Here is a 115,343-nt window from a genome sequence, read left to right on the forward strand (position 1 = left end):
CGGGCCACGGCCCGTGCCTGCGGTGCCTCGACCTGCACCGCACCGACGTGGACCCGGTGTGGCCGACGCTCGTCGCCCAGCTCGTCACCGCCCCCGGCCGCGCCGACGGACCTGAGGTCGGCGTCGTCGCCGGGGTAGCCGCGTCGCTCGCCGCCGCCTGGGCCCTGACGGTCGTCGACGGCACCGCCGGGCCCCGCCCGGGGACGACCTACGAGCTCGGGCTGCCCGACGCCCTGCCCCGGGTACGCGAATGGGCGGTGCACCCGGACTGCGGGTGCACCGCCCTGCCCGTCGTAGGACGGGTACCGGTGCCGACGACCTGAGGGTCGTCGGAAGGTCGGGCGGTGGGGCGCCCTCTCGTCGGGGCGCCCCACCGTCGGGTCAGGCCGCGGGGGCCGGGTTCTTCCGCGGGCGTCCCCGGCCACGCTTCGTGGCGACGACCACACCGCCGATGAACACCTGACCACCCCAGACGCCCCAGGGCTCGGCCCGCTCGATGGCGCCGGCGAGGCAGCCCTCCATGAGCGGGCACTCCCGGCACAGCGCCTTCGCGCGCTCGACGACCACCGTCTGCTCGGCGAACCACAGCTCCGGGTCGTGCGAGCGGCACGGGATGAGGTCGGCGACGAGCGCGTCGAACTGGGTGTCGTCGGTGGTCGCGGTGCTGCCCGTGGGAGGCCAGGCGCCAGATCCGCCCTGGTTCACGGTGTCGAGCAGCGTCGTGAGCCGCACGATGTCCTCCTGATGTCCTCGCTGATGAGCGTGTCGTTCGTGGTCCGGACCGGACCGACACGTTCACCCCGGGTCATCGGGGAAATGTGAAGGCCGCGGATCCGATGTACGGACTCCGCGGCCTGGGCGACCTCAGTGGGTCAGACCTAGGGAGTCCTGAGACGGATGTAGCGATCGGTGGTGGGGCGCTTGCGCCACGTCGGAAGGAGCTCGGTGTCGACACCCGTCCCCTGGAACCGGCCCGCGACGGCCGTCATCCCGGAGATGGACACACCACGCCCCTCGAAGCCGGCGCCGGTGGGCGCGGCGACATGTGCGCACGCCTGAGCGACGCTCGAGGTGACGATCAGGTTGGTGTTCATCGCGACTCCCACCTCCTTCCGGCTCCGGGCTCTGGCCTTCCGGCGCAGCCCACGTTCAAGGACGAGGATCACAGTAGGGCGGGGTCGTGAGGCGGGACAACCGAATAAACGACATGTCTTCGACGAATCTCCGACGGTCGCCCGTTCAGCCCTCTCGCACGACGCCGTCAGCCCTGCGCGGCGCTCCCGGCGGCGCGTGCGACGACCGCGAGGACGTCGTCGCCGAGCGTCGCGAGCGTCTGGGCGCCGACCCCCGGCACGCGGCCCAGCTCCTCGCGGGTGCGGGGCTGGTGCAGGCCGATGAGCGCGACCGTCGCGGACGTGAGCACGCGGGCCGGGCTCACGCCGACGGACCGGGCGTGCTCGTCACGCCAGCGGGTCAGCTCGGCGACGACGCGGCGGGCACGCGGGTCGTCGTCGTCCGAAGGCGGGTCGAGGGCCGCGGCGGCGCGGCGGGTGGGCGCCGACCGGGCGGGCCGGCGGTCGTCCGGCCACAGGTCGGAGAGGAAGCGCGAGCGCGTGCGGTTCGGGCGGCCGCCGGGGAGTCGCGAGCGCGCGTACGACAGGTGCAGGTGCTCACGGGCCCGGGTCACGCCGACGTACAGCAGGCGGCGCTCCTCCGCGACGGCCGCGGCCGACTCGGCGAGCGACGTCGGGAGCAGCCCTTCGCTGAGACCTGTGAGGAACACGGCGTCCCACTCGAGGCCCTTGGCGGCGTGCAGCGACGCGAGCGTGACGCCCTCGACGGTCGGCGCGTGCTGCGCGGCGGCGCGCTCGTCGAGCTCGGCCACGAGGTCCGCGAGCGTCGCGGACCCGGCGGCGGGCGTCTGGCCGTCCGACGCGGTCCGCGTGCCGTCCGCGGCGGCCGCGGCGAGCTCGTCGGCCAGGCCGACCAGCGCGTGCATCGCGTCCCAGCGCTCACGCGCGGCACCCCGCGCGGCCGGCGGTTCCTCCGCCCACCCGACCGTCCGCAGGATGTCGCGCACGGTCTCGGGCATCGGGACGGTCGGGTCGGCGGACCGGGCGCCGCCGCGCAGCAGCACGAGGGCGTCGCGGACGTCGCGCCGCGCAAAGAACCGCTCGCCGCCGCGGACCTGGTAGGCGATCCCGGCGGTCGCGAGCGCCTCCTCGAAGGCCTCCGACTGCGCGTTGGTGCGGTACAGCACGGCGACCTCGCTGGGGCGGACGCCGCTGCGGACCAGGCGGCCGATCGCGTGCGCGACACCGGTCGCCTCGGCCTCGTCGTCGTCGTAGGCGGTGAAGCGCACCTCCGGGCCGTCGGGGCGTTGCGCCCGGAGCTCGAGGGGCGCCGGACCGCCCGCGCGGCGGGTCGCGTCGATGACGCGGTTCGCGAGGCTCACGACCTGCGGGGTCGAGCGGTAGTCGCGGACCAGGCGCACGACCGTCGCGCCGGGGTGCGTCGTCGCGAACGTCGTCAGGTGGTACGGCGTCGCGCCCGCGAACGAGTAGATGGTCTGGCTCGGGTCGCCGACGACGCACAGCTCGTGCCGGCCGCCGAGCCACTGGTCGAGCAGGAACTGCTGCAGCGGGCTGACGTCCTGGTACTCGTCGACGACGAAGTAGCGGTACTGCTCGCGGATCTCCTCCGCGACGTCGCGGCGCTCCGCGAGCATCGCCGACAGGAGCAGCAGGACGTCCTCGAAGTCGATCACGCCGCGCTCGGTCTTGACCTGCTCGTACGACGTCATGAGCCGGGCGACGGCCTGCGGGTCCTGGCCGCTGGGCGCCGGCCGCGCGATCGCGCCGACCGCCTTCTCGTAGTCGTCGGCCGTGACGAGCGAGACCTTGGCCCACTCGATCTCGGAGGAGAGGTCGCGGACGCTCACCCTGTCCACCGAGAGGCCCACGCGGCGTGCCGCCTCCGCGACGACCTGCGCCTTCTGGTCGAGGATCCGCGGTGGCGCGCCGCCGACGACCTTGGGCCAGAAGAAGCCGAGCTGCCGCAGCGCCGCCGCGTGGAACGTGCGCGCCTGCACGCCCGAGGCGCCGAGCCCGCGCAGCCGCGTCCGCATCTCCCCCGCGGCGCGCGCCGTGAACGTCACCGCGAGGACGTTGCCCGGGCGGTAGACGCCGGTGCGGATGCCGTACGCGATGCGGTGCGTGATCGCGCGCGTCTTGCCCGTCCCCGCACCGGCGAGGACGCACACGGGTCCGCGCAGGGCGGTGGCGACGGCCCGCTGCTCGGGGTCGAGGGCGTCGAGGAGGGCGTCGGCGGACATCGTCCACCAGTGTCGCAGCCCCGACCGACACGCCCGTGCGCGCGTCAACAGGGTCGCCGCAGGTCAGCCGTCCGTGTGGTCCACGCCACACCGGCGGCGCGGAAGCCGTGCCCGTGCGACCGTGTTGAAGCACGTGACGAGGCGCGCTCCTCGTCACCCGTCCGTGGGGGTCCGGTCGCCCGGTCCCCGCCCGTCGACACCACGAGGACCCATGACCACCGAGACCCTGCCCCAGGCCGGCACCGTGACGATGTACTCCACCACGTGGTGCGGGTACTGCCACCGGCTGAAGAAGCAGCTCGACTCGGCAGGCATCGGCTACACCGTGGTCGACGTCGAGCAGGACGACGCCGCCGCGCGGTACGTCGAGTCGGTCAACGGCGGGAACCGTGTCGTGCCGACCGTCGTGTTCCCCGACGGCGGCGCGCTCACCAACCCCTCGCTCGTCCAGGTCCGCGAGCGCCTCGAGGCCTGACCGGTCCGCTCCCCCGACACGCGCCGTCGGACGCGGCCACCGGCGCGTCGTGCCCGCCGGTCACCGTCGTCGACGTCAGACCTCCGGCCCGGCGGGCAGCCTCCCGCCGTACCAGTCCTCGACGAGCGCCCGCGCGATCGACGACGGCCCCGGCGGGATCACGTCGCCCGCCGCGACCGCGTCCCGCAGCTCCGCCCGCGTGAACCACCGGGCGCTCTCGAGCTCGACCCCGTCGACGGCGACGTCCGTCGACCGTGCGTGCGCCCGGAACCCCACCATGAGGGACGCCGGGAACGGCCACGGCTGGCTGCCCCGGTACTCGACGGTGTCGACGACGACGCCCGTCTCCTCCCGCACCTCGCGGCGGACCGCGCTCTCGAGCGACTCACCCGCCTCGACGAACCCCGCAAGCGTCGACCAGCGGTGCGCCGCCCAGGCCGTGGCGTGCCCGAGCAGCAGCCGGTCGGCGTCGTCGACCACCGCCATGATCACCGCCGGGTCCGTGCGCGGGTAGTGCTCCGACCCGTCGACCGTGCACGCGCGGACCCACCCCGCCTGGGTCGCGACCGTCGCCGCACCGCACCGCGGGCAGCGAGGGTGACGCGCGTGCCACGCGTCGAGCGCGACCGCCGACGTCGCCAGCCCCGCGTCGCGGGCCGACAGCGTGGCGCCCACGACCCGCAACGACGACCAGCGTGCACCCGGCGGGAGCGGGGTCGGCGGCGGATCCGCACTGTCGGGCGCGCCCGCAGCGGCGTGCACGAGGACGTCGGAGGCCGATCCCGTCGCCGGCGCCGGGCGGCGACCGAGCACCCGGCGGGCCGCGTAGGCCGTGCCGTCCGCGTCGCGTCCCAGGAGGAGCCACAGCCCGTCCGTGTCGGTGCCCTCGGGCGACGCGGTCGGGACAGCGGCCGCGTCGGACGACAGCCCGCCGGCGACGCGACCGTCCGGAGACACCGTGTGCTCGGCGCGCTCGTCGACGTGCGAGGCGACAGGGTCGGCGACGAGCGCGCGGGCCTCGTCCGGGCTCAGCAGCAGCAGGTCGAACGCCTCGTCGGTGAGGACGCTGCCGTCGTCGACCAGCAGGACGCGCGTCGACGGCTCCGCGAGCGCGTGCGCCAGGCCGTCGGGCCGGTGCTCGGCCGCCCGGTCCACCGCGGCACGGGACAGGGGCAGCGCGTCGACGATCACGCCGCCACCGTACGCGTCGGCGTGCGAGGGCGGCCCGTCGTCCGCACCGGGCGGTGCGGACGCGACGTCCTGCACGCGCACGGCCGACGTCGACGACCGTCACGCAGTCGGACGAATGGGACCGACACGCCGTGGCGCGACCGGGAAGCGCCCGACCTGCGACCTACCCTGGTCGACGTGCCTCGCTCACCCCTCGCTCTCGCCGCGCTGGCGACGGTCGCCGTCCCCGGCCTCGACGCGTACGACGTGCGACGGCCCGCGCAGCCCGGCACGGACTACGACGTCGCCGTGGTCATCGACGCGCAGCGCCGCCGCTGGGTCGTGCGCGCACCGTCCAGCGCCGCCGCCGGCGCCGCGCTCGAGGCCGAGGTCGACCTGCTCGAGGGCCTCGCCGAGCACGCCGGCTCCGGCGCGCTCCCCTTCGCCGTCCCGCGGCCCGTCGGCTTCGCGCACCTGCCCGAGGGCGGGCGCGCCGCTGTGCACGCCGAGATCCCCGGCGCGCCCCTGCGCGTCGACACCCTCCGGCCGGGTCCCGGGCTCGCCGCCGACCTCGGCCGCGCGATCGCGGCGCTCCACGAGCTGCCCACGTCCGTCGTCGAGAGCGTCGGCCTGCCCGTCTACGAGGCGACCGAGTACCGCCAGCGCCGGCAGGCCGAGGTCGACGAGGCCGCCCGCACCGGCAAGGTCCCGCCCGCGCTCCTGCGGCGCTGGGAGGAGCAGCTCGAGGACGTCGCGATGTGGCGCTTCCGGCCGACCGTCGTGCACGGCGACCTGTCCGCCGAGCGCGTCCTCGTCCACGACGGCAAGGTCAGCGGCCTCCTCGGCTGGGGCGACACCGTCGTGGCCGATCCCGCCGACGACCTGTCGTGGCTGCTCGTCGCCGCGTCGCCCGAGGCCGCGGACTCCGTGATGGAGGCCTACCAGCTGCGACGCACCGAGCTCACCGACCCGCACCTGCAGCGTCGCGCGTTCCTCGCCGGCGAGCTCGCGCTCGCCCGGTGGCTCCTGTACGGGGTGCGGACCGGTGACGACGAGGTCGTCGCGGACGCCGTCGCGATGCTCCAGGACCTCGACGAGCACACCCGGCTCGCCGACGTCGAGTCCTCCGCGTCGTACGCCTGACGCCGCCCGTGCCTCTGGTGAGGCCGCGACGCGTCAGACGGACCGGTCGTCGGCTCGTACCGGGACCGGCGGCCGGTCCGGGGACCGACGCCCGGCCGACGCCGGACGTCGTCGTGCGGTCGTGTCGCTCGGGTTGGACGTCCCGCGGTCCACGTTCGGCGGCCAGGCACGGTCCGCCATGCGCACGTCCGCCGACAGGTCCGGCTCGGGTGCGTGGGGCTCGTCGGACGTCGCGCGGCGCAGGAGGGCCGTGATCTCGTCCTCACCGAGCAGGCGCTGCGGGTAGACCGTCTCGCCCGTGCCGACGTAGCAGAAGGCGGCGCGGACGAGGTCGAGCGGGGTGCCGGTCCACCGCGACCACGCGAGCCGGTAGACGGCCAGCTGGAGCTCGCGCGACGCGCGCGCGTCCGGGTCCGTGGGCGGGGCGCCCGTCTTCCAGTCCACGACGACGACCGCGCGTCCCTCGACGTCGGTCCGCTCCTGGTCGGGGAACACCGCGTCGATGCGGGAGCGCAGCACGTACCCGTCGACGCTCGTCTCGACGTCGACCTCGATCGCGAGCGGCGAGCGGTCGGCCCACGGCGTCCGCAGGAAGGACGCCCGCAGCGCCTCCTCGTCGCCGTCCACGGGCGTCGAGTCGTCGTCCGCGCCCGGCAGCGCGTCGACGTCGACCAGCGACGCGGCGCCGTACCAGCCCTCGACCCACGCGTGGAAACGCGTGCCGCGGCGTGCCTGCGGCGAGGGCTCGCGCGGCACCGGGCGACGCAGGCCGCGCGCGAACTCGGCGGGGTCGGCGTGCAGGCGGACGAGCGACGACGCCGAGAGGTGCGCGGGCAGCTCGACGCCGCCGTCGGGCCGTCGGACGCGGTCCTGCTCGGCGAGCAGGCGGTCGGCGAGGTGCTCCCACCGGGACGGCGCGGCACCGGGCGGCCCGGCAGCGACGACGTCCGCCGTCGCGGTCGTGCCGTCCCCTGGGACCGCGGCGGTCGTGCCGTGTCCCGGGGCCGGCGCGCCGGTCCCGGCGTCGTGGCCGACCGCGCGATCGTCGACCGCGCCCCTGGACGCGTCCTCGGCGGTGGAGGTCGCGACCGTGAGGGCCGCGCGGACGAGGGCCGCCGCCTCCTCGACCGCAGGACGTCGCCCGGGGCCGTCGTCGGCGGCGAACGGGTCGGCGGGCCAGACGGCGCTGAGCACCTGGTCCTCGCGCGGGTTGCCCGTGCCGGCCTCGGGCGGCGGCATCCACCCGTCCTCCGTCACGAGGCCGGCCGTGACGAGCTCCTCGAGGAAGATCGAGAGCACCCGCGCGCCGCTGGAGTCGCCCCACCACGCCGCGGAGAGCAGGAGGTCGGTGCGTGCGCGGGTGAGGGCGACGTAGGCGAGGCGCCGCTCCTCCGCGACCTGGTGCGCGCCGGCGTCGAGCACGAACCGCTGACGACGCTCCTCGAGGTCCTTGTGGTGCTCGGCGCCGGCGTAGGGGAAGTCCGGCAGGTCGTGCCGGTCGCCGCGCAGCGGGTACGGGAGCGTGCCGAGGCCCGTGAGCCACGCGGAGTCCTTCGGTCCGTCCTTGCCGCGCGTGCGGGTCGCGGGCAGCACGCCGTCGACCAGCCCGGCGACGGCGACGACGTCCCACTCCAGGCCTTTCGCCGCGTGCACGGTGATGACCTGGACGGCGTCCGGGTCGGGCTCCGCGACGGGCATGTCGAGACCGCTCTCGCGGGTGTCGGCGGCGTCGAGCCAGGCGAGGAAGCCGCCGAGCGTCGGGTGGTCCGCGGTGCGCGCGAACTCGACGGCCACGTCGCGGAACGCGTCGAGGTTGGCCCGCGCCCGGCCCGGGGACACGCCCGCGCGCGCAGCGACCTCGATGTCCAGGCCGAGGAGGCGCTCGGCCTCGCCGACGAGCTCGGGCACCGCGAGGTAGGTGTGCGAGCGGAGCGCGGTGAGCAGCCGCGCGAGGTCGGCGAGGCGCGTGCGTGCCGTGGCGCTGAGCTCGCGGCCGGTGGCGCTGCGCCAGCCGGGCCGGGGCAGCTCGTCGAGCGCGTCGACGATGCTGCGCTCGTCGACCACGTCGGCCTGCACGCCGGGGTCGCGACCGGCGCGGCCACCCCCGCCCGCACGTCCCGCGAGCTCGGCCGACCAGGCGCCGAGCGCGTGCAGGTCGGCAGCACCGAGCCGTGTCCTGCCGCCGGTGAGCAGCCGCATGAGTGCGTCGCCGCGGGACGGGTCGTGCGCGGCCTGCAGCGCGGCCACGAGGTCGACGACCTCGGGCGTGGCGAGCAGGCCGCCGAGACCGACGACCTCGACGGGCAGGCCCGCGGCACGCAGGGCACGCTGCACGACGGGGAACTGCGAGCGCTTGCGGCACAGCACCGCGGCGGTCACGCGATCGACGCCCGCGCCGGCCGGTCGCCAGCGCGCCTTGACGAACTCCGCGATCGCGCGCGCCTCGTCCTCGACCGTCTCCGCCACGTGCGCGTGCACGCGCCCGTCACCGGCCCCGGGCCGCGCCGCGAGCACGGGCACCTCGACGCGGGACGTCGACGCGCGCAGCGGTGCGGCGACGACGTTCGCCGCGTCGAGGATCCGCCGGTCGTTGCGCCACGACGTCGACAGCGAGTGCACGTCGGCGGGCCGCCGGTCCCCGTCGGGCCCGACCACCGGGAACGACGTCGGGAACCCCTCGAGCCCGCCCGCGCTCGCGCCGCGCCAGCCGTAGATCGACTGGTGCGGGTCCCCGACGGCCGTCACGGGGTGACCGTCGCCGAACAGGGCCGCGAGCAGCGTGAGCTGCGCGTAGGACGTGTCCTGGTACTCGTCGAGCAGAACGACGCGGAAGCGGGCACGCTCCCCCGCCGCGACCTCCGGCACGTCGAGCGCGAGCCGCGCCGCGAGCGCGACCTGGTCGCCGAAGTCGATCGCGTCGGCGGCTCGCTTGCGGTCGCGGTAGGTCGCGACGAGGTCGAGCACGCGGGACCGCTCGCCGAGCAGGCGCACGAGGGCCGCCACGTCGCGGTACGGCTCGGTGCGCTTCCCGGGCCCGTGGGGCGTCGCGTTGATCGCGTCGACGATCCCCGCGATGCCGGCCTGCGCCTCGGCGGGCGTGAGCAGGTGCTCGTCGAGGGCGCCGGAGAGCGACAGGACGGCGTCGACGACGGTCGACGTCGCGGCGTCGGTGTCGACGTCGCCCGTCCAGGCCTCGACGACCTCGTGCGCGAGCTGCCACTGCGCGGCCTCGCCGAGCAGCCGCGCGGACGGGTCGAGGCCGAGCCGCAGCGCGTGGTCGCTCACCAGCGAGGACGCGTACGCGTTGTACGTCGCGACCGTCGGCCGCACGAGGCCCCCGAGCCCGTCGCCGTCGGCGCCCGCGAGGACGGCCGCGCCCGGCAGCACGACACCCTCCTCGGCGGCCGCGCGCGCGAGCCGGCGCAGCCGTCGCCGCACGCGCTCGGCGAGCTCGGCGGCGGCCTTGCGCGTGAACGTCAGGCCCAGCACCTGCTCGGGAGCGACGAGCCCGTTCGCGAGCAGCCACACGACACGCGCGGCCATCGTCTCCGTCTTGCCCGACCCGGCACCGGCGACGACGAGCGCGGGCGCGAGCGGCGACTCGACGACGCGCTCCTGCTCGGGCGTGGGCGGCGGCTGGCCGACGAGGGCGGCGATCTGCGCGGCGGACAGCAGCGTCATGCGACCACCTGCCCGCCCTCGGTGCGCACCGGGCACGAGCGGCGGACCGGGCAGCGGTCGCACAGGTCGTTCGTCGTGGCGACGAACGTCGAGGCGGCCATCTTGTCGGCGACCTCGTCGACGAGCGTGCGTGCCCAGCTCGGCCCGTCGTCCTCGCCGCCGAGCGCGTCCTGGTGGCGTTCCGTCGCGGACGCCCCCGTGCCCAGGTAGACGAGCCGTGCACCCGAGCTTGCGGCGTCGGGGGGCAGCGTCTCGAACGCGCCCGCGTCGACCGCGAGCTGGTAGGCGCCGAGCTGCGGGTTGGTGACCGCCTTCGCCCTGCTCGGGACGGTCGCGCCCGTCTTGAGGTCGACCACGCGGACCGCCGTCCGGCCGTCGTCGGGCTGCGCGGGGTCGAGCTCGACGCGGTCGACCGTGCCCCGGACGACGGCCCGGTCGGTGCGCAGCGTGAACTCGCCCTCGACGAGCAGCGGCGCGCCCGCGTCGCGCAGGTACCCCGCGAGCCGGTCGATCATCGCCTCCGCCCGCCTCCGGGTCGCCCGTGCGGGCCACCCGTCGCCGAGGCCGAGCTCCGACCAGCGGCGGTCGAGCTCCGCGGCGAGCTCGGCACGCGTCCCGCGCGGGTGCTCCTGCGCGATCGCGTGCACGAGCGTGCCGAGCGTCTGACCGCTCGAGTCGGCGGCGGTGCCGCCCGCGGCCTCGAGCGCCCAGCGCAGCGCGCACCGCTGCGCGACCTCGAGCCGGGACGGGGACACCGGCACGCGGTCCTGCGGACCCCACAGGGCCGCGTCGCTCGACGGCTCGGCGAGCCCGTGCCACTCGGCGGGGTCCGCGCCCGCGACGCCCGCGCGCGCGAGCCGGGCGAGCGTGCGCGCGAGCGCCGGGTCGGGCTCGACGCCGTCGACGACGGCCTGCTCGAGGCGCGAGCGGAGCTCCGCGACGAGGCCGCGGAGGTCCGCGGCGGCGGGCACCGTGGTCCGGCGGTGGTCCACGTCGCCGTCGGACGGCTCGACGAGGTCGAGGAACGGCGACGGCTGCTGGTCGGCGTCGGCGACGGCCGTCACGACGAGCCGCGAGCGTGCGCGCGAGCACGCGACGGCGAACGACCGGAGCTCGTCGGCGAGCACCGCGGCGCGCGCCTCGGCCGCACGGGCGCCCTCGTCGGTGCCGTCCACCTGGCGGCCTGCGACGACGTCGACGAGCCGCTGGGCGCCGAGCAGCGAGTCGCGGAGCCGCAGGTCGGGCCAGACGCCGTCCTGCACGCCCGCGACGACGACGAGGTCCCACTCCTGGCCGGCGGCGCCCGCGGGCGTGAGGACCGGCACCGCCTGGCGACGGGCCGCGGCGGCGAGCGAGTCGGAGGGCAGGTCCTGCGCGGCGAGCCAGTCGGCGAACGCGCCCGGCGTCGCGCGCGGCATGCGGTCGACGAACGTCTCGGCCGCGCGGAACAGGGCGAGCACCGCGTCGAGGTCGCGGTCCGCCCGCTCGCCGGCGACGCCTCCCGCGAGCGCCGACCGACGCCACGGCTCGGCGAGCCCCGACGCGTGCCACAGGGCCCACAGCACGGTCTGCGCGTCGGCGTCGGGCTGCGCCGCCGCACGGCGGCCCGCAGCGAGCACCTCCGCGAGCCGCGCGACCGGCCGGACCACCGACGACGGGAGCGTGGCGACGCGGGCGGGGTCCTCGAGCGCCTCGACCAGGAGCACGTCGCTCGTGCGGCCCCCGCCGGAGCCGAGCTCCTCGGCGCGCAGCGCGCGACGCACGCGCCGCAGCCCCACCGCGTCGAGGCCGCCCAGCGGCGAGCACGCGAGCCGTGCCGCGGTCTCGGGGTCGAGCTCGGCGTCCCCCACGACGACGCGCACCGCCTCGAGCAGCGGGCGGACGGCGGGCTCCTCGCGGAGCGGCACGTCGCTGCCGACGACCGTGACGGGGACCGACGCCCCCGCGAGCGCGCGGCGCAGCGCGGTGACCTGGGCGCCCGACCGCGCCACGACCGCCATCTCGTCCCAGCCGACGCCGTGCTCCAGGTGGGCGGTGCGCAGCGCGTGCGCGACGAACGCGGCCTCCTGCGAGGTGCTCGGCAGCACGGCCGCCTGCACGACGCCCGCCCCGCGGGCGACGTCCCGCGCGGTCGCGCGGCGGTGCTGGACCGCACCGACCGACCCGATGCGCTCGGTGACGCGCCGCGTCACGTCGCGCACCGCGTCGCCGTGCCGCCACACCGTCCCGAGGACGTGCGTCACGGCGCCGAGCTCGCCGTCACCGGCGCCGGCGACGGCCGCGCGCCCGACGAGCGTGGGCGCGGCCCCGCGGAACGTCTGCACGGCCTCGTCGGGGTCGGCCAGCAGGAGCAGCCGCGCACCGTCGTCGGCGAGCACCCGCAGCAGCCGCGCCGTCGCGGACGTGCTCTCCTGGTGGTCGTCCACCACGACGAGCCGCCAGCGCGGCCGCACGGCACCCGGCACCTCGTCGTCCCACGCACGCAGCGCCTGCGCGGCCTCCTCGACGACGACCGCGGGGTCGAGCCGCGCGCCGAGGTCGGGCGTCGCGGACCGCAGCTCGAGCACGTCGAGGTACTCCTCGTACACCTGCGCCGCGGCGGTCCACTCCGGCCGGTCGTGCCCCGCGCCGAGGTCGGCGAGGTCGACGGGCCCGAGCCCGCGCTCAGCGGCCCGCATGAGCAGGTCGCGCAGCTCGTCGCGGAACGCGCGCATCGTCGGCACGTCGGCGGGCACGTCCCCGGGCCAGACGGGCCGCACGCCCTCTCCCGCGGCGTGGCCGGCCAGCAGCTCCGCGAGCAGCAGGTCCTGCTCCGCGCCCGAGACGAGGGTCGGCGGCACGAGACCGAGGTGGCCGGCGCGCGCCCGCAGCACGGCGAACGCGACCGCGGGGGCGGTCTGCACGAGCGGCCGGCCCGACGTCGCACGCAGCCGGGCCGCGAGGCGGTCACGGAGGTCCGCGGCGGCCCGACGCCCCGCCGACACGACCAGGACGTCCTCCGGCGCGAGACCCGCGTCGACGGCCGCGACGACGGTCTCGAGCGCGACGGTCGTCTTGCCGGTGCCCGGCGCGCCGAGCACGAGCAGCGCCCGGTCCTCGCCGTGCAGCGCGCGCTCGACCGCGAGCGCCTGGTCGTCGTCGAGGTCCACCGGGCTGCCCGGTCCCCGCGCCGGCCCGTCGGCCAGGGCGGGACGCACGAGGCGCAGCGCGGGGGTCGTGGTCACGGCCCCGATCCCATCACGGACCGCCGACACCGCGGTCCACCGACTGGTCGTCAGGCGTGTGCCCGGCGGACGGTCAGGGGAAGGGCCACGGGTTGGGGATGCACGGCGCCGCCTTGTACGACTGCTGCTGCATGAGCGGGGCCAGCGCACCGGGTGCCGGGCACTTCTCGTGACCGTGCCCGAGCAGGTGCCCGACCTCGTGGTTGACGAGGTACTGGCGGTAGGTGACCTTGTCGCCGGCGAGCTCCTGGGTCGCGAGCACCCAGCGCCGCAGGTTGAGCACCGCGTTGCCGCCCCGGCCGCACGAGACCTGGCCGTTGGTGTCGAGCGGGGCGCACAGGTCGTCGACGCTCTCGGGGGACGCCAGGGTCACGCGGAGCTCGGCAGGGCCGTCGGTGCGGGCGAACGACACCGACCCGTCGGCTCCCCAGCCGCGCGGGTCGTTGAGCGTCGTCATGACGGTCTGCGCGAACCGCGCACCGTCGACCGCGAGCCCGTCCTCGACCTCGACACGGATCGTCCGCACGCGACCCGTGCCGGGTCCGGGTTCGCTGCCCGGGACGACGGAGAAGGTCCCGGCGGCGCGCTCGGGGATCTCGGCGGAGAGCAGCCCGGCCTGGACGTCGACGAGCGTGAGGCCCGGCGGCAGCGCGACCACCGGCGGGTCGGTCGACAGCAGCGGGTCGAACGCGGGCGCGGGCGCGGGGGCCGGCTCGCGCACCGCCGACCGGCTCGTGTCGACGGCGCGGTCCTGCGTGTCGTCGGCCGCGACCGCGCCCGACCCCGCGAGCTGCACGGACGACACCGACAGCGCGAGCGCACCCTGGAGCGCGCCCGACGCCGACACCCCCGGGAGCGTGAGGGCCGCCGTCCCGGCCCCGAGCAGGAGGCCGCCGAGCGCGACGGACGACGCCACCGCCACACGCCGGACCCCGGCGAAGGGTCGCCCGGACCGGCGTCCGGGCGCACGGCGGGCGCGCTCGTCCGGACGGGGCATCTCGGGCGGGGTCACGCGGACATCGTCGCATCCCGGACACGTGCCGTCGCTACCATGCCGGGATGACAGACGGGACCGACGGCTCGCCCCCACGGCCGCGCAGCCCGCGGATGGCTCGCGACGAGCGCCGTGCCCAGGTGCTGCGCATCGCGCAGGACCTCTTCTCGTCCGAGGGTTTCCACCACGTCTCCATGGACGACATCGCCGACCGCGCCGAGGTCAGCAAGCCCGTGCTCTACCGGCACTTCCCCTCGAAGCTCGACCTCTACCTCGCCGTCGTCGACCAGTGCGGCTCCGACCTGCTCGCGGCCGTCGACGAGGCCGTCGCCCCCCTCGAGGCCGGACCCGTCCAGCGCGGCGCGGGTCGCGACGTCATCGCCGCGATCGTCCGCGCCTACATCGACTTCGTCGACGTCGCCGGGGAGTCCTCGACGCTGCTCTTCGAGTCCGACGTGACGCACGACGCCGACGTGCGCGCCCGCGTCGAGCACGCGTCGTCCGAGGCCGCCCGCCGCATCGCCCGCGTGCTGTCCCAGGTGACCGGTCTGGCCGCCGACGCCTCCGCCACGCTCGCCGTCTCGCTGATCGCGATGGCGCAGGGCGCGGCGACGCACCGGCTCCGCACGACGCCCGTCGCCGACGCCGGCCTGACCGCCGAGCTCGTCACGCAGCTCGCCTGGGGCGGCGTCGCGGGCCTGGTCCGCCCCGACTTCGTGTACGAGGACGCCTAGGATCGTCCAGGCGGGCCCCGTGGGCCCGGACGCTCGCGAGCGGACGACGTTGGAGGACGAGGAAGACATGGCCGTGGAGATCACGATCGGCGTGCAGAACCTGCCGCGGGAGATCGTCCTGGAGACCGACCAGACCGCCGACGAGGTCGCGGCGGCCGTCGCCGCCGCCCTGGACGGCAAGACGGTGCTGGAGCTGCACGACACGCGCGGCCGTCGGGTGATCGTCCCGACGTCCACGCTGGGCTACGTGGAGATCGGGTCCGAGACGAAGGCCCGCGTGGGCTTCGGCAGCATCTGACGACGCACGGACGAGGCCCCCGCCGACCGGTCGGTCGCGGGGGCCTCGTCGTGTCCTCGGAACGGCGCGCGGCGGTGCGGTGCCCGGTGTCTCAGGCGGTGAGGCCGAGCCGCGACATCCGGCGGGTGTGCTGCGCGGTGAGCTCGCCGAAGAGCTTGGTCGGCGGGTTGGCCGGGGCCGCACGCCCGTCGGCCTGCTGCTCGGCCGGGACGGCGGCGTCACCCGTGCCGCTCGACACCAGCCGGACGAGCCCGGGGCGCTGCACGAGCAGGCGCTGCACGACGCCGAGCGCCTCCCCCACGAGCCGGCGACCCCACAGCGCGAGCCGCGAGCTGAGCACACCGTCGTCGGAGCCTGCGGCGTCGAGCTCGGCCACGGCCAGCTCGGCGTGGGCGGCGTCGTCGAGGACCGCCAGCACGACCCGGCGGGACTCCTCGTCGAGCCCCTCGGCCGCGACGCGGCAGAAGTCGTCCGCGACGCCGTAGCCGACGTACGCCTTGAGCAGCCGCTCCCACCACGTGCTGGGCTGCGTGCGGGCGTCGAAGTCGTCGAGCACGTGGTCGAACTGCGCGACCGCGGCCACGGGGTCCGCGCCCAGCTCGGAGATCCGCGCCATCACCGTGTCGCGACGGGCGACCGCGGCCGCGGCGAACCCGCTCAGCTGCAGCCGCTGGTCGGTCGTGGGGGCGACCGACGCGTCGGCGGCGAGCCGTGCGAAGGCGATCTGCTCCAGCTGCGCGACCAGCCCGAGCAGCTCCACGGTGTCGGCCTGCGAGGGTCCGGGACGGGCGGCGGGCGCGTCGTCGGGACCGGCCGGGAGTGCGTGCGTGGTCATCCGAGGATCGTATGCCGACGCCACGCCGCCGTGCGCGGAACGGTCCACAGGGTCGTCCGATAGGCTGGGGGGGTACATCGGTTGCCCGGTCGTCTCGGAGGGGACGCCGTCCCCGGTCCCAGGACCGGCTCGCGCAGCGCCGGACGCACGTCCGCAGCAGCTCGCGAGCGACTTTCACGATCGGCTGCCGGCCAACCCGCGTGGTGACCGCTGTCGCCCGGGAACGCCGCGATCGCCGGCCGCTCCTGGACAGCGCGCGGACCACCACCCTGCGCAGTGAGAAGCCAACGTGACCACGACCGACCCCGGCACCACCGTCGACTCCCCCGACAGCCCCGACGCCGCCGCCAGCGCGCTCGCCGCCCCCATGACGCGCCCGCTGCGCTCCACGTACTCCTCGGTGCAGGCCGTCGACGCGTCCTTCGCGGACTTCGACGTCCGCCCCGAGATCGTGCAGGCGCTCGCCGACGCGGGCATCTCGCACCCGTTCCCCATCCAGGCCATGACGCTGCCCGTCGCGCTCTCGCGGCACGACATCATCGGCCAGGCCAAGACCGGCACCGGCAAGACCCTCGGCTTCGGCGTCCCGCTGCTGCACGCGGTCGTCGCGCCCGGCGAGGACGGCTACGACCAGCTCCCCGCACCCGGCAAGCCGCAGGCGCTCGTCGTCGTGCCGACCCGTGAGCTCGCGGTGCAGGTCGCCGGGGACCTCGCGACCGCGTCCGCGCGCCGCACCGTCCGCGTCGTGCAGGTGTACGGCGGCCGCGCGTACGAGCCGCAGATCGAGGCGCTCAACAAGGGCGTCGACGTCGTCGTCGGCACGCCGGGCCGCATGATCGACCTGCTCAAGCAGCGCCACCTCGACCTCACACGCGTGCGCACCGTCGTGCTCGACGAGGCCGACGAGATGCTCGACCTCGGCTTCCTGCCCGACGTCGAGACGCTGCTCGCCGCGACCCCCGCGTCGCGCCACACGATGCTCTTCTCCGCGACGATGCCCGGCGCGGTCGTCGCGATGGCGCGCCGCTACATGACGCAGCCCACGCACATCCGCGCGGCCGACCCGGACGACGACGGCAGCCAGACCGTCAAGAACATCAAGCAGGTCGTCTACCGGGCGCACGCGCTCGACAAGGTCGAGCTGCTCGCGCGCATCCTCCAGGCCAACGGCCGCGGCCTGACGATCGTGTTCGCGCGGACCAAGCGGACCGCCGCGAAGGTCGCCGACGACCTCGTCGAGCGCGGGTTCGCCGCGGGCGCGCTGCACGGCGACCTGGGTCAGGGCGCCCGCGAGCAGGCGCTGCGCGCGTTCCGCCACGGCAAGGTCGACGTGCTCGTCGCGACCGACGTCGCCGCGCGCGGCATCGACGTCGAGGACGTCACGCACGTCGTCAACTACCAGTGCCCCGAGGACGAGAAGACCTACCTGCACCGCACCGGCCGCACCGGTCGCGCGGGCAACAAGGGCACCGCGGTCACGTTCGTCGACTGGGACGACATGCCGCGCTGGTCGCTCATCGACAAGGCGCTCGGGCTCGGCATCCCCGAGCCGGTCGAGACGTACTCGTCGTCGCCGCACGTCTACTCCGACCTCGACATCCCCGAGGGCGTCAAGGGCCGTCTCCCCAAGGCGCAGCAGACGCGCGCGGGGCTCGCCGCCGAGGCGATCGAGGACCTGGGCGAGACCGGCAAGCGCGGCGGTGGCGCCGGTGCGCGCACCGGCAGCGCAGGCTCCCGCGGTCGCGGGGGCGAGCAGCGTGGCGGTGAGCTGCGTGACGGTGAGCAGCGTGGCGGTGAGCAGCGCGGTGGTGAGCAGCGCGGTGGCCAGCCGCGTCGCGACGAGGACGGCTCCCGCGAGGGGGGCGGCCGTCGCCGTCGTCGCGGTGGCCGTGGCGGAGCGGGCGAGGGTGCCGCGACGTCCGAGGGCGCCGAGCGCAGCGAGCAGGGCGGCTCCGACGCTCCGCGCGCCGAGGGCGGCGGCGAGGCGGGCGAGGGCGGTGCGCGCCGCAGCCGGTCGCGCAGCCGTCGTCGGACGCGCGGTGGTCGCCCGGTCGAGGGCGGCGCAGCGCCGTCGGCTCCCGCCGACGCCTGACGCCTGACGCACGAAGGGCGCGCATCCCGGACGGGGTGCGCGCCCTTCGGCGTCTCGGCGCCGCCGCGCCTGTCTGCGGCAGGCCGCGGCAGCGCGGCGGACGGGCGCGGCGGACGGGCGGTCCGCGGCGCGACGCGCCGGTCCCGACGACACCCGCGTTCCGCGGCGGGGCGACCGGGTCAGGCGGCCTTGATGAACGCCTCGACGGCGTCGGCGACGAGCTGCACGGCGATCGCGGCGAGGAGCAGGCCGGCGATCCGGGTGACGAGGATCGTGCCCGACTCCCCCAGCACGCGGTGGATGACGTTCGCGAACCGCATCGCCAGGTAGAGGCAGACGTGCACCGCGAGGACGCCGAGCGCGATCGCGACCCAGTCGGCCGCGGACCCGTCCGACTGGGTGACGAAGACCATGGTCGCGACGATCGCACCCGGGCCGGCGAGCAGCGGCGTGCCGAGCGGGACGAGCGCGACGTTGACGTTCGTGTTGCCCGACGGCTGCGGCTCCTCCATCTTGCCGGTCAGCAGCTCCATCGCGACGAGCAGCAGCAGCAGGCCGCCGGACGCCTGCAGCGCGGGCAGCGAGACGTGCATGTAGCTGAGCAGCGACTGCCCGAACAGCGCGAACGCCACGACGACGCCGAACGCGACGGCGACGGCCTGGCGGGCGGCGCGGTTGCGCTGCACCCGGGACATCGCGCTCGTCAGCCCGAGGAAGATCGGCACGGTCCCCGGGGGGTCCATGATGACGAACAGCGTGATGAACACCGACGCGAACAGGTGCACGTCGAGGACGTCCGACACGCGACCTCCTTACCCTCCGAGCACCGGCAGACGCCCCTGCTCCTCGATCGCCGCCAGGACGTGCGGCTCGGTGAGATTCTCCCCCAGCCGGTTGACCTTCCCGTCCCCGTGGTAGTCGCTCGACCCCGTGACGAGCAGCCCGAGGCGCTCGGCGATCGCCGTGAGGCGCTCGACCTGCGCCGGCGAGTGGTCGCGGTGGTGGACCTCCAGCCCTGCGAGACCGGCGTCGGCGAGCTCCTCGAAGACCTCGTCCGGCACGACGCGCCCGCGCGCGTCGGCGCCGGGGTGCGCGAAGACCGGCACGCCCCCGGCCGCCCGGATCGCCCGCACGGCCGTGGCCGCCGACGGCGCGTAGTGCGGCACGTGGTACGGGCCGTCGGACCGCAGCAGGTGGGCGAACGCAGCCGACCGGTCCGGCACGACGCCCCGCGCGACGAGCGCGTCGGCGATGTGCGGGCGGCCCACCACGACGGCGTCCGCGCTGTGGTCGAGCACGTCCTGCCAGGTGATCGGCACGTCGGCCGCGAGCCGCTCGACCATCGCCTCCGCGCGGTGCACGCGCGAGCGGCGGGACCGCTCGAGCTCGTCGCGCAGGGCCGGGACGTCGGGGTCGTGCAGGTAGGACAGCATGTGCACGCTGATGCCCGCGGACCTCGCGGAGACCTCGGTGCCACGCACGAGCCGCACGCCGTGCCGGCCCGCCGCGTCCGCGGCCTCGTCCCACCCGACCGTCGTGTCGTGGTCCGTCAGGGCGACGACGTCCAGCCCTGCCTGCGCGGCCGCCGCGACGAGGGCCGCGGGGGCGTCCGTGCCGTCGGACGCGGACGAGTGGGCGTGCAGGTCGATGCGCATCCGCACACCGTACGGCGCGACCGGAGCGCCCTCGCGCCCGGTGCGCAGGGCGCTCACCCCGGCGGCGCGGGTGACCGTGGAGGGCCGCGGGCGGCCGCGGGCACGGTCGGTCGCCCGGTCGGACGCCACCGCGGACGCGTCGCGTCGTCGTCGCGGCCGCCGATGGGACAATGGCGCGATGACCACGGACCCCACGCCCGAGACCGCCACCCCCGCCGTCGACCCGGCCGTCGCGCACGGTGAGGAGCAGCCCCTCGCGGACCGTGGCAGCAACCGGTCGCAGCGTCCGGGGTCGGCCGAGTTCCTGCGGTTCGTGACGTCGGGCTGGGGCGAGCGGCCCGCGTCGACGGCGACCCGGAGCCCGGCGGCCGACCACACCGAGCGCCGCCGCGCCGCGCTGTCCGCGCAGTTCCCCGGCGAGCGGCTCGTGATCCCCGCGGGCACGTTCAAGGCGCGCTCGAACGACACCGACTACCGGTTCCGCCCGCACTCGGCGTTCGCGCACCTCACGGGCCTGGGCGTCGAGCAGGAGCCCGACGCGGTCCTCGTGCTGCACCCCGTGCCGGACGGCGAGGGTGACGGCGGGTCCGGTCACCGCGCGGTCCTCTACCTGCGCCCGCTCGCGGGCCGCGACACCGCGGAGTTCTTCTCCGACTCCCGCTACGGCGAGTTCTGGGTCGGCGCGCGGCCCACGCTCGAGGACGTCGAGACGGAGACCGGGATCCGCACCGCGCACCTCGACGACCTGCGCGACGCGCTCGCGAAGGACGCGGGCGCGGACGGCGTGCAGGTGCTCGTCGTGCCGGACGTCGACGAGGCGGTCGAGGACGTCGTCGAGGAGATCCGCGCGACCGAGGCCGCGGGGGCGCGCGACGAGCGTCTCGCCGAGGCGCTGTCCGAGCTGCGGCTGCTCAAGGACGCGTACGAGGTCGAGCAGATGCGCCTCGCGGTCGACACGACGATCGAGGGCTTCGAGAAGATCGTGCGGGCGCTGCCCGCCGCGCAGGAGCACCGCCGCGGCGAGCGCGTCATCGAGGGCACGTTCGTCGGGCACGCCCGCCAGGAGGGCAACGCCGTCGGGTACGAGACCATCGCGGCCGCCGGCGAGCACGCGACGACGCTGCACTGGATCGACAACGACGGCCCCGTGCGCGCGGGCGACCTCGTGCTCGTCGACGCGGGCGTCGAGGTCGACTCGCTCTACACCGCGGACGTCACGCGCACGCTGCCCGTCGACGGCACGTTCACCGAGGTCCAGCGCCGCGTCTACCAGGCCGTGCTCGACGCCGCCGACGCCGCGTTCGCCGTCGCGAGGCCGGGGACGAGGTTCCGCGACGTGCACGACGCCGCGATGCGCGTCATCGCCGCGCGGCTCGAGGAGTGGGGCCTGCTGCCGATCTCCGCGGAGGACTCGCTCAAGCCCGAGAACCAGCACCACCGCCGGTGGATGGTGCACGGCACGAGCCACCACCTGGGCCTCGACGTGCACGACTGCGCGCAGGCGCGCGCCGAGCTCTACCTCGACGCGGAGCTGCAGCCCGGCATGGTGTTCACGATCGAGCCCGGCCTGTACTTCAAGTCCGACGACCTGCTCGTGCCCGAGGAGTACCGCGGCATCGGCGTGCGGATCGAGGACGACGTGCTCGTCACCGCGGACGGGAACGAGAACCTGTCCGCGGCGCTGCCGCGCGACCCCGACGCCGTCGAGGCGTGGATGCAGGGACTGCTCGGGCGCTGACGCTCAGCGGCCGTCGGCGTCGCCCGCGGGGGGCGTCGGCGGCTGCGGGTCCGGCGTCTGCGGTGCGGGCGGCGCGACGGGCGGCACGCTCGGCGACGCGGCGGGCGGGGCCGTCGACGGCGCCGGCGGCGGGTAGGACGCCGCCGGGTCGGACACCGGCGTCGGCGGGGTCACCGCGGGGCGCGCGGGCCAGCCGGACTGGACGCCGCCGACCTCGCGCAGCAGCTCCCGGGCCTTGTGCGCCTGCTCCGTCTGGCACAGCACCGCGTAGGACGACGCGACGATCTGGCTCGACGACGTGAAGTCGCGGCGCCCGCGCGAGAACGAGTACGTGATGACGGAGAACAGCAGACCGAACGCGCCGCCGATGAGGATCGCGGGGATGAACGGGCTGCTCGACCCCGGCGCGGTGAACAGCGACAGCAGCAGGCCGACGAACAGGCCGAACCAGGCGCCGGACACGAACCCGCCCAGCGCGACGCGCGGGTAGGAGAGCCGCCCGGTGACGCGCTCGACCATGCGCAGGTCGGTGCCGACGATCGTCACGAGCTGCACGGCGAACGCCTTGTCGGCCAGGTGGTCGACGGCACGCTGCGCCTCCAGGTAGGTCGCGTACGACGCGACCGTCTCGCCCTGCGGCGGCGTGGGGGTGCGGGGGACGCGCGGACCCGTGAACGACATGCCGCGATCCTCCCCCACGGCGCGCACGGATGCCACCAGCCGATGCGGTCGCACCCCGTTAGGCTGCGACCGTGAGCAGCGTCGGGACCAGGGTCTTCGTCGCGCGCCTCGCCGGCACCACCGTCTTCGACCCGCTCGGCGACGAGGTCGGGCGGGTGCGCGACGTCGTCGTGCTGGTCCGCCCCAAGGGTGCGCCGCGCGCGGTCGGGCTCGTCGTCGAGGTCCCGGGCCGGCGTCGCGTGTTCCTCCCGCTCACGCGCGTGACGGCCGTCGACGCCGGGCAGGTCATCTCGACCGGCCTCGTCAACATGCGGCGGTTCGAGCAGCGCTCCACCGAGACGCTCGTCGTCGGCGAGCTCCTGGACCGCACGGTCGACCTCGCGGACGGGTCCGGTCAGGCGACGGTCGAGGACGTCGCGATCGAGCTCCAGCGGGGTGGCGACTGGCTCGTCACGAAGGTCTTCGTCCGGCGCCGACCGGCCGGCAAGCCCGGGCTGCTGCGCCGTCGTGGCGAGACGCTGCTCGTGCCTGTCGAGGGCGTCATCGCGCTGGGCCGCACGTCCACGAGCGCGCAGGGCGCGGAGCTGCTGCTCGCGCAGTACGAGGACCTCAAGGCCGCCGACCTCGCCGACGTGCTGCACGACCTCGGCACGACCCGCCGCCTCGAGGTCGCGTCCGCCCTCGACAACGAGCGCCTCGCCGACGTGCTCGAGGAGCTGCCCGAGGACGACCAGGTGGCGATCCTCCAGGGCCTGGCGCTGGCGCGTGCCGCCGACGTCCTCGAGGCGATGCAGCCCGACGACGCCGCCGACCTGCTGGGCGAGCTGCCCGACGAGCAGGCGGCCGAGCTCCTCGAGCTCATGGAGCCCGAGGAGGCGAAGGACGTCCGGCGGCTCCTCGCGTACGAGGACAACACCGCGGGTGGCCTGATGACGACCGAGCCCGTGATCCTCGGGCCCGAGACGTCGATCGCGGCGGCCCTCGCGCACGTGCGCCGGCAGGACCTCGCGCCCGCTCTGGCGTCGATGGTGTTCGTCGCACGCCCGCCGCTGGAGACGCCGACGGGCCGGTTCATCGGCGTCGTCCACCTCCAGCGGATGCTGCGCGAGCCCCCGCACGAGTCGATCGGCTCGATCGTCGACACCGACGTGGAGGCGATCCCCGCGGACGCCGCTCTCATGTCGGTCACGCGACAGCTCGCGACCTACAACCTGCTCGCGCTGCCGGTCGTCGACGAGGAGAAGCGCCTGCTCGGCGCGGTGTCCGTCGACGACGTGCTCGACCACCTGCTGCCCGAGGACTGGCGCGAGACCGACGAGGAGCCGCGCGTCACGCTCCCGGCGACCCCGACGGCCCAGCCCGGGGTCGGTCGTGGCTGAGCGGCTCGACCAGCCGCGCGAGACGCGGCGGGTCCTGCTCCGGCGCCCGCGCGTCGACTCGGAGCGGCAGGGCCAGTGGTCGGAGTCGATCGCGCGGTTCCTCGGCACGCCCCGGTTCATCATCTGGCTCACGGTGTTCTGCGCCGTGTGGATCGGGTGGAACACCCTCGCGCCTGAAGGCCTGCAGTTCGACAAGGCCGACCTCGGCTTCACCGCGCTGACGCTCGTGCTGTCGCTCCAGGCGTCGTACGCCGCGCCGCTCATCCTGCTCGCGCAGAACCGGCAGACCGACCGGGACCGCGTGCAGTTCGAGCAGGACCGGCAGCGCGCCGAGCGGAACCTCGCGGACACCGAGTTCCTCGCGCGGGAGGTGGCCGCGCTGCGCATCGCGCTGTCCGAGGTCGCGACGCGCGACTTCGTCCGCTCCGAGCTGCGCAACCTGCTCGAGGAGCTCGCCGAGGACCGCGAGGCCGAGCGTGAGGAGCGCGAGCGCGCCGAGCAGGAGCGCGCGGACCAGGAGCGGGCCGACGCCGGCCGGGCGGACGCCGAGCGCGCCGACCTGGACCGCGGCGGGGACGAGCGCGCCGACCGGCCCGTGTGAGCCGATGGGCGTTTCCCACGGGCCCCCGTCCCGGAGGCCTGGTGCGCGCCACCTACGATGAGGGCATGCCCCAGCCCGACCCGACGACCCTCGACGCCGCCGTCCGCGCCGCGCTCGCGACGGTCCTCGACCCCGAGATCCGTCGCCCGATCACCGACCTCGGCATGGTCCGGTCGGTGGACGTGGAGACGACGCCCGTGGGTGCGCGCGTGCGGGTCGGCGTCGACCTCACGACGCCCGGCTGCCCGCTCAAGGAGACCCTGACGCGCGACGTGACCGCGGCGGTGCAGGCGGTCGAGGGCGTCGCGGACGTCGTCGTCGAGCTCGGTGTCATGACGGCCGAGCAGCGGCAGGCGCTGCGCACGCTGCTGCGCGGCACGGACGCCGAGCCGGAGATCCCCTTCGCCAAACCGACGTCGCTGACCAAGGTCTACGCGATCGCGTCGGGCAAGGGCGGCGTGGGCAAGTCGTCGGTCACCGCGAACCTCGCGGTCGCGCTCGCGGCCGACGGGCTGCGCGTCGGCGTCGTCGACGCGGACATCTACGGGTTCTCGATCCCCCGCATGCTGGGCGTGACGCGGCCGCCGACCAAGGTCGACGACATGCTGCTGCCGCCCGTCGCGCACGACGTCAAGGTCGTGTCGATCGGCATGTTCGTGCCGCCCGGTCAGCCGGTCGTGTGGCGGGGCCCGATGCTGCACCGCGCACTCCAGCAGTTCCTCGCCGACGTCTTCTGGGGCGACCTCGACGTGCTGCTCCTCGACCTCCCGCCCGGGACGGGCGACATCGCGATCTCCGTCGCGCAGCTGCTCCCGGGGTCGGAGATCGTCGTCGTCACGACCCCGCAGGCCGCGGCCGCCGAGGTCGCCGAGCGCGCGGGGTCGGTCGCCGTGCAGACGCGCCAGCACGTCGTGGGCGTCGTCGAGAACATGTCGTGGCTCGAGCAGCCCGACGGGTCGCGGCTCGAGATCTTCGGGTCCGGCGGCGGCGTGCGGGTCGCGGAGAACCTCGGCCGGCTGACGGGTGGCGACGTGCCGCTGCTGGGCCAGGTGCCGCTCGACGTGACGTTGCGCGAGGCGGGCGACGCCGGGACGCCCGTCGTGCTGTCGGCGCCCGACTCCCCCGCCGCCCAGGCGCTCCGCGAGATCGCGCGCGGCCTGTCAGGGCGCCGCCGCAACCTCGCGGGCCGCTCCCTGGGCCTCACCCCGACCGCCCGCTGACCCTCCGCCCTGCCGCGCCACGCTCGGCGCCACCCGCCGCGTCGAGCTCGCTCCTTCGTGCCGAGCTCGTCAGCCGTGCCTGACGACCTCGGCACCAGGTGACGGACTCGCCGACCCGAGGGCGCGTCGGCAGTGGACGCGCGCCGGTCCCCGACGCTCGGGTGTTTGATGTTGTTCGGTTGTGTGTGATGATGTCGGGGTGTTGGCGAGCCAGCGGCAGGAGCACATCCTCGCGGTCGTCCGGGCGCACGGTGCGGCCCGGGTGGCCGACCTCGTCGTGAGCCTCGACGTCTCCGACATGACCGTGCGGCGCGACATCGCGGAGCTCGCGCGCGCCGGCCTGGTGCGCCGCGTGCACGGCGGGGCCGTCGCACCCGACGCCGGCGGGCGACCCACCGACGAGCCGGGCTTCGAGGCCAAGCGCACATGGGCGCAGGACGAGAAGCGCGCGATCGCCCGCGCCGCGCTCGCGACGGTCGAGCCCGGCCAGTCGATCGCGCTGTCGGCGGGCACGACGACGCACCTGCTCGCCGAGCTGGTCGCCGCGACCCCCGCGCTGCGCCCGCTCACGGTCGTGACCAACGCGGTCGGCGCCGCGGACGTGCTGCACCGCGCGACCCCCGGCGACGACCGGCTCGAGGTCATCCTCACGGGCGGCGTGCGCACCCCGTCGGACGCGCTCGTCGGCCCCGTCGCCGACGCCACGCTCGCACGCCTGCGCGTCGACCGCGCCTACCTCGGCGTGCACGGCGTCGACGCGGACGGCCTCACGACGCCGAACCTCGCCGAGGCCGCCACGAACCGCGCGCTGATCGCCGCCGCAGCGGCCACCACGGTGCTCGCCGACCACACCAAGTGGGGCGTCACCGGTCTCGCACGCATCGCGACCCTCGACGAGGTCGACGTCCTGCTCAGCGACGAGGGTCTGCCCGACGACGCCCGGCGTGCCGTCGCCGACGCGACCCGCCTCCAGCTCGTCCCCACGACCACGCCCGCCACCACCACCCCCGGAGAGCGCCCGTGAGCACCACCCCCGCCGTCCGCAAGACGGTCACGCACATGGCCGACGGCCGCGAGCTCGTGTACTTCGACGACAGCGAGCCCTACGTCTCGGGCGCCGCGACGCGTCGGCTCGACGACCCGCGCCCGCTCCCCGACCGGTTCGCACCCGTCGTCGACGAGCACGGCGTCGCGCACCCGATCACCGGCCCGGAGCTGCGGCAGGACCCGCTGACGGGCGACTGGGTCGCGATCGCCGCGCACCGCATGAACCGCACGTTCCTGCCGCCGGCCGACGCGAACCCGCTCGCCCCGGCGCGTCCGGGGGCGGCGTACCAGGACGGCGAGATCCCGGACACCGACTACGACGTGGTGGTGTTCGAGAACCGCTTCCCGTCGTTGCTCGCGGTGCCGGGCGTCGTCGACGAGCCGACCGCGGCCGACGGCGAGCAGCTGTGGACGGTCCGACCGGCCGCAGGGCGGTGCGAGGTCGTGTGCTTCTCGTCCGACCCGACGCAGTCGCTGCGCACGGTCGGCCCGCGGCGCATGCGCACGATCGTCGAGGCGTGGGCGGACCGCACCGAGGCGCTCGGCGCGCTGCCGGGCATCGAGCAGGTGTTCGTGTTCGAGAACCGCGGCAAGGAGATCGGCGTCACGCTGCACCACCCGCACGGGCAGATCTACGCCCTGCCCTACCTGGCGCCGCGCACCGCCGCGATGGTCGCCCAGGCCCGGGCGCACCACGACGCGACCGGCCGCCTGCTGGGCCGCGACCTGCTCGACGCCGAGCTGCGCACCGGGACGCGCGTCGTCCTGGAGTCCGAGCACTGGGTGGCGTACGTGCCGTTCGCGGCACGCTGGCCCGTCGAGGTGCACCTGGCGCCGCGTCGCGACGTCCCCGACCTGCCCGCGCTCACCGACGCCGAGCGCACCGACCTGGCGGACGTCTACCTCGAGCTGCTGCGCCGGCTCGACCTGTTCTTCGTCGACGACGAGTCGGCCATCCCCCTGCCCTACATCGCGGGCTGGCACCAGGCGCCCGTGCACGACGGACGCGAGGTGTCCCGGTTGTTCCTGCAGGTGTTCTCGGTGCTGCGCGCGCCGCACAAGCTCAAGTACCTGGCCGGCATCGAGTCGGGCCTCGGCGCGTGGGTCAACGACACGACGCCCGAGCGGATCGCCGCACGCCTGCAGGACCTCGCATGAGCGCGGTGACGTGGGTCGACGCCTGGCCGGCCGAGGACGGTGCGCAGCGGGCGCGGGCGCTGTTCACGGCGTCGTTCGACGCGGAGCCCGACAGCACGTGGTCGGCGCCGGGCCGGGTCAACCTCATCGGCGAGCACACCGACTACAACGGCGGGCTGTGCCTGCCGATCGCGCTGCCGCACCGCACGTACGTCGCGGTGCGACGCCGTGACGACGGCCTCGTGCGCCTGGTGTCCGCGCAGGACGAGGGCCGGCTGCGCGAGGTGCGTCTCGCCGAGGTCGCGCCCGGGACGGTCGACGGCTGGCCGTCGTACGTCGTGGGGGTCGCGTGGGCGCTGCGCGAGGCGGGTCACGCGGTCGGCGGGTTCGACGTCGCGGTCGACTCGTGCGTGCCGTTCGGCGCGGGCCTGTCGTCGTCGGCCGCGCTCGAGTCCGCCGTCGCGGTGGCCCTCGACGAGACGCACGCGCTCGGCCTCGCGGGCCCTGCGGGCGAGCCGGACGACGCCGGTCGCGCGCGCCTCGCGGCGGCGTGCGTGCGCGCGGAGAACGAGATCGCGGGCGCACCGACCGGTGGCATGGACCAGGCGGCCTCGTTGCGTGCGCTGGTCGGCCACGCGTTGCTGCTCGACTGCCTGGACGGGTCGGTCCGGCAGGTGCCGTTCGACCTCGCCGCTGACGGGCTGGCCGTGCTCGTCATCGACACGCGTGCCGCGCACGCGCTCGTGGACGGCCAGTACGCGGCACGTCGGGCGGCGTGCGAGGCGGCCGCGGCCCGGCTGGGCCTCGGGACGCTGCGCGAGATCGGTCCCGACGGGCTCGACGGCGCGCTGGCGACGCTCGACGACGGCTCGGACGAGGGCGCGGTGCAGGTGCGCCGCGTGCGGCACGTCGTGCGCGAGATCGCGCGCGTGCAGGAGTTCGTCGCGCTGCTCGACGACGACCGCCTGCGCGAGGTCGGACCGCTCATGGACGCGTCGCACGTGTCGCTGCGCGACGACTACGAGGTGTCGTGCCGCGAGCTCGACGTCGCGGTCGAGGCGGCCCGGGCCGCGGGCGCGCTCGGTGCGCGCATGACGGGCGGCGGGTTCGGCGGCTCGGCGATCGCGCTCGTCGAGGGCGACGCGGTCCAGGCCGTCGCGGCGGCCGTCGTCGCGGCGTTCGCCGCCGAGGGTCTGCACGCACCCGCGTTCTCCGTCGCGCTCCCCGGCGGCTCGGCGGCCTGAGGGCCGACGTCACCGAGCCGCGCCCGCCGCGGCACGTCACGAGGTCGACACAGGTGATCCCGCAGGTGGTGGCGCTAGTACGCGTGGCGCAGTAGTGTTCGGCGCGGAGTAACACGGTTGTCATACCCGGGGTGGATCCGCGTCCCGGGTCGGGCTCAGTACGGTTCCTCCGCACCCCACCACCTGCATGCGAGGAGTCCGCCCGTGGGCGTCACCCGTCGGATCATCTTCCCCGCCCTACGACTGCTCGTGTGGGCGGTCATCGCCGTCGCGCTCGTGCGGATCGCGTTCGACGGGGCCGACCTCGACACGACGAGCGACGCGCTCACGCCGACAGGATCGGTGTCCGAGCCGACCGTCGCGGCGGAGACGGGCACCATCACGAACGTCGTCACCGTGCAGGGCGCGGTCGTCGCCGACCCCGCGGTGGTCGCGCGGGCGACGCTCGCCGGCACCGTCTCCAAGGTGCTGGCCGCCGACGGCGCGGCCGTGCAGGCCGGGACGCCGCTGCTCGAGATCCGGCAGGAGACCCCGCAGGAGCCGATCGTCAAGACGGACCCCGTCACGGGCGAGCAGACGACGACCGAGCGCAAGCCCAAGGTGACCGTCGAGGTCGTCAAGGCGCCGGTCGCGGGCACGCTCGCGATGCCCACGCTCAAGGACCAGGTGCTGTCCGTCGGCGACGAGGTCGCGAAGGTCTCCCCCGGGACGCTGTCCGTGAGCGGCACGCTCACACCCGACCAGCAGTACCGCCTCATCGGCGCACCGACGACCGCCCAGGTCACGCTCAACGGCGGTCCGGCACCGTTCGAGTGCACGGGCCTGCGGATCGGCGCACCCGCGACCGCGAGCGGCCAGCAGCCCGACGACGGCGCGACGACCAGCACGTCGGGCGCGCTCACGTGCGCGATCCCGGCCGGCGTCACCGCGTTCGCCGGGCTCGGCGCGTCGATGCAGGTCACCAACGGCGAGGCGAAGGACGCGGTCGTCGTCCCCGTCACGGCCGTCCAGGGCAGCGTGCAGAACGGCAACGTCTGGGTCGTCGCGGCCGAGGGCGACGAGCCCGAGCAGCGGGCCGTCAAGCTCGGGCTCACGGACGGCAAGAGCGTCCAGATCACCGAGGGCCTCGCGCTCGGCGACACCGTCCTGCAGTTCATCCCGGTGCCCGGCGGTGCGGACGGCGAGGTCGACTGCGACGACCCGGCGCAGTACGACCCGACGGTGTGCGGCGGATGAGCCTGCTCGAGCTGACCGACGTCACGCGGTCCGTCGTGCTGCCCGACGACCGGGTGCTGCACATCCTGCGCGGCGTGACCGTCGCGGTCGACGCGGGCGAGCACGTCGCGATCGTCGGGCGGTCCGGCACGGGGAAGTCGACGCTGCTCAACATCCTCGGCCTGCTCGACGCCCCCACGACCGGCGAGTACCTGCTCGAGGGCGTGCCGATCCAGCGCCTGTCGAGCCGCACCCGCACCGTCCGCCGCGGACGCGACTTCGGGTTCGTGTTCCAGCAGTTCAACCTGCTGCCCGGCCGCACGGCCCTCGAGAACGTCACGGCCCCGCTGCTGTACGCACGCGGCAAGCAGTTCTGGGCGCGCACGCGGCTCGCCGCGGAGATGCTCGACCGCGTCGGCCTCGGCGACCGCCTCGAGACCATGCCGGAGAAGCTGTCCGGTGGCGAGCAGCAGCGCGTCGCGATCGCCCGCGCGCTCGTCCGGGGACCGCGCGTCATCCTCGCCGACGAGCCCACGGGCGCCCTCGACGTCGAGACCGGCGGCGAGGTCATGGACCTGCTCGACGACATCGCGTCGCAGACCGGCGCCGCGCTCGTCACCATCACGCACGACCTGGCGGTGGCCGCGCGCGCCGAGCGGCAGTACCGCCTGACCGAGGGCGTCCTCGTGCCGATCACCCTCGACACCGGGTCGCACTGGGTCGGCGACGTGCCGACCCAGGTCGCCGACCGCGGTGGCGCCGTCGAGAGACGGCTGCTGCCCGGCACGCCCACGAGCACCGACGACGACGTGCAGGGGGTCCACGCATGACCGGGATCGTCGGCGCGCTCGTCGAGGCCTGGGACGAGCTGCGCATCCACAAGCTGCGCGTGCTGCTCGCCCTCATCGGCGTCGCCTGCGCCGTCACGGCGATCACGGGCGTCACGGCCGTCGTCTCGATGCTGAGCCAGTCGTTCAGCGAGCAGCAGGAGCGCCAGACCGGCCGGTCCGTGACGATCACGTTCAGCGCGAGCCCGCGGACCGAGAGCGCCCAGGCGGACACGGCACGGCTCGACGCGACCTACCGCGAGACGCTCGAGCGGTACGGGATCGAGCACGCGAGCCGGCGGCTCTACACGCCCGTCGAGGTCCGCTTCCCCGAGGGCACGCAGCCCGTGGACGTGCAGGCCGTCGACGCCGAGTACGGGACGCTGATGCGGCTCGTGCCCGACGAGGGTCGGTGGTTCACCGACGCCGACGCCGACGCGTACGCACCGTCGCTCGTCGTCAACGAGACGTTCCTGCGGACCCTCGGGTTCGAGGACCTCGCGTCGCACCCCACCGTCGAGATCGGTGGCGACCACCCGGTGCTGGCGACGATCGTCGGCGTCACCGCCGACCCCTACCCGGACATGATGCCGAGCGCGTTCGTGCTGTACGGCCAGTACGAGCGCTGGCTCACCGGATCCGGGGACGCCGCTGCCGCGAGCATGGGCCCGTGGCAGCCGATGCCCGAGCTCATGGCGTGGGTGCCGCGCGAGGAGCACCGCGCACTCCAGGCGCAGATCACCCGCGACGTCCAGGCCGCGGTCCCCGGCTTCGAGGTGTGGTCGAGCGACAACGACTGGGACGCGAGCGCGATCGACGGCGCCACCAAGTGGGTCGGCATCGGCGTCGGCGGGTTCGCCCTGCTGCTCGGCGGGCTGGGGCTCGTGAACATCGCGCTGGTCACGGTCCGGCACCGCATCCGCGAGATCGGCATCCGCCGGTCGTTCGGGGCGACGTCGAGCCGCGTGTTCTTCGGCGTCATGCTCGAGTCGGTCGTCGCGACCGTCGTCGCGGGGCTGGTCGGCGTCGTCCTGGCGGTCGCGATCGTCAAGAACATCCCCGTGGACCGCGTGTTCGGGGGCGGCATCCAGGACATGCCGCCGTTCCCGTTCTCCGCAGCAGCCGTCGGGATGGCGGCGGCGACGTTCGTCGGGGCGCTCGCGGGGCTGGTCCCCGCGGTCTTCGCGGTGCGCGTCAAGGTGATCGACGCGATCCGCTACTAGTCGTCGACGCGGTGCGGCTGCGCGCGGCGGTCGTCCTCGTCGTCGCGGTGCGGCTGCGCGCGGCGGTCGTCGTCGCGGGGCCGCTCCGCACGCCGGACTCCGTCGTCGCGCGCAGGCCGACCCCCGGCGTCGCGCGTGACGTCCTCGTGGACCGCGACGAACAGCGAGTACGCGGTGCCACCCGGGGTCGCGGGGCGCGCGGCGAACTCGTCGGCGAGCTTCCCGAGCCGGGCGGTGAGCTCGGCGTACCCGTCGGCGTCGAGCCGCAGCCCGAGCCGCGTCAGGTTGACCGTCTCGGGGTCGACCAGCGCGACCTCCTCGAAGAAGGCGTTCAGGAGCGTGCGGCCCATGCCTGCCTGGTCACGCAGCTGCCACGTCCGGCCGGTCGCGCGGTACGGCACCTCGCGCGAGCCACGGGTGCCGCGACGGACGGGCAGCGCGACGAGGAAGCCGCGGTCGACGAGCGTGCGGACGTGGTGGAGGACGGTGGCCGGGTTCCGGTCGAGGGCCGCCGCGATCTCGCGGTTGGTGCGCGGTTCGTCGAGGCACAGCCGCAGGATCCGCAGGCGCAGCGTGCTGGCGAGCGCGCGGGCGTCGGCGTCGGCGTCCGCTGTCAGACCAGGGGGCTCCGGCGGCAGCGACCCGCCCTGCACCTCGTGCGCGACGGCGCCGGGCTCGCCGGTGGCGGGCGCGTCGGGCGCGTCGGGGGCGTCGGGCGCGTCGGGGGCGTCGGGCGCGTCGGGGGCGTCGGCCGCGAGCGCGTGAGCAACGAGCGCACGTGCCGTCGACCCGTCCTGCGTGCTCATGCCACCACTCTCGCACACTGATTGACTTTTCCCAATCAGTCGCGCCACCCTGGGTCCGTGACGACCCCCTCCCCCGCTCCGGCGACGGCCGAGACCGAGCCACGACGGTCTCTCATCCACCACGCCGACTTCCGCCGGCTGTGGACGGGCGACGCGCTCGGTCAGCTCGGCACTCAGCTGACCGTCATCGCGCTCCCCGTCCTCGCGGTCGACACGCTCGCGGCGACCGAGTGGGAGATGGGCGTCCTCAGCGCCGCCGAGACGCTCGCGTTCCTCGTCATCGGCCTGCCCGCCGGCGCGTGGGTCGACCGGATGCGCAAGCGCAACGTGCTCATCAACGCCGACCTCGTCCGGGCGCTCGTGCTCGGCGTCGTGGTGGTCACCGCGCTCACCGGCCACGCGTCCATGCCGCTGCTCATCGGCGCGGCGCTCGTCATCAGCGTGTGCAGCACCTTCTTCGACGTCGCCCACCAGAGCTACGTGCCGTGGCTCGTCGGCCTCGACCACATCGTCGAGGGCAACTCCAAGCTCCAGTCGACGCAGTCGGTCGCGATGGTCGTCGCCCCCGCCATCGCCGGCGCGCTGCTGCGCGTCGTCGCCGCGCCCGTGCTCATGGCCGTCAACGTCGTCACGTACGCCGTCTCGGCGTTCGCCGTCGGGCGCATCCGGCACCGCGAGCAGCCGCCCGCGCCCGAGACGCGCCGGCCCCTGCGCGTCGAGATCGCCGAGGGCGTGCGGTTCGTCGTGCACCAGCCGCTGCTCCGCCGGATCGTCGCGTGCACCGGCATCGGCAACCTCTTCGGCACGGCCGCCGGCGCCCTCAGCGCGATCTACGCGCTGAGGGTCCTCGGCCTCGACACCGCCGCGTTCGGCACCGTGATGTCCGCCGGGGCGATCGGCGGGCTGCTCGGTGCCGTCGCCGCCGACCGGCTCGCGCGGCTCGTCGGAGAGGGCCGCATCATCCCCCTGTCCGCGCTGCTGTTCGTGCCCGCCGCCGCGCTGCCTCCGCTCGCCGTCGTCCTCGACGTGCCCGCCCAGGTCGTGCTCATCGCCGGCGGCTTCCTGTTCAGCTTCTCGGTCGTCGTCTACAACGTCGCGCAGGTCTCGTTCCGGCAGCGGCTGTGCCCGCCCGCGCTGCTCGGGCGCATGAACGCCTCCGTGCGGTTCTTCGTCTGGGGCACCATGCCGCTCGGCGGCATCCTCGGCGGGTGGCTCGGGACGCAGATCGGCGTCGTGCCGACCCTGTGGGTGTGCGCCGGCGGCGCGCTGCTGTCGACGATCCCCGTCGTGTTCTCGCCGCTCCTGCGCATGCGTGACCTGCCGCGGCCCGACGACGCCCCGACGGGCCAGGCGCCGACCGACGAGGGCGCCCCGACGGCCTGACGCCCGCCCCCGGCGGACCGGCCGGGCGCACCGGACGTGCCGAGCGCGCCCGTCGTGCCGGACGTCCGGCTCAGAGGTCGTACTCGACGACCAGCGGGGCGTGGTCCGAGAACCGCTCGGCGTACGTCGCCGCCCGGTCCACCGTCGCGCTCACCGCGGCGTCGGCCAGGTCGGGCGTCGCGAGCTGGTAGTCGATCCGCCAGCCCGCGTCGTTGTCGAACGCCTTCCCGCGCCACGACCACCACGTGAACGGGCCGGGACCCTCCCCACCGAGCTCGCGGCCCAGGTCGTGCCACGACAGGTCGTCGAACCAGCGGTCCAGGTAGGCGCGCTCCTGCGGCAGGAAGCCCGCGGCCTTGAGGTTGCCCTTCCAGTTCTTGATGTCCGCCTCGCGGTGCGCGATGTTGAGGTCGCCCGCGACGACCGCGTACCCGCCGTCCCGGGACAGGTCGCCCAGCCGCGCGGTGACGTGGTCGAGGAAGGCGTACTTCTCGTCCATCGACGGGGTCCCGAGCGTGCCCGAGTGGATGTACGTCGAGACGACCGTGACCTTGCGGGCGGGAGCCCCGTCGTGCGACGGCACCGCGAGGTCCGCCTCGACCCACCGCCCAGTGTCGCCCGTGACTCCGGTCTTCAAACCGATCCGCACCGCGTCCATGGGCAACCGCGACGCGATCGCGACGCCGGCCCGGCCCTTCGTCTCCGACGCCTCGTGCGCGAGGTGCCACTCGTCGGCGGACAGGTGGTCGGCGAGGATCTCGTCGGACGCGCGGACCTCCTGCAGCAGCAGGACGTCGGGCTTGCGCGCCTCGAGCCACTCCCCCATGCCGCGCTTGTAGGCCGCGCGGATGCCGTTGACGTTGACGCTGGCGATCGTGAGCACCGGACCATCCAACCCCACGCCGCCGACAGGCCCGGCCCCCTCCGGCCGGGCCCGTCGACAGCAGGGTGATCACTCACCGACCTCGCCCCGTCGATTCCGCGAGAGTCGACGACAGACCCGATATGTACCGCCTGGCGAGTCGTGCGCGCCAATGGTGTACCGTCGCGCTTTTCGCTGTTCGGCGAAGGTGATTCTTCCAGTCGGGTCGGGGGCATTGTCAGACAATGCCGAACCCGAGCCGGAACTCCGCCGCCGAGCGGGTCCAGTCGACCGACGGGCTCTCTGAGGACAGCTGGAGGTCGTCGCGCCTCAGTGACAGTTGATCTGGCCGCTGACGTCGGATCCCCAGATGACGGCGACGTACTTGCCGTTGAGGTAGTCGCCGTTGATCGCGGACTTGATGGGCATGCCGTCCGCCACGTTGCCGGGGCACAGCACGCCGCCGATCGGAAGAGGCCGCGTCGTCTTCGTCGTCGACGACCCAGCGGGATACTTCAGGTAGACGTAGCAGGGAGCAGTCGAGCTCGACGTCGGGCAGCTGCTCGTGGCCTGCACGTAGCCGTAGTCCACCTGCGAAGCACTGGCGGGCGTCGCCATGCCCACCATGGCGATGACGGCAGCAGACGCCGCGACAAGCAACCGACGACGGGATGAGATCGTCACCAGAACCTCCGGAGTCACGTCTTTGTTGACTCCTGAACGCTATGCCTGCGACTAGCGCCGGCGAAACGGTTCTCCTCGGCAATCACCCGCCCGGCCCATCACGCCCGAGCGTCAACACATCTCATGGAGGTCGGTCATTTTGTCGGTGGAAAGGCACGTGAATGCGCTACTGCGCGTCCGCCCTTCCCCGGGCGACGTCGCGCGTCGTGGTCCGAGTGCGCGCGGTCACTCACCGCGATAGGCGGCTTCCAGCGCGGCGATGTCGAGCTTCTTCTGCGTGAGCATGACCTGCGTCGCGCGCGCGGCGCCCTCGGGGTCGGCGTCGGGCGACATGGTCCACATCGCGAGCTGGCGCGGGACCACCTGCCACGACAGGCCGAACCGGTCGGTGAGCCAGCCGCACGCGACCTCCTCGCCTCCGCCCTCGAGCAGCGCGTCCCAGTAGCGGTCGAGCGTCTCCTGGTCGTCGACGTCGACGAGGAACGAGAACGCGGCGTTGAGCGTGAGCGAGTCGCCCGCGGCGATGGCCGTGACGGGCATGCCGTCGAGGACGAACTCGACGACGAACGGGTCGCCCTTCTTCACGCCGGGCATGTCGGCGGGTGCGTGGACGACGTTGGTGATCTTCGAGTTCGGGAAGATCGAGACGTAGAACTCGGCGGCCTCGACCGCGTTGTCGTGGTACCAGAGGTGCGGCTGGACGATGCCCATCGTGGGTCCTCCCGGGTGCGGCGGGTCGATCTCGTCGTCGACCACTCTCCTCCTGACAGACCGGCCCCGGTACCCGCACTCATCGGGGTACCGGGGCCGGCGTCGGACCGGGCGGGCGGGTCAGCCTGCGAGACGCTCCGCGGTGTCGACGACGTTGCTCAGCAGCATCGCGCGGGTCATGGGGCCGACGCCGCCGGGGTTGGGCGAGATCCAGGACGCGATCTCGTGGACCCCGGGGTCAACGTCCCCGACGACGCGGCTCTTGCCGGTCTCCGGGTCGGTCGCGCGCGACACGCCGACGTCGATGACGACGGCGCCAGGCTTCACGATGTCGGCCGTGATGATCCCCGGCACGCCCGCGGCGGCGACGATCACGTCGGCGTTGCGGGTGTGCTCGGCCAGGTCCTCGGTGCCCGTGTGCGTGAGCGTGACGGTCGCGTTGATCTCGCGCCGCGTGAGCAGCAGCCCGATCGACCGGCCGACGGTGACGCCGCGCCCGACGACGACCACGTCCGCGCCGCGCAGGTCGACGTCGTGCCGGAGCAGCAGGTCGACGATGCCCCGCGGGGTGCACGGCAGCGGGCTCGTGACGGGCTCGTTGACGCGCAGGACGAGACGCCCGAGGTTGGTCGGGTGCAGGCCGTCGGCGTCCTTGTCGGGGTCGATCAGCTCGAGCACGCGGTTGGTGTCGATGCCGCGGGGCAGCGGGAGCTGCACGATGAACCCGGTGCACTCCGGGTCCTCGTTGAGCCGACGCACCGCAGCCTCGATGTCCTCCTGCGTCGCGTCGGCCGGGAGGTCCTCCCGGATCGACGCGATGCCGACCTCGGCGCAGTCGCGGTGCTTGCCCTCGACGTACCAGCGCGAGCCGGGGTCGTCGCCGACGAGGAGCGTGCCGAGGCCCGGGCGGATGCCGCGGGTCGCGAGGGCGGCGACGCGCTCCGCGAGCTCGCCCTTGATGCGCGCCGCGGTGGCCTTGCCGTCGAGGATCTGTGCCGTCATGTGCGTCGCCTCAGTACTGCTGGAGGCCGGAGTACAGCGGGAACGCCTCGGCCAGCTTGGCCACGCGGGCCCGCAGCGCCTCGACGTCGGTCGACGCACCGCCCACGAGCGCGGTCGCGATGATGTCGGCGACCTCCGTGAACTCGGCGTCGCCGAAGCCACGCGTCGCGAGCGCGGGCGTGCCGATGCGCAGGCCCGACGTGACGCGCGGGGGGCGCGGGTCGAACGGCACGGCGTTGCGGTTCACGGTGATGCCCGCGGCGTGCAGGAGGTCCTCGGCCTGCTGGCCGTCGAGGTCCGAGTGCCGCAGGTCGACGAGGACCAGGTGCACGTCGGTGCCGCCCGTGAGGACGGACACGCCCGCGTTCGCGACGTCCGTCGCGGTGAGGCGGTCCGCGATGATGCGCGCGCCGTCGATGGTCCGCTGCTGGCGGTCCTTGAAGTCCTCGGTGCCGGCGACCTTGAACGACACGGCCTTGGCGGCGATGACGTGCATGAGCGGGCCGCCCTGCTGGCCCGGGAACACCGCGGAGTCGATCTTCTTGGCGTACTCCTGCTTGCTCAGGATGAAGCCCGAGCGCGGGCCGCCGATCGTCTTGTGCACGGTCGACGACACGACGTCCGCGTGCGGGACGGGCGACGGGTGCAGGCCCGCGGCGACGAGACCGGCGAAGTGCGCCATGTCGACCCAGAGCTTCGCGCCCACCTCGTCGGCGATCTCGCGCATCGCGGCGAAGTCGAGGTGGCGGGGGTAGGCGGACCAGCCGCCGATGATCACGTCGGGGCGGTGCTCGAGCGCGGCCGCGCGGATCGCCTCGGGCTCGATGCGGAACGTCTGCGGGTCCACGCCGTACGCGGCGACGTCGTAGAGCTTGCCGGAGAAGTTGATCTTCATGCCGTGCGTGAGGTGGCCGCCGTGCGCCAGCTCGAGGCCGAGGATCTTGTCGCCCGCGTTGATGAGCGCGTGCAGCACGGCCGCGTTCGCCGTCGCGCCGGAGTGCGGCTGGACGTTCGCGTGCTCGGCGCCGAACAGGGCCTTCGCGCGGTCGATCGCGATGTTCTCCGCGATGTCGACCTGCTCGCAGCCGCCGTAGTAGCGGCGGCCCGGGTAGCCCTCGGCGTACTTGTTGGTGAGCACGGAGCCCTGCGCCTGCAGGACCGCGCGGGGCACGAAGTTCTCGGAGGCGATCATCTCGAGGGTGCCCTGCTGGCGGGCGAGCTCGCCGTCGAGGACGGCGGCGATCTCCGGGTCGAGCTCGGAGATGTTCTGGTCGAGGATCGGGGTGTTGTCGGCGCTCATCGGGCGACTCCCTGGGGCATCAGCGGACGGATCATCGGGTGCGGAGGGGATGTGCACCGGCACGCGGACGGGCACGCACACACTCTCTCCGTGTGGTGACCGTGGGCCCAGGCGTCCGACCCGAAGTCTGCTGCTGCTCGTCGCTCCCCGGTGGTGACCCACCCGCTGCGCCAGTCGCGACCAGGAGAGCCTAGCAACACCGGCGCTCGGGTCGTCAGAGGTATCCACGCACCGTCGGGGCGTCGACCGTCGTCAGCGAGCAGGCGGCTCGATGAGGTCCCACGCACCGCCGTACAGGTCCTCGAACACCGCGACGGTGCCATAGGTCTCGTGGCGGGGCTCCTCGCGGAACCGCACCCCGTGCCGGGTCATCCGCGCGTGCTGGGCGGCGAAGTCGTCCGTCTCCAGGAAGAACGCGACGTCGCCACCCGCCTGCCGCCCGACAGGGGCGCTGTCACCGGCGAGAGCCAGCACGAGCCCGGTGCCACCGTCGGGAGGTCCGACGACGACGCGCCGCCACCCGTCGGGGAACGTCTCGTCCTGGCGGACCGTGAGCCCGAGGGCGTCGACGAAGAACGTCAGCGCCTCGTCGTGGTCGTGGACGAGGTAGGTGACGTCGCGCAGCCGGATCATCCGGCGAGCGTAGGGCTCCTCGCGGTCACGACGGCGCTCGGGCGGCGCGCCTCAACCTCGACGCCCCGCCGCCGATAGGAGATCAGAGACTGCGCAGTCCCGGGTCGTCGGCCCGGCCGCGTCCGGATCCCGCTGCGCGCGCCATCGCGCCTCGACGGTCCGGCCGGCCGGTGGCGTCGGTGCACCTCCGTGACCTCGGGGCCGTCTCGTGCCGCGCACGACGAGAGCAGTCCCTGGAGGAGACCGTGTTCCGCCGCACCACCACCACCGACCTCGACGACCGACGTTCCGAGGAGGGCCAGAACGTCGAGGCGATCAGCGCCGTCGTGGCGGCGCTCGACGGGATCGCCACGATCGAGCGGGCGGCCGCGGCCGTCCTCGACGTGGTGCGCGACCGGTTCGGCTGGACGTACGGCTCCTTCTGGGTGGTCGACCGGGATGCCGCCGTGCTGCGCTTCGCGCAGGAGTCCGGGACGACCAGCCCCGAGTTCCGCCAGGTCACGCTCGCGGCGACGTTCGCGGAGGGCGTCGGCCTGTCGGGCCGCGCCTGGCGGTCGCGCGACCTCGTGGTCGTCGACGACCTGGGCTCCGTCGACGACTGCGTACGGGCACCCGTGGCGCAGCAGGTGGGCATCCGGACGGCCGTGTGCTTCCCGGTCGTCGTCGACGGTGCCGTCGTCGCCACGATGGACTTCATGTCGTCGGACGGGTCCGGCGTCTCTCCGCAGCGCCGGGAGACGCTGCGGAGCATCGGCGTGCTGGTCTCCCAGATGGTCGCGCGGATCGCCGTCGCCCAGGAGCAGGCGGAGGCCGCGGCCGACCTGGCGTCGCTCAACCGGGTGCTGCGCGTGGTGACGACCGCGGGGACGCCGCAGGAGGCGCTCGAGGGCGCGCTCACGACGATCCGCGAGGGCTTCGGCTGGGAGTACGGCTCGTACTGGGCGCTCGACGCCGACGAGGGCGTCCTGCGCTTCGCCCTCGAGTCCGGCGACGCCGGGCAGGAGTTCCGCGACGTGACCCTTGCCGCGTCGTTCCGGGAGGGCGTGGGGCTGTCGGGCCGGGCGTGGCGCTCGCGCGACCTCGTCTTCGTCCAGGACCTGTCCCGGCTCAGCGACTGCGTGCGCGCCCCGGCGGCCGGCCGCGCCGGCGTGCGGTCCGGGGTGTGCCTGCCGATCCTGGTCGACGGGGCCGTCGTGGGGACGATGGACTTCTTCGCGACGAGGACCCTGACCCTGTCCGACGCGCGCGCCGACGCGCTGCGCAGCACCGCGTTCCTGCTCAGCCAGGCCTTCGCCCGGTTCCGGGCGGGCGACCGCCTCCGCGCCGCCGGCGAGCACCTCGTGGGCTCCATCCGGACGGTCGGCGAGAACGTCGCGGCCGCCGCGTCGGTGACCCGCGAGGGACGCACGCTCACGGCGGACGCGAACGACGACGTCGCGCGGCTGGGTCAGTCGAGCGCCGAGATCGTCGACATCGTCCGGCTCATCCAGCGCATCGCGGCGCAGACCAACCTGCTCGCGCTGAACGCCACGATCGAGGCCGCCCGCGCGGGTGCGGCCGGACGGGGCTTCGCCGTGGTCGCGAAGGAGGTCAAGGACCTCGCGACCGAGACCGCCCATGCGACGCAGGACGTCGACGAGCGCGTCCAGGCGATCCAGGGTCAGGTGACGAACGTCGTGCGTGCGCTGGCCGACATCCGGCGAGTGGTCGACAGCATCGGCGAGACGCAGACGACGATCGACGGCGTCCTCGCGGAGCAGGTGGCCGTCGCCGAGCGCATCACCGCCTGACGGGCACGGGCGGGGTCGCCGTCACCGGACGCCTGCGACGTCCGGGGTCTCGAGCACGTGCGGACGGGACCTCGGCTGGCGCCCCTTCCAGGGCGGGGTCGACTGACGGCGGCTCAGCGATCGACCTCGATGGCGGACACCCGGAACCCGGACTCGGAGTCGCCGCTCATGGCCATCCCCAGAGCGACAGGACCGTCTCCGGTCTCGCCGGACCACGTGCACACGACTCCGACCGGCTCCTGCGCGCAGCTCTCGAGCTGGAGACGGGGGTCGGCCATCACGTGGGGCAGGCCGTCGACCACACCGGCGCGCCCATAGGCCTCGACCTGCACCTCGTCCTGGCGCGTCCACCCGTCGTAGACGCACGCGCTCGCCTGCTCGGCACCTACGGGCCCCGTCGGCGGGACGGGGCAGTCGAACGACGTCGGCGCGGTGGCAGCAGGCGTGCTCGCGTCCCGCGCGGCGCCGTCGAGCCCGCTCGCGCACCCGGACAGGCCGAGGCCCAGCGCGCCCGACAGCAGGAGAGCCACCGTGGGCGGCCGGACCGGTGTCATGCTGCGCACGGTAGCGCGTGGCCCCGAGCGGTCTTCCCGCGCGCTCGCCGTCCCTCCGACCGGGTGGCCCCTCGTCGACGAGGAACTTCCGGGTCCGGGCGCCGGTCGGCGTGACGGGCGCGTCAGGCAGGCGGTTCGAAGACGGCGAGCCAGCGGCGCAGGAGGTGCTCGAGCTGGTCGACGTCGGCCGGGTCGAGCGCGTCGAGAAGGCGGCGCTCGTTGGTCATGTGGTCGGTGAAGGCGGCGTCGATGACGTCGATCCCGTGCGGGGTGAGCGCGATGACCCGCGCGCGCGCGTCGCGGTCCGAGACCCGGCGCGTGACGAGGCCCGCCGCCTCGAGCCGGTCGACGCGCTTGGTCATCGCGCCGCTGGTGACGAGCGTGTTCGCGCACAGGTCGCCAGGCGTGCGCTCGTACGGCGCACCGGCACGCCGGAGGGTGGCGAGGACGTCGAAGTCGCCCTCCCCCAGCCCGTGCTTCCGGTAGACGGCGACGAGCTCGTCGGTGACGTGGTTGGCGACGCGGCTCAGGCGCCCGATGACGCCCTGCGGGCGGACGTCGAGGTCAGGGCGCTCGTGCCGCCACGCGGCCTGGATCAGGTCGAGGCGGTCGGGGCCGCTGTCCTGGCCGGTCGGCGACGAGCGCGCGACGCGCGCGGCGGTGCGAGGCGTCGGATCCACGTCGGTCATGGGTCGATCTTATCTTCCACGGAAGGTATGTTGTCTTCCGTGGAAGACAAATCGCTCCGCTGGTCGCTCGTCACGGCGATCGCGCCGCTCACGTGGGGCACCACCTACTACGTCACCAAGCACGCGCTCCCCGCCGACGCCCCGCTCTGGGGTGCCGTCCTGCGCGCGCTCCCCGCGGGTCTCGTCCTGCTGCTCGTCGTCCGACGCCTCCCCCGCGGCTCGTGGTGGTGGCGGTCGCTCGTGCTGGGCACGCTCTCGATGGGCGCGTTCTTCGCCCTCATCTACGTGGCAGCACAGCTCCTGCCGTCGTCGGTCGCGTCGACCGTCATGGCGACCTCGCCCGTCGTGATGATGCTCGTCGCGTGGGCGCTGCTCGCGCAGAAGCCGCGCGTGCTGGCACTCGCGGGCGCCGGGCTCGGCGTCGTCGGCGTCGCCGCGATGCTGCTCACCGGCGGCGCGGAGATCCGGCCGCTCGGGGTCGCCGCCTCCGTCGCGGCGATGCTCATGTCCAGCGTCGGCTTCGTCCTCGCGACGCGGTGGGCCGACGGGGTCGACGTCGTCTCGTCGACCGCCTGGCAGCTCGTCGCCGGTGGGCTCGTGCTCGTGCCGTTCGCGATCGCGGTCGAGGGCGCTCCCCCGGCGCTCGACGGCCGCGCGGTCCTCGGGTTCGCGTACGTGTCGCTCGTCGCCACGGCCGTCGCCTACCTCGCGTGGTTCAGCGGGCTCCGACGGCTGCCGGCCGGGACGGTCGGGCTCGTCGGGCTGCTCAACCCGGTCGCGGGGGTGCTCGTCGGCGTCCTCGTCGCGGGCGAGCACCTGGGCCCGCTGCAGGTCACCGGGATCGTCGTCGTGCTCGCCGGGGTCGTGCTCGGTCAGCCGGCCGTCGACCGCCTGCTCCGCGACCGGCGGGCGAGAGGCGGCGCCCCCGAGAGCGGCCCGGAGTCAGGTGGCGTCCCACAGCCCGCGGTAGAAGGCGGTCCGCACGGGGTCCGGCGCGATCCCGTAGGCGTCCAGTAGCGGCTCCTCGTACCCGGGGCCGTAGTTCCAGATCGTGCTGTAGGTCGCGACCGCGAGGTCGGCCCACCGGTCGGCGACCCCCAGCGCGCCCAGGTCGACGTGCGCGAGCCACGTGCCGTCGTCCGCGAGCAGCGTGTTGGGGGCGCACGCGTCGCCGTGGCAGACGACCAGCCGGTCGACGGGCGGGGGCGGACCGAGAGCCGCGCGCTCCGCCGACGGGCCGACCTCGCGCGCGTCGGCCGCCGCGACCCGCGCCTCGACGGTCCAGTCGAACGGGCAGTCCTCGACGGGCAGGGTGTCGTGCAGCGCCCGGAGGCCGGCGCCGATCGCGCGGACAGCGGTCAGCGGCTCGGCGACCCACCGCTGGTCGACCGCGCTGCGACCGGCCAGCGGGTGCGTGACCAGCCACGAGCCCTCGTCGTCGGCTCCCGCCTCCAGCACGGTCGGCACCGGCGTGAGCGGCGCGGCCCAGCGCAGGCGCGCGACCTCGGCGTCGAGATCCAGCGGCACACCCGCCGGCACCCACTTGACGAACCGCTCGGGCTCGTCGAGCAGGAACGTCAGGCCGCCGAGCTCGTTGCGCCAGACCACCTCGCGCACCCCGCCCATGCCCTGCACGACGTGCGGCACGATCGCGGGGTCGACGGGACGCCCGGCGAGCTCGGCACCCGCGATCGGAAGCCGACCCGACGTCACGCGTCAGGCCTCGGCGCGGTCGTCGTCCCCGAGCATCTTGCGCAGGTACGCGTACGTGAGGTCGCCCGCGGTCTGGTCGTGCTGGTGCTCGTAGCCCTGGCTCTCGTACAGCGCGATGTTGTGCAGCGAGTCGCGCCCGGTGAACACCCAGACCTCCTCGATGCCGTCCGGCAGGTACGGCAGGATCGCCATGAGCAGGCGCGTGCCGACTCCCTTGCCCTGCAGGTCGGGGGCCACGGCGAACCGGCCGAGCGTCGCCTTCGTGCCTTCGACCACCACGCGGATCGAGCCGATCAGGCGGTGGCCGGACCACGCGCCGAGCGTGATGACGCCGTCGGCGCCGAGGTCGTCACGGAGCTCGTCGAGGGTCTGCGTGAGGGGCGGGATGTTCGGGTCGCCGTACTGCTGGGCCTCGGTGACGAACGCGGCGCGGCGGAGCGTGAGGAGCTCTCCGGCGTCGTCGAGGGTGACCGTACGGATGTCCAGGTCGGCCTGCGTCATGCCGTCATCGTCTCAGCCCGTCGCGCGGGCGCACTACTCTCGGGGTCGTGTCCGACGCCGTGTCTCAGCATGCAGATGAGCCCACCCACTGGGTCCTGACCCTGTCCTGCCCCGACCGTCCCGGGATCGTCCGGGCCGTCGCGGGCGTGCTCGCGGACCACGGGGGCAACATCACCGAGTCGCAGCAGTTCGGGGACCCGCTGTCGGGGCTGTTCTTCATGCGCGTGCAGGTGTCGGCGTTCGCGCCGCGCGAGGTGCTCGAGGGCGCGATGGCGACCGTCGCGCGCACGTTCGCCATGACGTGGTCGCTCGACGTCGTCGGCCGGCCGGTCCGCACGCTCGTCATGGGCTCGACCGCGGCGCACTGCCTCAACGACCTCGCGTTCCGCCAGCGGTCCGAGAAGCTGCCCGTCGACCTCGTCGCGGTCGTCTCCAACCACACGGCGCTGGCGCCGCTCGCCGAGTTCTACGGCATCCCGTTCCACCACGTGCCCGTCACGTCGGCCACCAAGGCCGCCGCCGAGGCGCGGCTGCTCGAGCTCGTCGAGGAGCTCGACGTCGAGCTCGTCGTCCTCGCCCGCTACATGCAGATCCTCTCCGACGACCTGTGCCGCCGCCTCGAGGGCCGCGTCATCAACATCCACCACTCGTTCCTGCCGTCGTTCAAGGGGGCCCGCCCCTACGCGCAGGCGCACGACCGCGGCGTCAAGCTCATCGGCGCGACCGCGCACTACGTCACCGGCGACCTCGACGAGGGGCCGATCATCGAGCAGGACGTCGAGCGGGTCGACCACACGCGCGCCGTCGACGACCTCGTCGCGCTGGGCCAGGACGTCGAGCGGCGCGCCCTCGCGCGGGCCGTGCGGTGGCACGCCGAGCACCGCGTCCTGCTCGACGGGCACCGGACGATCGTCTTCCGCTGACGGCGTCCGTCATTCGCCGGCCGTCCGCGCCCGGTGCACGACGTCGCAGGTCAGGGCCGCACGGCGAATCGTTTCGCCGCCCCGACCCGCGTTGACCCCCTCGACCGGCTCGCCGATGCTCGACGAGCCGCCCTCCCTCACGCGTGGGCCGGCTCCCGCATCCCTGGGTCGAGGAGGACTCGATGACGTCGACGCGCGCACCCCTGCGCAGATCCGTGGCCGTGCTCGCGGCGCTCGCTGCCGCACTGGTCGGGCTGCTCGCCACGATGCTCACCTCGGCCGCACCCGCGAGAGCCGCGTCGCTGCAGGAGGTGACGAGCTTCGGCAGCAACCCGGGCGGCCTGCGGATGTTCCTCTTCGTGCCCGACAACCTCCCCGCACGCCCCGCGGTGCTCGTCGTCAACCACTACTGCACGGGGTCCGCGCAGGCGATGTACTCGGGCGCGCAGTTCGACGAGCTCGCCACCCGGTACGGCTACATCGTCGTGTACCCGTCGACGAACCGACCCGGTTCGTGCTTCGACGTGTCGTCGAGCGAGGCGCTCAAGCACGGCGGTGCGAGCGACCCGACGAGCATCGTCTCGATGGTCCGGTACGTGCAGCAGCGATGGACGACGGACACGAGCCGGGTGTTCGCGACGGGTGTCTCGTCGGGCGCGATGACGACGCAGGTCCTGCTCGCGACGTACCCCGACGTGTTCGCCGCCGGGTCGGCGTTCGCCGGAGTGCCTGCCACGTGCTTCTCGACGTCGGGTCCGCCGCCGGGCACGACGTCCCAGGCGGGCTGGAACAGCGACTGCGCACAGGGGCGTCTGACGCGGACCGCGCAGCAGTGGGGCGACCTCGCGCGGGCCGCCTACCCCGGGTACACCGGCCCCCGTCCGCGCGTGCAGCTGTGGCACGGCACGCAGGACGACACGCTCAGCTACGTGCAGCACGGCGAAGCCGTCAAGCAGTGGACGAACGTGCTGGGCCTCTCCGCGACGCCGTCGTCGACCGAGACGACCGGGAACATCACCCGCACCCGGTTCGGCGGCACGGGCGACCGTGCGCCGCTCGAGGCGAACAGCCTCTCCGGCGTCGGCCACAACCTCCCCGTCGATGCCGCGGCGGCGATCCGGTTCTTCGGGCTCGACCAGCCGACGACCCCCACGCCCACGACGCCGGCGCCGACGACGCCGGTCCCGACGCCCACCGCGACCACGCCGACGCCGCCCGTCCCGACGGACTGGCCGACGCTGCCGCAGCCCACAGCCACCTCGGGCCCGGCGACGTGCACCGTGGCGTGGTCGGTCAACCAGTGGAACACCGGATTCACCGCGAACGTCACCATCACCAACCTGGACTACGCGCCTGCGAGCGGCTGGCAGCTCACGTGGCGGTGGACCGCGGGCCAGAAGGTGACGCAGGCGTGGAGCTCGACGGTCACGCAGACGGGTGATGTGGTCGTCGCGAACAACGCCGCGTGGAACGCGACCATCCCCGTGGGCGGCAGCGTCCAGATCGGCTTCAACGCCACGCACACGGGCAGCAACCCGCCGCCCGCGGACCTGAAGCTCAACGGCCGGGCCTGCGCCCGGGCCTGACCGACACCCGGTCCTGACATGACGACGGGCCCGCACCCCCCTGCGGTGCGGGCCCGTCGTCATGCGTCCCTGCGGCGTCGTGGCACCGAGGGGGTCGGTTCCCCTACGGCGTCGTGGCGCCGAGGGTGTACGAGCCGGAGCCCGCGTAGGCGTAGACGCCGTACCGGTACTGGCCGGCCGTCCCGTTGTAGGTGATCGACTCGTCGGCGCTCGACGAGGTGGCCGACGCGACCGAGGCCCATGCCGACCCGTTCCACTTCTGCAGGTACAGGTCGAAGTCGCTGCCCGTCGGGCCGTCGAGGCAGAGCCGGATGGTGCCGCTCGTCGACACCGTCACGTAGCTGCCGGTCGGCTGGATCGCCGAGCGCCCGGTGCTGAGCGAGCCCGTGTAGGTACGCGCCAGGTTGTTGCAGCCGGTGGGCGGCGGGTTCTGGCCGCCTCCCGAGGTGACAAGCGTGAGGCCGTAGGCGGACAGCGCCTCGTTGACGGGCTGGAAGTACGTCGTCCCGCCGGACGAGCAGTTGCCGGACCCGCCGGACGTCATGCCCTGCGCCTGGTTGCCCGCGACGAGCGAGCCGCCGGAGTCACCGGGCTCGGCGCACACGTTGGTGCGGATGAGTCCGGACACGCTGCCCTGCGCGTAGTTGACCGTGGCGTTGAAGGCCTGGATGGTGCCGCAGCGCCAGCCCGTCGTGGAGCCGGAGCGGCAGACCGACGAGCCGACCGTCGCCTGCGTGGAGCCCGCGACGGCGACGGTGCCGCCGCTGTAGTTGTTGACGGCGCCGATCGGCGTGTTCCCCGACGCGACGCGCACCCACGCGTAGTCGTTGCCCGGGAAGCTCGACCCGGCGAACGTGCCGGACGGGCTGGTCGTGGTCGCGCCCGTGCGCCCGCAGTGGCCGGCGGTGACGAAACCGCCGGTGACGGCGAAGCCGACCGAGCATCGCGACGAGCCGCCGATGTAGTACGCGTTGCCGCCGATGACGTCGATCAACGTGCGCGGTGCTTCGTCGGTCTCGACGACGCGGACGGCGTCCGCGGGGACGCCTGCGGCGGCGACGAGGTCGCGGGCCTGGGCGACGGCGCCGGCGGTCGCGTTGACGACGACCGAGTTCGTGGCGACGTCCACGTACCAGGACGGGACGGTCGAGGCGGCGGGGGCGAGCGCGGCGTCGAGCCCGGCCTTGTACGCGTCGAGGTCGGCGAGCGAGTGTCGGGCGACGACCGGCCGGGCACCGGCGGCGCGGATCGCGGGGCCGTCGGCGGCGTCCGTCACGGCGACGTGCAGGACGTTCGCCTTGGCGTCGACCCACGCGCCCGCGTAGTCGGCGCCGAGGCGGGCCGACAGCCGCTGCTCGGTCTCGGAGGCCCCGGCCTGGAACGCGAGCCGGTCACGGGCGGCACTGCCCGAGAGGCCGAGGTCGCGCTTCATCGCGTCGAGGACGCCGTTGGCGACCTTGGGCGCGGTGACGGGGGCGGGGGCGCCGACGTCGGGGTCGCTCGTGGCGGCCTGGGCGACGGCGGGGGCGAGCACCAGGGTGGTGGCGAGCCCGAGGGTGGCGAGGGTCTTCGAGTGCATGCGTCTCATGTCACAGCTCCGGTGAATAGGCGGATGACTGATGTCATTGGCATTGCGACTCGGATGCTACCCGCGGGTATCGAAAGAGTGAAACCCCCGTCGTCACCCTCGATCGACGACCGGCGATCAGTACGGTGCCGCCGTGACCGCCCGACCGACGCACGCGACGCCGTACCTCGCGCTGCTCGTCGGCTGGGCGGTCGTCTTCGGATGGGTCGTCGCCGGCACGACGCTCATGCAGCTCCCGCGCGACCTGGCGAGGCGCGACGACGCGCACCTGCTCGCGGAGCAGGGGTCGGAGGCGACGGCGGCAGGCGTGCGGCGGCACGTCACGCTCGGGCGCGGGTGGTACGTCGACCGCGTGACGGTGTCGTTCACGACGGCCGACGGCGAGATCACGGCCGTCCTCCGGCACGTCGAGGACACGGAACCCGCGCAACGACCCACCACCCGCGGTCCCTACCAGTACTGGGAGGACGCTCCGCCGGACTCCGTCTACGCCCCGCCTCTCGAGGTCGTCCACCTCCCGGGAGACCCGACGTTCGCGATGGCACAGCCCGACGTCGAGCGCTCGCTGACCGCGGCGAGCAGCGCACCGCTGACCTTGGCGCTGTGCCTCGCGCCGACCGCGGCAGTCCTGGCCGTCCCGCGGTCACGCCGAGCCGTCCGAGCCGCCCTGTCCGGCCTCCTGCGAGCCCGGGCGTGACGGAGGGCCCGCACCCCTCCTCAGGTGCGGGCCCTCCGTGTCCGGCGGCGCGGGGCGGGCGCTGCGGAACGCCCGCCCCGCGACCACATCAGCCGCCGAACCAGCCGATCAGCCACCTCCACGAGGCTGCCGGCCCGTTGCCGAACCACTCCTGCACGTCGTCCCACCAGCGGTGCGACGGCCCGTGCCCGTGGCCCGAGTCCTTCTCGACGAGCACCGCGACGGTCCGGGCGGGCACGGTCACCGTGCCGGTCGCCTTGTCCCAGGTGGTGCCCTTGACGACCGGGTCGCTCCCGCGCGCCTGGACCGTCGACAGCGTGTACTTGTCCCCCGCGAGCGCCGTGATCGTCTGCGTCGTCGCCTCGTCGGAGGCGTTGACGACGACGAGCAGCCCGTCGAGCTTCTTGTCGACGTCCTTGTCCCAGCGCCGCGTGTCGCGGTCCCAGCCGCCCTGGTCGGCGACGTGCATGACGACGACGCCGGGCGTGGCCTGCGGGCCGGAGTTCGGGAACGTCACCTTCTGCTCGATGAGGTCCGCCGACCCGAGCCGGAACAGCGGGGTCGAGAACCGCAGGCGGAGCAGGTCGTCGGCCGCCGCGGACGCCGCCTGGATGTCGGCGGGTGCCGGCTTGAGCGCCGGGTCCGACAGCAGCGGCTGCTGGAACGGCCACTTCGCCTCGTTGTCGGGACGCGGCGGCAGGCCGCGGCCGAACCCGTTGTCCTGCTTCGACGGGTCGAACGAGTTGAACCAGTCGCCCGAGTCGTAGGAGTTGCGGTCGAGAGACTTGCTGCGCAGCAGGTCGGCGCCCGCGTGCCAGAAGCTCGGCGTCTGGGCCAGCGCGGTGGTCGACAGCGACACGGTGTTCATCCGGACGCGGTCCGCCATCGTCGTGGCCTGCGGGAGCTTGTACGTGAGCGCGTCGAACAGCGTCTCGTTGTCGTGCGCGTCGACGTACGTGACGACCTCCTCGGGCGAGTCCGCGTAGCCCGCGGGCTGGCCGTTGTAGTCGAGCTCGTCGCCGCGCTTCACCGTGCCGTCCGACGCGAGCAGCCGGTACTCGCGCAGGTTGCCGGCCATCCCGAGCCGCACCAGGTCCGCCGCGTGCTGGACGCGGGCCAGCTGGTCCGCCTCGGAGCCGTTGGCCGCATCGCCGTTCGGGTCGGTGAACGCCCCGGAGCCGAAGCCCTGGATCCGCGGGTTCTCGTCGAACGGGCCGCCGCCGCGGACGGCGTCGCGCAGCCGGTCGGAGAACGTGCCGATCCCGGTGCCGCCGAGCTGCCCCTGCGTGGCCTGGTAGAAGAGCCGGTTGTCGGCGACCTCGCCGAAGTTCCAGCCCTCGCCGTACAGGTAGACCTTGCGGCCGTCGACGCCGTCCTTCTTCGGCGTGAGGTCGTCGAGCGCGTCCCGGACCGCCTCCATCGTGGACCGCGAGTGGTGGCCCATGAGGTCGAAGCGGAACCCGTCGACCTTGTAGTCACGAGCCCACGTGACGACCGAGTCGACCATCATCTTCTCGGCCATGCGGTGCTCGGTCGCGACGTTCTGGCAGCACGTGGACGTCTCGACCGCACCGGTCGCGTTCAGCCGGTGGTAGTAGCCGGGGACGACGCGGTCGAGGATCGACTTCGGGTCCTGGCCGCTCGCCGCGGTGTGGTTGAACACCTGGTCGAGCACGACCTGCAGGCCGTCGGCGTGCAGCGCCCCGACCATCGTGCGGAACTCCGCGACGCGCGCTCCCCCGTCGGCGTCGACCGCGTACGAGCCCTCGGGCGTCGTCCAGTGCAGCGGGTCGTAGCCCCAGTTGAAGCCGTCCTGCGCGGCCACCGCGGTGACGCACGCCTGCTGCTCGGGCGAGTCCGGCGGGAACGACGCGAGGTCGCACTGCGGCACGGCCTGGTCGGCCCGGGCCTCGGGGATCGTCGCGATGTCGAACGTCGGCAGCAGGTGCACCGTCGTGAGGCCCGCGTCGGCGAGCTCGCGCAGGTGCTGGCGGCCGGCGCCGTCCGTGGCGAAGGCGAGGTAGGTGCCGCGCTTCGCCTCGGGGACCGTCGGGTCCGAGATGCTGAAGTCGCGCACGTGCAGCTCGTAGATCGTCTGGTCGACGGGCCTCACGACCGGCTGCTTGGCCTTCTCCCACTGCTTGGGTCGGTAGTCCTTGTCCGCGAGGTCGACCAGCACCGAGTGCGTGCTGTCCAGCGTGAGCGCGACCGAGTACGGGTCGGTCACGCGGTTGACCTCGACGGCGTCCGTCGTCGGCGCGTAGACCGTGACCTCCCAGAGGTAGGCGGCGCCCGCCCACTTCTTCGTGCCCTCGACCGTCCAGGTGCCGTCCTTCTGGCGCTTCGCGTCGACGGTCTGCGGCTCGCCGCTCGTGTCGACCCCGCCGGACTTCTTCGCCGGCCACAGCAGGAGGTTCACGTCCTGGGCCGTCGGGGCCCACAGCGCGAGCGTCGGGACGCCCTTGCGCCAGGTCGTGCCGAGGGTGCGGTCGTCGGCCGAGTCCGCGTACAGGTCGTCGAGCACGCCGGGGATCTGCACCCCGGTCGCGGCCTGCAGCGCGCCGTCGGCGGCCTCCTGCGTGACGAGCAGCTCGCCGCGCAGCAGCTCACGAGCCTCGTCGGCGGACGCGTCGACGTGCAGCGCGAGGTAGCCCTCGAGCGCCGGGAAGCGCTCGAGCTGCGCGTCGCTGAGCCCGGCCGCGTCGTACGTGAGGTCCACCGTCGTCGTCGCGCCGGACACGGAGCCGTCGGTCACGCCGAGCGAGCCGTCGGGCGCGCCGTGCAGGCGCCACGTCGAGGCGGCCGGGTCGGCTGCCCACTCGGCGGGCCAGGCGATCGTCTCCGCGTCGATCCACTGCGCCCGCTCCTCGCCCGTCCCGGGCAGGCCCGGATCGGCAGCCTCGACGGTGAGGACGTGCGTCGCGAGGACGTAGGAGAACGTCACGGGCTTGCCGTCGGCGACGGTGAACGGGATGTTCGCGCCGCCCGGTGCGCCGCCCGCGCCGTAGTTCTCGGTCCACGACAGGTTGTGCGCCACCTTGGCCTCGTACGAGCCGGCCGGGATGTCGTCGGTCGTGAACGTGTAGGTGCCGTCGCCGTCCGGGTCCTGCAGCCACGTCTTGAGGCAGTCAGGCGACCAGTCGGCCGCGCAGCCCAGCTCGGAGTTGTGCGAGCCCGGGACCGTGAGGATCGGCCCCTGCGCCGTCGACGTGAACCAGTGCGTGACCGGGTCGTAGTAGAACGTCACCGCGGTCGGCGCCGCCAGCGTGTAGGTGACGTTCGCACCGTCGCGCACGCCGCCCGCGCCGTAGTTCTCGGTCCACGAGCCGCCGATGGCGACCTTGTACTCGTACGTGCCGGCGGGCAGCGTGAACGTGCCCGCGTACACGCCGTCGGCGCGGTAGGTCAGGCGCGCGGTCTCGCACGCCGGTGCCCAGTCGCCCGCGCAGCCCATCTCGCTGTTGTGGCTGCCCGGCACCGACACCACCAGGTCGCCCGGGTCCGGGCCCTCGTCCACGTCGCCGTCGACCCGGATGCCGACGCTGCCGAAGGTCGACGCCGCCGACCGGTGGCCGGCCGCGTCGACCGTGACCGCGCGGTACTCGACGAGCGTGCCGCGCTCGAGGCCCGTGACGTCGTGGTAGACGCGCGGGCTCGTCGTCTCGGACGTGCCGAGCGCGGTCCACCCGTCGTCTCCGACGACGCGGTAGGCGAACGACGTCTGGCTCCACACGTCGTCCGCGACGTCGGCACCCACGGGGGCGACGCCGCTCACGGCCCCGCCCGCGCCGGGCACGTCGAGCGCGACCGGGCCGGCCGCCGCCGGGGCGCCGACCGTCGCGCCCGCCCGCAGGACGACCGCCGACAGCGCCGGGATCGTGAGCGACACCGTGCCGTCCGCCGCAGCCGCGACCGTGCCGGTCGTGCCGTACAGCCCGGTGAAGGTCGCACCGGGGGTGAGCGTGTCGACCGTGACCGTCGCGGGCGCGGTGCCGTTGTTGAGCGCCACGAGGTGCTCGACCTTCTCCGACTCGTCGACGCGCGAGAACGCGTAGACGTTGCCGTCCGAGTAGCGCTCGATCTGCGCGCCGGTGCGCAGCGCGGGCGTCTCGGCCCGCAGCGCCGCGAGGTCGGCGATCGTCCGGTACAGCACCGTGTCGGTGTCGTAGCGGTCGACCGACCCGGCCGTCGTGCCGTCGAGCAGCGCCTGGTCCGCGTACTCGTCGACCTGCGTGGCGAACAGCGACTGGCGCGCGTCCTTGTCCGTGCCGTCCAGCGAGCCGTCGCCGACGAAGCCCTGCTCGTCGCCGTAGTAGACGACCGGCTGGCCGCGGGTCAGGTACATGAGCGCGTGCGCGAGCTGCGAGCGCGCCTGCGGGTCGGAGGCGTCCTTCACGAAGTGGCCGATGCGGCCCATGTCGTGGTTGCCGAGGAACGTGGGCAGCGCCTGCGCGTTCGACGTCGGGGTCGTGTAGTAGTCGTCGCCTGCGAACAGCGTCGAGAGCGCCTCGGCCGACGACGAGCCGCCCGCGTACCCCGCGGCGGCGGACTGGAACGTGAAGTCGAGGACCGCGTTCATGTCCGTGCGGCGCATGTACGGCGACAGCTTCGCCGGGTCCGCGTCGTACACCTCGCCGAACATGAAGAAGTCCGGGTTGCCGACCGACGCGGCGTGCTCGCCGATCGCGGTCGCCCACTGCTGCCAGAACTCGAAGTTCACGTGCTTCGCGGTGTCGATGCGGAAGCCGTCGATGCCGAGGTCGACCCACGCCTCGTAGACGTCCTCGAAGCCCTGCACGACGCGCGGGTCCTCGGTCATGAGGTCGTCGAGGCCGGAGAAGTCGCCGTACGTGACGGACTCACCCGTCCAGGTCGAGTTGCCGCGGTTGTGGTAGACCGTCGGGTCGTTGAGCCAGGCCGGGACCTTGCGGTCGGCGTCGGCCGGGTCGATCACCGGCGTGTACGGGAACGACGTCGCGGGGTCGAGCGTCGGGAAGTCGTCCGTGCCCGCGTAGTCCGCCGGGTCGAACGGCGTGCCGTCCGCCGTGCGGTACGGGTCGTCGGCCTGCTCGACGTAGCCGTACTCCCCCTCGGCGTAGTCGATGACGTCCGCCGTGTGGTTCGTGATGATGTCGAAGTACACGTCGATGCCGCGCGCGTGCGCGTCGTCGATGAGCGCCTCGAGCTCGGCGTTGGTGCCCAGGTGCGGGTCGATCTGCGTGAAGTCCGTGATCCAGTACCCGTGGTACCCGGCGGAGGCGTCGGCGCCCGTGCCCTGCACGGGGTTGTTCTTGAACGACGGGGTCAGCCAGATCGCCGTCGTACCGAGCCCGGCGATGTAGTCGAGGCGCTCGCGCAGGCCCGCGAGGTCGCCACCCTGGTAGAAGCCCTTGTCCGTCTTGTCGAGGCCCGTGACCAGCCGGTCCCCCGTGAGGCCGCCCGTGTCGTTCGACGGGTCCGCGTTCGCGAACCGGTCCGTCATGACGAAGTAGAAGCTCTTGCCGGCACCCGGGTCGCGCACGGGCTCGGCGACGAGGTCCGCGTCCTCGTCCGTGTAGCCGCCGCCCAGACCGAGCGGCGTGACGGACGTGCGGTGCGTCGCGTCGTCGTACGTCACGCGCAGCGTCGTCGCGCCCGCGAGCACGAGCGGGCTGTTGTCGCCCGAGCCGTCGACGCCGTACGACGCGTCCCACGTGTCGTCCAGCGCGACCTTGTACTCCCACGTGCCCGCGGGGACCTCGAAGTCGGCGGTGAACGTGCCGTCACCGACGGGGGTCAGCTCGGTCGCGTCGCAGGCGGGCTGCCAGTCGTCGGCGCAGCCGAGCTCGGACTGCAGGCTGCCGACGAGGGCCGCGCTGGTCGCGGCGGCGGTGGCGGGGGCTGCCGCGGCGAGCGCGGCGGTGCCGACGAGGCCGGTGGCGAGCGTGAGGGCGGTGACGCCGGCGACGGTCCGGCGGGTGGTGGTCGTGCGGTGTCTCGGAGGGGCAGAGGGGCGGCGCGACATGGCGACTCCTTCGTCGGCCCGGCACGGCGGTGTGGCGGGACGTCGCGACCGTACATTCTTGCTGCAAGTTGCAGCAAGGGTTTCGGGCCAATCGGTCCAGCGGACACGGACCGGACATCCCCACGAACGCGCACCAGTCCAGCACGCGGCCCGGCGGACCGCCCGTCGAGCGGCCCCCCCTGCCGTCAGTCCGAGCCCAACAGCTCCGCCCACCCGGTCCGGAGCTCCTCCGACACGACGGCGTCGTCCACCTCCACGACCTTGTCCCGGCTCGTCGTCCCCGAGACGAGCGTCACGTGACGGCGTCGCACTCCGAGCGCCCCGGCGAGCGCGACGAGCGCCGCCTCGGTCGCCGCACCGTCGACCGCGCGCTCCTGCACCGCGACGACCAGCCGGTCACCGCGCCGGCCCCCGACGCGGGTCCGCGACGCCCCCGGCTTCACGCGGATCGCGATACGCACGCCCGCCCCCGTCGGCTCGTCCTCACGCCGCACGTGCGTGCGGCAGCCCTGGCGATCGAGGGCGTCACACGAGGCCGAGCGCGCGGACCGCCTCGCGCTCCTCGACGAGCTCGGCGACGGACGCGTCGATGCGGGCGCGCGACGCCTCGTCGATCTCGAGGTCGGGCACGATCTGCCACTCGCCCCCCGACGACGTCACCGGGAACGACGACACGAGCCCCTCGGGCACGCCGTACGACCCGTCCGACACGATGCCGGCCGACGTCCAGTCCCCGTCGGCCGTGCCGTGCACCCAGGTGTGCACGTGGTCGATCGCGGCGTTGGCCGCCGACGCGGCCGACGAGGCTCCACGCGCCTCGATGATCGCGGCGCCGCGCTTGGCGACCGTCGGGATGAACGTGTCGCTCAACCAGGCGTCGTCGCCGACGACCTCGCGCGCCGGACGGAACCCGATCGTCGCGTGGGACACGTCGGGGTACTGCGTCGCGGAGTGGTTGCCCCAGATGGTGACGCGGCGGATGTCGTCGACGGACGCGCCCGTGCGCGCGGCGAGCTGGGCGACCGCCCGGTTGTGGTCGAGGCGCGTCATCGCCGTGAAGCGCGCGGCGGGCACGTCGGGGGCGTGCTGCGCGGCGATCCATGCGTTGGTGTTGGCGGGGTTGCCCACGACGAGGACGCGCACGTCGTCCGCCGCGCCGGCGTTGATCGCGGCACCCTGCGGGCCGAAGATCCCGCCGTTCGCGGACAGCAGGTCGCCGCGCTCCATGCCCGCGGTGCGCGGACGGGCGCCGACGAGCAGCGCGACGTTCACCCCGTCGAACGCGGCGGTCGCGTCGTCGTGGATGTCGATGCCCGCGAGCAGCGGGAACGCGCAGTCGTCGAGCTCCATCGCGGTGCCCTCGGCGGCCTTGACGGCCTGCGGCACCTCGAGCAGCCGCAGCCGGACGGGTGTGTCGGGGCCCAGCAGCTGCCCGGACGCGACCCGGAACAGCAGCGCGTAGCCGATCTGGCCGGCGGCCCCCGTGACGGTGACGTTGACAGGCTGGCTGGCGGGCACGGCTGCTCCTCGGGGACGACGACGGCGGCGGCCCCGGTCGGGGCTACCCGCACGCTACCCGGACCCGGGCGCGCGCGAAGGGCGGCACCCCACGGGATGCCGCCCTTCGTCGTCGTGCGTGCCGAGGTCAGCCCAGGCGCGCCTGCAGGTTCTCGTCGAGCGCGGCGAGGAACTCCTCGGTCGTCAGCCAGGCCTGGTCCGGGCCGATGAGCAGCGCGAGGTCCTTCGTCATCTTGCCGCTCTCGACGGTCTTGATGACGACGTCCTCGAGCGTCTCCGCGAACTGCGTGACCTCGGGCGTCGCGTCCAGCTTGCCGCGGTGCTTGAGGCCACCGGTCCACGCGAAGATCGACGCGATGGGGTTGGTCGACGTGGGCTTGCCCGCCTGGTACTGGCGGTAGTGGCGCGTGACGGTGCCGTGCGCGGCCTCCGCCTCGACGGTCTTGCCGTCCGGCGTCATGAGGACCGACGTCATGAGGCCGAGCGAGCCGAAGCCCTGCGCGACCGTGTCGGACTGCACGTCGCCGTCGTAGTTCTTGCACGCCCAGACGTAGCCGCCCTCCCACTTCATGGCCGCGGCGACCATGTCGTCGATGAGGCGGTGCTCGTAGGTCAGCCCGGCGGCGTCGAAGTCCGCCTTGAACTCGGCGTCGAACACCTCCTGGAAGATGTCCTTGAACTGGCCGTCGTAGGCCTTGAGGATCGTGTTCTTGGTCGACAGGTAGACCGGGTAGCCGCGCTGCAGGCCGTACGCGAACGACGCGCGCGCGAAGTCACGGATCGACTCGTTGAAGTTGTACATGCCCATCGCGACGCCGCCCTCGGCCGGGTACGTCACGACCGTCTGGTGGATCGGCTCGGAGCCGTCCTCCGGGGTGTAGGTGAGGGTCAGCGTGCCGGCGCCGGGGACCTTGAAGTTGGTCGCCTTGTACTGGTCGCCGTGGGCGTGACGGCCGATGATGATCGGCTTGTTCCAGCCCGGGACCAGGCGCGGGATGTTGCTGATGATGATCGGCTCGCGGAACACGACGCCGCCGAGGATGTTGCGGATCGTGCCGTTGGGCGAGACCCACATCTTCTTGAGGCCGAACTCCTCGACGCGCGCCTCGTCGGGCGTGATCGTCGCGCACTTGACGCCGACGCCGTGCTCCTTGATGGCGTGCGCCGCGTCGATCGTCACCTGGTCGTCGGTGGCGTCGCGGTTCTGGATCGACAGGTCGTAGTAGCGCAGGTCGATGTCGAGGTACGGGTGGATCAGGCGGTCCTTGATGAACTGCCAGATGATGCGCGTCATCTCGTCGCCGTCGAGCTCGACGACCGGGCCGACGACCTTGATCTTCGCCATGCGGTGGGTCTCCTGTGCCGTGGGGAGGGCCCTGGCGGGCCCGGGGGCCGGCGCCTCGCGCACGCGGGGGCACGCAGCGGCCGGCGGTGTCCGCGGACAAGATTACTCGACATCAAGAGATCTCGGTGACCGGACGACCTCGCGATACCGCGCCCCCGCTCAGGCCAGGCTGGCATGCTGGCCCCCATCAGCAACGGCGCAGCGGGTTGGCCGGCCCGGCCCGCGCACGCGCCCGCGGACACGTACTCACGACAGGACCGACATGTCCCACGACACGCCTGACCAGACCGCCGGCGCGCCCGACGAGAAGGCCGCCGCCGGCCCCGCCCCCACGGACGCGACCGCCGCCGCCCCGCAGGCCGACGCGACCGCCGCCGCACCCGCCCCGGAGGCACCGGCCGCCGCCGCGACGGGGTTCGCGAAGCCCGGCGACACCCCCGGCACGCCCGCCGTGCCGCCCGTCCCGGCCGCCGAGAGCGATGACGAGGTCGACGCCTACGTGGTCCCCGCGGGCACGTTCGTCACCACCGGCCCCGGCCTGCTCGCGCGGCTCGGTGCCGAGGCGTTCGGCACGTTCCTGCTGGTCCTCGCCGGTGTCGGCACGGCTCTGTACGCCGCGGTGACGCAGGCCGGTCCGCTCGCCGTCGCGCTGGCCTTCGGCATCGCGCTGTTCGCCGGCATCTCTGCGGTGGGTCACGTCTCAGGCGGTCACTTCAACCCGGCCGTGACGTTCGGCGCCGTGCTCGCGGGCCGCACGCAGTGGAAGGACCTAGTCCCCTACTGGCTCGCGCAGATCATCGGCGCGGCGGCGGCCGTCGCAGTGCTGTTCGTCGTCGTGACGACACTGCCCGCGCTCGCGGACCAGGAGAAGGGCTTCTTCTCGGCCACGGCAAACGGGTACGCCGCGCACTCGCCGATCGCCGCGCAGGCCGGCGAGGGCTTCTCGTGGATCGGCGCCGGGCTCATCGAGCTCGTCGTGACCGCCGTGTTCGTCGGCGTCATCCTCGGCGCGACCGACCGCCGCTCGACGTCGAACGCCGCGCCCGCCGCGATCGGCCTCGCTCTCGGTGCACTGATCCTCGTCGCGATCCCCGTGACCAACGCGTCACTCAACCCCGCCCGGTCGCTCGCCACGGCGCTGCCGATCTTCTCGGACTCGTGGGCCATCGAGCAGGTCTGGTTGTTCTGGGTGGCCCCGCTCCTCGGTGCCGCGATCGCCGCGCTCCTCTACCGCGCCTTCGCGTCGGAGCCGGTCGAGGACAACCTGTTCGAGGAGGACGACGTCTACGTCACGACCGACGACGTGCTCGTCGTCGAGGACCGCAAGGCCTGACCGCACGTCACGACGGGCCCGGCTCCCCACGGGGGGCCGGGCCCGTCGTCGCGTCGGCCCTCGGTCGCGGGGCGTCGGCACGACGGGGCTCGGGCACCCCGACGACAGCGCATCCGGGCCCAGGCGCCCGGCGGCAGCGGGTCGGGGCTCAGGCGCCCGGCGGGAGCGAGTGGGCGAGGACGCCCAGCGAGAGCGCGGCGCCGAACAGCAGCACCAGGTCGATCGGCTTGGAGCGGACCGAGATCGCGACCGGCCCGGGCGACGGCCACGCCGCGCGCACGACGCCGCACAGCGCCATGACTCCCGCGAGCGTGTACGCCCCGGCGCGGGCACCGACGACGAACGCGACGAGCACGGACAGCAGCACGCCGGCGCTCGTCCACCACAGCGACGCGTTGCGTGCGGCGTCGAGCGACGCGCGAGCGATCGCGCGCGGGTCGAGCGGGGCTTCCTCGACGGGGATCGGGCCGGTCGCCGGGGGCACGTCGGGCTCGGCCGACGACGACTCGTGCGTCATCCGCGGCCACTGCGGTCCGACCCGCTCCTGCACCATCGATCAGCCTCCCGACGGGAGACTACCGTTGCGCGGGTGACGTCCTGGACCCCCGCCGCGCCCGAGCCCCGCAGCACCGCGCGGACGGCGGACGGGGGCAGCGGCGGACCGGCGGTCCCCCCGCGCGACGTGCTGGTCGTCGGCGCAGGGCTCGCCGCCACGCAGACCGTCGCCGCGCTGCGCGAGCGCGGGTACGACGGGCGCGTCGTCGTCCTGGGTCGCGAGGGGGTCGCGCCCTACGACCGGCCCCCGCTGTCCAAGCACCTGCTCGACCGCACGGCACCCACGTGGCTCACCGACGAGGTCGGGGCGGACCTGACGGCGCTCGCCGACGAGGTGCACCTCGCCCGGCCCGCCCGCGCGCTGCGGGTGACCGGCGACCGGCCGGCCGTCGCGACGGACGACGGCGAGGTCGAGGCCGACGCGCTCGTCGTCGCGACCGGCGCGCACGCGGCCGTGCCCGCCGGCTGGCAGGCCGCCCTCACGCTCCACACATGGGCCGACGCGCAGGTGCTGCGCGCCGCGGTCGGCGCGGGGCGACGTCTGGTCGTGGTCGGCGCGGGCTGGATCGGCGCCGAGGTCGCGGGCGTGGTGGCCGCTGCGGGCGGCCACGTGACCGTCGTCGAGGCCGCGGCCACGCCGCTGTCCGCCGCGCTGGGCGCGCACGTCGGCGCGCTGACCGCCCCCTGGTACGCGGCGGCGGGCGTGCGGCTGCTCACGGGCGCGCAGGTCGTCGAGGTGCGCCCCGACCGGGTGCGGCTCGCCGACGGCACGGAGCTCCCCGCCGACGCGGTCCTCGCGGCGGTGGGCGCACGCCCGGCGACGGGCTGGCTCGGCGACGCGCTCCCCCGGGAGGCCGACGGCGCGCTGCGGGTCGACGAGACGCTCGCCGTGATCGGTGCGCCGCGGCACGTCCGCGCGGTCGGGGACGTCACGGTGCGCCGGTCCGCGCGGCACGGGTGGGTTCCGGGCGGGCACTGGGACGGTGCGCTGCGCACGCCCGCGGTCCTCGCCGCCGACCTGCTCGGGGCGGACGGGCCCGTCGACGACCCGGCGCCGTACGTCTTCTCGACGCAGCTCGGTCACGAGCTCGCGCTGTTCGGGCTGCCCGACGCGGGCGACGACGTCGAGCTGCGCGGCGACCCCGCCGACGGCGCCGGCTGGAGCGCGCTGTGGTTCCGCCCCGGCACCGGGACGTGCAGCGCGGTGCTCACGGTCGACCGTCCGCGCGACGTGGGCGCCGCACGTCGGCTGTTCGGCGCGGCGTCGCTGCCCGTGCTCGACCGCGCGACCGCGCGCGACGCCGGTCGAGGGCTGCGCGAGGCCGCGCTCGTCTGAGGGAGCGTCCGACGTGGCTCGGCGGCGGCCGGGTCGGGCGACGCACCGCACGTCCGTCGCCGGCGGCCGCGTCGGGCCCGCCGCGTCTCGACTCCTGGCGGCCGCGTCGAGCACCCGCAGTCCCGCGTCGCCCGACGCGCCGCGCGGCACCGCCCCCGTCGGAGGAACGGCGCCGCGCGGGGGGCGTCAGTGCGCGAAGTGGCGCGTGCCCGTGAGGTAGAGCGTCACGCCCGCGGCCTGCGCGGCAGCGACGACCTCCTCGTCGCGCACCGAACCGCCGGGCTGCACGACCGCGCGGACCCCGGCGTCGAGCAGCACCTGGAGCCCGTCGGCGAACGGGAAGAACGCGTCGGACGCCGCGACGGCGCCGCGCGCGCGCTCGACGTCGCCCGTGTTGGCCCGCTCGACCGCCAGACGGCACGAGTCGACGCGGTTGACCTGGCCCATCCCGACCCCGACCGACGCTCCGCCGTCCGCCAGCAGGATCGCGTTCGACTTCACGGCGCGGACCGCACGCCACGCGAACACGAGGTCGGCGAGCGTCGCCTCGTCGGCGGCCTCGCCCGCGGCGAGCGTCCACGTGGTCGGGTCGTCGCCCGTCGCGTCGACGCGGTCGACCTGCTGCACGAGCAGCCCGCCCGTGACGGCCCGCTGCTCGGTCGCGACCGCGGCCGCGTCGAGGGCGGTCACCTGCAGCAGCCGCACGTTCTTCTTGCGGGTCAGCACCTCGACGGCCTCGGGCTCGAACTCCGGCGCGACGACGACCTCGGTGAAGACGGGCGCGATCTGCTCGGCGGCGGCGAGCGTCAGCGGACGGTTCGTGGCGATGACGCCGCCGAACGCGGACACCGGGTCGCACGCGTGCGCCTTCGCGTGCGCGTCCGCGACGTCGGCCCCGACGGCGATCCCGCACGGGTTCGCGTGCTTGATGATCGCGACCGCCGGGCCCTCGTGGTCGTGCGCGGCGCGCCACGCGGCGTCGGCGTCGACGTAGTTGTTGTACGACATCTGCTTGCCGTGCAGCTGGCGTGCCCCCGCGAGCCCGCGCCCGGCCGCACCGTCGGCCGTCACGTACAGCGCCGCGGCCTGGTGCGGGTTCTCGCCGTAGCGGAGCACGTCGGACCGGGTCCAGGTCGCACCCGTGAAGGCGGGGAACGCGGGCGCGTCGTCGGTGCCGGGCTCGTCGGGCGCGTAGTCCGTCGCGAACCAGCCGGCCACCGCGACGTCGTACGCGGCCGTGTGCGCGAACGCGTCGGCGGCCAGCCGGCGACGCTCCGCGAGCGTGAAGCCGCCCGCCGCGACCGCCGCCGCGACGTCCTCGTAGCGCGCCGGGTCGACGACGACCGCCACGCTCGGGTGGTTCTTGGCCGCCGCGCGGACCATCGACGGGCCGCCGATGTCGATCTGCTCGACGCACTCGTCGGGGCTCGCGCCCGACGCGACCGTGGCGGTGAACGGGTACAGGTTCACGACGACGAGCTCGAACGGCGCGACGCCCAGCTCCTCGAGCTGCGCGACGTGCTCGGGCAGCCGCGTGTCGGCCAGGATCCCGGCGTGCACGCGCGGGTGCAGCGTCTTGACGCGCCCGTCGAGGCACTCGGGGAAGCCGGTGAGGTCCTCGACGCGGGTCACGGGCACGCCCGTCGCGGCGACCGTGGCGGCCGTCGAGCCCGTAGAGACGATCTCGACGCCAGCCGCGTGCAGCGCGGCGGCCAGCTCGGTCAGGCCGGTCTTGTCGTAGACGCTGACGAGCGCGCGGCGCACGGGACGACGCGTCGCGTCGTCGGACGGGGCGGTGGTGGCGGGGGTGGCGGGCACGGAGGACATCGGCAGCTCCCGGTCGGGTGGGTCGGTTCAGGGACCCAGGCACCCAGGCGGGCGGTGCGTGGCGGGGGCACTGCGGCCGCTCCCCGGTGGTTGCACCCACCTGCGCCAGTCACGACCGTGGTCGAGTCTACCGGGCACGGCGTCAGCCGCCGATGACCGCCGTCCGGCCGTCGACGCGCAGCCCTTCGCGCGCGATGCGCCCCACGCAGTCGACCAGCAGGCGCCGCTCGACGACCTTGATGCGCTCGTGCAGCGACGCCTCGTCGTCGTCGGGCAGCACCGGCACGGACTCCTGCGCGAGGATCGGACCGCTGTCGACGCCCTCGTCGATGACGATGACGCTGCACCCCGTGACCTTGACCCCGTACGCGAGCGCGTCGCGCACGCCGTGCGCCCCCGGGAACGACGGCAGCAGCGCGGGGTGCGTGTTGACGATGCGACCGCCGAACCGCTCGAGCGACGGCGCGCCGAGGATCTTCATGAAGCCGGCCTCGACGACGAGGTCGGGCGCGAACACCGCCATCGCCTCGGCGATGCCGACGTCCCACGCGGCCCGGTCCGGGAAGTCCTTGAGCGACACGACGGCCGTCGGCACTCCCGCGTCGCGCGCGATGTCGAGGGCGCGGATGCCGGGCCGGTCGGACACCACGCCGACGACGCGTGCCCCGAACGCAGGGTCGTCGTGCGCCTCGAGGAGCGCCGCGAGGTTGGACCCGGTCCCGGAGACGAGGACGACGAGACGTCCCGCGGCGCGCGTGGCCGGACGGTCCTCCTGCGGGCCGGGACGGGTGGCGGTGGGGTCGGCGGGCGGCGTCACGCGCCGACCCTACCCGCGCTCGCGCACGCCCTGGGACAGCCGTGACCGAGGGACGTGCTCCGTCCCGCACCGTTCCGCGGGCCCCGCCGTCGCCGGTGGGCGACCGTGCCGCACCGGCCCGCGGTGGGTGACAATGCGGGGGTGAGCAACCCGTACGCGCCGCCGGAGGACCGACCGCGGGCGGCTGCGCCCGACGACGGCGGCCCCGACGCGGCACGCCCGGGCACCGCGCCGACCTCCGACGCTCCGGCCGCGCCCGGGGACGCGTCGACGAGTGCTCCCGCCGCACGCCCGACCGGCGCATCGACGACGGGTCTGCGCCCGGTGCCGACGGAGGCCGAGCGTCGTGAGGCCGCCGCCGCACCGCCCGACCCGGTCGGCACCCTCAAGGCTGCCGAGCAGTCGCGCACCGTCGGCGTCCTGCTGCTCGGGTCCGTGCTCGTCGCGACGCTGCCGATGCCGTGGCGGGTCGCGGCCGCCCTGTTCGCGCTCGCGGGCCTCGTGCTCGGCGTGCGGGCGCTCGTCACCGCGGTCCGGGCCCGCGCCCGCGGCGGGCTGCCGGCGATGCTCGCGGTGCTCGTCACGATGTCGGCCGTGTGGTCGCTCGCCGTGCTCACCGCGCTGTCGATCTCGCCGCTCCTGCAGGAGCGCGAGGACTGCATGGCGGGTGCGCTGACCATCACGGCGCAGAAGCAGTGCGAGCACGCGTTCACGGACGGGCTGCAGCGGCCCACGCCCGGCGGCGACGCGGGCTGACGGTCGCGGGCTCGTCGGGCGCGGACGGCGGCGAGCGCCGGGCACCCACGTCGGCCGGCGGTGCGACGGTGACGTCGGGAGGTCAGTCCTCGTCCGGCGGCGCACCGTCCCGGTCCGGGACCCGGAGCAGGCGCCGGACGCGCGCGCGCACGAAGGGGTCGCCCGGGAGCGCGACGAGCGCGGAGCCGACGAGCACACCGAGGGCCACCATGCCGCCGACGGCCCAGCCGTGCGCACCGACCGACGCCATGCGACCGGGCCCCGCGGCGCCGCTCGCGAGCGTGACCAGGGTCGCGACGAGCACGCCCGCCGTGGCCGCCGTCACCGCGCACGCGGCGAGGGCGTGCCAGCCGGCCGTCGGGCGGACACGCCGGTGCACGTACCAGCCGGCGACGAGGCCGACGACGACCAGCACCACCGGCGCGCCCGCGGTGGCGGGCCCGACGAGGTCGGGAGCCGGCAGGCCGCCGAGCAGCGGCACCGCGGGCAGCGGCGTGGGGACGACCTCGGTCGGCGAGAACCGGCTGCCGAGGCCCACGGCGAACCCGGGACCCGACAGCCACGCGAGCGCCCAGACGACGAGGTTCGGCAGGAACGCGAGCTCGGCGAACGCGAGCACGACACCCCCGACCGCGTCGAGGTTCAGGCCCCGCACGACGTCGCCCACGGTCGCCCGGCCCGCGACGACCCAGAGCGTCACGACGAGCGCGGACACCGCGACCAGCAGCGCGGACGCCAGCACGCCGCCGGTGCCGCCGGCGCGCGCCCACGGCGCGACCCGCGACCACGCCGGCCGGGTCAGCGCGCGCAGCGAGGGAGCCTCCGGTCGTCGCAGCAGCCCCGCCCCCAGCCCCAGCGCGCCGATCACCGCACCGCCGACGACCGCACGTGCGGCCGCCCCACCGCCGCCGCCCACCAGGAGCGCGACGAGCCCGGCGGCTGCCGCGTACGCGCCGACCGCGGCCGCGTAGGCGGATCGCGTGGCGACGCCCGACCGCCGCGCCGAGGCGTAGCAGGTGAACAGCGCGAGCAGGCTCACGCCGAGCGGCACGAGCGTGACGCTCGTGCTCGCCACGGTCACGGGCACGCCGTGCCCCAGCAGCCAGACCGCCGCCCCGACGCCGACGGCCTGCGGCCACGCGACGCCCGCGTTGCTCGGGTCGGCGGACGTCGCGACGAACGCCGCGACCGACGGGATCGTGAGCGCCGCGAGCGAGAGGACCGCCGCCTGGAGCGACGCGAGCGCGCCGGTCGCCCAGCGTGGGGCGCCGTCGAGCGCGCTCGTGAAGAAGCGGGACCGGTCGGCGCCGCCGGGGACGGTCCGGCGGCCCGGTCGGGTCGTCGTGGCGGACGGGCGGCCCGTCCGCGGTCCTTCGGCGCTCATCCGGACATCGTCGCCGGAGCCGGAGGTGTCACCCCGCACCTCGGCCCGGCGAGTCGGTCACTCACGGCGCGCCGCGCCCCCGGCGAGCCGGTCGCCGGTCCCCCGCGGTCCCTCCGCACGAGTCCTCCGACGCACGACACCCCCGCGCCCGGGTCGGGAGCGGGGGTGTCGTGGGGTGGTTCAGGAGCGCGTGAGCAGCTCGCGTGCGAGCGCCGCGGTCTCCGACGGGGTCTTGCCGACCTTGACGCCGGCGGCCTCGAGGGCCTCCTTCTTCGCCTGCGCGGTGCCCGACGAGCCGGACACGATCGCGCCCGCGTGGCCCATCGTCTTGCCCTCGGGGGCGGTGAAGCCCGCGACGTAGCCGACGACGGGCTTGGTGACGTTCGCCTGGATGTAGGCGGCGGCCCGCTCCTCGGCGTCACCGCCGATCTCGCCGATCATGACGATGATCTCGGTCTCGGGGTCGGCCTCGAACGCCGCGAGCGCGTCGATGTGCGTCGTGCCGATGATCGGGTCGCCGCCGATGCCGATGGCCGTCGAGAACCCGAAGTCCCGCAGCTCGTACATCATCTGGTAGGTCAGCGTGCCGGACTTCGACACGAGGCCGACCTTGCCGGGGCCCGTGATGTCGGCCGGGATGATGCCCACGTTGGACTTCCCGGGGCTGATGAGGCCGGGGCAGTTCGGGCCGACGAGCCGGACGCCCTTCTCCTGCGCGTAGGAGAAGAACTCCGCGGTGTCGGCCACCGGGACGCCCTCGGTGATGATGACGGCGAGCGGGATGCCCGCGTCGACGGCCTCGACGACCGCGGCCTTGGTGTGGGCCGGCGGCACGAAGATCACGGAGACGTCCGCGCCGGTCTTCTCGATGGCCTCGGCCACCGAGCCGAACACGGGGACGTCGACGTCGCCGAACGACTGGGTCGTCCCCGCCTTGCGCGGGTTGACGCCGCCGACGACGTTCGTGCCGGACGCGAGCATGCGCGTCGTGTGCTTGGTGCCCTCGGAGCCGGTCATGCCCTGGACGATGACCTTGGACGCCTCGGTGAGGAAGATCGCCATGTCTGTCTGCTTCTCTCTGCTTCTCGAGGGTCTCAGGCGGCGGTGTGGGCCAGGCGGGCGGCCTCGTCGGCCCCGCCGTCCATCGTGTCCGCGAGCGTGACGAGCGGGTGGCCGGCGTCCGCGAGGATGCGGCGGCCCTCCAGCACGTTGTTGCCGTCGAGGCGGACGACGAGCGGCTTCGAGGCCTCGTCGCCGAGGATCTCGAGCGCCGCGACGATGCCGTTGGCGACCGCGTCGCACGCCGTGATGCCGCCGAAGACGTTGACGAACACCGACTTGACCTGCGGGTCCGTGAGGATGATGTCGAGACCTGCGGCCATGACCTCGGCCGACGCACCGCCGCCGATGTCGAGGAAGTTGGCCGGCTTGACGCCGCCGTGCGCCTCGCCGGCGTACGCGACGACGTCGAGCGTGCTCATCACGAGCCCCGCGCCGTTGCCGATGATGCCGACCTCGCCGTCGAGCTTGACGTAGTTGAGGTCCTTCTCCTTGGCGCGCGCCTCGAGCGGGTCGGCGGCGGCCTTGTCCTCGAGCGCCTCGTGGTCCGCGTGCCGGAAGTCCGCGTTGGCGTCGAGCGTGACCTTGCCGTCGAGCGCGACGACGTCGCCGTCCTCGGTCAGGACGAGCGGGTTCACCTCGACGAGCGTGGCGTCCTCGGCCTGGTAGACGGTCCACAGCTTCTGCAGGACGTCCGCGACCTTGCCCGCGAGCTCGGGCGCGAAGCCCGCCGCCGCGACGATCTCGTCGGCCTTCGCCTGGTCGATGCCGGTGCGCGGGTCGACCGCGACCTTGGCGAGCGCCTCGGGGCGCTCGACGGCGAGCTGCTCGATCTCCATGCCGCCCTCGACCGAGGCCATCGCGAGGTAGCGACGCTCCGCCCGGTCGAGCAGCAGGGAGAAGTAGAACTCCTGGGCGATCTTCGCGCCGGCCGCGATCATCACGCGGTGCACGGTGTGGCCCTTGATGTCCATGCCGAGGATCTCGCCGGCCTTCTCGGCGGCCTCCTCGGCGGAGCGGGCGAGCTTGACGCCGCCGGCCTTGCCGCGGCCACCGGTCTTCACCTGGGCCTTGACGACGACCACGCCGCCCTCGGCGGGCAGCAGGCGGGTCGCGGCCTCACGGGCCTCGTCCGGGGTCGTGGCGACGATGCCGCCGAGCACGGGGACGCCGTGCTTCTCGAAGATGTCACGTGCCTGGTACTCGAACAGGTCCACTTCGGTCCCGGTTCCTCTCGTCCGACCGGCCTGGCGCGACCACGGTCCGGCCGCAGCGCCGTCGCCGATCGTAGCCGTCGGGCGGAGATGTCTTCACATCGAGAGATGTGGCGTGCGCGACGTCGAGGTGCTCGTCAGCCGTCGACGACGGGCACGTCGGTGAGCCGGAAGGGCGGGCCGCCGTACGGGATGGCGCCCGACCTCGTGAAGCGCACGGGCACGTCGACCGTGACGGTCTCCTGCCCCGTGTCCGGCCAGACGACGGTCACCGTCCGGGTCCCGCCGACCGGCACGACGTTGACGAGCCGGTCGGCGAGCGGCTCGCGGATCGTGCGGTCGCCCACCGTCCGGCGCACGTAGTCCAGCGGGTACGTGCGGCGGTCGCCGTCCAGGAGCGTCACGTTCGTCGCCGCGAACTGCAGCGACGCGTCGAACTCCCCGCGGGCGTCCCACGCGCCGCTCGACAGGACCCCGTCGATCGTCTCGCTCTCACCCGCGGAGTGCGTGAGCTCGAGCTGCCCGACGAGGTACCCGCCGTGGCGGCGCACCTCGGGCAGGCGCACCGCCAGGGTGTCGTCGTCCGCCTGGTAGCTGACGCCCTGCGCCCCCGGGGCGGCGGGACCGTCCGTCGGCGGCAGCGCGCCGTCGGCCTCCTCGACGGCCTGCGCCTCCCCCTCCGGCACGAGCACGATCTCGACACGGCGGTTCAGCGCGCGGGCGTCGGGCGACGTCCCGGCGACCGCGGGCTGGCTCTCGCCCTTCGCGTCGACGGCCACGTCGAAACCCGACAGGTCGGCCACCTGCGCGAGCCGCGTCGCGACCGTCGCCGCGCGCCGCTGCGAGAGGTCGAGGTTGTAGGCGTCGTCCGCGACGTCGTCCGTGTGCCCGACGACGGTCAAGCTCCCGCCGGGGTACGCCGCGACCTCGGCGGCCGCGGCGGCGAGCGCCGACTCCGCCTCGGGTCCGAGCTGGTCGGAGTCCACCGCGAACAGCACGTCGGAGGCGACCTGGACGGTCACCGCCTCGGCCGTCTCGCGCGCACGCACCTGCCCCCCGACGACCTCGGTGTACGCCTCGAGCGGGAAGACGGGCGCCGCCGCGACGCCGCCGTCCAGCAGCTCGTCCGGCGGGACCGTCAGGTCGCCCGCCGCGGCCGCGCTCACCACCGGCACGTCCGCGACCCAGCCGCCCTCGGGGAGCATGACGTCGACGCGCTCGGTGTCGGGCGCGGCGAACGCCGCGTACACGACCTCGTCCCCGTCGGCGGCCTCGTCGGCGGCGTCCGTGGCCGGGCCGCCCGGCGTCCGGTTGCTCGACATCACGGCGCGGTCCTGCTCGTCGCGCGCGACCGGCCGCACCACGCCCTGCGCGGTGTCGACGAGACGCACGCCGCTCGGGCCGGGGCTCGACAGGTTCTCGAAGACGTCCCACAGCGCCATCCGGAGGAACGGCGTCTGCGTGGGCGCCGCGATCCGCAGGACCGCGACGTCGCCGTGCACCGCGACGGGACCGACCTGGAGCTCGACCTCCTCGCCGTCGAGCACGGTCGTGACGACCAGCGGCTCGACGGCCGCCGCGGACGCCGACAGCGTGGACGACGGTGTCGGCGCGGGACCGGGGTCGCCGGCGGTGCAGGCCGCGAGGAGCCCGGCGGCGGTCGTGACGGCGACGAGGACGGTCGTCGGACGACGGACGGGCACGACGGGGCCTCCAGGAGTCGGGGAGCCGGTCACGTGGGCGACGGCTCCGGCAGTATGCCCGACTTGCCCCGGTCGACGACCGTCCGGGCCCGCTCGCGGGGGCCGCGTCACCCGGACGCGGGCGGGACGCGCCGTACGTCACCCGGACGTGTCACCGCCCCGTCCCGCGCCCGGCGGAGGCGCAGTGCACGCAGGTCGTGGCGGTCGGACGGACCTCCAGGCGCGCGGGCGGGATCGGCCTCCCGCACGACGAGCACGTCCCGTACGTCCCCGCGTCCAGACGGGCGAGCGCGCGGTCCACCTCCGTGAGCCGTTCCGTCGCGGCCGCGGCGAGCGCGTCGACCTGCGCGCGCTCGAACGCGATGGTCGCGCCCTCCGGGTCGTGCTCGTCGTCCGCGTTGCTGTCGCGCGACGCGTCGACCACCGCGGTGTGGTCGTCGAGCAGGGCGGCGAGCCGGAGCTCGGCCTCCTGGCGCACGGCCGTGAGCCGCGCGCGCACCTGGTCCGTCGTGGCGTCCATGCGTCCACGGTGCCGTGGACCTCCGACACGCGCGCGCGGTCGCTACGGTCGCGACCATGCCGTCGCGTCCCGTCGTGCCCCCTGCCCGCGCCGACCTGCTCCGCGACCTGGCCGGCCGCGTGCCCGACCCCGCGCGCCACGGTCGACCCGTCCTCGTGGGCGTCGACGGCGTGGACGGGTCGGGCAAGACGGTCCTCGCCGACCAGCTGGCCGAGGCCCTGCGCGCGCGGGGACGCGTGGTCGTGCGCGCGTCGGCCGACGGGTTCCACCGGCCCCGGGCCGAGCGCTACGCGCGCGGGCGGACGTCGCCGGAGGGGTTCTACCGCGACTCGTACGACGACGACGCGTTGCTGCGCGAGCTGCTGGAGCCGTTCGGCCCGGGCGGCTCCCGTCGCTACCGCACGGCGGTGTACGACGTGGCGTCGGAACGGCCGGTCGAGGCACCGCTGCTCACCACGAGCGACGACGCGGTGCTGGTGGTCGACGGGATCTTCCTGCACCGTCGCCGCCTCGCCGCCTGCTGGGACTTCTCGGTGTTCCTCCACGTGCCGTTCGAGGTGACGTTCGCGCGGATGGCCGTGCGGGACGGGTGCCCGGCGGAGCCGGACGACCCGGCGAACGCGCGCTACCGCGACGGGCAGCTGCTGTACCTGCGCGACGTCGCGCCGCGCGCGCGAGCCTCGGTCGTCGTCGACAACACCGACCTGGCGCGACCTCACGTGGTCGCGCCCTGACCGTCCACGCCCCTGCGCCCGCGGGTGCGGGTCACACGCGCCGGGCTGCCCCCCAGGACCGGTCCGGGACTACCGCGGGCACGGCCACGACATCCAGTCGTCAACATCTGTTGACACAATCGGTGCGTCAACGTAAGTTGACGACATGTCCAGCGAGCTCCTGACCGCCGCCGCCGGCGACGACCCCGCCGAGGGTCTGCGCGCCGTCCGCTCGCTGCGCGTCCTCGCCGACCGGCTGGAGGCGCTCCACGTCGAGCGCGCCCGCCGGCTCGGCTGGCCGTGGCAGCACATCGCCGAGGCGCTCGGCGTCACCCGGCAGGCCGTCCACAAGAAGTACGGGAAGAGGTACCCCTGATGTTCGAGCGCTTCACCCACGACGCCCGCCTCGCCGTCGAGCAGGCCCAGGCCGTCGCGCGCCGCCTCGGTGCCGACCACATCGGCTCCGAGCACGTGCTGCTCGGCAGCGTCGCCCAGGGCGACGCCGTCGCGCGCCGGGCACTCGCCCGCGCCGGCGTCGAGCCCGCGGCGCTCGAGCGGGCGGTCCGCGCGCAGTCGACCGACACGCTCGACGCCGAGGCCCTCGCCGGCCTGGGCATCGACCTCGACGCCGTGCGCGAGCAGGTCGAGGCGACCTTCGGCGAAGGCGCGCTCGACGCGCCCGCACCCGGCGGACGCCGCGGTCACCTGCCCTTCGACGCCGACGCCAAGAAGCTCCTCGAGGTCTCGCTGCGCGAGGCGGTCCGGCTCAAGCACCGGCGCATCGACACCGGCCACCTGCTGCTCGCGGCGGCGCGTCTCGACACCGCCGGCTCCGGGCGCGCCCTGCGTGCCGCGGGGGTCGACCGGGACGCCGTCGAGCGGGCCGTGCAGGCCGCCTGGGCCGACGCGGCCTGAGCCGCCACCTCCCGGTCATGGATGCCCCCGCCGCCGAGGCGCGCGAGCGGCCGGGGCGCTCGCCCCGTGAGGTCGGGCTCGCCGCGGGGGCCGTCGCGGTCCGGATGGTCCACCGCCGGCCCGTGCCGCCGGGCGCGCCCGGGCGCGAGACGCTCGACCCGCGGCCGACGCCTCAGCGCGCGGTGACCGGCGCGTAGCCGCAGCACGACGGGCCCGATCCCCTCCGCTCTGGGCGCGACGTCCGCGACAGCACTCCCCCTCCGCGATCGGCGCCCACCGCGCCCGCACCGGGCGCCTGCCGACCGGCCCCCGCCGTCGGCGACCGCATGGCCACGACCTCGGCCCGTCGCGCCAGACGGCGCCGACGCCGACGACCGTCAGTGCCCGGCCGCGGCGAGAAGCGCCCGGAGGGCGGCGCGGAGCCGCTGCACACCGTCGGCGCCGAGCGGCTCGGTGAGCCGGGTCTCGACCTCGATCGAGGCACGCTCCGCCCGGAGGAAGGTCTCGCGGCCGGCGTCGGTGAGCTCGACGACGTTCCGACGCCGGTCGCGGTCGGACGGCCGCCGCGCCACGACGCCGTCCGCTTCCAGCGCGTCCAGCAGGGCCACCATCGAGCTGCGGTCGACGCCGAGGACGGCCGCGATCTCCTGCTGCGACCTGGCCGCTCCGGCGGCGATGACGCGCATCACGCCGAGATCGCGCGTGGTGATCCCCTCCGACGCGAGCGCCGCGTTGGTGCGTTCCTCGAGGACGAGGTGCGCGTGCTTGAGCAGGTAGCCGACGACCTCGTCGGGTGCGCGGACGGGCGGCGTCGGGTCCGACGGGCGCGTTGCCATGGCTCGACTCTACCGCTAGCCTGATCGTCAGTTGTACAAATCATTCTCCGAACTGACGAAAGGTCGTCGCATGCTCCTCGTCACCGGCGGATCCGGCTTCATCGGGTCGCACACCGTCCGCGCGCTCGCCGATCGCGGAGAGCCGTCCGTGCTGCTCCAGCGCAGCTCGGCGGACGTGCCACCCCACCTCGCCGACCTCCCGGTCGTCGCCGCCCAGGGCGACGTGGCCGACCTCGACGCGCTGCGCGCCGTGGCCGACCACGGGCCGGTCACCGGGATCGTGCACCTCGCCGGTTTCCCCTCCCCCCGCGCCGCCGCCCCCGGGCTCGAGCCGACCGAGGACCTGCTGCGCGGCTTCCTCAACGTCGTCCGCGTCGCTCGTGAGTGGGACGTCCGCCGCGTCACCATGGCGAGCACCATCGGCGTGTACGGCGGCATCGAGCACGCGGGGCCGCTGCGCGAGGACCTGCCGCTCCACCTGTCCGCCCCGCACCCGATCCCGCGCTGGAAGAAGATCAGCGAGCTCCTCGCCGAGCAGGCCGTCGAGGCGACAGGGCTCGACATCGTGACCGTGCGCATCTCGGGGACGTGGGGCCCCGCAGGACATGAGGACCCGTTCTTCGCCGCCCCCGCGCTCGTCCACGCCGCCGCGTCGGGCGACGCCGTCGACACCTCGAGGATGATCGGGCAGCCGCGGCTCGGTGACGGGCTCGACCTCTGCTACGTCAAGGACACGGCTCGCGCCATCGCGCTCCTGCAGCTCGCCGACAGCCTCCGCCACCGCACCTACAACGTCGGGACAGGGCGCGTGACCACCAACGCGGAGATCATCGCCGCGATCCGGACCGTCGAGCCCGACTTCGACGTCGAGATGCCCGAGGGCTCGGCCCACCCCGCGAACGCGCTCGACATCACGCGCCTGCGGGAGGACACCGGCTACCGACCCGAGTTCGACACGCGGGCTGCCGCTGCGGACTACCTGGCGTGGCTGCGCGCCGGCAACGAACGCTGAGCAGTCACGCGCACGCGTCGCGGCCGCGACGACGGCGGAGCGTCGCGGGGCGGACACCCCGCGGCGCCACGTGCGGCCACCGCTTCCGCCCTCGGCCGTGCCGTGTCGTGCCGTGTCGTGCCGTGTCGCGTCGTGCCGCGGCGCGGCGCGGCGCGTCAGAGCTTGGTGACCGGCGAGTAGCGCAGGAGCAGGCGCTTGGTGCCCTCGGTGCCGAAGTCGACCTTCGCGACGGCGTTCGGCCCGGCCCCCTCGAGCCCGACGACCGTGCCGAGCCCGTAGGCGTCGTGCGTCACGCGGTCGCCGATCGCGAGGTTCGGCACGTCGCCGCGCGGCGTCGCGGACCCGAACTTCGCGCCCGTCGACGGCAGGGTGGGCTTCGTCTCCTTGGGCGCCCGCTCGGTCCGGCCGCCGGACCGGTAGCCGCCCGACCCGGAGCCCGAGCCGTAGCCGCCCGACCCGGCGCGACCGGACCCGTAGCCGCCGGACCCGAAGCCCGAGCCCCACCCGCCGCGCAGCGACGACGTCGACGACTCGCGGCGCCGCCAGTCGACGAGCTCCTCGGGCAGGTCGTCGAGGAACCGGCTGGGCGGGAACTCGTTCGGCACGCCCCAAGCCGTGCGGACCGCCGCGCGCGAGATGTACAGCCGCTCACGCGCCCGGGTGAGCCCGACGTAGGCGAGCCGGCGCTCCTCGGCGAGCTGGTCGGTGTCCGTCAGCGAGCGCATGTGCGGGAACGTCCCGTCCTCCATGCCGGTGAGGAACACGACGGGGAACTCGAGCCCCTTGGCGGTGTGCAGCGTCATGAGCGTGATGACGCCCTGGTCCGGCTGGCGCGGCGCGTCGTCGTCGGCGTCGTCCCCGCCGTCGGGCGTCGGGATCTGGTCGGAGTCCGCCACGAGCGAGACACGCTCGAGGAAGTCGGCGAGGTCGCCGTCGGGGTCGCTCTGCTCGAACTCGGTGGCGACGGCGTGCAGCTCGGCCAGGTTCTCGACGCGCGACGCGTCCTGCGGGTCCTCGCTGGCCCGCAGCTCGGCGAGGTAGCCGGACCTGTCGAGCACGGCCCCGAGCACCTCGGCGGGGCCCGCGCCCTGGAACGCGAGCACGCGCAGGTCGGACATCATCGCCGCGAACGACGACAGCCCGGTGATCGCGCGCGTGCCCAGCCCGGGCACCTCGTCGAGCCGGTCGAGCGCCGCGCCGAACGAGATGCGCTCGCGCTCCGCGAACGACGCGACCATCGCCTCCGACCGGTCCCCCAGCCCGCGCTTCGGCACGTTGAGGATGCGGCGCAGGTTGACGTCGTCGTCGGGGTTCGCGATCGCACGCAGGTACGCGACCGCGTCCTTGATCTCCTTGCGCTCGTAGAAGCGCGTTCCGCCGACGACCTTGTACGGCAGGCCGACGCGGATCAGCACCTCCTCGAGCGCGCGGGACTGCGCGTTCGCGCGGTAGAAGATCGCGACGTCGCCGGGTCGCACGCCGTCGGAGTCGCCGAGGCGGTCGATCTCCTGCGCGACGAAGCGCGCCTCCTCGTGCTCGGTGTCCGCGACGTACGCGACGATCTGCGCGCCCTGGCCCGAGTCGGTCCACAGCCGCTTGGGCTTGCGGCCGGCGTTCCGGCTGATGACCGCGTTCGCGGCGGAGAGGATCGTCTGCGTCGAGCGGTAGTTCTGCTCCAGCAGGATCGTGCGCGCGTCGGGGTAGTCGGCCTCGAACTCGAGGATGTTGCGGATCGAGGCGCCGCGGAACGCGTAGATCGACTGGTCGGCGTCGCCGACGACCGTGAGCTCGCCGCGCGGCACCTCCTCGCCGTCCGCGCCGGCTGCCGAGCCGCTGTGCCCGACGAGCTCGCGCACGAGCATGTACTGCGCGTGGTTGGTGTCCTGGTACTCGTCGACGAGCACGTGCCGGAACCGCCGCCGGTAGTGCTCGGCGACCGCCGGGAAGCCCTGCAGCAGGTGGACGGTCGACATGATGAGGTCGTCGAAGTCGAGCGCCTGCGCCTGCCGCAGCCGCGCCTGGTAGCGCGTGTAGACCTGCGCGAGCGCGGTGTCGAAGTCGTTCGCCGCTCCCCCGCCGCTGGTCGCCGCGAACGTCTCGGGGTCCACGAGCTCGTCCTTGAGCGCGGAGATCTTCGCCGACAGCGCCTTCGCCGGGTACTTCTTCGGGTCGAGGTCGAGCTCGCGCGCGACGAGCGTGAGCAGGCGCTGCGAGTCGGCGGCGTCGTAGATCGAGAAGCTCGACCGGAGACCGAGCGTCGCGGCCTCGCGCCGCAGGATCCGGACGCACGCGGAGTGGAACGTCGAGACCCACATGTTCCGGGCGGACGGCCCGACGAGGTGCTCGACGCGCTCGCGCATCTCCGCCGCGGCCTTGTTGGTGAACGTGATCGCGAGGATCTCGCCCGGGCGCGACCGGCGCGTGGCCAGCAGGTGGGCGATGCGGTGCGTCAGCACGCGCGTCTTGCCCGAGCCGGCGCCCGCGACGATGAGCAGCGGGCCGCCGCTGTGGACGACGGCCTCCTTCTGCTGCGGGTTGAGCCCGACGAGCAGCGCGTCCGCGCGCTCCTGACGGCGGGCGTCACGCTCCTGGGCGGCGTCGTCCTCACCGCGCGGGGGCACGACGGCGGGCAGACCGGACGGCTCACCGGCCGTCCGGCGCGACGGGACGGCGCCACCGGGCACGGGCAGGGAGAGGCTCTCGAACAGCGATGTCATGACAGGACAAGCGTAGGCGTCGCCACCGACACGGAGGGACCGCCGCGCACAGGCGGGAGGCACCGGGCGGCGTCCGGCCCACGGGCGGGACGAGGCCGGGCACCGTGCGCCGGACGGGCCCTCCGGTCAGGTGACGGCGAGCCCGACGCCCCACGCGGCGGTCGTGACGAGCGCCCCCGCGAGCTCGACGAGGATCGTCACGCCCGTGGCCTGCAGCGCGACGACCGTGGCCTTCCACGCGGGCCCGTGCTCGCGCAGCCGGACCCACTCGGCGGCGTAGGTCCCGACGACGAACCCGAGCGGCAGACCGACGACCGGGACGACGAAGAACCCGACGACGCCGAGCAGACCGCCCCACACGAGCGTGCTGTTCGGCACACCGCGACGCTGGAGGTGCCGACCCGCGAGCAGGTACTTGCCGACCGCCGCCACCCCGGTCGCGAGGACCGCGACGGCGACGACGGTCCACCCCGCGGCCCCGCCCGTGAGGACGCCCCAGGCGATGACGGCACCGGCGACGAGGATGCCGCCGGGCAGCACCTGCACGACGACGCCGAACAGCCCGACGAGCACGACGACGCCGATCAGGACCTCTCCGACCACACCCATGGCGGCAGACCCTAGCCGTCGTCAGGCCGCTCAGCGCCAGAGGACGGCGATCGCGACGTTGAGCACGGTGAGGCCGAGGACGCCGCCGAGCAGGCCCTTCGTGACCTTCTCCGGACGACGCGTGCCGTACACGACGAGCCCGGTCACGACGAGCGCGACGACGAGCTTCACGGCGACCTTGACGTTGTTCGGGTCGCGCAGCTCGTCGCTCGCCGACGCGAGCCCGACCATGAGGATGCCCGTGATCAGCGCCGTGAGGATCCCGTGCAGCGCGCCCCTGGGGAGCCGGTTGTCGCGCATCGTGACGAGCGTGCCGCCGAGCACGATCGCCCAGCCCAGGAGGTGCAGGAAGAGGAGGACGTGCTGCAGGAGTTCCATGCCTCCCGAGCCTAGCCGCCGCCCGTGCACGTTTCTGACGTTCCGTCAGATCGATCGCGTCACACGTCCGGCCGCACCCCGGCGCGCGACCGGGTCACAGCAGCCGGCGCGCCGCCGCCCACCGCGTCAGCTCGTGCCGGCTCGACAGCTGCAGCTTGCGCAGCACCGCCGACACGTGGGTCTCGACCGTCTTCACGGAGATGAACAGCTCCGCGGCGACCTCGCGGTACGTGTAGCCGCGCGCGATGAGCCGCATGACCTCGCGCTCGCGCGCCGACAGCCGGTCGAGCTCGTCGTCACCCGTCGCGACGTCGCCGGCGGCCGCGCCGAACGCGTCGAGCACGAACCCCGCGAGCCGCGGCGAGAACACCGCGTCCCCGCCCGCGACGCGGCGCACCGCGTCGGACAGCTCGCCGCCGTCGATCGCCTTCGTCACGTAGCCGCGCGCACCCGACCGGATGACGGCGACCACGTCCTCCGCGGCGTCGGAGACCGACAGCGCGAGGAACCGCGTCGTGCCACCCAGGTCGACGCAGCGCCGGATCACCTCGGCACCACCGCCTCCGTCGCCCCCGGGCAGGTGCACGTCGAGCAGCACCACCGGCGGCTGCAGCTCGTGCACCACGCGGACCGCGGACTCGACGTCGTCGGCCTCACCGACGACGCGCACCCCCGCGTCGAGCGACGCCTTGACCCCCGTCCGGAACAGGTGGTGGTCGTCGACGAGGACGACGTCCACGGCACCGGTCGACGGGCCCGTCGTGTCCGTGCTCATCTCGCTTCCCCTCCCTCGGCCGCCGCCGCCGCGCGCACCGGCACCAGCAGGTGCACCTCTGTGCCGCGACCCGGCCGGCTGGTCACCTCGGCCGTACCGCCACGACGGCGGACCCGGCCCATGATCGACTCGCGCACCCCGAACCGGTCAGGCCCGATCGCGTCCACGTCGAACCCGTCGCCCCGGTCCTTGACGAACACCTCGACCGCGTCGGACCGCACCTCGAGGTACAGCGACACCGGCGGGCGACCGTGCACGACGGCGTTGACGAGCGCCTCGCGCGTCGCCTGGACGAGCGCCTCGGTGTCGGCGTCCGGGACACGGTCCCCGACGACGACCACGTCGACGGCGACCGGGTCGCCCGTCGGGCCGGACCGCGAGTCCTCGACCTCGGCGACGACGTCCTTGACGACCGCCGCGACCGACGTGCCGGGGGCCGGACGCTCGTCGTACATCCACTCGCGCAGCTCACGCTCCTGCGCACGCGCCATGCGCGCGACCTCGGCCGCGTCGTCCGCACGTGCGCGGATGAGCGCGAGCGTCTGCAGCACCGAGTCGTGCAGGTGCGCGGCGATGTCGGCGCGCTCCGACTCCCGGGCGCGGGCGGCCCGCTCGTCACCCAGCGCCCGGACCAGCCGCAGCCACCACGGCGCGAGCACGAGCCCGACGCCGGCGAGCACGGCCACGGCCGCGACGACCGCCTGCACGAACGCCGCCGGCTCGATGCCGCTGCCCATGAGCTGCCCGACCAGCAGCAGCCCGCCCACGCCCGCGAGCACGACTCCCCCGAGCAGGCGCAGCACACCGACCGTCGGGCGGCCCTTCTCGGTGCGCCACCGCTCACGCGGCACGTGGTCGAGCTGGCTCCACGCGAGCCCGAGACCCGCGAGCAGCACGAGCGACGGCAGCAGCCAGTCGACGTTGAGGTCGAGGCCCAGCCGCGTCGCGACGAGCGCGATCGAGCCCAGCACGAGCGCGACGCCGGTGAGGATCGCCGCGAGCGGCAGCCTGCGGGCGGGGTCGGCGTCGTGCTGGCGCCGCGCCAGGCGCGTGAGCGCGGTCGGTCGCGACTCGGTCGCCGCCGCGGCCGGATCTCCCGCGGGGACGGTCAGCCACCAGAACACGTAGAGCGCCGGGCCGACCGCCGCGACCGGCGCGAGGACCACGAACGCGAACCGCACGAGCCCCACGGGGACGTCGAGGTGCGCCGCGAGCCCGACCGCCACGCCCGCGAACCAGCGGCCGCGCTGAGGACGGCGCAACGGCAGCCGCACGCGCGGCACGGCGGTGCCGGCCGGTCGCGACGGAGCAGGTGCGGAGGTCACGCACCGATCGTCACACGTCAGCTGGGGTGCTCACGGCCTTCCCGGCACCAGATCAGGGACGCGCCCCCCGAGGATCAGGGCCCGGCACCCCGAAGGATCAGGGTCGGGTCAGGGGAGCACCCGATCCCGCCGGGCCACCCTCGCGGGGAAGGATCGAGCCATGGACACGAACACCCCTGCCGGCGGACCTGCCGGCCCAGACGCGCCGGGAGCACGCGGCGAGCACGGCGCTCCGACCGCGCCCTACGGCACCCCGCCGCCGTTCGACTCCGCCCCGCGGCCCCCCGCAGCGGGCGGCTTCTTCGCGGCCGTGCGCCGCACCGGCATGTTCCGCGGCGACGACCGCTGGATCGGCGGCGTCTGCGACGGGCTCGCACGGCGGTTCGGCCTCGACCCGCTGCTCGTGCGCGGCCTGTTCGCCGCGTCGATCCTGCTCGGTGGTCTCGGGCTCGTCGTCTACGGGGTCGCCTGGGCGCTGCTGCCCGAGCAGTCCGACGGCCGCATCCACCTCGAGGAGATGGTCGCGGGCCGGTTCGACGTGGCCCTGCTCGGCGCGCTCGGCGTCGCGATCGTCGGCCTCGCGCGCGGCGACCACTGGTTCTGGTTCTGGGACGGCCCTCCGGGATGGCTCCAGGGGCTCCTCTGGGTCGCGTTCATCGCCGGGGTCATCGCGCTGATCGTCACCGCGGCGAGCCGCCGGTCGACGCCCGCGCCCGTCTACGGCCCGGCCCCCTACGGCCCGGCCCCCGCCGCGGCGGCGCCCGCCGACCCGTGGGTCAAGCAGCCGGCCCCGGCCCGCACCGCCGCGGCGACCGCCGCCCCGGCCCGGTCCACGACGAGCGCGCCCGCCCCCGGCTACCCCGCTCCCGGCGCTCCCGCGCCCGGTGCTCCCGCAGCCGGTGCGCCCTTCGCCGGCACGGCACCGTACGGCCCCTACGGCCCGTACCCCGCACCCGGCTCGTCGGGCCCGTACCGCCAGGGCCCCACGCCGCCCGCGCCTCCCGCACCGCCGGTCCCGCTCGTCCCGCCGCCTCCGCCCGCGCCGCGCAAGCCGCGCGTCCTCGGCCCCGGCGTCGGCATGGTCGGCACGGTCGTGGCTCTGAGCCTCATCGGCCTCGCGGTCCTTCTCATGGCCGACCGCACCGGCGACTTCGACGGCCCCGTCGCGCTCACCGCGCTCGGCATCGGCATCGTCCTCGCAGGCCTCGGGATCATCGTGTCGGGGCTGCGCGGCCGCCGCAGCGGCGCCCTCGGCGCCCTCGCGATCGTCGGCATCCTCGTCGCGCTGCCCGTCGGGGCCGCCCAGACCACCGACTGGGTCTGGACGTCGGGCTCGCAGCGACAGCTCGACGGTGGGACCTACGTCGTCGACAGCCGCCGAGCCGCCGCCGACGGGTTCGACCTCGGGTTCGGCGACGCGCTCGTCGACCTCACCGGAGTCCCCCTCACGAGCAGCACGCTCGACGTCCCCGTCTCGCTCGGCGCGGGCAACCTCACGGTCGTCGTCCCCGCGGACGCCGCCGTCACCGCCGACGTGAAGGCCGGCGCCGGGACCGTCCGCTGGGAGCTCGACGGCTCGACGCGCACGATCGACGGGCTCGGAATCTCCGAGCAGAGCTTCGAGGACGAGCAGACACGCAACGGCACCACCCCGCAGCTCGACCTGCACGTCAGCGTGGGCGCGGGCGAGGTCCGGATCATCGAGGAGCAGGCATGAGCACCGACGACACCCGCCACCAGCCGGAGCCGGCGACGGACCCGACCGCCGCACCGCCCGCTACCGACGCGACCGCACCGCTGCCGACGACGGACGAGCCGCGCACCGACGCCGACGCCCCGGACGCGCCCGAGGACGCGGACGTGGCCGAGGACGCGGACGTGGCCGACGACGCGGACGTGGCCGACGACGGGGACATGGCTGAGGACGCGGACGTGGCGGACGGGATCGGCGCGGCCGACCGCGCCGACGTGCCCGAGGACGCGTCCATCGACGCCGGCGCGGACGCCGACGTGGTGACCGCGCCGCACGTGGCGGCCGAGTCGGTCGACGACGCGCACGCCACGCGGCCGCTGCCGCCCGTCGCCTCGACCTCGCCGTCCGACGGGACGACGCCGCTCCCGCGGGAGGACGAGACCCAGCCGCTCCTGCGGGCGGAGGAGACCCAGCCGCTCCCGCGGGCGGACGAGACCCAGCCGCTGCCTCCGGCGGACGAGACGCGCCCGCTGCCGGCGATGACGAAGGACCGGCCCGCACAGGACGACGAGCCTTCTGCCTCCGCGCAGGACGGGTACACCCGCCCGCTCCCGCCGACGACGGACGACCGTCCGCCGCTGATCGACGAGCTCGCGAGCCTGTCGACGCCCGAGCCGGAGCCCCGGCCGGCGCCCGCAGCCGCTCCGACCTCGGTGCCGACTCCGGCGCCCGGTCCGGCCATGTCGGGCACGAGCCCGACGGTCGCCGCCCCGACGATCGCCGCTCCGGTCACGGAGCCGGAGAAGGAGCCGCGTGCGCGGCTGCGGGTCGGCACGGTCGTGTGGGGCCTCGTCCTCGCGGCGATCGGCGTCGGGATCCTCGCGTGGGCCTCGGGGCTCGCGATCGACCTCCAGCTCGCGCTGATCGTGCTGCTCGCGGCCGCGGGCGCGGCGCTCCTCGTCGGGTCGCTGCTCTCGGCCGCCCGCAGCTCGCGCCAGGCGGCCGCCGCCCGGCGATGACGTCGGGCGGCCGCACCCCCGCCGCGGCCGCCCGCACGCACGAAGGTCCGGCCCCCACCCCGGGGGACCGGACCTTCGTCGTCCTTCCGACGGGACCGCGGCGACGCGGCCGGCCGGTCAGGCGTGGGCGGCTGCGGGCGGCGCCGTCTGGGTCGTGTCGGTGACGACGGCGCGCGGGACGGTCCCGACCTTGCGCAGCGCCCAGCCGACGAGCACGAACGTCACGCCGACGCCGAACACCAGGAGCGCGACGCCGAACGCGACGACCGAGGTGAACAGCGACGCCCTCAGGAACGACGCGGTCATGACCGTCGAGCGCGTCGGGTCGTCCTGGTCGAGCTCGGCGTACGTCTTGCCGCCCGACGCCTCGAGCGCGTGCGTGTTGATGATGTCCGCCTGGACCCACGCCTCCCAGGGCGTGTCGACGAGCTGGCCCTGGAATGCCGACGCGTCGTCGGACACCGTGATCTTCTCGGCGGCGAGGTTGCTCGCCACCGCTCCCCACGTGACTCCCCCGGCGACGATGAAGACGACGCCCAGGATCAAGGTGATGAGGCCGATGACGCGCACCGCGCCCGACCGTTCCCCCACTGCAGCACTCGACATTTCCCGATCCCTTCTGCACCACTGACAGAACGGGCCCGGACACCCGGGCCCGACAGGCCGAGCTCACGAGACAGCACCGTGCCCGTCGAGCGTATCCCCAGGTCGGCGGACGGAACAGGAGGTACAGGGCGACACACCCGCGCGGCGTCGGCCTGCCGGGCGACCTCGCGGGCCGCCCGGCAGGCGTCGACGATGCCCCGGCGGGCTCAGGCGGGGACGACGACGGGGCGCGCCTCGTCGGACGCGTCGCGCCGCGCGTCGGTGTCGGTCGACGGCGCGGCGAGCGAGCGCAGCGCCCCGCCGGCGAGCAGGAAGCCGACGCCCACCCCGACGACGAGGAGCGAGACGCCGAAGGCGATCACCGACGTCATGAGCGAGGCGCGCAGGAACGAGGCCGTCTGGACCATCGGTCGAGCCGCGTCGTCCTGGTCGAGCTCGGCGTAGGTGCGGCCGTCCGACTCGGCCATCGCATGACCGCGGATGGCCTCGGCCTGCGACCACGCCTCCCACGGGGTGTCGACGAGCTGACCGGCGAACGCGGGGGCGTCGTCGGAGACGTGGATCTCCTCCTGGCCGAGGCTCGCGCCGACGCCGAACCAGGTGGCGACGCCGGCGACGGCGAGCAGCGCTCCGAGCGCGAGGACGAGGGTGCCGAGAAGTCGAGCAGGACGACGGCGTGCACGTGCGGACATGGTGGTCCCCCTGATGGGTCGGTATCACGGACGTGCCGGGGTCAGGTGTGGACGAGCGACCCCGGCGAGGACATGCACCGCGCGGTCCCCGTGACGCTAGCCGCTGTCACGGTTCCTGTGCGCGCAGTTGTCCACGATGTGACAACGGGGCGTGTGACGAATCGGTTCAGTGCGTCCGCAACGAAAAAGTATCGAAAGTGCCGGTCAGCGCATCGCGCGGGCGCGCTCGTACTCGGCGAGCGCCGCTCCCAGCACGTCGTCCCAGCCGAACGCAGGACGGACCGTGCGGTTGTGCCTGCGGATGCCGGAGAGCAGCCGGCCGTCCTTGGCGAGGTGCACGACGGCCTCGGTCATCTCCGCGTCGTCGGCGACGAGCAGCCCGTCGACGCCGTCGGTGACGAACTCCGCGATGCCCGTGCCCCGGCGCGCCACGATCGCGAGCCCGGCGGTCCGGGCCTCGAGCGCGGCGATGCCGAACGCCTCGAGCTCCGCGGGGGCGAGGAACACGTCGGCGTGCGCGTAGGCGGCGCGCACCTGGGGTCGCGTCAGGCGGCCGCGCAGGTCGACGACGCCGTCGAGCCCCTGCGCCGACACCGCGGACCGGACCCGTCCGAGGGCCGGGCCCGACCCGATGATCGACAGGTGAAGGCGGCCGCGCGGCAGTCGTCGGGCGGCGGCGCCGACGAGCTCGACGAGCGGGACCGCCCGCTTGCGCGGGGCGAGACGCATCGTCGACACCAGGCGGACGGGCGCGGTCTCGTCGTCCACGGCAGGCGTCGTGGCGTCCGCGTCGGGTGCCCAGGCGTCGAGATCCAGCCCGTTCGGGACGACCGCGACCGGCGTCTCGAAGACCGCCTCGACGCGCGCGGCCGCGGCCGAGCTCACCGCCGACAGCGCGACCGGGGCCTCGGCCCAGCGCGTGCGCCGGACCGCGCCGCGCAGCGCCGGGACCGTGCCGTCGAGCATGCAGTGCCAGGTCACCGCCGTCGGCAGGCCGACGTCGAGCGCGAGCCGCGCGCCGTCGAACGCGAACGGCGACAGCACGCCCGCGTGCACGTGCACGACGTCGGGACGCAGGCCCTCGAACGCGGTCCGCAGCAGCCGAGGCCCGGCCGCGGGGTTGATCGGGAGGTCGAACGGGAGCCGCGCGCCCAGCCGGTGCACGTGCACCCCGTGCTCGACGTCGACCACACCGCCGCGCTCCCCCGCGACCCCGAGCGTCGCGGTGAGGACGTGCACGTCGTGCCCCTGCTCGGCCTGCCGGGCGGCGAGGTCGCCGACCTGCGACTCGATGCCGCCCGTGCGCGGCGCGTAGCAGTCGGAGACGTGGACGATCCGCACGGGTGGCCCCGGTCAGGCGCGCGCGTCGATGGCCGCGACGGCCTCGCGGTGGACGCGGCGCTCGAGCACGAACGACATGACCGGCACGACGCCCGCCAGCGCGAGCGTCACGAGCCGGCCGAGCCGCCAGCGCATCGTCGACCACAGGTCGAAGCAGGTGACCAGGTAGATGACGTAGACCCAGCCGTGCACCATCGCGATGATCCGCGCGGCCTCCGACCGCGGGTCGCCGTCGACGTTGAAGCCGGGCAGCTGCAGCACGTACTTGAGGATCATCTCGACGCAGAGCAGCAGCAGCATCGTGCCGGTGATCCACGCCATGACCCGGTAGCGCTGGGCCGCCCCGCGGGCGCGCTTCACCCAGGGCTTCGTCGTCGTCTCCGTCGTGCTCACCTGCTCCGGTCCTCCCGTCATGCCGTCGGTCACTCCCACTCGATCGTGCCCGGCGGCTTGCTCGTGACGTCGAGGACGACCCGGTTGACCTCGGGCACCTCGTTCGTGATGCGCGTGCTGATGGTCGCGAGCACGTCGTAGGGCAGACGCGTCCAGTCGGCCGTCATCGCGTCCTCGGAGGACACGGGCCGCAGGACGACGGGGTGGCCGTACGTGCGGCCGTCGCCCTGGACGCCGACGGAGCGGACGTCGGCGAGCAGCACGACCGGGCACTGCCAGATGTCGCGGTCGAGGCCGGCCCTCGTCAGCTCCTCGCGTGCGATCGCGTCGGCCGCGCGCAGGATGTCGAGCCGCTCCGCGGTGACCTCGCCGATGATGCGGATGCCCAGGCCGGGGCCCGGGAACGGCTGGCGCCAGACGATGACCTCGGGGACGCCGAGCTCGAGACCGACCGCGCGCACCTCGTCCTTGAAGAGCGTGCGCAGCGGCTCGACGAGCTCGAACTGCAGGTCGTCGGGCAGCCCGCCGACGTTGTGGTGCGACTTGATGTTCGCCGCACCCTCGCCGCCGCCGGACTCGACGACGTCGGGGTAGAGCGTGCCCTGGACGAGGAACTTCACGGCCTCGCCGTGCGCGCCCGCGTCCTCGACGACCTCGCGCGCCGCGTCCTCGAACACGCGGATGAACTCGCGGCCGATGATCTTGCGCTTGGTCTCGGGGTCGGTGTGGCCCGCGAGCGCGTGCAGGAAACGCTCGCGCGCGTCGACGATCTTGAGCTGCACGCCGGTCGCGGCGACGAAGTCCTTCTCGACCTGCTCCGCCTCGCCTGACCGCAGCAGCCCGTGGTCGACGAACACGCAGGTCAGCTGGTCCCCGACGGCCTTCTGCACGAGGGCCGCGGCGACGGACGAGTCGACGCCGCCGGACAGCCCGCAGATGACGCGCGCGTCGCCGACCTGCGCGCGGATGCGCTCGACCTGCTCGGCGATGACGTTGCCGGGGTTCCAGTCGGGCGCGAGGCCCGCACCCTCGTAGAGGAAGTTCTCGAGCGCCTGCTGCCCGAGCGGCGAGTGCTTGACCTCGGGGTGCCACTGCACGCCGAACAGGCGGCGCTCGCGGTCCTCGAACGCGGCGACGGGGCTGCCGGCGCTCGTCGCGAGGACCTCGAAGCCCTCGGGCGCGGCGTGCACGGCGTCGCCGTGGCTCATCCACACGGTCTGCTGCTCGGGGCTGCCCGCGAGGACCGTGCCGGCGTCGGTCACCTCGACCGCGGTGCCGCCGTACTCGCGCTGACCGGTCTGCGCGACGGTCCCGCCGAGGGCCTGCGCCATCGCCTGGAAGCCGTAGCAGATGCCGAGCACGGGCACGCCTGCCTCGAACAGGGACGGGTCGACGAACGGGGCACCCGTGGCGTACACGGACGACGGCCCGCCGGACAGGATGATCGCTGCCGGGTCCTTCGCGAGCAGGTCCGCGACGGAGGCCGTGTGCGGGACGATCTCCGAGTACACGTTCGCCTCACGGACCCGGCGCGCGATGAGCTGCGCGTACTGGGCGCCGAAGTCGACGACGAGGACCGGACGGTGCGCGGGGGGCGCCGGCGCGTGCGCAGGCGACAGCGGCTCAGGCGTCTGGGTCACGCCCCCAGGGTAGTCGTCGCGGCGGCGTCCTCGGCCCGGTCGTCCGCGCGGTGGCGGACGTCACTCCCGGGCTCTGGCACGCGCTGTCCGACGCGGGTCGATAAGCGTTCGAGGCGTGTCGGTACGCGGTCGTAACGTAGACGCTCGTGCGCTCGCTCCCCCTCCCCGACCCCGGCACCCCGCCGCTGACCGGTCCCGTCGCCTACCTCTGGTGGCTCGCCCGTCGGCAGTGGGGCATCCTCGCGGTCGCCGTGCTGCTGGGGATCGTCCTGTTCGCCTGCCAGGCGCTGCTCCCCTACCTCACGGGCCGCGCGATCGACGGCGGGCTCGAGCACGGCTTCGGCCCCGACCTGTGGCGGGCCGCGGGTGCGCTCGCCGCGCTCGGGATCGTCAGCGCCGCGGCCGGCGCGATCGGGCACCGCTACGACGTGGCGAACTGGCTGCGCGCCGCGTTCACGTCCTCCCAGCTGGTCGGGACGACCGTCGCCCGCTCCGGGCACGCGATCACCGCCGAGCTCCCGACCGGCGAGGTCGTCTCCGCCGTCGCCAACGACGCCCTGCGGGTCGGTGAGATCTACGCGATCGCCGCCCGCTTCATCGGCAGCCTCGTCGCGTACGGCGTCGCCGCCGTCCTCATGCTGCGCGTCTCCGTGAGCCTCGGCCTCGTCGTCCTGCTGGGGCTGCCGACCGTCGCCGCCGCGCTCGGCCTGCTCGTCAAGCCGGTGCAGAAGCGCCAGGTCGCCCAGCGCGAGGCGTCCGGTCGCCTGACGACGCTCGGCGCCGACACCGTCTCCGGCCTGCGCATCCTGCGCGGCATCGGTGGCGAGAACGTCTTCAACGCCCGCTACCGCGAGCAGTCGCAGCGGGTGCGCCGCCGCGGCGAGGAGGTCGCCGTCACGCAGTCCTGGCTGGACGCGCTCCAGGTGCTGCTGCCCGGCATGTTCGTCGCCGTGCTGATCTGGCTCGGCGCGCACATGGCGCTCGAGGGCACCATCACGCCCGGTCAGCTCGTCGCGACCTACGGGTACGCGGCGTTCCTCGCATGGCCTGTGCAGAACGCGACGATGTTCCTGCAGTCGGCGACGCGCGCGCACGTGGGCGCGGGCAAGGTCGTCAAGGTCCTGCAAGTCGTGCCGGCGACGGGTGCGCGTCCGGGCACCGCCGAGGCGCCCCCCGCCGGGTCGACGCTGGTCGACGAGACGAGCGGCGTCGTGCTCGAGCACGGCCGCGTCGTCGCCCTCGTCAGCGCCGACCCCGACGAGTCCGCCGCGATCGCGACCCGCATGGGCCGGTTCGACGACGAGGCCGAGAAGGACACGCCCGTGCGGCTGGGCGGCGTGCTGCTCGCCGACCTGCACAAGGAGGACGTGCGCACGCGCATCGTCGTCGCCGAGGCCACGCCCCACCTGTTCTCGGGCGCGCTCGGCGAGGAGCTCGACGTGCACGGCACGGGCGAGGAGCAGCGGCTGCTCGACGCGATCGCGCTCGCCGACGCCCACGACGTGCTCGACTCCGTGCCCGACGGCCTCGCCGGCGAGCTCCCCGAGAAGGGCCGCTCGCTGTCCGGCGGGCAGCGGCAGCGCGTCGCCCTCGCGCGGGCGCTGCTCCTCGACCCGGAGATCCTCGTGCTCGTCGAGCCGACCAGCGCGGTCGACGCGCACACCGAGGCCCGCATCGCCGGTCGGCTCGCCGACCACCGGCGCGGGCGCACGACGCTCGTCGTGACCGCGTCCCCGCTCGTGCTCGACCACGTCGACGAGGTGCAGCTCGTCCAGGACGGACGCCTGGTCGCCCGCGGCGCGCACGCCGAGCTGCTCGACGGCGCCGCCGGACCGGCCGTGGCCGCCGCGTACCGCCGCGTCGTGGGCCGCGACCTCGACACCGACACACCCCCGCACGGTGTGGCCGTCACCGACGACCTCGCCGACGTCTCGCCCGCAGGAGGACGACCGTGAAGCTCCCCATCGCCGACTCGGCGGCGGTGCGCGCGTACACCGGCCGCCTGTTCCGCACGCACCGCACCGACCTCACGCGCATCGCGACGCTGCACACGCTCGCCGCGGTCGCCGGGCTCGCGGGTCCGTGGATCCTCGGGCGGCTCGTCGACGCCGTCACCGACGGCACGACCGTCTCGTACATCAACACGCTCATCGGGCTCGGCGTGCTGGCCGTGCTCGCGCAGACCGTCCTCATCCGGTTCGCGCAGCGCCGGTCGATGGTCTTCGGCGAGAAGGTGTTCGCCGAGCTCCGCGAGGAGTTCATCGCCACGGTGACGTCGCTGCCGCTGTCGACCGTCGAGCGCGCCGGGACCGGTGACCTGGTGGCGCGCACGACGAACGACGTCAACCGGCTGCAGCACGCGGTCCGCTTCGGCGTCCCGCGCGTGATCGTCGCGGTCGTGACGATCACGCTCACCGTCGTCGCGAGCGTCATCCTGTCGCCGCTCGTCGCGGTCGCGATGTTCGTCGGCGTCCCCGGGATGCTGCTCGTCGTCCGCTGGTACCTCAAGCGCGCGACGCCCGCCTACCAGCGGGAGTCCGCGTCGTACGCGGCGCTCAACGGCACGATCACCGAGTCCGTCGAGGGTGCCCGCACCGTCGACGCGCTGCGGCTCGGCCCTCGCCGCCAGGCCCGCGTCGACGCCGACCTGCGCGAGGCGTTCGCCGCCGAGAAGGTCACGCTCGACCTGCGCACCGTGCTGTTCCCCGGCATCGACCTGGCGTTCGTGCTCGCGCCCGCGGCGGTCCTGGTCTGGGGCGGCTTCCTCGTGTCGCAGGGGTACGCGTCGCTCGGCGCGGTCACGACGATCGTCATGTACACGTACCAGGTCAGCGGCCCGGTGTGGGAGCTGATCTTCTGGGTCGACGAGATCCAGGTGGCGGCCACGTCGCTCGCGCGGATCGTCGGCGTGCAGCTCGTGTCGCCGGACCGTTCCGCCGGATCGGCGACGCCCGTGGACGAGGACGTGTCCGCGCGCGACCTGCGGTACGCGTACCGCGAGGGTCACGACGTGCTGCACGGCATCGACCTCGACCTGCGGTCCGGCGAGCGGCTCGCCGTCGTCGGCCCGTCCGGCGCCGGCAAGTCGACGCTCGGGCGCATGCTCGCCGGCATCCACCCGCCCACGGGCGGGTCCGTCACGGTCGGCGGTGTGCCGCTCGTCGAGCTGCCGCTCGAGGACCTGCGCGGGCACGTCGCGCTCGTCACGCAGGAGCACCACGTGTTCGTCGGCGAGCTCGCCGACAACCTGCGCCTGGCCAAGGAGGACGCGACCGACGCCGAGCTCGAGCACGCGCTGCGGGCCGTCGACGCCTGGGAGTGGGTGTCCGCGCTGCCCGAGGGGCTGACGACCGAGGTCGGGTCCGGCGGCACGCCGCTCACCCCGGCCCAGGCGCAGCAGATCGCGCTCGCGCGGCTCGTGCTGCTCGACCCGCACACCCTCGTGCTCGACGAGGCCACGTCGCTGCTCGACCCGCGCGCCGCCCGGCACCTCGAGCGGTCGCTGTCCGCCGTCCTCGAGGGCCGCACCGTCGTCGCGATCGCGCACCGGCTGCACACCGCGCACGACGCCGACCGCGTCGCCGTCGTCGACGCCGGGCGGATCACCGAGATCGGCCCGCACGACGAGCTCGTCGCCGCGGGGGGCGACTACGCCGCCCTGTGGCACTCGTGGCAGCACGAGTGATCTGACCGTGATCGCGCCGATCGCCCTGCGAGGGGGTGTCGTCCTTCCCGACGACGCCCTCTCGTGGCGTTTCTCGCGGTCCAGCGGGCCCGGCGGTCAGGGCGTCAACACCGCCGACTCGCGCGTCGAGCTCACCGTCGACGTCTCCGCCGTGCTGTGGGCCGTGCCCGAGCAGGAGGAGCGCGTCCGCTCGCGTCTGGCCGCGCGGCTGCGCGGTGACGTGCTGACCGTCGCCGCGTCCGAGCACCGGTCCCAGCTCCGCAACCGCGAGGCTGCCCTCACGCGCGTCGTCGCGCTGCTCGACGAGGCCCTCGCTCCCCCGGGCCCGCCCCGCCGGGCCACCCGCCCGAGCCGCGCGTCCCGCGAGCGCCGCGCGGCAGGCGAGCGGCAGCGCCGGGCGGTGAAGGAGCTCCGCCGACGCCCTCCTCTCGGCTGAACATCACTCCATCCGCGCATCCCGCGACCCGGCGATGAGTACCGCTCTAGGCCCACGAACGGTGGTCAGCACCGGGTCGGCGCCCGACCGCACGCGCGAACGGGCAGGTAGGCGGCCCGCAAGCCGACGGGTGAGAACCGGGACACCCCGTGTCGCCAAGGCGACGCGGGTCATGCCTCAGGGTTCGAAGGTGTAGCCCAGGCCCGGGTGGGTGATGAGGTGGCGGGGGTGGGACGGGTCGTCCTCGAGCTTGCGTCGGAGCTGGGCGGAGTAGACGCGCAGGTAGTGGGTCTCGTCGGAGTAGCCGGGGCCCCACACGTCCTGGAGGAGCTGGCGGCGCGAGACGAGGCGGCCGCGGTTCCGGACGAGGACCTCGAGCATCGCCCACTCGGTCGGCGTCAGGCGGACCTCGGTGCCGTCGCGCAGGACGCGGGCGCGGGCCAGGTCGATCGTCAGGTCGCCGGCGGTGACGACCGCCTCGCCCGGGTCGTCGGGGACGGCGGCGCGGCGGACGGCGGCGCGCAGGCGCGCGAGGAGCTCGTTCATCGCGAAGGGCTTGGTCACGTAGTCGTCGGCGCCGGCGTCGAGGGCGTCGACCTTGTCCTCGCCGTGCTGGCGCGCGGACAGGACGACGATCGGCACGCGCGTCCACGCGCGCAGGGCGGTGATGACGTCGAGGCCGCTCATGTCGGGCAGGCCCAGGTCGAGGAGGACCACGTCGGGTCGGTGGTGCGCGGCGGCGGACAGGGCGTGGGCGCCGTCGGCGGCGGTCGTCACCTGCCAGCCGGAGGCGCGCAGCGTGATCGCGAGGGCGTGCGCGAGGCCGGGCTCGTCGTCGACGACGAGGACGTGGGCGCCCGGGCGGGTCGGCTCGTCGGTCATCAGGTCGCGTCCGCGTCGGTGGTCGGGGGCAGGTCCGCGTCGGGGGTGGGGCGGCCGGGCACGGGCGTGGGCTCGGCGGCGTCGGCGCGCGCGGACGCGGTGGCGGGGGCGTCGGCGAGGGGCAGCACGAGGACCATGGTGAGGCCGCCGCCCGGGGTGTCCTCGGCGTGGAGGTCGGCGCCGACGGCCGTCGCGAGGCCCGACGCGACCGCGAGGCCGAGCCCCAACCCGGTGCCGGTGGTGTCGCCCAGACGCTGGAACGGCTCGAACATGCGCTCCTTCGAGTCGTCGGGCAGGCCGGGGCCGGTGTCGACGACGCGCAGCACCAGGTCCGAGCCGACCGGGGACGCGGTGACGACGACGGCCGTGCCCGCGGGGGCGTGGCGGACGGCGTTCGAGACGAGGTTGGCCACGACGCGTTCGAGCAGGCCGGGGTCGGTGCGGACCAGCGGCAGGGTCTCGGGGAGGTCGAGGCGGACCGCGTCGTGCGGGTAGCCCTCGACGGCGAGGGGGACGATCTCGTCGAGGGACGCGTCGCGCAGCACGGGGGCGACGGAGCCGGTCGCGAGGCGGGACAGGTCGAGCAGGTTGTCGATGAGTCGTTCGAGGCGACCGGTCGCGTCGCCCAGGGTGTCGACGAGAGCGGCGCGGTCTGCGGCGGCGAGGTGCAGGTTGCTCGCGGTGAGGGCGTCGACGGACGCGCGGATCGTCGCGAGCGGGGTGCGGAGGTCGTGCGAGACGGCGGCGAGCAGCGCGGTGCGGGTCGCGTCGGCCTGCTCGAGGACGCGGGCCTGCTCGGCGGCGCGGCGCAGGCGCGTCTGCTCGAGGACGGCACCGACCTGCGAGGCGAACGCGTCGAGCACGCGCCGGTCGGACGCGGGCAGGACGCGCCCGTCGAGCGCGAGCACCCGGGCGTCGTCGACGGTGACGACCGCGGACGCGTCGTCGGGCGTCGTCGGCGGCTCGGGGCCGTCCGACGCGAGGACGACCCACCACGCACGGCTGACGCGTCGAGGAGCGCCGTCGACGTCGCCGACGGCGCTCGCGGTCGGGCCGACCGCAGCGTCCGCTGGTCGCTCCAGCAGCGAGACCGCTCGGAGGGTGAACGTCTCGCGGAGGCGGGCGACGAGGGCGTCGGCGGTGTCCTCGCCGGTGAGGACGGCGCGCGTGACGGACGCGAGGGTCGAGGCCTCGGCGCGGGCGCGGAACGCCTCGGCGCTGCGGCGGGCCGCGAGGTCGACGACGGACGCGACACCCGCCGCGACGAGCACGAACACCACGAGGGCGAACGCGTTCTCGGGCTGCGCGATCGTGAGCCGACCGGTCGGCAGGGTGAAGAACCAGTTGAGCAGCACGAAGCCGGCGACGGCGCTGACGACGGCCGGCCAGAGCCCGCCGACGAGCGCGACGCCGACGGTGAGCGCGAGGAACAGCATGAGGTCCGTCGCGAGGGTCACTCCCCCGTCGAGCGCCGACAGCACGGCGGTCAGGACGACGGGACCGGCGACGGCCAGCAGCCACCCCGCCACGCGGCGGGCCCGGGACAGGGGCGACCGTCGCCGCCCCGACAACCGTCCGGACCGCGCGCGCTCGTGCGTGACGAGGTGCACGTCGACGGCCCCGGCCATGCGCGCGATCGACGTCCCGGTGCTGTCGGACAGCGCCTCGCGCCACCGCGGACGCCGGGACACCCCGACGACGACCATCGTCGCGTTGACCCCACGGGCGAAGTCGACGACGGCGGTCGCGACGTCCTCCCCCACGACGGTGTGGAAGGTGCCGCCGAGCGACTCGACGAGGCGTCGCTGCTCGGCGATGCGGGCAGGACCGGCGCTGGGCAGGCCGTCGGTCGCGAGGACGTGCACGGCGAGCAGCTCCGACCCGGCGGCGCGCTGCGCGATCCGGGCGCCGCGGCGGATGAGGGTGTCGCTCTCGGAGCCGCCGGTGACGGCGACGACGATCCGCTCACGCGCGGGCCACGGCGCGTCGATGCGGTGGTCGCGGCGGTAGTCGGTGAGGGCGTCGTCGACACGGTCCGCGAGCCACAGCAGCGCGAGCTCGCGCAGCGCGGTGAGGTTGCCGACGCGGAAGTACGACGACAGCGACGCGTCGACCTGCTCGGCGCGGTAGACGTTCCCGTGCGCGAGCCGGCGGCGCAGCGCCTGCGGCGGCAGGTCGACGAGCTGGATCTGGTCGGCGGCACGCACGACCTCGTCGGGGACGGTCTCGCGCTGGCGGATGCCGGTGATGGCCTCGACGTCGTCGTTGAGCGACTCGAGGTGCTGCACGTTGACGGTGGTGACGACGTCGATCCCCGCGTCGAGCAGGTCGTGCACGTCCTGCCAGCGCTTGGCGTGCCCGGCGCCGGGGACGTTGGTGTGCGCGAGCTCGTCGACCATCGCGACCTGCGGACGGCGCGCGACGACTGCGGCGACGTCGAGCTCGGTCAGGTCCTGACCCCGGTAGGCGATCGTGCGGCGAGGGACGACCTCGAGGCCGTCGAGCAGCGCGGCGGTGCCCAGGCGGCCGTGCGTCTCGACGAGCCCGACGACCACGTCGGTGCCGCGCGACAGGCGCCGGTGCGCCTCGTCGAGCATCGCGTACGTCTTGCCGACGCCGGGTGCGGCGCCCAGGTACACGGTGAGGCGCCCGCGCCGCGCGCCGGGCGCGGCGGGTGCCGGGGGCGCCGGCGGGGTACCGGTGTCCGACCGCGACCCGTCGGCACCCGGCACGGGCCGTGCGCGCCCCGGCCCCGGTGCGGGGTCGGGACGCGCGGCGCCGTCCGGGCTGGTCACGAGCCCATTGTCCGCAGCGCCAGGTTGAGGCGCAGCACGCTGACGCGCGGCTCGCCGAGGAACCCGAGGTCACGCCCGACGACGGAGCGCTCGACGAGTGCCGCGACGTCGGCGACGGGCAGCCCGTTCTCACGGGCGACGCGCGCGACCTGCAGCCGCGCGTACGCGGGCGAGACGTCGGGGTCGAGCCCGGACCCGGACGCCGTGACGGCGTCGGGCGGGACGAACGCCGGGTCGACGCCCTCGCGCTCCGCGACCGCGGCCCGGCGCGCGTCGATCTCCGCGACCAGGTCGGGGTTGTTCGGCCCGAGGTTGGACCCGCCGGACGCGAGCGTGTCGTACCCGTCGCCCGCGACGGACGGTCGCGGCTGGAACCAGCGCGGCCCGTCGAAGGTCTGCCCGACGAGGGCGGACCCGACGGCGTCCGACGCGGCCCGCACGTGCGACCCGTCGGCCGCGACGAGCGACCCGTCGGCGCGCCAGCCGAGCGCGACCTGCGCGACGCCGGTCACGGCGAGCGGGTAGGCGACGCCGAGCAGGACGGTGAGGACGAGCAGCACGCGCAGGCCGGCGAGGGTCTGCCGCACGAACGGGACGACGTTGGCTGGCCGGCCCGACCCGACGGACGGGACGGCGGCGGGTGCGGGCGAGGTGAGCGTGGACATCAGGCGATCCCGGGGAGCAGCGAGAGGACGAGGTCGATGATCTTGATCCCGACGAACGGCGCGACGAGCCCGCCGACGCCGTAGACGAGGAGGTTGCGGCGGAGCATCGCGGACGCCGACGCGGGCCGGTACCCGACGCCGCGCAGCGCGAGCGGCAGGAGCGCGACGATGACGAGCGCGTTGAACACGACCGCGGAGAGGATCGCCGACTCGGGCGACGACAGCCGCATCACGTTGAGGACCCCGAGCTGCGGGAAGGCGCCGACGAACATCGCGGGGAGGATCGCGAAGTACTTCGCGACGTCGTTCGCGATCGAGAACGTGGTGAGCGCGCCGCGCGTGAGGAGCAGCTGCTTGCCGATCTCGACGATCTCGATGAGCTTCGTCGGGTTGGAGTCGAGGTCGACCATGTTCCCCGCCTCCTTGGCGGCGGTCGTGCCGGTGTTCATCGCGACGCCGACGTCGGCCTGCGCGAGCGCGGGCGCGTCGTTGGTGCCGTCGCCGGCCATGGCGACGAGCCGCCCGCCCTGCTGCTCGCGCCGGATGAGCGCGAGCTTGTCCTCGGGCGTGGCCTCGGCGAGCACGTCGTCGACGCCGGCCTCGGCGGCGATGGCGCGCGCGGTCAGCGGGTTGTCGCCCGTGACCATGACGGTGCGGATGCCCATGGCGCGCAGCGCGTCGAACCGCTCGCGCATGCCCTCCTTGACGACGTCCTTGAGATGGATCACGCCGAGCACGCGCGCGGGCGACGACCCGACCTGCTCGGCGACGACGAGCGGCGTCCCGCCCGACGCGGAGATGGCGTCGACGGTGGCCGCGACGTCGGCACCCGCGTGCCCGCCGGTCGAGCGCACCCAGTGCGTGACGGCCGCGGCGGCGCCCTTGCGGACCCGTCGGTCGGCGCCCGGCAGGTCCACGCCGCTCATGCGCGTCCGTGCCGTGAAGGGCACGAGCGCCGCGTCGACCAGGTCGCCCTCGGGCCGCGCGCGCAGGCCGAACCGCTCCTTGACCAGCACGAGCACCGAGCGGCCTTCGGGCGTCTCGTCGGCCATCGACGACAGCTGGGCCGCGTCGGCCAGGCTCTCCGGCGTGACTCCCGGTGCGGGCAGCAGATCGGCGGCCTGCCGGTTGCCGAGCGTGATCGTGCCGGTCTTGTCGAGCAGCAGCACGTCCACGTCGCCCGCGGCCTCGACGGCCCGCCCCGACATCGCGAGCACGTTGCGCCGCACGAGCCGGTCCATGCCCGCGATGCCGATCGCCGACAGCAGCGCACCGATCGTCGTCGGGATCAGGCAGACCAGCAGCGCGACGAGCACGACGAGGTCCTGCGTCGCGCCGCTGTACGTCGCGAACGGCTGGAGCGTCACGACGGCCAGCAGGAACACGATCGTCAGCGTCGTGAGGAGCACGTTGAGCGCGACCTCGTTGGGCGTCTTCTGCCGCGCCGACCCCTCGACGAGCGCGATCATCCGGTCGACGAACGTCTGCCCGGGCTGCGCGGTGATGCGCACGACGATCCGGTCGGACAGCACGACCGTGCCGCCCGTGACGGCGGACCGGTCGCCGCCCGACTCGCGGATCACGGGGGCGGACTCGCCGGTGATGGCCGACTCGTCGACGGACGCGACGCCCTCGACGACGTCGCCGTCGGAGGGGATCGTCTCCCCCGCCGCGACCACGACGACGTCACCGACCCGCAGCGCCGACGACGGCACCTCCTCGGTCGGCGGACCGTCGACGGCCCCCGACGAGACGACTCCCGCGCCGCCGACGACGCGCCGCGCGGTCGTCTGCCGCTGCGTCGCCCGCAGGCTCGCCGCCTGCGCCTTGCCGCGCCCCTCGGCGACGGCCTCGGCGAGCGTCGCGAACAGGACGGTGGCCCACAGCCACAGCGCGACGGCCCAGGCGAAGACGGACGGGTCGAGCGCGGCGAGGACGGTCGTGAACGCGGCGCCGACCTCGACGACGAGCACCACGGGCGCGTCCCACAGCCGTCGGGGGTCGAGACCGCGGACCGCGGCGGGGACGGCGGCCAGCAGCTGGCGGCCGGACAGCGCGGACGCGGGCGCCACACGGTGAGGCGTACCGGTGGACGCCCCGGCCGGGCGGGCCGGGGTCAGGGTGGTGCTCATGACAGGGACTCCACGACGGGACCGAGGGACAGGACGGGGACGAAGGTGAGCGCCACGACGACGAGGGTGACGCTCACGAGCAGCCCGACGAACAGGGGGCCGTGCGTCGGCAGCGTCCCGGACCCGGCGGGCACGGTCCGCTGCGACGAGAGCCGCCCGGCGAGCGCGAGGACGAGCGCGATGGGTACGAACCGGCCGACGAGCATCGCGAGGCCGAGCAGCACGTTGTAGAACGGCGTGCCGCTCGTGAGCCCACCGAAGGCAGACCCGTTGTTGTTGCCCGCAGAGGCGAACGCGTACAGCACCTCGGACAGCCCGTGCGGGCCGGCCTCCTGGATGCCGGCCTGCCCGGCGGGCAGCGCGACCGCGAGCGCGGTCCCCACGAGCACGATCGCGGGCATGGTGAGGACGACGAGCGCGACGAGCGTGATCTCCTGCCGCCCGATCTTCTTGCCGAGGTACTCGGGCGTGCGCCCGACCATGAGCCCGGCGAGGAAGACCGCGACGATCGCGAGGACGAGCAGCCCGTAGAGCCCGCTGCCGATGCCGCCGGGCGCGACCTCGCCGAGCAGCATGTTGACGAGCGTGACGCCGCCGCCGGGTGCGGTGAGCGAGTCGTGCATCGCGTTGACGGCGCCGGTCGACGTGCCGGTCGTGGACGCGGCGAACAGCGCGGACGCGGCCGCGCCGAACCGCGTCTCCTTGCCCTCCAGCGCGGCACCGGCGGCGGCGGGCGCGAGCCCCGGTCCGGCGGTCTCGGCCCAGGTCAGCACCGCGACCGAGCCGGCCCAGAGCACGCCCATCGTGGCGAGCACCGCCCAGCCCTGGCGGCGGTCCCCGACCATGAGGCCGAACGCGCGCGGCAGCGAGAGCGGGACGAGCAGCATGAGCACGACCTGGAGGGCGCTCGTCCACGGCGTCGGGTTCTCGAACGGGTGCGCCGAGTTGGCGTTGAAGAACCCGCCGCCGTTGGTGCCGAGCTGCTTGATCGCCTCCTGCGACGCGACAGGTCCGCCGAGCACGTGCTGGGTGCCGCCGGCCAGGGTCGTGACCTCGGTCGGCGCGTGCAGGTTCTGGATCACGCCGCCCGCGACGAGCGCGAGCGCCGCGACGAACGCGAGCGGCAGCAGGACCCGCACGGAGCCGCGCACGAGGTCGGACCAGAAGTTGCCGACACGCGCGTCGGTGCCGGACCGCGCGAAGCCGCGGATCAGCGCGACCGCGACCGCGAGCCCGACGGCGGCCGACACGAAGTTCTGCACCGCGAGCCCGGCCATCTGGAGCAGGTGCCCGGCGGCGGTCTCGCCCGAGTACCACTGCCAGTTGGTGTTGGTCACGAACGAGACGGCGGTGTTCCACGCCCCCGCGGGGTCCATCGGGGGCGCGCCGACCGACAGCGGCAGCCGGTCCTGGAGCCGGGCCAGCCCGAACAGCACGAGGACGGACGCGAGCGAGAAACCGAGGAGCGACAGGAGGTAGGTGCTCCACCGCTGCTCGGCGTCGGGGTCGACGCGCATGACGCGGTACCCGACGCGCTCGACGGCGAGGTGCCTGCGGGAGGTGAAGACGCGCGCGAGGTACGCGCCGAGCGGGCGGTGCGCGGCCGCGAGGACCACGACGACGAGCCCGACCTGGAGGACGGTGGTCACCGCGCTCACCGGACCTTGTCGGCGCGCAGCAGCTGCACGACGAGGTAGACGAGCATCGCGGCGGCGACGACGAGCGCCGCGACGTCGAGGCCGTTCACGCGCGGTCCCCCGCTCGGTCGGCGGGCGGCCCGACGGGTCCGTCGGCGGACGTGCCCCACGTACGAGACGTGCGGGACGTGCCGGTCGTGCCGGGCGGGAGGTCGGCGGGGAGCGCGGGCGCGCGGTCCGCGCGTCGGGCGACGAGCGCGACCGCGGCGAAGAACACCACGGTGAGCGCGACGAGGGCCAGGTCGGCCACGAGGGATCACACCTTCGGAGGGACGTGCGGTCGCTCGTCACGAACGGCCGGCGGTCCCCGGGGAGGGGCCGCACCCGCAGGTCTACGCCGCGGCACGTGCCCGGTGGCCGGTCCTGACGGTTCCTTGACGGTGCCGTGCGCGACCTTGACGGGCCTCGTCGTCACCAGGGCGACGGGCGCTCCGTCCCCGTGCGGGCGCGGGCGGTCCGGACCGGGCACACCGCGGCGTGCGCGGCGGCGTCCGCGGGGCGGTCCGGCAGCGGCTGGAGGCAGTCGAGGCAGACGGACGTGCCCGCGAGGCCGGCGGGCGTCAGCACGTCGTCGACGACGAGCGCGCACTCGGCGGGCGTGAGGTCGCCGCCGACGGTGTCCCACACGTCGGACAGGTAGTCGACGAGCCACGACCGCCAGACCAGCACCGCCCACGCCCGCAGCTCGGGGTCGAGGCCCTCGGGCGGGAAACCCCGCACGACGTAGACCGACGGCACCGCGGGGTCGCCGCCGACCGCGAGCGCCGCTGCGAGGACGCCGCGCAACGGCGCCGACACCCCGGCCGCGGCCGCGTCGTCGCGCACCCACGCCCGGGCGCGGTCGCGCCACGCGTCGACGTCGGCGAGCCACGCCGCGGCGTCCGCCTCGCGCGCCGTCCGGTCGAGGACGGCGGCGGGCACGGGCGGGAACGCGGGGGTCGTCGTCGTCACTGCTCCTCGTCCCTGTCCTCGGCCGGGACCGGTCGGACCGGCACCGGCACGGACCGCGCCGGGGTGGCCCAGATGTTCTCGATCCACGGCGGGCAGATCTGGCCGCGCTGGTCCGGCACCTCGAGGCCCGTCGCCGGGTCGGTCACGGTGCCCTTGGTGAAGCCGCCGTACCGGCTGTAGACGACGCCCGAGCCGCCGACGGGCGCCTCACCGGCGACCGCGGGACCCGAGCCGCGACCTGCGAGGACGCTGTCGAGCGTGGACACGATCGCCCGCGCCTGCGCGGGGGTGTCCGGGTAGATCGTGATGAACTTACCCTGCTGGCCACCGCCCATGGAGGCGAGCTGCTCGGGCGACCCGACGACCTTGTGGTTGACGCCCATGCGGCGCAGGACCGGCAGGACGGCCTCGGCGGTCGCCGCCGCGGACTCGGGGGTCGCGCTCACGTGCAGCTTCCAGCCCTCGGGCGGGATCTCGTGGCTGAGCCAGTCCATGAAGATGCGGTCGGCGTGGTACCCGTCCTCGGTGCGGCCGAACCGGACGGGCTCGGCGGGCTGCGTCGGGGGCACACCCGGCTCCGGCTCCGGGGTGCGGGGACGGTTCCACCACTCCTTGACGGCCTTCGCGCCGCGTCCGACCAGGCCGGCGAGCTCGCCCGCGACCGACCGCGCACCGGCGACGGCCCGCGCACCGGCACCCATCGCGCCGAAGCCGGGCACCGAGCCGACGGGCTGCGTGAAGGCGCCGCCGGGCGGACCCTTGATCGCCGAGCGCGCCCCGAAGATCAGGCCGACGAGCGTGACGGCGCCGAGGATCCCGCGCTCGGTGCGGTCGGCCACGTTGATCGCGGCGCCCGTGACGATGTCGTGCCCGCCGATGCCCTCGTAGATCCCCGTGACACCCACGGTGTCGGCGAGCGCGACGAGGACCGCGGTGACCGGGCGCCCCTGCAGCTCGCGCTGGCCCAGCCGGTGCACGAGCGCGAGCACGAGCGACGCCGTGAGGAGCAGCGCGCCCGCGATCATCACGGCCGTCCACGCCGTGAGGATCACGCCGAACGCGGCGGCGATCGCGGCGACGACCAGCGCGACCACGACGAGCACGACGAGCCCGACCGCGAGCTTCCAGACCGCACGTCCCAGCCCCGCCCAGAACCCCTCGTCGACCTGCTCGGCCGCCTCGTGCGCACGCGTGCTCACGTCGTCCGTCTTGGGCTTCACGGCCTCCTCGACGGCGCGGTCCGTCGCCTCGCGAGTGGCCCGCTGATTCTCGCCGCCCATGCGCGTGAGCTCGGCGCGCGCGTCCGCGCACGTCCGGTCCGCCTCCGCGAGCAGCCCGTCGACGAGGCGCCGCTGCCGGCCGCGCAGCTCCTCGAGCGACCGCGCCGACTCCTCCTGCCGGGCCGCGAGCGTCGCGTCGGTCGCCGCCGTGAACCCGTCGGCGACCTGCGCGAACCGTGCGTCGACCGCCTGCGCGGCCGCGCCCGCGGCCGCCGCGAACGCCTGCACGGTCGCGTCGAACCGCCCGCCCGCGGACCCGGCCGCGGCTGCCAGGCCTGAACGCCCTGCGGTCTCGAGCGCGTCGCCCTGCGTCGTGGCCGCCGCGACCTGCTCCCGTACGCCGGGCAGGAACGGCGCCGCCTGCTGCGCCAGGACCGTCGTCGTCTCGGTGGCGCCGTGGTCGATCTCCTGGTCGAGCGCACGGCCCGACGCGGCGAGCTCGTCGTCGGCCGCCGCGGCGTCCGCGTCGAGCGTCCTGGTCAGCCGGGCGCCGACACCCGTGAGCTCGCGCCGGGTCGCGTCACCGGCCGCGGTCACCGCCGCCACGTCCGCCTCCAGGCGGCGGTCGACCGCCGCGAGGCCGCCCGTGAGCCCCTCCTGCGCGCGCTCCTCCGCCTCGCGGCCGCTGCGCTCGAGCTCGGTGACGAGCGACGTCTCGGCCTCGCTCAGCTGTCCCGTGACCGTCGCGACGTACGTCCGGACGCGCTCGACGTGCTCGGCGGCCTTGGACGCGAGCTCGGGGCGCAGGCCGGCCTTCTTCGCCCGGATGTCGGCGGCGCTCTCCCGGCCCACCCGGCGCGCAGCCTCGCGCTGCTCGGGCCCCGGGTCGTCCGGGTCGCGGTACCGGGACGCCTCGCGCTCGCCCGCCTGCTCGCAGTCGACCGCCGCCGACTCCATGGCCGCGACGCCGCGGGCCGCCTCGGTCTCCACCGCGGCCTGCGCGCGCGCCACCTCCGCCTCGGCCGCCTGCGTCAGCGCCGTGCGCCGCGTCGTGAAGCCCTGACGGGCCTCCCCGACCGACCCCGCGGTCGCCTGCCGGACGGCTGCGACGTCCGCCGCGACGCCCTCACGCACCGCCGCCCGGGCCTGCGCGGCCTGCGTCGTGAGCCGCGCGCGGGCCGCCGTCGTGCGCGCGGTGACGTCCGCGAGCGCCGCCGCGAGCCGCGTCGCGAGGTCCGCCCGCCGGGTCGCCGCACCCGCCCCGACCTGCGTCCGGTGGTCGGTGGCGTCCGCCGCGACCCGGGTCCGCCGCTCGTCGGCCGCCGCCCGGACGCCCGCCGTGAGCGCCGCCGCCTCCGCGGCCTTCTCCTCGGGCGCGCGCTGGTCCGCCTCGTCCTGCGCGACCGCCTCGGCCGTCGGCTCCGCGGGGAGCTGGGCGGCCAGCGCGTCGGGTGCGGGCGGTGCGACGGCGGCGTCCAACGTGCTCGCGACACCGGGTGCGCCAGCGACCGGACCGGTCGCGCCGGGCGCACCGCCGCCCGCGTCACCCGGCTCGCGACCGGCTCGGGCGGCTGCCGCGGGACCCGCTGCCCCCGCGCCTCCCGCCTGCGCGACGGCCCCCGCCGCACCCGCCGGACCCGCGGCGCCACCACCGGCCGGGGCCGACGTCCCGCTCGTCGCCTGCGTCGCGGCGCCTGCGCCCGCCGCCTGCGTCGTGGCGCCTGCGCCCGCTGGCGCCGCCGCCGCGGGCCCGCCCGTCGCGGTCGGACCGGTCGACGACGTCCCCGCGCCTGCCCCGCCCGGCGGCTTCGCGACCGCGTCCGGCAGCGGCGGAGCCGGTACGGGCGGCGCGTCGGGCACGAGGAGGTGCCGCCCCGCGTCGTTCGTGCGGGCGGACACGCCCGGTGCCGAGGTCGCCTCCGCCAGCTCCCGGTCGATGACCGCCGTGTCCGGACCGGTGCGCGCGGGCGCCCCCGCGACGGCAGCGGTGGCCGCCGCGTTCCCCGCGAGCCGCTGCAGCGCGAGCACCTGACGCGCGCGCAGGGCCGGCACCGGCGCACGCGCGCCGGGCGTGCCGTCCGTGACGACGGCCGCGTCGGGTCGCGCGCCGGCCCGGGGGTCGGCGCGCGCAGGTCGGGCGCGCCCACGCGCGTCCGGCAGCGGACGCGGCGGGGCCGCGCGGTGCTCCGCAGGCACCTTCCCGACGTTGCTGCCGGCGCACGGTCCCGACGAGACCGCGGGCGCGCCGCTCGGGGCACGTCCGGCTGCCCGAAGGGGCAACGGTCGTCGCTCGCCCCGGACCCGGCGGTCCGGCACCGACGACGGCCGCGCGCCGAGGTCTAGGCGCGCTGCGTCAGACCCCGCTGGATCACACCCGATGCGTCACACCCGCCGCGTCTGAACCGCTGCGTCAGGCCCGTGGCGTCTGACCTGGCTCGTCGGGCCCAGGGCGTCGGGCCCGGTGCGTCGGGCCCGGTGCGTCCGTCCGAGGGCGTCAGGCCCGGTGCGTCGGGCCCGGGGCGTCCGTCCGAGGGCGTCAGGCCCGGGGCGTCCGTCCGAGGGCGTCAGGCGCGGGGCGTCACGGCAGGATCGAGTCGACGTAGCCGCCGTCGACGCGCACCGCGGCACCGGTGGTCGCGGACGCGAGCGGCGACGACAGGTAGACGACGAGGTGCGCGATCTCCTCGGGCTCGATCAGCCGCTGCAGGAGCGACTGGGGGCGGTGCCGGCGCATGAACTCGCGCTGCGCCTGGTCCCACGGCAGCGACCGGTCGACGAGCTGGTAGACGAAGTCCTCGACACCGCCGGTGTGCGTCGGGCCGGCGATCACGGAGTTGACCGTGACCCCCGTCCCGGCGGCCTCCTTCGCGAACCCGCGCGAGACGCCGAGCAGGGCCGTCTTGGAGACGCCGTAGTGGATCATCTCGGCGGGGATCACGACCGCGGAGTCGCTCGCGATCATGAGGACGCGCCCCCACCCGCGCGACATCATGCCGGGCAGGTAGGCACGTGTGAGCCGGACGGCCGTGAGGACGTTGACCTCGAAGTACCGCCGCCACTCGTCGTCGGTGACCTCGAGCGCGGGCCGCGCCTCGAAGATGCCGAGGTTGTTGACCAGCACGTCGACGTCGGGCAGTCGCTCGAGCACGGCGGCCGTGCCATCGTCGGTCGTGACGTCGCCGGGCGCCGCGACGACGTCCGCGTCGGGCACCTGCTCGGTCAGCCGGGCGACCGCCGCGTCGACCGACTCGGGGGTCCGTCCGTTGACGCCGACGCGCGCACCCGCACGCGCGAGCCCGGCGGCGATCGCGGCGCCGATGCCCTGCGTCGAGGCCGTCACGAGCGCGGTCCGGCCGCTCAGGTCCAGGACGGTCATGCGACCGACGCTAGGTCAGGCGACCGGTGACCGCCCGCCGTCGGCCTCGGACCCGGGCTCGGAGGACTCGAGCTCGGGCTCCGCGGGCTCGGCCTCAGACGTCGGCTCGAGCGCGGGCTCGGACTCGGGCTCCGGCTCGCCCTCATCCTCCGGCAGCCGACGGTCCCCCGCGGCCTCGTCGCGGACGAGCCGCCACCACAGCGCGACGGCGAACCCGCCGAAGATCCACCACTGCGCGGCGTACGCGAGGTTCTGGATGTTGAGGCCCGCGCCGGGCGAGCGCGGCGGGTCGAGCAGCACGACGTCCGGGGACTGCGCGGGGTCGGACGACGCGACGACCAGGTACCCGGTCCAGATCGGCCCGCCCCACACGTTGAGCAGCTCGGGAGAGCTGATCGCGTCGGTCTCGCCGTCGCGCACGCCGCTGCCGGCGGCCTCCGAGACCTGGAGGTAGCCGACGAGGTCCACCACACCGGCGGGCGGCGCGTCGGCGTCGGCGGGCGAGCCCACCCAGCCGCGCACGACGGGCAGCACCGCGTCGCCGCCGTCGGCGGACGCGCCGGGCACGCGCAGCGGCGTGAGGACGAGATACCCGGTGACGTCGTCGTGCGCGCGACCCGGGACGAGGAGCTGCCCGGACGTGTCGTACGTGCCGGTCACGGAGACCTTCGTGCCGACCATGTCGCCGTGGAACGCGGTCTGCGGCGCGAGGACGTCGTCGAGCGGGACGGGATCCGCGGCGACCTGCTCGGCGACGTGCCGGGCCTCGGCGCGGGCGCCACGCACCTCGGCGCGGTCGAGCTGCCACGCGCCGAGCCGCCCGCAGACCGCGGCGGCTCCGAGGAGCACGACGAGCAGCAGGAGCATGCGCGGGCGTCGCGCGGCCTGCCACCACGTCGTCGTCGGCGCCTCCTGCTCGGTCACCGGGTCACGGTAACCCGGGCGGGGCGAGGCCCTCGCACACCGCCCGCGCACCGCCCCGCGGGACCCCGTCGACGACCGCGCCAACACCGGCTGACCTGGGCGCGGACGCCCGGTGACGGGCCGAAGGAGACCAAGGTCACCTCCTGCGCAGGGGGCCGTTGTGCGGTTGTATGACACGTGGGCGTGCCGTCGTTCCCCGGCCGTAGGTCGGAAGTCCCGGAACTCGGTGCGATCCCAGGGAACGCTGGCAACGGGGGCACCGGCGAGGCAAGCAGCCGGACGACGATGGGGAGCGAGCATGAGCACTGCGACGTCGGCCGAGACCACCTGGCGCAGGGGGTCCGGCGAGACTGTCTCCGCGGAGACGCTGGAACGCATCGACCAGTGGTGGCGTGCCGCCAACTACCTGTCGGTCGGCCAGATCTACCTGCTGGACAACCCCCTGCTGCGCGAGACGCTGACGCGTGACCACGTCAAGCCGCGTCTGCTCGGCCACTGGGGCACGACCCCCGGTCTCAACTTCCTGTACGCGCACCTCAACCGCGTCATCGCGGAGCGCCTGCAGTCCACGATCTACGTCACGGGCCCGGGCCACGGTGGTCCGGGCCTGGTCGCGTCCGCGTACCTCGACGGCGTGTACTCGCACGTCTACACGGACATCACGGAGGACGACGAGGGTCTGCGCCGGCTGTTCCGGCAGTTCTCGTTCCCGGGCGGCATCCCGTCGCACGTGGCCCCGGAGACGCCGGGCTCGATCCACGAGGGCGGCGAGCTCGGCTACGCGCTGTCGCACGCGTACGGTGCGGCGTTCGACAACCCGGACCTGCTGGTCGCGACGGTCATCGGCGACGGCGAGGCGGAGACGGGCCCGCTCGCGACGAGCTGGCACTCGAACAAGTTCGTCAACCCCGTGAAGGACGGCGTCGTCCTGCCGATCCTGCACCTCAACGGGTACAAGATCGCGAACCCGACGGTGCTGGCCCGCATCAGCGACGACGAGCTCGAGGCCCTCATGGTCGGCTACGGGCACAAGCCGCACGTGTTCGTCGCGGGCTTCGACGACGAGTCCCACGCGGACATCCACGGCCGGTTCGCGGCGCTGCTCGACGAGGTCCTCGACGAGATCGCGGACATCAAGGAGCAGGCCCGCGCGGGCAAGGACGAGCGCCCGATGTGGCCGATGATCGTCTTCCGCACGCCGAAGGGCTGGACCGGCCCGGACTACATCGACGGCAAGAAGACGACGGGCTCGTGGCGTGCGCACCAGGTCCCGCTGTCGAGCGCGCGCGACACCCCGGAGCACCTGGACGTGCTGCGGACGTGGCTCGAGTCCTACAAGGCCGAGGAGCTCTTCGACGCGACGGGGCGGCTGAACGACGACATCCGCGCGCTCGCGCCGCCCGAGGGCCTGCGCATGAGCGACAACCCGCACGCGAACGGCGGGCTGCTGCTCAAGGACCTGCGCCTGCCGGACTTCCGCGACTACGCGGTCGACGTGCCGACGCCCGCGGGGTCGATCAGCGAGGCGCCGCGCGTCCTGGGCCAGTGGCTCACGGACGTCATCAAGCAGAACCCGGACAACTTCCGGATCTTCGGGCCGGACGAGACCGCGTCGAACCGTCTGCAGGCGGTCTTCGAGACCACCGACAAGCAGTGGAACGCGGACTTCTACGGCGAGGAGGTCGACGAGCACCTGTCCCGCGCGGGCCGCGTGCTGGAGATGCTCTCGGAGCACCAGTGCCAGGGCTGGCTCGAGGGCTACCTGCTCACCGGACGCCACGGGCTGTTCAACTGCTACGAGGCGTTCATCCACATCATCGACTCGATGTTCAACCAGCACGCGAAGTGGCTCAAGGTCACGAACCACATCCCGTGGCGCCGGCCCATCGCGTCGCTGAACTACCTGCTGTCGAGCCACGTGTGGCGGCAGGACCACAACGGGTTCAGCCACCAGGACCCCGGCTTCGTCGACCACGTCATCAACAAGAAGGCCGAGGTCGTCCGGGTCTACTTCCCGCCGGACGCGAACACGCTGCTGTCGACCTACGACCACTGCCTGCGCAGCCGGCAGTACGTCAACGTCGTGGTGTCCGGCAAGCAGCCCGCGCCGAACTTCCTCACGATGGACGAGGCGATCGCGCACTGCACGCGCGGCCTCGGCATCTGGGAGTGGGCCGGCACCGAGGTGCCGGGCGAGAAGCCGGACGTCGTGCTGGCCGCGGCGGGCGACGTGCCCACGCTCGAGGTGCTGGCCGCGGCCGACATCCTCAAGCGTGAGCTGCCCGACCTCAAGGTGCGCGTCATCAACGTCGTCGACCTCATGCGGCTGCAGGACGAGAAGGAGCACCCGCACGGCCTGTCGGACACGCACTTCGACGGCCTGTTCACCGCCGACCGGCCGGTGATCTTCGCGTACCACGGCTACCCGTGGCTCATCCACCGCCTCACGTACCGCCGCAACGGGCACGCGAACATCCACGTGCGCGGGTACAAGGAGGAGGGCACGACGACGACGCCGTTCGACATGGTCATGCTCAACGACCTCGACCGGTTCCACCTCGTCATCGACGTCATCGACCGCGTCCCCCACCTGGGCACCGCGTACGCCGGCCTGCGCCAGCGCATGGTCGACAAGCGCATCGAGGCCCGCGAGTACACCCGCGAGCACGGCGACGACCTGCCCGAGGTGCGCGACTGGGTGTGGCCCGACGCGGGCGAGACCGCCACGGAGCAGGGCGGCCCGCAGCAGAACGCCACCGTCTCCACGGGCGGTGACAACGAGTAGCACCTCCGCGAGGGTTCGCCCTCGCACCGGCCCGTGACGCACGCGGGCCACCGCCGGACCCGGGCGGGTCGCGCCGACGCCACCGCGAACCGCCGCGACCCGCCCGTCCCGTCCGGAGCACGAGCACGACCCCCGCACCAGCACCACCCCCGGCACCCCGGGGATCACGCACCAGGAGCAGCCCCCGTGGCCCGCAGCATCTACCTCACCTCCCCCGAGGGGGACTCCGGCAAGTCGGTCGTGGCGCTCGGCCTCGTCGACCTGCTCTCGCGCAGCGTCCAGCGGGTGGGGGTGTTCCGGCCGGTCGCCCGCTCGACCAAGACGCGCGACTACGTCCTCGAGCTGCTGCTCGCGCACGACGGCGTCGACCTCACGTACGACGAGTGCGTCGGCGTCACGTACGAGGAGGTGCTGGCCGACCAGGAGGCCGCGCTCGGCAAGATCGTGCAGCGGTACCACGAGGTCGCGCGCCGCTGCGACGCGGTCGTCGTCGTGGGCTCGGACTACACCGACGTCGCCGGCCCGACGGAGCTCGCCTACAACGGCCGGATCGCCGCCAACCTGGGCGCGCCCGTCGTGCTCGTCGTCAACGGGTCGGGCCGCACGCCCGAGGCGATCCACCAGGTCGTCGACATCGTGGTGGGGGCGATGCGCGACGAGCACGCGCAGGTGCTCGCCGTCACGGTGAACCGGTGCGGTCCGGCGGCGCTCGACGCCGTGAGGGCCGAGGTCGAGGGCGGCACGGGCCTCCCCACGTTCGCCCTCCCCGAGAGCCCGCTGCTCACCGCGCCGACCGTGCGCCAGCTCATGGAGGCCGTCGGCGGGTCGCTCATGGCGGGCGACGACGAGCTGCTGTCCCGCGAGGTCCTCGACGTGCTCGTCGGTGCCATGTCCGTCGAGCACCTGCTCGACCGCATCGCCGACGGTGCCGTCGTCATCACGCCGGGCGACCGGTCCGACGTGCTGCTCGGCCTGCTGATCGCGCACGCCGCCGAAGGCTTCCCGTCGCTCGCCGGGATCATCCTCAACGGCGGGTTCGAGCCGTCGCCCGTCGTCATGCGGCTCATCGACGGCCTCGGGACGCGCCTGCCCATCATCAAGACGTCCCTCGGGTCGTTCCGCTCGGCGAGCGCCGCGGCCTCGACCCGCGGCCACCTGTCCGCGGACAGCCAGCTCAAGGTCGACACCGCGCTCGCGCTGTTCGAGGAGCACGTCGACGGCACCGCGCTGCTCGGGGCGCTCGACGTCGCGCGGCCCGAGGTCGTCACGCCGCTCATGTTCGAGTACGAGCTGCTGGACCGGGCGCGCGCGGACCGCAAGCACATCGTGCTGCCCGAGGGGAACGACGACCGGATCCTGCGTGCCGCGTCGACCCTGCTGCGCCGCGGCGTCGCGCGCCTCACGATCCTCGGCGAGCCCGCCGCGATCCGCGTCCGGGCCACCGAGCTGGGCCTCGACCTCGCGGACGCGGACCTGATCGACCCGCACGACCCCGCGTGGGTCGAGCGGTTCGCGGCGGAGTACACGCAGATCCGCGCGCACAAGGGCATGACGCTCGAGCGCGCCCGGGAGATCGTCCCGTCGGTGTCGTACTTCGGCACGATGATGGTGCACCTCGGGCTCGCCGACGGCATGGTGTCGGGCGCCGCGCACACGACCGCGCACACCATCAAGCCGTCGTTCGAGATCATCAAGACGGCCCCCGGGACGAGCAGCGTGTCGAGCTGCTTCCTCATGTGCCTCGAGGACCGCGTGCTCGTCTACGCCGACTGCGCCGTCATCCCCGACCCGACGGCCGAGCAGCTCGCGGACATCGCGATCTCGTCCGCGGCGACCGCCGTGCAGTTCGGCATCGAGCCGCGGATCGCGATGCTGTCGTACTCGACCGGCGCGTCCGGCACGGGCGCCGACGTCGACAAGGTGCGCGCCGCGACCGCGCTGGTCCGCGAGCGCCGCCCCGACCTGTCCGTCGAGGGACCGATCCAGTACGACGCCGCGGTCGACGCGTCGGTCGCGCAGACGAAGCTGCCCGACTCGGCCGTCGCCGGGCGCGCCACCGTCTTCGTGTTCCCGGACCTCAACACCGGCAACAACACGTACAAGGCCGTCCAGCGGTCCGCCGGTGCGATCGCCGTCGGCCCGGTCCTCCAGGGCCTCAACAAGCCCGTCAACGACCTGTCCCGCGGCGCGCTCGTGCAGGACATCGTCAACACCGTCGCGATCACCGCGATCCAGGCGCAGGCCGACGCACCGGCCGGCGCGACCACGACCCCGGAGGCCGTCGTCCGATGACCATCACCCAGCCCCGCCCGCACAGCGCGCACGGAGCCCACGGCAGCGTCCTCGTCGTGAACTCCGGGTCGTCGTCGATCAAGTACCAGCTCGTCAACCCGGTCGGCGGCGAGGCGATCGCCGCGGGCATCGTGGAGCGCATCGGCGAGGACGTCGGCACCGTCAAGCACACGTTCGCGGGCAGCACGACGACGCGCGACACGGTGATCGCGGACCACGGCGCGGGCCTGCGCATCGTCCTGGGCCTGTTCGACGAGATCGGGCCCGAGCTGGCGGCCGCGCACGTGGTCGCGGTGGGGCACCGCGTCGTGCACGGCGGGTCGGACTTCACCGGCCCGGCGCTGGTCGACGACGACGTGATCGCGCGCATCGACGCGCTCGCGCCGCTCGCCCCCCTGCACAACCCCGCGAACCTCACGGGGATCGAGGTCGCGCGTGAGCTGCTGCCGGACGTGCCGCACGTCGTGGTGTTCGACACCGCGTTCTTCCACACGCTGCCCGACGCGGCCGCGACGTACGCGATCGACCAGGGTGTCGCGACGACCTACGGGGTGCGCCGGTACGGGTTCCACGGCACGTCGCACGAGTACGTGTCCGGCAAGGTCGCGCGCGTCCTCGGCCGCCGCGTCGAGGAGCTCAACCAGATCGTCCTGCACCTGGGCAACGGCGCGTCCGCGTCGGCGGTGCGCGGAGGTGTCGCGGTCGAGACGTCGATGGGCCTGACCCCGCTCGAGGGCCTCGTCATGGGCACGCGGTCGGGCGACATCGACCCGGCCGTCCTGATCCACCTGCAGCGCAATGCGGGCATGTCGGTCGACGAGATCGACGACCTGCTGAACCGCCGCTCGGGGCTCAAGGGGCTGGCCGGCGAGAACGACTTCCGCGAGATCCACCGGCTCGTCGAGGAGGGCGACCCGAGCGCGCGGCGCGCCCTCGACGTGTACATCCACCGCCTGCGCAAGTACGTCGGCGCGTACATGGCGATCCTCGGCCGGGTCGACGTCATCACGTTCACCGCGGGCGTCGGCGAGAACGACGAGCTCGTCCGCGCGCTCGCGCTCGCCGGGCTCGAGCCGTTCGGCATCGCGGTCGACCCGGAGCGCAACGCCGGCCGCAAGAAGGAGCCGACGACGATCTCCCCTGACTGGACGAGCACGCGCGTCATGGTCGTCCCGACGAACGAGGAGCTCGCGATCGCCCGCCAGGCGGTCGCGACCATCGAGAAGGCGGGCCTCGAGGGCACGTCGGACGAGACGGACCCGGCCCCGGCGGCCGCGGGCCACGCCTGACCCGACCCGACGCTCGCGTGGAAGGTCCGTCGCGCTGGACGTGACAGACCTTCCACGCGAGGGCCGCGGCGGAGCCGCGGGATGCCGTCAGGGCAGGCGGGCCGTCTTCATCGCGCGGAGGAGCTCGGTGTAGACCCGGGGCCACGTCTCGGTGCCCAGGTCGAACAGGCGGTGCAGGCCGAGACCCGCGTGCACGCCGTGCTGCACGGCGACCGTCTGCACGCGCGTCGTCTCCCACAGGCCCTCGCGCCCGTGCCGGTGCCCGTGGCCGGAGTCGCCGACACCGCCCTGCGGGGCACCGACCGAGCCCCACGTGGTGACGTACCCCTCGTTGACGTTGACCGTGCCCGCACGCACCCGGCGCGCCAGGGCGGCACCTCGACGCGTGTCGGCGGTCCAGATGCTCGCGTTGAGGCCGAGGTCGCTGTCGTTCATCGCGGCGACGGCCTCGTCGTCCGACGCGACCGGGTAGAGCGCGACGACCGGGCCGAACGTCTCCTCGCGGTGCAGCCGCGCCTCGGGCGGGACGTCGACGAGGATCGTCGGCTCGTAGAAGTACGGGCCGACGTCGGTGCGGTGCACGGCACCGGCGAGGACGGTCGCGCCGTGGCCGATGGCGTCCTCGACGTGCTCGACGACTGTCGCGAGCTGGGCCGCGGACGTGAGCGACCCGACGTCGGAGCGGTAGTCGAGCCCGGAGCCGAGGCGCAGCGCGCGCGTGCGGCGGGCGAACGCGTCGGCGAACGCGTCGAACACCTCCTCGCGCACGTAGATCCGCTCGATGCTCACGCACACCTGGCCGGTCCCGACGAAGCACGCGCGGACCGCACCCTCGGCCGCGATCTCGACGTCGGCGTCCTCCGCGACGTACATCGGGTTCTTGCCGCCGAGCTCGAGGGTCACGGGCACGAGCCGCTCCCCCGCGCTCGCGGCGACGACGCGGCCGGTCGCGGTCGAGCCGGTGAAGCTCACGTGGTCGACGTGCTCGACGACCGCCGCCCCGACGGTCGGCCCGTCGCCGACGACGATCTGCAGCAGCCCGTCGGGCAGCCCGGCCTCCTCGAGGAGCTCGGCGGCCCACAGCGCTGTCAGGGCGGTCTGCGGGTCGGGGCGCAGGATGACCGCGTTGCCCGCGACGAGCGCGGGCAGGACGTCGCCCAGCGTCAGCGTGAGCGGGAAGTTCCACGGCGCGACGATCCCGACGACGCCGACGGGGTGCCGCAGCACGCGGACCGACGTGAGCCCCGGGATCAGGCCCGGGACGCGGCGCGTGCGCAGGTACCGCCCGGCGCGCGCGGCGTAGTGCCGCGACACGAGCGCGATGTCGCAGACCTCCTCGAACGCCGCGACGCGGGCCTTGCCGGTCTCGAGCTGGATCAGGTCGAGCACGTCGCTCTGCCGCGCCAGGACGAGGTCGTGCACGCGAGACAGCACCGCGGTCCGGGCCCGCAGGGGCGTCGCCGCCCACAGCCGCTGCGCAGCGCGCGCCGCACGGGCGGCACGGGCCACGTCGGCCGCGGTGGACAGCGGGACCGCGGCGATCGGACCGCCCGTGTAGGGCGCGTGGGCCGTGTGCGTCGCGGCACCGGGCTCGGCCACGACGCGCGCGAGGAGCGTGCGGACGTCCTCGGGTTCGAGCACGTACGTCGCGAGCGGGTCGGTCTCCGGGTCGTGGAGCTCGGTGTGTCCGTCGTGCGCCATGCGCGTCAGGGTACGCGCGGCACCTGTCCCCCCGGCCCGCGCGGCGCGGGTGTCGGCCGACGTCGCCCCGCCGGGTGACGCCCGCCGCGGCGGGCACCGGTCGTGGCGCCCACCGCGACGGTCGCTCAGACGCCGAGCGTGTCGCGCACCTCCGGCACGAGCATCGCGACGACGGCAGCGCGCGCGGCCTCCGCCGACTCTGCCGCGAGCGCGGCGGCGGCCATCGTCGCGCACTGCGCACCGGTGTGGTTGCGCAGCGCGTACCGGACGGCCGGCACGGCGCCCGCGGACATCGACAGGCTCGTGACGCCGAGCCCGACGAGCACGAGCGCGAGGACGGGGTCGGACGCGGACTCGCCGCACACCCCGACGGGCTTGTGCAGCTCCTGACCCGCGCGGGCGGTCGCGTCGACGAGGTCGAGGACCGCGGGCTGCCACGGGTCGAGCAGGTCGGCGAGCTCGCCGCGCAACCGGTCGGTCGCCATCGTGTACTGCGCGAGGTCGTTGGTGCCGAGCGAGACGAAGTCGACCTCCGCGAGGATCTCCCGTGCGCGCAGGGCCGCCGCGGGGATCTCGACCATGACCCCGACCGTCGACAGGCCGTGCGCGCGGGCGCGCGCGGCGAAGTCCCGGGCCTCGGCGGCGGTCGCGATCATCGGCGCCATGACCCAGGGCGCGGCACCGGTCTCCGACTGCGCGGCGCCGAGCGCGGCGAGCTGGACGTCCAGCAGCTCCGGCGCGTTCCGGACGAGCCGGTACCCGCGGACACCGAGCGCCGGGTTCTCCTCGTCGGCCTGCGTCGCGAACGCGAGCGGCTTGTCGGCGCCCGCGTCGAGCGTGCGGACGACGACCTTGCGCTCGCCGAGCGCGGCCAGGGTCCGTGCGTAGACGGCGGACTGCTCCTCACGGGTGGGGGCGGTCGTGCGCTCGAGGAACAGCACCTCGGTGCGGAACAGCCCGACCCCCTCGACGGCCGCGCCGGAGATCCGCTCGGCGTCCTCGGCGGTGCCGATGTTGGCGAGCAGCTGCACGGGCCGGCCGTCGGCCGTGCCGCCGGGCGCGGTGTCGGCGGCGAGCGCGTCCTCGACGCCCGAGCGGCGGGTGAGCTC

At 74.7% G+C, this 115,343-nt stretch carries 96 protein-coding genes and 2 riboswitches (2 of these 98 only partly in view); of the genes, 38 read left to right on the forward strand and 58 right to left on the reverse strand.

Features of this window, described 5'->3' with window-relative positions; genetic code table 11:
- Window positions 1-323, forward strand: partial view of a ThiF family adenylyltransferase gene (locus tag GXP71_RS10510; RefSeq protein ID WP_162352614.1) — the final stretch only. Its footprint begins 709 nt before the window's first position; only the last 323 of its 1,032 coding nucleotides appear in the window; its start codon lies beyond the left edge, outside the window; the stop codon is at window positions 321-323.
- Between the two features lie 58 nt (window positions 324-381).
- Here GXP71_RS10510 and GXP71_RS10515 read toward each other — a convergent pair whose 3' ends face one another.
- From GXP71_RS10515 to GXP71_RS10525, 3 genes are all read right to left on the reverse strand, one after another.
- On the reverse strand, window positions 382-732 hold the full coding sequence (locus GXP71_RS10515; RefSeq protein ID WP_124343094.1) for a WhiB family transcriptional regulator: 351 nt from the start codon (window positions 730-732) through the stop codon (window positions 382-384).
- 146 nt (window positions 733-878) lie between these two features.
- Entirely contained in the window at window positions 879-1,094 is a 216-nt protein-coding gene (locus GXP71_RS10520; RefSeq protein ID WP_162352615.1) for a hypothetical protein, read from the reverse strand.
- 167 nt (window positions 1,095-1,261) lie between these two features.
- Window positions 1,262-3,334 (reverse strand): ATP-dependent helicase, encoded by a 2,073-nt coding sequence (locus tag GXP71_RS10525; RefSeq protein WP_162352616.1) that lies wholly within the window; start codon window positions 3,332-3,334, stop codon window positions 1,262-1,264.
- 211 nt (window positions 3,335-3,545) lie between these two features.
- Between GXP71_RS10525 and GXP71_RS10530 the strand changes: the two genes are divergently transcribed.
- Window positions 3,546-3,809, forward strand: a complete 264-nt coding sequence (locus GXP71_RS10530) for a mycoredoxin (protein ID WP_162352617.1) — start codon at window positions 3,546-3,548, stop codon at window positions 3,807-3,809.
- A 75-nt stretch (window positions 3,810-3,884) separates the two neighbouring features.
- Here GXP71_RS10530 and nudC read toward each other — a convergent pair whose 3' ends face one another.
- Window positions 3,885-5,000, reverse strand: coding sequence for an NAD(+) diphosphatase (nudC, locus tag GXP71_RS10535; protein WP_162352618.1), 1,116 nt, complete (start codon window positions 4,998-5,000; stop codon window positions 3,885-3,887).
- Window positions 5,001-5,177: 177 nt separating this feature from the next.
- Between nudC and GXP71_RS10540 the strand changes: the two genes are divergently transcribed.
- Window positions 5,178-6,122 (forward strand): phosphotransferase, encoded by a 945-nt coding sequence (locus GXP71_RS10540; RefSeq protein WP_162352619.1) that lies wholly within the window; start codon window positions 5,178-5,180, stop codon window positions 6,120-6,122.
- A 33-nt stretch (window positions 6,123-6,155) separates the two neighbouring features.
- Here the strand turns inward: GXP71_RS10540 and GXP71_RS10545 are convergent, their stop codons facing one another.
- The 3 genes from GXP71_RS10545 to GXP71_RS10555 form a co-directional block, all read right to left on the reverse strand.
- A complete protein-coding gene (locus GXP71_RS10545; RefSeq protein ID WP_162352620.1) occupies window positions 6,156-9,803 on the reverse strand; it encodes an ATP-dependent DNA helicase in 3,648 nt (1,215 codons plus the stop codon).
- Window positions 9,800-13,027: an ATP-dependent DNA helicase gene (locus GXP71_RS10550; protein ID WP_162352621.1), complete on the reverse strand. Its 3,228-nt coding sequence runs from the start codon at window positions 13,025-13,027 to the stop codon at window positions 9,800-9,802. Before GXP71_RS10550 ends, GXP71_RS10545 begins: the two co-directional genes overlap by 4 nt.
- Before the next feature lie 73 nt (window positions 13,028-13,100).
- On the reverse strand, window positions 13,101-14,039 hold the full coding sequence (locus GXP71_RS10555) for a DUF3152 domain-containing protein (RefSeq protein WP_238402376.1): 939 nt from the start codon (window positions 14,037-14,039) through the stop codon (window positions 13,101-13,103).
- A 47-nt stretch (window positions 14,040-14,086) separates the two neighbouring features.
- Between GXP71_RS10555 and GXP71_RS10560 the strand changes: the two genes are divergently transcribed.
- Window positions 14,087-14,755 carry a TetR/AcrR family transcriptional regulator gene (locus tag GXP71_RS10560; protein WP_162352622.1) on the forward strand — a complete coding sequence of 223 codons (669 nt, stop codon included), beginning with the start codon at window positions 14,087-14,089 and terminating at the stop codon, window positions 14,753-14,755.
- A gap of 73 nt (window positions 14,756-14,828) precedes the next feature.
- Window positions 14,829-15,053 (forward strand): DUF3107 domain-containing protein, encoded by a 225-nt coding sequence (locus GXP71_RS10565; RefSeq protein WP_168679396.1) that lies wholly within the window; start codon window positions 14,829-14,831, stop codon window positions 15,051-15,053.
- Between the two features lie 91 nt (window positions 15,054-15,144).
- On the opposite strand, the gene GXP71_RS10570 is transcribed toward GXP71_RS10565, so the two are convergent.
- Window positions 15,145-15,888, reverse strand: a complete 744-nt coding sequence (locus GXP71_RS10570; protein ID WP_162352623.1) for a ferritin-like fold-containing protein — start codon at window positions 15,886-15,888, stop codon at window positions 15,145-15,147.
- A 289-nt stretch (window positions 15,889-16,177) separates the two neighbouring features.
- Between GXP71_RS10570 and GXP71_RS10575 the strand changes: the two genes are divergently transcribed.
- Window positions 16,178-17,980 (forward strand): DEAD/DEAH box helicase, encoded by a 1,803-nt coding sequence (locus tag GXP71_RS10575; RefSeq protein ID WP_162352624.1) that lies wholly within the window; start codon window positions 16,178-16,180, stop codon window positions 17,978-17,980.
- A gap of 179 nt (window positions 17,981-18,159) precedes the next feature.
- Here GXP71_RS10575 and GXP71_RS10580 read toward each other — a convergent pair whose 3' ends face one another.
- Both GXP71_RS10580 and GXP71_RS10585 read right to left on the reverse strand, forming a co-directional pair.
- Window positions 18,160-18,783, reverse strand: coding sequence for a MarC family protein (locus GXP71_RS10580; protein WP_124343159.1), 624 nt, complete (start codon window positions 18,781-18,783; stop codon window positions 18,160-18,162).
- Window positions 18,784-18,792: 9 nt separating this feature from the next.
- Window positions 18,793-19,635, reverse strand: coding sequence for a PHP domain-containing protein (locus tag GXP71_RS10585; RefSeq protein WP_162352625.1), 843 nt, complete (start codon window positions 19,633-19,635; stop codon window positions 18,793-18,795).
- A gap of 178 nt (window positions 19,636-19,813) precedes the next feature.
- Between GXP71_RS10585 and GXP71_RS10590 the strand changes: the two genes are divergently transcribed.
- Entirely contained in the window at window positions 19,814-21,373 is a 1,560-nt protein-coding gene (locus GXP71_RS10590) for an aminopeptidase P family protein (RefSeq protein WP_162352626.1), read from the forward strand.
- Between the two features lie 3 nt (window positions 21,374-21,376).
- On the opposite strand, the gene GXP71_RS10595 is transcribed toward GXP71_RS10590, so the two are convergent.
- Window positions 21,377-22,054, reverse strand: coding sequence for a general stress protein (locus GXP71_RS10595; RefSeq protein WP_162352627.1), 678 nt, complete (start codon window positions 22,052-22,054; stop codon window positions 21,377-21,379).
- Window positions 22,055-22,125: 71 nt separating this feature from the next.
- Here GXP71_RS10595 and GXP71_RS10600 point away from each other — a divergent pair, with 71 nt between their 5' ends.
- From GXP71_RS10600 to GXP71_RS10640, 9 genes are all read left to right on the forward strand, one after another.
- Complete coding sequence (locus GXP71_RS10600) at window positions 22,126-23,433, forward strand: magnesium transporter MgtE N-terminal domain-containing protein (protein ID WP_124343977.1); 1,308 nt, start codon at window positions 22,126-22,128, stop codon at window positions 23,431-23,433.
- The gene (locus tag GXP71_RS10605) at window positions 23,426-24,034 is read left to right on the forward strand and encodes a DUF1003 domain-containing protein (protein ID WP_162352628.1); all 609 of its coding nucleotides are present in this window, start codon (window positions 23,426-23,428) and stop codon (window positions 24,032-24,034) included. The genes GXP71_RS10600 and GXP71_RS10605 overlap by 8 nt, the downstream gene beginning before the upstream one ends.
- A 65-nt stretch (window positions 24,035-24,099) precedes the next feature.
- Window positions 24,100-25,254, forward strand: coding sequence for an Mrp/NBP35 family ATP-binding protein (locus GXP71_RS10610; RefSeq protein WP_162352629.1), 1,155 nt, complete (start codon window positions 24,100-24,102; stop codon window positions 25,252-25,254).
- Between the two features lie 199 nt (window positions 25,255-25,453).
- Complete coding sequence (locus GXP71_RS10615; protein ID WP_162352630.1) at window positions 25,454-26,278, forward strand: DeoR/GlpR family DNA-binding transcription regulator; 825 nt, start codon at window positions 25,454-25,456, stop codon at window positions 26,276-26,278.
- Window positions 26,279-26,313: 35 nt separating this feature from the next.
- Entirely contained in the window at window positions 26,314-27,459 is a 1,146-nt protein-coding gene (gene galT / locus GXP71_RS10620; RefSeq protein ID WP_162354305.1) for a galactose-1-phosphate uridylyltransferase, read from the forward strand.
- Window positions 27,456-28,682: a galactokinase gene (gene galK, locus GXP71_RS10625; protein WP_162352631.1), complete on the forward strand. Its 1,227-nt coding sequence runs from the start codon at window positions 27,456-27,458 to the stop codon at window positions 28,680-28,682. The genes galT and galK overlap by 4 nt, the downstream gene beginning before the upstream one ends.
- A 204-nt stretch (window positions 28,683-28,886) precedes the next feature.
- On the forward strand, window positions 28,887-29,918 hold the full coding sequence (locus GXP71_RS10630; protein ID WP_162352632.1) for an efflux RND transporter periplasmic adaptor subunit: 1,032 nt from the start codon (window positions 28,887-28,889) through the stop codon (window positions 29,916-29,918).
- Complete coding sequence (locus tag GXP71_RS10635) at window positions 29,915-30,727, forward strand: ABC transporter ATP-binding protein (protein WP_162352633.1); 813 nt, start codon at window positions 29,915-29,917, stop codon at window positions 30,725-30,727. Before GXP71_RS10630 ends, GXP71_RS10635 begins: the two co-directional genes overlap by 4 nt.
- Window positions 30,724-31,947, forward strand: coding sequence for an ABC transporter permease (locus GXP71_RS10640; RefSeq protein ID WP_162352634.1), 1,224 nt, complete (start codon window positions 30,724-30,726; stop codon window positions 31,945-31,947). Before GXP71_RS10635 ends, GXP71_RS10640 begins: the two co-directional genes overlap by 4 nt.
- Here the strand turns inward: GXP71_RS10640 and GXP71_RS10645 are convergent.
- Window positions 31,944-32,753 (reverse strand): helix-turn-helix domain-containing protein, encoded by an 810-nt coding sequence (locus GXP71_RS10645; protein ID WP_370520931.1) that lies wholly within the window; start codon window positions 32,751-32,753, stop codon window positions 31,944-31,946. The genes GXP71_RS10640 and GXP71_RS10645 overlap by 4 nt on opposite strands.
- A 57-nt stretch (window positions 32,754-32,810) precedes the next feature.
- Here GXP71_RS10645 and GXP71_RS10650 point away from each other — a divergent pair, with 57 nt between their 5' ends.
- Entirely contained in the window at window positions 32,811-34,136 is a 1,326-nt protein-coding gene (locus GXP71_RS10650; protein WP_162352635.1) for an MFS transporter, read from the forward strand.
- A 70-nt stretch (window positions 34,137-34,206) separates the two neighbouring features.
- Here GXP71_RS10650 and GXP71_RS10655 read toward each other — a convergent pair whose 3' ends face one another.
- The 6 genes from GXP71_RS10655 to GXP71_RS10680 all read right to left on the reverse strand — a co-directional run bounded on the left by GXP71_RS10655 (window position 34,207) and on the right by GXP71_RS10680 (window position 39,328).
- Complete coding sequence (locus tag GXP71_RS10655; protein WP_202924240.1) at window positions 34,207-35,019, reverse strand: exodeoxyribonuclease III; 813 nt, start codon at window positions 35,017-35,019, stop codon at window positions 34,207-34,209.
- 309 nt (window positions 35,020-35,328) lie between these two features.
- Entirely contained in the window at window positions 35,329-35,682 is a 354-nt protein-coding gene (locus GXP71_RS10660) for a hypothetical protein (protein WP_162352637.1), read from the reverse strand.
- A 225-nt stretch (window positions 35,683-35,907) separates the two neighbouring features.
- Window positions 35,908-36,393: a VOC family protein gene (locus GXP71_RS10665; RefSeq protein WP_162352638.1), complete on the reverse strand. Its 486-nt coding sequence runs from the start codon at window positions 36,391-36,393 to the stop codon at window positions 35,908-35,910.
- Between the two features lie 120 nt (window positions 36,394-36,513).
- Window positions 36,514-37,395: a bifunctional methylenetetrahydrofolate dehydrogenase/methenyltetrahydrofolate cyclohydrolase gene (locus GXP71_RS10670; protein WP_162352639.1), complete on the reverse strand. Its 882-nt coding sequence runs from the start codon at window positions 37,393-37,395 to the stop codon at window positions 36,514-36,516.
- Window positions 37,396-37,405: 10 nt separating this feature from the next.
- Entirely contained in the window at window positions 37,406-38,695 is a 1,290-nt protein-coding gene (gene glyA, locus GXP71_RS10675) for a serine hydroxymethyltransferase (RefSeq protein WP_162352640.1), read from the reverse strand.
- 98 nt (window positions 38,696-38,793) lie between these two features.
- Window positions 38,794-38,883, reverse strand: a riboswitch (ZMP/ZTP riboswitch).
- A gap of 64 nt (window positions 38,884-38,947) precedes the next feature.
- On the reverse strand, window positions 38,948-39,328 hold the full coding sequence (locus GXP71_RS10680; RefSeq protein WP_162352641.1) for a VOC family protein: 381 nt from the start codon (window positions 39,326-39,328) through the stop codon (window positions 38,948-38,950).
- Between the two features lie 245 nt (window positions 39,329-39,573).
- On the opposite strand from GXP71_RS10680, the gene GXP71_RS20555 reads away from it, so the two are divergent.
- Window positions 39,574-41,118 (forward strand): GAF domain-containing protein, encoded by a 1,545-nt coding sequence (locus GXP71_RS20555; protein WP_162352642.1) that lies wholly within the window; start codon window positions 39,574-39,576, stop codon window positions 41,116-41,118.
- Window positions 41,119-41,231: 113 nt separating this feature from the next.
- On the opposite strand, the gene GXP71_RS10690 is transcribed toward GXP71_RS20555, so the two are convergent.
- Complete coding sequence (locus GXP71_RS10690; protein WP_162352643.1) at window positions 41,232-41,672, reverse strand: hypothetical protein; 441 nt, start codon at window positions 41,670-41,672, stop codon at window positions 41,232-41,234.
- 122 nt (window positions 41,673-41,794) lie between these two features.
- Window positions 41,795-42,361 carry a MarR family winged helix-turn-helix transcriptional regulator gene (locus tag GXP71_RS10695; RefSeq protein ID WP_162352644.1) on the reverse strand — a complete coding sequence of 189 codons (567 nt, stop codon included), beginning with the start codon at window positions 42,359-42,361 and terminating at the stop codon, window positions 41,795-41,797.
- A gap of 39 nt (window positions 42,362-42,400) precedes the next feature.
- Between GXP71_RS10695 and GXP71_RS10700 the strand changes: the two genes are divergently transcribed.
- Window positions 42,401-43,378, forward strand: a complete 978-nt coding sequence (locus GXP71_RS10700; RefSeq protein ID WP_238402377.1) for a DMT family transporter — start codon at window positions 42,401-42,403, stop codon at window positions 43,376-43,378.
- Here the strand turns inward: GXP71_RS10700 and GXP71_RS10705 are convergent.
- Both GXP71_RS10705 and GXP71_RS10710 read right to left on the reverse strand, forming a co-directional pair.
- The gene (locus tag GXP71_RS10705; protein WP_162354307.1) at window positions 43,304-43,987 is read right to left on the reverse strand and encodes an aminoglycoside 3'-phosphotransferase; all 684 of its coding nucleotides are present in this window, start codon (window positions 43,985-43,987) and stop codon (window positions 43,304-43,306) included. The genes GXP71_RS10700 and GXP71_RS10705 overlap by 75 nt on opposite strands.
- Window positions 43,988-44,077: 90 nt before the next feature.
- Window positions 44,078-44,575, reverse strand: coding sequence for a GNAT family N-acetyltransferase (locus GXP71_RS10710; RefSeq protein ID WP_162352645.1), 498 nt, complete (start codon window positions 44,573-44,575; stop codon window positions 44,078-44,080).
- Between the two features lie 47 nt (window positions 44,576-44,622).
- Here GXP71_RS10710 and purU point away from each other — a divergent pair, with 47 nt between their 5' ends.
- Both purU and GXP71_RS10720 read left to right on the forward strand, forming a co-directional pair.
- Window positions 44,623-45,498, forward strand: a complete 876-nt coding sequence (purU, locus tag GXP71_RS10715) for a formyltetrahydrofolate deformylase (protein WP_124343671.1) — start codon at window positions 44,623-44,625, stop codon at window positions 45,496-45,498.
- A 182-nt stretch (window positions 45,499-45,680) separates the two neighbouring features.
- A complete protein-coding gene (locus GXP71_RS10720; RefSeq protein WP_162352646.1) occupies window positions 45,681-47,084 on the forward strand; it encodes a PHB depolymerase family esterase in 1,404 nt (467 codons plus the stop codon).
- Window positions 47,085-47,187: 103 nt separating this feature from the next.
- Here GXP71_RS10720 and GXP71_RS10725 read toward each other — a convergent pair whose 3' ends face one another.
- Window positions 47,188-48,663, reverse strand: coding sequence for an alpha-lytic protease prodomain-containing protein (locus GXP71_RS10725; RefSeq protein ID WP_255490110.1), 1,476 nt, complete (start codon window positions 48,661-48,663; stop codon window positions 47,188-47,190).
- A gap of 142 nt (window positions 48,664-48,805) precedes the next feature.
- On the opposite strand from GXP71_RS10725, the gene GXP71_RS10730 reads away from it, so the two are divergent.
- The gene (locus GXP71_RS10730; protein ID WP_162352648.1) at window positions 48,806-49,369 is read left to right on the forward strand and encodes a hypothetical protein; all 564 of its coding nucleotides are present in this window, start codon (window positions 48,806-48,808) and stop codon (window positions 49,367-49,369) included.
- Window positions 49,370-49,457: 88 nt separating this feature from the next.
- On the opposite strand, the gene pulA is transcribed toward GXP71_RS10730, so the two are convergent.
- From pulA to GXP71_RS10750, 4 genes are all read right to left on the reverse strand, one after another.
- A complete protein-coding gene (pulA, locus tag GXP71_RS10735; protein ID WP_162352649.1) occupies window positions 49,458-55,373 on the reverse strand; it encodes a pullulanase-type alpha-1,6-glucosidase in 5,916 nt (1,971 codons plus the stop codon).
- 185 nt (window positions 55,374-55,558) lie between these two features.
- Window positions 55,559-55,834: a DUF167 domain-containing protein gene (locus GXP71_RS10740; RefSeq protein ID WP_162352650.1), complete on the reverse strand. Its 276-nt coding sequence runs from the start codon at window positions 55,832-55,834 to the stop codon at window positions 55,559-55,561.
- Between the two features lie 64 nt (window positions 55,835-55,898).
- Window positions 55,899-56,891: a malate dehydrogenase gene (locus GXP71_RS10745; RefSeq protein ID WP_162352651.1), complete on the reverse strand. Its 993-nt coding sequence runs from the start codon at window positions 56,889-56,891 to the stop codon at window positions 55,899-55,901.
- 127 nt (window positions 56,892-57,018) lie between these two features.
- On the reverse strand, window positions 57,019-58,236 hold the full coding sequence (locus GXP71_RS10750; protein ID WP_162352652.1) for an NADP-dependent isocitrate dehydrogenase: 1,218 nt from the start codon (window positions 58,234-58,236) through the stop codon (window positions 57,019-57,021).
- 262 nt (window positions 58,237-58,498) lie between these two features.
- Between GXP71_RS10750 and GXP71_RS10755 the strand changes: the two genes are divergently transcribed.
- A complete protein-coding gene (locus GXP71_RS10755; RefSeq protein ID WP_162352653.1) occupies window positions 58,499-59,569 on the forward strand; it encodes an aquaporin in 1,071 nt (356 codons plus the stop codon).
- Between the two features lie 148 nt (window positions 59,570-59,717).
- Here GXP71_RS10755 and GXP71_RS10760 read toward each other — a convergent pair whose 3' ends face one another.
- Window positions 59,718-60,122 (reverse strand): DUF3017 domain-containing protein, encoded by a 405-nt coding sequence (locus tag GXP71_RS10760; RefSeq protein WP_162352654.1) that lies wholly within the window; start codon window positions 60,120-60,122, stop codon window positions 59,718-59,720.
- A 36-nt stretch (window positions 60,123-60,158) separates the two neighbouring features.
- On the opposite strand from GXP71_RS10760, the gene GXP71_RS10765 reads away from it, so the two are divergent.
- Window positions 60,159-61,460, forward strand: a complete 1,302-nt coding sequence (locus GXP71_RS10765; protein WP_238402378.1) for an NAD(P)/FAD-dependent oxidoreductase — start codon at window positions 60,159-60,161, stop codon at window positions 61,458-61,460.
- A gap of 186 nt (window positions 61,461-61,646) precedes the next feature.
- Here GXP71_RS10765 and purH read toward each other — a convergent pair whose 3' ends face one another.
- A complete protein-coding gene (gene purH, locus GXP71_RS10770) occupies window positions 61,647-63,287 on the reverse strand; it encodes a bifunctional phosphoribosylaminoimidazolecarboxamide formyltransferase/IMP cyclohydrolase (RefSeq protein WP_162352655.1) in 1,641 nt (546 codons plus the stop codon).
- Between the two features lie 34 nt (window positions 63,288-63,321).
- A riboswitch (ZMP/ZTP riboswitch) is annotated at window positions 63,322-63,410 on the reverse strand.
- Between the two features lie 19 nt (window positions 63,411-63,429).
- Window positions 63,430-64,104 (reverse strand): phosphoribosylglycinamide formyltransferase, encoded by a 675-nt coding sequence (purN, locus tag GXP71_RS10775; RefSeq protein ID WP_162352656.1) that lies wholly within the window; start codon window positions 64,102-64,104, stop codon window positions 63,430-63,432.
- A gap of 141 nt (window positions 64,105-64,245) precedes the next feature.
- Between purN and GXP71_RS10780 the strand changes: the two genes are divergently transcribed.
- On the forward strand, window positions 64,246-64,860 hold the full coding sequence (locus GXP71_RS10780; protein WP_162352657.1) for a hypothetical protein: 615 nt from the start codon (window positions 64,246-64,248) through the stop codon (window positions 64,858-64,860).
- Window positions 64,861-64,942: 82 nt separating this feature from the next.
- Here GXP71_RS10780 and GXP71_RS10785 read toward each other — a convergent pair whose 3' ends face one another.
- The 5 genes from GXP71_RS10785 to GXP71_RS10805 form a co-directional block, all read right to left on the reverse strand.
- On the reverse strand, window positions 64,943-66,244 hold the full coding sequence (locus tag GXP71_RS10785; protein ID WP_162352658.1) for a DUF6350 family protein: 1,302 nt from the start codon (window positions 66,242-66,244) through the stop codon (window positions 64,943-64,945).
- A gap of 180 nt (window positions 66,245-66,424) precedes the next feature.
- A complete protein-coding gene (gene sucD, locus GXP71_RS10790; RefSeq protein ID WP_162352659.1) occupies window positions 66,425-67,306 on the reverse strand; it encodes a succinate--CoA ligase subunit alpha in 882 nt (293 codons plus the stop codon).
- 32 nt (window positions 67,307-67,338) lie between these two features.
- Entirely contained in the window at window positions 67,339-68,520 is a 1,182-nt protein-coding gene (gene sucC / locus GXP71_RS10795; protein WP_162352660.1) for an ADP-forming succinate--CoA ligase subunit beta, read from the reverse strand.
- A gap of 134 nt (window positions 68,521-68,654) precedes the next feature.
- Window positions 68,655-70,220 carry an OmpA family protein gene (locus GXP71_RS10800; protein ID WP_162352661.1) on the reverse strand — a complete coding sequence of 522 codons (1,566 nt, stop codon included), beginning with the start codon at window positions 70,218-70,220 and terminating at the stop codon, window positions 68,655-68,657.
- Window positions 70,221-70,371: 151 nt separating this feature from the next.
- Window positions 70,372-70,740, reverse strand: coding sequence for a TraR/DksA C4-type zinc finger protein (locus GXP71_RS10805; RefSeq protein WP_162352662.1), 369 nt, complete (start codon window positions 70,738-70,740; stop codon window positions 70,372-70,374).
- A 56-nt stretch (window positions 70,741-70,796) separates the two neighbouring features.
- Between GXP71_RS10805 and GXP71_RS10810 the strand changes: the two genes are divergently transcribed.
- The 4 genes from GXP71_RS10810 to GXP71_RS10825 all read left to right on the forward strand — a co-directional run bounded on the left by GXP71_RS10810 (window position 70,797) and on the right by GXP71_RS10825 (window position 72,565).
- Window positions 70,797-71,474 (forward strand): uridine kinase, encoded by a 678-nt coding sequence (locus GXP71_RS10810; RefSeq protein ID WP_162352663.1) that lies wholly within the window; start codon window positions 70,797-70,799, stop codon window positions 71,472-71,474.
- A 145-nt stretch (window positions 71,475-71,619) separates the two neighbouring features.
- Entirely contained in the window at window positions 71,620-71,829 is a 210-nt protein-coding gene (locus GXP71_RS10815; RefSeq protein WP_162352664.1) for an RNA polymerase subunit sigma-70, read from the forward strand.
- The gene (locus GXP71_RS10820) at window positions 71,829-72,368 is read left to right on the forward strand and encodes a Clp protease N-terminal domain-containing protein (RefSeq protein WP_162352665.1); all 540 of its coding nucleotides are present in this window, start codon (window positions 71,829-71,831) and stop codon (window positions 72,366-72,368) included. Before GXP71_RS10815 ends, GXP71_RS10820 begins: the two co-directional genes overlap by 1 nt.
- 17 nt (window positions 72,369-72,385) lie before the next feature.
- Complete coding sequence (locus tag GXP71_RS10825; RefSeq protein WP_162352666.1) at window positions 72,386-72,565, forward strand: hypothetical protein; 180 nt, start codon at window positions 72,386-72,388, stop codon at window positions 72,563-72,565.
- 180 nt (window positions 72,566-72,745) lie between these two features.
- Here the strand turns inward: GXP71_RS10825 and GXP71_RS10830 are convergent, their stop codons facing one another.
- Entirely contained in the window at window positions 72,746-73,204 is a 459-nt protein-coding gene (locus GXP71_RS10830; protein WP_162352667.1) for a MarR family winged helix-turn-helix transcriptional regulator, read from the reverse strand.
- Between the two features lie 70 nt (window positions 73,205-73,274).
- Between GXP71_RS10830 and GXP71_RS10835 the strand changes: the two genes are divergently transcribed.
- Window positions 73,275-74,216, forward strand: a complete 942-nt coding sequence (locus GXP71_RS10835) for an NAD(P)-dependent oxidoreductase (protein ID WP_162352668.1) — start codon at window positions 73,275-73,277, stop codon at window positions 74,214-74,216.
- A 155-nt stretch (window positions 74,217-74,371) separates the two neighbouring features.
- Here the strand turns inward: GXP71_RS10835 and pcrA are convergent, their stop codons facing one another.
- The 5 genes from pcrA to GXP71_RS10860 all read right to left on the reverse strand — a co-directional run bounded on the left by pcrA (window position 74,372) and on the right by GXP71_RS10860 (window position 80,020).
- Entirely contained in the window at window positions 74,372-76,933 is a 2,562-nt protein-coding gene (pcrA, locus tag GXP71_RS10840; RefSeq protein ID WP_162352669.1) for a DNA helicase PcrA, read from the reverse strand.
- Window positions 76,934-77,059: 126 nt separating this feature from the next.
- Complete coding sequence (locus GXP71_RS10845; protein ID WP_162352670.1) at window positions 77,060-77,542, reverse strand: DUF456 domain-containing protein; 483 nt, start codon at window positions 77,540-77,542, stop codon at window positions 77,060-77,062.
- A 30-nt stretch (window positions 77,543-77,572) separates the two neighbouring features.
- Window positions 77,573-77,920, reverse strand: a complete 348-nt coding sequence (locus tag GXP71_RS10850; protein WP_162352671.1) for a hypothetical protein — start codon at window positions 77,918-77,920, stop codon at window positions 77,573-77,575.
- 94 nt (window positions 77,921-78,014) lie between these two features.
- Entirely contained in the window at window positions 78,015-78,695 is a 681-nt protein-coding gene (locus tag GXP71_RS10855) for a response regulator transcription factor (RefSeq protein WP_162352672.1), read from the reverse strand.
- A complete protein-coding gene (locus GXP71_RS10860; RefSeq protein WP_162352673.1) occupies window positions 78,692-80,020 on the reverse strand; it encodes an ATP-binding protein in 1,329 nt (442 codons plus the stop codon). The genes GXP71_RS10855 and GXP71_RS10860 overlap by 4 nt, the downstream gene beginning before the upstream one ends.
- A 160-nt stretch (window positions 80,021-80,180) precedes the next feature.
- Here GXP71_RS10860 and GXP71_RS10865 point away from each other — a divergent pair, with 160 nt between their 5' ends.
- Window positions 80,181-81,737 carry a PspC domain-containing protein gene (locus GXP71_RS10865; RefSeq protein ID WP_162352674.1) on the forward strand — a complete coding sequence of 519 codons (1,557 nt, stop codon included), beginning with the start codon at window positions 80,181-80,183 and terminating at the stop codon, window positions 81,735-81,737.
- Window positions 81,734-82,732: a hypothetical protein gene (locus tag GXP71_RS10870; protein ID WP_162352675.1), complete on the forward strand. Its 999-nt coding sequence runs from the start codon at window positions 81,734-81,736 to the stop codon at window positions 82,730-82,732. Before GXP71_RS10865 ends, GXP71_RS10870 begins: the two co-directional genes overlap by 4 nt.
- Before the next feature lie 117 nt (window positions 82,733-82,849).
- Here GXP71_RS10870 and GXP71_RS10875 read toward each other — a convergent pair whose 3' ends face one another.
- The 5 genes from GXP71_RS10875 to guaA form a co-directional block, all read right to left on the reverse strand.
- Complete coding sequence (locus tag GXP71_RS10875) at window positions 82,850-83,338, reverse strand: aromatic ring-opening dioxygenase LigA (protein ID WP_162352676.1); 489 nt, start codon at window positions 83,336-83,338, stop codon at window positions 82,850-82,852.
- Between the two features lie 206 nt (window positions 83,339-83,544).
- Window positions 83,545-84,030 carry an aromatic ring-opening dioxygenase LigA gene (locus tag GXP71_RS10880; RefSeq protein WP_162352677.1) on the reverse strand — a complete coding sequence of 162 codons (486 nt, stop codon included), beginning with the start codon at window positions 84,028-84,030 and terminating at the stop codon, window positions 83,545-83,547.
- Window positions 84,031-84,234: 204 nt separating this feature from the next.
- A complete protein-coding gene (locus tag GXP71_RS10885) occupies window positions 84,235-85,371 on the reverse strand; it encodes a glycosyltransferase family 4 protein (RefSeq protein ID WP_162352678.1) in 1,137 nt (378 codons plus the stop codon).
- Between the two features lie 12 nt (window positions 85,372-85,383).
- Window positions 85,384-85,785, reverse strand: a complete 402-nt coding sequence (locus GXP71_RS10890; protein WP_162352679.1) for a DUF3817 domain-containing protein — start codon at window positions 85,783-85,785, stop codon at window positions 85,384-85,386.
- A gap of 8 nt (window positions 85,786-85,793) precedes the next feature.
- On the reverse strand, window positions 85,794-87,404 hold the full coding sequence (guaA, locus tag GXP71_RS10895) for a glutamine-hydrolyzing GMP synthase (protein WP_304515687.1): 1,611 nt from the start codon (window positions 87,402-87,404) through the stop codon (window positions 85,794-85,796).
- 146 nt (window positions 87,405-87,550) lie between these two features.
- On the opposite strand from guaA, the gene GXP71_RS10900 reads away from it, so the two are divergent.
- The 3 genes from GXP71_RS10900 to arfB are packed head-to-tail and all read left to right on the forward strand — an operon-like array spanning window position 87,551 to window position 91,525.
- Window positions 87,551-89,359: an ABC transporter ATP-binding protein gene (locus GXP71_RS10900; protein WP_162352680.1), complete on the forward strand. Its 1,809-nt coding sequence runs from the start codon at window positions 87,551-87,553 to the stop codon at window positions 89,357-89,359.
- Window positions 89,356-91,089 carry an ABC transporter ATP-binding protein gene (locus GXP71_RS10905; RefSeq protein WP_162352681.1) on the forward strand — a complete coding sequence of 578 codons (1,734 nt, stop codon included), beginning with the start codon at window positions 89,356-89,358 and terminating at the stop codon, window positions 91,087-91,089. The genes GXP71_RS10900 and GXP71_RS10905 overlap by 4 nt, the downstream gene beginning before the upstream one ends.
- Before the next feature lie 7 nt (window positions 91,090-91,096).
- Window positions 91,097-91,525 (forward strand): alternative ribosome rescue aminoacyl-tRNA hydrolase ArfB, encoded by a 429-nt coding sequence (gene arfB, locus GXP71_RS10910; RefSeq protein ID WP_124341539.1) that lies wholly within the window; start codon window positions 91,097-91,099, stop codon window positions 91,523-91,525.
- A 177-nt stretch (window positions 91,526-91,702) separates the two neighbouring features.
- Here the strand turns inward: arfB and GXP71_RS10915 are convergent, their stop codons facing one another.
- The 10 genes from GXP71_RS10915 to GXP71_RS10960 all read right to left on the reverse strand — a co-directional run bounded on the left by GXP71_RS10915 (window position 91,703) and on the right by GXP71_RS10960 (window position 106,167).
- Complete coding sequence (locus GXP71_RS10915; protein ID WP_162352682.1) at window positions 91,703-92,407, reverse strand: response regulator; 705 nt, start codon at window positions 92,405-92,407, stop codon at window positions 91,703-91,705.
- A complete protein-coding gene (locus GXP71_RS10920) occupies window positions 92,407-95,004 on the reverse strand; it encodes an ATP-binding protein (protein WP_238402747.1) in 2,598 nt (865 codons plus the stop codon). The genes GXP71_RS10915 and GXP71_RS10920 overlap by 1 nt, the downstream gene beginning before the upstream one ends.
- A gap of 194 nt (window positions 95,005-95,198) precedes the next feature.
- Complete coding sequence (gene kdpC, locus GXP71_RS10925; RefSeq protein ID WP_162352683.1) at window positions 95,199-95,867, reverse strand: potassium-transporting ATPase subunit KdpC; 669 nt, start codon at window positions 95,865-95,867, stop codon at window positions 95,199-95,201.
- Window positions 95,867-97,999 (reverse strand): potassium-transporting ATPase subunit KdpB, encoded by a 2,133-nt coding sequence (gene kdpB / locus GXP71_RS10930; protein ID WP_162352684.1) that lies wholly within the window; start codon window positions 97,997-97,999, stop codon window positions 95,867-95,869. The genes kdpC and kdpB overlap by 1 nt, the downstream gene beginning before the upstream one ends.
- Window positions 97,996-99,657, reverse strand: a complete 1,662-nt coding sequence (kdpA, locus tag GXP71_RS10935) for a potassium-transporting ATPase subunit KdpA (protein WP_162352685.1) — start codon at window positions 99,655-99,657, stop codon at window positions 97,996-97,998. Before kdpA ends, kdpB begins: the two co-directional genes overlap by 4 nt.
- 85 nt (window positions 99,658-99,742) lie before the next feature.
- Window positions 99,743-99,946, reverse strand: a complete 204-nt coding sequence (locus tag GXP71_RS10940) for a hypothetical protein (protein ID WP_162350969.1) — start codon at window positions 99,944-99,946, stop codon at window positions 99,743-99,745.
- 161 nt (window positions 99,947-100,107) lie between these two features.
- A complete protein-coding gene (locus GXP71_RS10945; protein WP_162352686.1) occupies window positions 100,108-100,647 on the reverse strand; it encodes a hypothetical protein in 540 nt (179 codons plus the stop codon).
- Entirely contained in the window at window positions 100,644-104,063 is a 3,420-nt protein-coding gene (locus GXP71_RS10950) for a hypothetical protein (RefSeq protein WP_162352687.1), read from the reverse strand. The genes GXP71_RS10945 and GXP71_RS10950 overlap by 4 nt, the downstream gene beginning before the upstream one ends.
- A 382-nt stretch (window positions 104,064-104,445) precedes the next feature.
- Window positions 104,446-105,243 (reverse strand): SDR family NAD(P)-dependent oxidoreductase, encoded by a 798-nt coding sequence (locus tag GXP71_RS10955; RefSeq protein ID WP_162352688.1) that lies wholly within the window; start codon window positions 105,241-105,243, stop codon window positions 104,446-104,448.
- Between the two features lie 15 nt (window positions 105,244-105,258).
- Window positions 105,259-106,167: an SURF1 family protein gene (locus GXP71_RS10960; protein ID WP_162352689.1), complete on the reverse strand. Its 909-nt coding sequence runs from the start codon at window positions 106,165-106,167 to the stop codon at window positions 105,259-105,261.
- Between the two features lie 298 nt (window positions 106,168-106,465).
- On the opposite strand from GXP71_RS10960, the gene GXP71_RS10965 reads away from it, so the two are divergent.
- From GXP71_RS10965 to GXP71_RS10975, 3 genes are all read left to right on the forward strand, one after another.
- A complete protein-coding gene (locus tag GXP71_RS10965; RefSeq protein WP_162352690.1) occupies window positions 106,466-108,952 on the forward strand; it encodes a phosphoketolase in 2,487 nt (828 codons plus the stop codon).
- 186 nt (window positions 108,953-109,138) lie between these two features.
- Window positions 109,139-111,244: a phosphate acetyltransferase gene (pta, locus tag GXP71_RS10970; protein WP_162352691.1), complete on the forward strand. Its 2,106-nt coding sequence runs from the start codon at window positions 109,139-109,141 to the stop codon at window positions 111,242-111,244.
- A complete protein-coding gene (locus tag GXP71_RS10975) occupies window positions 111,241-112,533 on the forward strand; it encodes an acetate/propionate family kinase (protein WP_162352692.1) in 1,293 nt (430 codons plus the stop codon). The genes pta and GXP71_RS10975 overlap by 4 nt, the downstream gene beginning before the upstream one ends.
- A gap of 87 nt (window positions 112,534-112,620) precedes the next feature.
- Here GXP71_RS10975 and GXP71_RS10980 read toward each other — a convergent pair whose 3' ends face one another.
- A complete protein-coding gene (locus tag GXP71_RS10980) occupies window positions 112,621-114,234 on the reverse strand; it encodes a succinic semialdehyde dehydrogenase (RefSeq protein WP_162352693.1) in 1,614 nt (537 codons plus the stop codon).
- Between the two features lie 125 nt (window positions 114,235-114,359).
- A protein-coding gene (gene ptsP, locus GXP71_RS10985) for a phosphoenolpyruvate--protein phosphotransferase (RefSeq protein ID WP_162354310.1) crosses the window boundary here: on the reverse strand, window positions 114,360-115,343 show its 3' portion. The gene runs 702 nt beyond the window's last position; 984 of the gene's 1,686 nt are visible here — the last part of the coding sequence; its start codon lies off the right edge, out of view; it ends in the stop codon at window positions 114,360-114,362.

Source organism: Cellulomonas sp. H30R-01 (assembly GCF_010119915.1).
GTDB lineage: Bacteria > Actinomycetota > Actinomycetes > Actinomycetales > Cellulomonadaceae > Cellulomonas > Cellulomonas algicola.

Coding starts and splice junctions, on each gene's coding strand:
- GXP71_RS10665 (WP_162352638.1), bottom strand. CDS start 36,393: ATGGGCATCGTCCAGCCGCACCTCTGGTACCACGACAACGCGGTCGAG.
- pulA (WP_162352649.1), bottom strand. CDS start 55,373: ATGTCGCGCCGCCCCTCTGCCCCTCCGAGACACCGCACGACCACCACC.
- GXP71_RS10980 (WP_162352693.1), bottom strand. CDS start 114,234: ATGGCGCACGACGGACACACCGAGCTCCACGACCCGGAGACCGACCCG.
- GXP71_RS10670 (WP_162352639.1), bottom strand. CDS start 37,395: ATGACGGCACAGATCCTCGACGGCAAGGCCACCGCGGCGCGCATCAAG.
- GXP71_RS10835 (WP_162352668.1), top strand. CDS start 73,275: ATGCTCCTCGTCACCGGCGGATCCGGCTTCATCGGGTCGCACACCGTC.
- galT (WP_162354305.1), top strand. CDS start 26,314: ATGGCCGACGGCCGCGAGCTCGTGTACTTCGACGACAGCGAGCCCTAC.
- GXP71_RS10610 (WP_162352629.1), top strand. CDS start 24,100: ATGCCCCAGCCCGACCCGACGACCCTCGACGCCGCCGTCCGCGCCGCG.
- GXP71_RS10645 (WP_370520931.1), bottom strand. CDS start 32,753: ATGAGCACGCAGGACGGGTCGACGGCACGTGCGCTCGTTGCTCACGCG.
- GXP71_RS10890 (WP_162352679.1), bottom strand. CDS start 85,785: ATGACGGGAGGACCGGAGCAGGTGAGCACGACGGAGACGACGACGAAG.
- purH (WP_162352655.1), bottom strand. CDS start 63,287: ATGTCCTCCGTGCCCGCCACCCCCGCCACCACCGCCCCGTCCGACGAC.
- pcrA (WP_162352669.1), bottom strand. CDS start 76,933: ATGACATCGCTGTTCGAGAGCCTCTCCCTGCCCGTGCCCGGTGGCGCC.
- GXP71_RS10705 (WP_162354307.1), bottom strand. CDS start 43,987: ATGGGCGGGGTGCGCGAGGTGGTCTGGCGCAACGAGCTCGGCGGCCTG.
- GXP71_RS10785 (WP_162352658.1), bottom strand. CDS start 66,244: ATGAGCGCCGAAGGACCGCGGACGGGCCGCCCGTCCGCCACGACGACC.
- GXP71_RS10850 (WP_162352671.1), bottom strand. CDS start 77,920: ATGGAACTCCTGCAGCACGTCCTCCTCTTCCTGCACCTCCTGGGCTGG.
- GXP71_RS10530 (WP_162352617.1), top strand. CDS start 3,546: ATGACCACCGAGACCCTGCCCCAGGCCGGCACCGTGACGATGTACTCC.
- GXP71_RS10815 (WP_162352664.1), top strand. CDS start 71,620: ATGTCCAGCGAGCTCCTGACCGCCGCCGCCGGCGACGACCCCGCCGAG.
- GXP71_RS10585 (WP_162352625.1), bottom strand. CDS start 19,635: ATGCGCATCGACCTGCACGCCCACTCGTCCGCGTCCGACGGCACGGAC.
- GXP71_RS10570 (WP_162352623.1), bottom strand. CDS start 15,888: ATGACCACGCACGCACTCCCGGCCGGTCCCGACGACGCGCCCGCCGCC.
- GXP71_RS10805 (WP_162352662.1), bottom strand. CDS start 70,740: ATGGACGCCACGACGGACCAGGTGCGCGCGCGGCTCACGGCCGTGCGC.
- GXP71_RS10690 (WP_162352643.1), bottom strand. CDS start 41,672: ATGACACCGGTCCGGCCGCCCACGGTGGCTCTCCTGCTGTCGGGCGCG.
- GXP71_RS10825 (WP_162352666.1), top strand. CDS start 72,386: ATGGATGCCCCCGCCGCCGAGGCGCGCGAGCGGCCGGGGCGCTCGCCC.
- GXP71_RS10855 (WP_162352672.1), bottom strand. CDS start 78,695: ATGAGCACGGACACGACGGGCCCGTCGACCGGTGCCGTGGACGTCGTC.
- GXP71_RS10920 (WP_238402747.1), bottom strand. CDS start 95,004: ATGCTCGACGAGGCGCACCGGCGCCTGTCGCGCGGCACCGACGTGGTC.
- GXP71_RS10695 (WP_162352644.1), bottom strand. CDS start 42,361: ATGACCGACGTGGATCCGACGCCTCGCACCGCCGCGCGCGTCGCGCGC.
- GXP71_RS10545 (WP_162352620.1), bottom strand. CDS start 9,803: ATGACGCTGCTGTCCGCCGCGCAGATCGCCGCCCTCGTCGGCCAGCCG.
- GXP71_RS10595 (WP_162352627.1), bottom strand. CDS start 22,054: ATGTCGTTCACGGGTCCGCGCGTCCCCCGCACCCCCACGCCGCCGCAG.
- GXP71_RS10875 (WP_162352676.1), bottom strand. CDS start 83,338: ATGTCGAGTGCTGCAGTGGGGGAACGGTCGGGCGCGGTGCGCGTCATC.
- GXP71_RS10560 (WP_162352622.1), top strand. CDS start 14,087: ATGACAGACGGGACCGACGGCTCGCCCCCACGGCCGCGCAGCCCGCGG.
- sucD (WP_162352659.1), bottom strand. CDS start 67,306: ATGGCGATCTTCCTCACCGAGGCGTCCAAGGTCATCGTCCAGGGCATG.
- GXP71_RS10965 (WP_162352690.1), top strand. CDS start 106,466: ATGAGCACTGCGACGTCGGCCGAGACCACCTGGCGCAGGGGGTCCGGC.
- kdpC (WP_162352683.1), bottom strand. CDS start 95,867: ATGTCCACGCTCACCTCGCCCGCACCCGCCGCCGTCCCGTCCGTCGGG.
- GXP71_RS10830 (WP_162352667.1), bottom strand. CDS start 73,204: ATGGCAACGCGCCCGTCGGACCCGACGCCGCCCGTCCGCGCACCCGAC.
- GXP71_RS10720 (WP_162352646.1), top strand. CDS start 45,681: ATGACGTCGACGCGCGCACCCCTGCGCAGATCCGTGGCCGTGCTCGCG.
- GXP71_RS10760 (WP_162352654.1), bottom strand. CDS start 60,122: ATGGTGCAGGAGCGGGTCGGACCGCAGTGGCCGCGGATGACGCACGAG.
- GXP71_RS10635 (WP_162352633.1), top strand. CDS start 29,915: ATGAGCCTGCTCGAGCTGACCGACGTCACGCGGTCCGTCGTGCTGCCC.
- kdpB (WP_162352684.1), bottom strand. CDS start 97,999: ATGAGCACCACCCTGACCCCGGCCCGCCCGGCCGGGGCGTCCACCGGT.
- GXP71_RS10680 (WP_162352641.1), bottom strand. CDS start 39,328: ATGATCCGGCTGCGCGACGTCACCTACCTCGTCCACGACCACGACGAG.
- GXP71_RS10870 (WP_162352675.1), top strand. CDS start 81,734: ATGAGCACCGACGACACCCGCCACCAGCCGGAGCCGGCGACGGACCCG.
- GXP71_RS10640 (WP_162352634.1), top strand. CDS start 30,724: ATGACCGGGATCGTCGGCGCGCTCGTCGAGGCCTGGGACGAGCTGCGC.
- GXP71_RS10725 (WP_255490110.1), bottom strand. CDS start 48,663: ATGCACTCGAAGACCCTCGCCACCCTCGGGCTCGCCACCACCCTGGTG.
- GXP71_RS10975 (WP_162352692.1), top strand. CDS start 111,241: ATGACCATCACCCAGCCCCGCCCGCACAGCGCGCACGGAGCCCACGGC.
- GXP71_RS10520 (WP_162352615.1), bottom strand. CDS start 1,094: ATGAACACCAACCTGATCGTCACCTCGAGCGTCGCTCAGGCGTGCGCA.
- GXP71_RS10880 (WP_162352677.1), bottom strand. CDS start 84,030: ATGTCCGCACGTGCACGCCGTCGTCCTGCTCGACTTCTCGGCACCCTC.
- GXP71_RS10525 (WP_162352616.1), bottom strand. CDS start 3,334: ATGTCCGCCGACGCCCTCCTCGACGCCCTCGACCCCGAGCAGCGGGCC.
- GXP71_RS10955 (WP_162352688.1), bottom strand. CDS start 105,243: ATGACCGTCCTGGACCTGAGCGGCCGGACCGCGCTCGTGACGGCCTCG.
- GXP71_RS10820 (WP_162352665.1), top strand. CDS start 71,829: ATGTTCGAGCGCTTCACCCACGACGCCCGCCTCGCCGTCGAGCAGGCC.
- GXP71_RS10865 (WP_162352674.1), top strand. CDS start 80,181: ATGGACACGAACACCCCTGCCGGCGGACCTGCCGGCCCAGACGCGCCG.
- GXP71_RS10845 (WP_162352670.1), bottom strand. CDS start 77,542: ATGGGTGTGGTCGGAGAGGTCCTGATCGGCGTCGTCGTGCTCGTCGGG.
- glyA (WP_162352640.1), bottom strand. CDS start 38,695: ATGAGCGCCGACAACACCCCGATCCTCGACCAGAACATCTCCGAGCTC.
- GXP71_RS10590 (WP_162352626.1), top strand. CDS start 19,814: ATGACCACGGACCCCACGCCCGAGACCGCCACCCCCGCCGTCGACCCG.
- GXP71_RS10915 (WP_162352682.1), bottom strand. CDS start 92,407: ATGACCGACGAGCCGACCCGCCCGGGCGCCCACGTCCTCGTCGTCGAC.
- galK (WP_162352631.1), top strand. CDS start 27,456: ATGAGCGCGGTGACGTGGGTCGACGCCTGGCCGGCCGAGGACGGTGCG.
- GXP71_RS10750 (WP_162352652.1), bottom strand. CDS start 58,236: ATGGCGAAGATCAAGGTCGTCGGCCCGGTCGTCGAGCTCGACGGCGAC.
- GXP71_RS10710 (WP_162352645.1), bottom strand. CDS start 44,575: ATGACGCAGGCCGACCTGGACATCCGTACGGTCACCCTCGACGACGCC.
- GXP71_RS10810 (WP_162352663.1), top strand. CDS start 70,797: ATGCCGTCGCGTCCCGTCGTGCCCCCTGCCCGCGCCGACCTGCTCCGC.
- GXP71_RS10755 (WP_162352653.1), top strand. CDS start 58,499: ATGTCCCACGACACGCCTGACCAGACCGCCGGCGCGCCCGACGAGAAG.